Source organism: Bradyrhizobium sp. AUGA SZCCT0182, from assembly GCF_018130185.1.
Taxonomy (GTDB): Bacteria; Pseudomonadota; Alphaproteobacteria; order Rhizobiales; family Xanthobacteraceae; genus Bradyrhizobium.
The window spans coordinates 53,621-146,378 of the sequence record NZ_JAFCLY010000021.1; the positions used below are offsets into that span (position 1 = coordinate 53,621).

The window sequence follows — 92,758 nt, forward strand, 5'->3', positions numbered from 1 at the left end:
GCACCACCTTGGCCAAATGATTGCGCGAGATGCCGAACTCGGCCGCGATCTCGCTCGTGGCGAACGAGCGCGCCGGCTCGCCCGCCAGCCGCATCAGGGCGCGCAGGGCAAAATCGGTGAACAATGTCAGGCGCATGGGAGGCCCTCAGAAATGTGACTTGGCAGAGCATTTATAGCCGTCTAAATATGCATTTGAAATACCTATTTAAGGATACCCGTAATGACAGGGGCAGAACGGCGTCAGGCGATCACCGCCGAGATCATGGAAAGAACCGGCATCACGGAAGCCATGATCGAACGGCTGGTGCGGGGCTTCTACGCAAAAGTCCGCAGCGATCCGATGCTGGCGCCGGTATTCGAGGCGCGCATTTCGGATTGGGAGCCGCATCTGCAACAGATGTGCGCGTTCTGGTCATCGGTGGCGCTTATGTCGGGCCGCTATCACGGCACGCCCATGGTCAAGCATATGCCGCTGCCGGTCGACGCCGGTCATTTCGACCGCTGGCTCGAACTGTTCGAGGCTGCGGCGAACGAAATCTGTCCGCCCGTGGCCGCGGCCCATTTCGTCGAACGGGCGCAGCGGATCGCAGCAAGCCTCGAACTTGGAATCGCCAGTGGGCAGGGCGTCATGCTCGCGCCCGGCGAGAGATTTCGGCGCAACGAAACAGGAGCTGTTCAATGACCAACCAGACGCGTGCGATACAAGGCAAGGACCAGGCCGATCCCTATTCCGGCAGCAGCCTCGTCCCGATGCTCGTCATCGGGCTTGTCCTGACGCTGGGTGGAATGTTCGCGGCATTGGCGTTGAGCTGACGCACTCGCGTCATTCCGGGATGGTGCGTAGCACCAGACCTCAGGTGCGCAATTGCGCACCGGGGAATCTCGAGATTCTCAGATGTGCAATAGCACATCGTAGTTCGATGCTTTCGCATCGCCCCGGAATGACGAGGCAGCTAACGCGCCTTTTTCTTCGAGCTGTTCAGCGCCGCCGCGGCGCGGATCAGCGTCTTGAAGGCGTCCGCATTGATTTCAACGCCCTCATGAATGTCGATCGCGCGCCTGGTGTTGCCCTCGAGGCTGGAATTGAACAGCTTTGACGGGTCCTTGAGCGAAGCGCCCTTGGCGAATGTCAGCTTGACGGCGCTCTTGTAGGTCTCGCCGGTGCAGATGATCCCGTCGTGCGACCAGACCGGAACGCCGCGCCACTTCAACTCTTCAACCACATCAGGCACGGCCTGCTTGATCAGCGCGCGGACACCGGCGAGCGTCTTGCCCCGCCAGTCGCCCAGTTCCTTGATCTTGATGTCGATCAGCCGGGAAGGGGATTCTTCCCTGGTGGTCTCTTTGGTCGCTGCGCTCTTCTTCACCGTTGCGCTCTTCTTCATATTGTTTTCACCTCATGCGGCTGCGTATTCAGTTTGCGAAGGTATCAAGGCGCGAGATAGCCGGGCAACGCGGCGGCCTGTTTCAGCCATTTGGCCAACTGCGCCTCGTCGAGTTCGTCGTCTTCATGGATATCGAGGTAGCGGACATCCTTGTGCTTGCTGGCGCCGGGCGGCAGCGGTCGCAGTGATGCGCCGCGGAAGAACGCCACCTTGACGTAGCGCGTGTAGACGTGGAGCGCGAGGAACCAGCCTTGGCCCTCGATGCCATAGAAGGGCGAGTTCCACTTCACGGCCTTGCGCACATCAGGCAGGTTTCGCACGATGAACGTATCGAGCCGCTTGCCAAGGTCGCGCTTCCAGCCCGGCATCGCGGCGATATAGGCCTGCACCGGAGCGTCGCCGTCCCCCTTCGCGATCTGCGGATTGCCGCCCGACAGCAGCTTCGGCTTCGCGGCGACCCGCTTGGCGGCGGTTTTCTTTGCGATCTTCTTTGCGACCTTCTTCGCCGGCTTCTTCGACGTCTTGCCTGCCTTCATGTCCGCTCCCTGCGTCATCCGCTACGCCACTTGGTGGCATAGGGCAGCGCGAACAGGTACAATCCGCTGAACAGAAGCAGGAAGAGCGGCAGCAGCGCCAGGAAGCCGAGCCAGTCGGCATGCGTCCCCCGTGCCACGGCGATGAAGTTGATGATGACGGTCACCGTAAAGGCAATGGACAGCCAGCAGTGGATCTGTCGAATCCAGATGTTCCAGTTCAATGGAATCTCCTCTTGTTACGTGCCTTGAATATTCCTCAGGCGTAGCCTGCAGGCTTCACTCCGCCCGCGCCAGGATCTGCTCCAGCTTTGCAAAGAACTCCTGCCACCCTGCCTTGGCGCCGCCATAGGCCTGCGGCTGATCCGGCCGGAAGCCCGACTGCTCCATGCGCAGCAGGGTTCCGGTGCGCGTCGGAGTGAGCGTCCAGGCGACGACGCTGCTCAGATTGTAGGCCGCTTGTTCGTGCTTGAAATTCCAGGTGTAGGTCAGCTTTTTATTCGGCTCGACGGCGAGAACCTCGCAGTCCAGCACGCCGCCCCACTCGCCGCGCAGATTGAAGTTGTGACCCACAACAGGCTTGAAGTCGTTCTTCATCAGCCACTCCTCGATCAAATGCGGTTGTGTCAGCGCGCGCCAGATCTTTTCCGGCGGATGAGGGATTTCGCGTTCGACGACGACGGAGCGCGTTTCGGTCGCAGTGTTCATTGGTCCATCCTTTTGAGGAGATCTTCGAGGTCGTCGAACCGGTTCTGCCAGAAGCCGGCCATCTGGCTGGTCCAGTCGATCAGCGGCGAAAGCGCGCCGAGCTGCGCGCTGTAATGGGTCTGTCGTCCTTCATGGCGGTCGCGCACCAGCCCGGCCTGCTTCAGGACGCCGAGATGCTTCGAGACGGCCGGCTGCGAGACGCCGGCGCGCGCCGTCAGGGCCCCGACCGTCTGCTCGCCGTCGCGGCACAGCCGCTCGAAGATCGCCCGCCGCGTTGGATCGGCGAGTGTTCGGAACAGCACATCATGAACATCAGGCATGTGGGATCGATAACCCGTTGGCTATGGGTCGACGTATAACCATCGGGATATATGTTAGTCAAGCGGGAACAAGGAGCGGCCGAACGATTGCGTCAGGGGCAAAGTTCCGCGACCAATGTAAGCCAAGCCGTTGAAGGCAGGTTGGCGTACCTCGGACAAGACGTGGGTCGGCCGAAAATTACCATACCCCGCTGGTTATACATCCAGCGGGAGGGCGCGAAGGCGCCAGCGGCTCACGCGAATTCGCGCCCGATGACAAGAGCCTGTCATCGGGCGCGCTCTCAATTCACATCAAGCTCACGCGGTCACCACGCCGCCGCTCTTGCGCAGTCCGATATATTGCAACTCGGCAAACACGCCGGTCGCAATCGCCTGCGCGACGACGAACAGGATGCCGAGCAGGTTCGGGCTGACCGCGCCCGAGAACAGCAGGGCGATACTGCCCAGCGTCCACGCGGCGTTGCCCACGATCACCAGCAGCACCAGCGCCTTCAGCACCGATTGCCGCGTGCCGAGCCAGCCGACCAGCGCGGTGTAGGCGATGAGAAACAGCCCGCTCTCGCGCAGCAGGGCTTCCGGCAGATTGAGGAACGGCGCGAGCACGCCGGCGCCGAGCGTAAGGGCCACCGCCGCTACGCCGCTGAAGACGGCGTCGGCAAGCAGAGCGCGGCTCAGGAATGAGGATGGGTTGATCATAGTTCTCTCCTTTGGTTTTACGGGGTGGGTGGTTGGGGTTAGCGGAACCAGGACCGGAACTGACGCCAGCGCCGCATCGGGGACAGCGCCTCGCCGATCCGGTTCTCGATCGTCTGCACCTGCGCGACCACGAAGACGCCGGTGTCGTGCACCAGGGGTTCCGGCATGTTGAGGGAACGGGCCAGCGCCCAGACCGCCAGATTATGCAGGGCGCGAACGATGAGCAGAAACAGAGGAAGCATCAGCATGGGTCATCTCCTGTGGTTGACAAGATGACCCGGTCCGCGACCCAATTCGATTACGTCGGAGGTAATGGAAGCTGAGAAATTCGCATGGTAGGTTTTCCACCATGAACGCACATGCTTCCACGGCGCGAGCCGAACGTACCCAGCCCGTCCATATCGGCGATCACCTGCGCGAATGGCGACAGCGCCGCCATCTCAGCCAGCTCGATCTGGCCGGCGATGCCGAGATTTCGGCGCGCCATTTGAGTTTCGTCGAAACCGGCCGCGCCGCGCCGTCGCGCGAGATGGTGCTGAAACTGGCCGAACGCCTGGAGGTGCCCTTGCGCGAACGCAACGTGTTGCTGGTGGCGGCCGGCTATGCACCGGCCTTTCCGCAGCGCTCGCTGGACGATCCCGCGCTGAAAGCGGCGCGGACGGCGATCGATCTCGTCCTGAAGGCGCACGAGCCCAATCCGGCGCTGGCCTATGACCGGCACTGGAATCTCGTCACCGCCAACCGCATGGTGGCGCCGCTGCTCGAGGGCATTCCGGCGCGGCTGCTGGGCCAGCCCTTCAATATCCTGCGGCTGGCCTTCCATCCCGAAGCGCTGGCGCCGCGCACGGTCAATCTCGCCGAATGGAGTAGCCATCTCTTGGAACGGCTGCACCGCCAGTGCGAGGCAACCGCCGATCCTGAACTGCTAAAGCTCTACGCGGAGCTGAAGGCCTTTCCGATGCCGGCGCGCTCCGGCCCGCTGTCGCCGGACAATGTCGCGATCCCGTTCAAGCTGCGCCTCAATGGCGAGGTGTTGAGTTTCATCTCGACCACGATGATTTTCGGCACGCCGGTCGACGTGACGCTGTCGGAACTGGCGCTGGAGACGTTTTTCCCCGCCGACGATCTGACCGCACGGCGGATGCGGGAGATCGCGGCGGGTTTGAGCTGAACAAACTCTCACCTCGTCATTCCGGGGCGCGCCTCTTGGCGCGAGCCCGGAATCCATACTCCCGATGGTGGTTATGGATTCCGGGCTCGCGCTTACGCGCGCCCCGGAATGACGGAGGGGCGCGACACCGCGGGGCGTTTACAGGCGAGGGCGCCCTTCGCATACTCGCCACATGGATTCACGCTCAAACCAGCATGCTGGCGTACCCGCCAATCCCGTCGGCGATCTCCTGCGCGGCTGGCGCAACCGCCGGGCCATGAGCCAGGCCGATCTGGCGTTCGAGGCCGGCATTTCGATCAAGCATCTCAGCTACGTCGAAACCAGCAAGGCGGTAGCGAGCCGCGAGATCCTGCTGCAACTGGCCTCCGCGCTCGGCCTGTCGCTGCGCGACCGCAACGCGCTGCTGGAATCCGGCGGCTTTGCGCGGCAATATGGCGAGCGCGATTTGTCCGCGCCCGAAGTCGCCGACGCCAAACGCGCCATCGACCTGCTGCTGCGCCGGCACGAACCGTTTCCCGCCATCGTCACCGACCGGCGCTGGAACGTGCTGCAGGCCAACGGCGCGGCGACGCGGCTGATGACGATGCTGCTCGGGGCAGAGCGCATGGCGCGTCCGCTCAATCACATGCGGATGTTTCTTTCACCCGACGAGTTGCGACCCTATGTCGAAAACTGGCCGAAGGTCGCGTCCGCACTGCTGGTCCGCGCCCGCCACGAGGCGATGGCCGCGCCGCTCGATCTGGCGCTGCTATCGACCTGGCGCGAATTGTTGAAATTGCCCGACCTGCCGGTCGCGCAGTTCGACGAGCACGAAACCCCGGGCCCGCTATGCGAGGTGCGGCTGCGCAAGGGCGATGTCTCGGTCGGCCTGATCGGCGCGGTGTTGACATTGGGCACACCGCAGGACGTCACGCTGCAGGAACTGCGCGTAGAAATGTTCATGCCGGCGGATGAAGCGTCCGAGGCCATTCTCGTCGCACTGGCGGCGTAACCGCCGACCGCTCAGTTCGCCTTCTCGATCAGGCTTTCCAGCAGGCGTTTCAAATCCGCCGTGGCCTTGTTGCCGTAATTCTCGGCGATGAAGGCCTCTTGGCTCAGCGCCAGCGAGTTCAGGCGCTGGGTCAGCGCCTTGCCGCGGTCGGAGGAGAACATCAAGACCTTGCGCCGGTCGTCGGCATCCTGGACCCGGTAGACGAGGGCATCCGACACCATCCGGTCGACCATCTTGGTCAGCGTCGGATGATTGAGCAGCACCGCTTCGGCAAGTTCACCCATCGAGTGGCCCTTGCCGTCCGACAACACCTTCAGGATGCGCCATTGCTCGACCGGCACGCCTTCCTTGCGGAAGCGCGCGTCGAGCTGGCGATTGATCTCCCGGTTGGCCTGCGCAAGCAGGTAGGCGAGATGCTCGGTGATGGGTTTACTGGGCGTTTTGGCCAAGGCTTTGAACTTCGTAATGGAGTTTTGGATGAATATTTAGCGCTCTTGCTTGATCTCTATGCACGGGAATCGTTGAATATTCAATATTTTCCACTAGGATATTTTTGTTGCTGAACACCTTGCCGATGGTAGTCTGATGGCGCCGGACTAAAAGAAGCTGAAAGGAGAGCGAATTGCTCTCGTTGCCGCAATTAAAAAAGTTCGGTGGGCCGCCGATGCCGCCGGAACTGCTGCTCAAGGGGTTTCCGGGGATGGGGACGGGCACCTCGGAGCCGGCGCTTGGCCCGTTCCGGGCGCCGCGTGATCGCAAGAAGTTGCGGATTGCCAATTTTGTCGGACTGTCCGGTCCGTCCGGAATCTGGGGCCCGGCCTCCATCAACAGTACGCTGCTGGGCATTTCCGAGATCAACCGCCGCGGCGGCATTCTCGGCCGCGAAATCGAAGTCGCGTTCCATGACACCGGCGGCGATATCGACGACGTGACGCGCACCGCTTCCGACATTGTCGCGTCCGAAGACGCCGATCTCATCATGGGCTCGCATATCAGCGCGGTCAGGGTGGCGCTGCGCAAGGTCGTCGCCGGTCACATTCCCTACCTTTACACGCCGGTCTATGAGGGTGGCGAGCGAACGCCCGGCGTCATGGCCATCGGCGAGACGCCGGGGGCGCAATGGCGCCCGGCCATCGAGTGGCTCGCCAACACCAAGCAGGCAGCGAGCTGGTATCTGATCGGCAGCGACTATGTCTGGCCATGGCTGTCCCACAAGGCGATCAAAAAATACATCGCGGACGCAGGCGGGCGTGTCGTCGGCGAAGAGTTCGTGCCGATCGGCGAGCACAATCACGGCAACCAGCTGGCGCGGATCCGGGCCGCGAAACCCGACGTGGTGCTGATCACGTTGATCGGCGCCGACAGCGTCGTGTTCAACCGTACCTTTGGCGAGCAGGGGCTCGGCTCCCGCATGCTGCGCCTAGCCGGCGCGATGGACGAGACCGTGCTGCTCGGGATCGGCGCCGACAATACCGAAAACCTGTTCTGCGCGTCCGGCTATTTTATCGACAAGGCGTCGCGCGAGAACGACGCTTTCCGCTGCCAATACGAAGCCACGTTCGGTCGCCACGCGCCGCCGATCGGTTCGATCGCGCAGTCGAACTACGAGGGGCTGCGGTTTCTGGAGACGGTCGCAGCGCGCGCAGGATCGCTGGCGCGCCAGCCGTTGCTCTCGGCGGCTGCGAACGTGGACTATCAAGGCGCGCGAGGCAACATCGGCATTCGCCGCGGCAGCGCCAGGATGCCGATCTATCTTGCCGCCGCCAACGGGTTGGACTTCCGGCTGATCAAACAGTTCTGACCGCGAACGCGTAACGCTTCGCAACGGGAGGCGTTGCAAAATAATCCTTGAAAAGGAAAACATTTCCGTTTCTAGTGATGGGTGTGGGGTTGGGGCCCTTCGCAATTTCCTTCGCGAGCCGTCAAAGAAACAGGAGAATCCATCGTGACAGTAGCGCTTCCTACTCCCGATCAGCTGCGCGCGGTTGCCGACCAATGCGGTCTGGCCTTGACCGATGAGGACGTCGCTTCCTTCCGCGGATTGATGCAGGGCTCGGTCGATGCCTACAACGCCGTGGGCGCAATGGCCGACGAAGTCCCGATCGTGAAGTACCCGCGGACCCCCGGTTATCGCCCGTCGCCGGAAGAAAATACGCGCAACGCCTGGTACCGCAAATCGACCGTCAAGGGCGCCGCCAGCGGCAAGCTGAAGGGCAAGGTCGTGGCGCTGAAGGACAACATCATGCTGGCCGGCGTGCCCATGATGAACGGCTCCGCGACGCTCGAAGGCTATGTGCCGGATTTCGACGCCACCATCGTCACGCGCATGCTCGATGCCGGCGCCGAGATTGCCGGCAAGGTGCATTGCGAATCGTTCTGCATCTCCGGCGGCAGTCATACCAATTCGACCGGTCCGGTGCACAACCCGCACAAGATGGGCTTTTCCGCAGGCGGATCGTCCTCGGGCAGCGCGGTCGTGGTCGCGCTCGGCGAAGTCGATATGGCGATCGGCGGCGACCAGGGCGGATCGATCCGGATGCCGTCGTCCTTCAGCGGCACCTACGGCATGAAGCCGACCTGGGGCCTCGTGCCCTATACCGGTATCATGCCGATCGAGATTTTCGTTGATCACACCGGGCCGATGACCGCCAATGTCGCCGACAACGCGCTGTTGCTCGAAGTGATCGCCGGCGACGACGGCTACGACCCGCGGATCAAGTCGCCCAAGGTGGAGGATTACACCAAGGCGCTGGGCGCCGGTATCAAGGGCATGAAGATCGCCATCGTCAAGGAAGGTTTTGAGCAGGTCGGCGCCGAAGCCGACGTCAACAGGAGCGTGATGGAAGCGGCGAAGCGGCTGGCGAGCCTCGGCGCGACAGTCGAACAGGTTTCAATCCCGATGCACATGGTGGCACCGGCGGTCTGGACGCCGATCGGCGCCGAAGGCATCGCCCAGACCATGATGTTCGGCGACGGCTATGGTCTCAGCCGCTCGGATCTGTACTCGACGTCGCTGATGGATTTTCATCGCGGCTGGCGCGGGCAGGCGGACTCGCTCTCGGAAACCACAAAACTGTTTCTGATGCTTGGCGTCTACATCAACAATAATTTCGGGCCGCGCTACTACGGCAAATCCGTCAACATCTCGCGGCGTATCACCGCGGCCTATGACAAGGTGCTGGCGAATTACGATCTCCTGCTGATGCCGACCACGCCGATGAAGGCGACGCCGTTGCCTGCACCCGGCGCCTCTCGGGAGGAGGTGTGCCAGCGCGCCTTCGAGATGATCACCAACACCGCGCCGTTCGACATCACGCACCACCCGGCGATGTCGGTACCCTGCGGCATGGTCGACGGCCTCCCGGTCGGGCTGATGCTGGTCGGCCGGCATTTCGAGGAATCGACCATCTATCGCGCGGCGCACGCCTTCGAGCAGGCGGCAGACTGGAAGAAAATGTAAGCAGCCGAACCCGCAAACGCTGCTGGATGCCATATGGATAATCTGTTCGTCGCACTGTTCGAGATCCTGAGTTTTGGCGCGATCGTCGTTCTGGTCGTGCTGGGGCTCGGGATCATCGCCAGCATGATGGGCATCTTCAACTTCGCGCAGGGCGAGTTCGTCCTGCTCGGCGCCTACGTCACCTATATCGTGCACAGCGCCGGCGCGCCGGTCTGGGTCGGAATGGTCGCCGCACCGTTTGCCGTCGGTGCACTGGGATTTGTGCTGGAGCGGAGCATCGTCCGGCGATTTTACGCCGCACCGATCGTGGCGATGCTGGGCACCTACGCGCTCGGACTCATTATCCGCGAAATCGTCCGCGGCCTGATCGGCGGGCTTTATCTGTCGGTCCCGGAGCCGCTCGGCGGTTCGGTCAATATCGGGACCATGCACTTTTCGAGTTGGCGGCTGGTCATCATCCTGATCACGGCGCTGGTGATGATCGGCAGCTATCTGCTGCTGGCGCGCACCGCCTTCGGGTTGCGCATCCGGGCCTCGCTGGAAAACCCCGCGCTCGCCCGCGCCTCCGGCATTTCAACCAATGCGATCTATGGCGCCACCTTTGCGTTCGGCGCCGCGCTCGCAGGTCTTGCAGGCGCGCTGATCGTGCCGGTGTTCTCGCTGTTTGCCGATCTCGGCCTGCGCTTCCTGATCCAGGGGTTCGTCGCCGTCATGGTCGGCGGAGTCGGCTCGTTCGCGGGACCCGTCGCGGGCGCCGGCGTGATCGGCACGCTGGCCGCGGCACTGCCCTGGATCATTCCGCCCGTGATCGCCGACGTCCTCGTGTTCGTTCTCGCCATCATCTTCATCAAGTTTCGGCCGCAAGGCCTGATTTCAGGAAAAGGGGTCTAGTTCATGTCCAGCGATCGCAGCCATCTCAACCGCCGGCGGTTTCTTTCCAACTTCGCCTTTGCCAGCACCGCCATCGCCACCGGCGTCGGCAGTTGGGTCGTTCGTCCCGATTGGGCGAACGCCGCGGCCGCCCCGATCAAGGTCGGCATCGCGACCGACTTGACCGGTCCGATCGGTTACGCCGGCAACGCGGATGCGAACGTCGCAAAAATGGTGATCAAGGAAATCAACGACTCCGGTGGATTGCTCGGCCGGCCACTGGAATTGTTCATCGAGGACACGGCCTCGAATGAATCGGTCGCGGTCGGCAACGTCCGAAAACTGATCCAGCGCGACAAGGTCGATCTGGTGCTGGGCGGCATCACCAGCTCGATGCGCAACGCTATCAAGGACGTCATCGTCGCCCGCGGCAAGACGCTCTACATCTACCCGCAGCTCTACGAGGGCAAGGAATGCACGCCCTATCTGTTCTGCACCGGCCCGACGCCGGCGCAGCAGTGCGACGAATTCATTCCCTGGCTGATCAAGAACGGCGGCAAGCGGTTCGCGCTGCCGAGCGCCAACTACGTCTGGCCGCACACGTTGAACGTCTATGCCCGCAAGGTGATCGAGGCCAATGGCGGCGAGGTGGTCTTCGAAGAATATTATCCGCTCGACCAGATCGACTTCAGCGCCACGGTGAACCGGGTCATCTCTAACAAAGTCGACGTGGTGTTCAACACCGTGATCCCGCCGGGCGTCGGGCCGTTTTTCAAGCAGCTGTACGAGGCGGGATTCCTCAAGAACGGCGGCCGGCTAAGTTGCGTCTACTACGACGAGAACACGCTCAACATCAACCAGGCGGCCGAGATCGAAGGCCTTGCAAGCTGCCTCGACTATTTCAAGGCGCTCACACCGGAAGATCCGTTCAGCGCCAAGCTTCATGCGACCTACGAAAAGCAGTTTCCGGGCACCTTCCTGTTCGCCGCGGGCAGCGCCGCGACCGGGACCTATCGTGGCCTCAAACTGTGGGAGGCGGCCGTCAAGGAAGCCGGCAAGATCGATCGCGACGGGGTCGCGGCGGCACTGGACCATGCCAAGATCGCCGAAGGTCCCGGCGGACCCGCCGAAATGGTTCCCGGCAAGCGGCATTGCAAGATGAAGATGTACACGGCGGTTGCCAAGGGCGGCAATTATGAGATCGTCGCGCGCAGCGCCGGCCTCGTCGATCCCAAGGAATGCTAAAAGGGAATGCTGAGAAGGAATGCTGATGCAATGCCAAAGGTAACACCGAGCATCGCGCGGCGGCAGCAAGCCGCCGCCAAGTCAGGAGCAGGTTTGCTGGCCATTTGATGACAGAAACGACACCGACGACGTCGCTGCCGCTTCCCCTTCGGGTCGGCCGCCAGCGCCGATGGCAAGTGCTGCCGATCATTGAAATCGTGGTGCTGGCGATCGCCGTGCTGCTGCCATTCGTCCTCAAGGACTACCTGACGATCTATGCCACGCGGGTTCTGATCCTGTGCCTGTTTGCGCTCTCGTTCGATCTGGTGTGGGGATATGCCGGCATCATGAGCTTCGGGCAGGCCGTGTTCTTCGGCACAGCCGGTTACGGCGTGGCGCTGATAGCGCGCGATCTCGGCGTCACCTCCATCCTGCTGGTGCTGCCGGCCGGCCTTTTGATTGGTTTTGCCTTTGCGCTGCTGCTCGGCGGGTTTCTGCTGCTCGGACGTCATCCATCCAGCGTGATCTTCGTCTCATTGGGCACGCTGACCGGCTCCTACGCGGCCGACCGCGTGGCGCGGGGCTGGTATTATCTGGGCGGCCAGAACGGCATTCCCTCGATCCCGCCGATGAGCCTCGGCAGCTACGACATCACGGAGGGGCCGGTCTATTATTACATGACGCTCGGTATTCTCCTGGCGGTCTATTTGCTGTGCCGTTTTCTGGTGCGATCGCAATTCGGTCTGGCGCTGGCAGGTCTACGCGAGAACGAGCAGCGGATCGCCTTCTTCGGCTATCAGGTGCAGCGCCTCAAGGCGATCATCTTTTCCTTTGCCGGCGCCGTCGCGGGCCTCGCGGGCAGTCTTTATGCGTTTCACGAAGGGTTCGTCTGGCCCAACATGCTGGGCGTGGTGATCTCGACGCAGGTGGTGCTTTACGTTTTGTTCGGCGGCTCCGGCACGCTGATCGGCGCGGTGATCGGCACGGTCGCGATCGAGGCGGTCAGTTTCTGGCTGTCGAACTCCTATCAGGACATCTGGCCGATCATCCTCGGCGTATTGCTGCTGCTGGTCATCCTGTTTCGGCCCGCAGGCCTGATCAGCCTGATCCTGAGCGAGCGCGAGCGTGTCGGCAATTTCGGCCGGCTTCCGGAGGAGGGCGATCGTGGCTCTTCTTGAAGCGCGCGGCCTGATCAAGATTTTTGGCAAGCTGACGGCGCTGAACGGCGCCGATCTCACCGTTGCCGAAAACGAATTCCACGGCCTGATCGGACCTAACGGTTCGGGCAAGAGCACGCTGATGAAATGCGTCGCCGGCGCGGAAATCCCGACCTCGGGCACCGTGACGTTCGGCGGCCGCGATATCTCGCAAGCGTCGCCGGCGGAGCGGGCGCGCGCCGGCATGAGTCTCAAGTTCCAGATCACCAGCGTGCTGCCGGCGTTGACGCTGTACGACAACATCCTGCTGGCGCTGCAAGCGCAGTGCTCGCTGCCCAGCCTGGTGTTTTCGCGCAGCCGCGGCGTGCTGCACGATCGCGCCATGGCCATGCTTGAACAGTTCCGTCTGGTGGATCGCGCGGCGGAGCCGGCGTCCGCGCTGTCCCACGGCCAGCAGCAATGGCTAGAGATCGCGATGGCGCTGGCGCCCGAGCCAAAACTACTGCTGCTGGACGAACCGACCGGCGGCATGAGCCTCGAGGAGCGCCGGGTGACCGGTGAACTCCTGCAGCCGATCAAGAAAAAATGCTCCCTCGTCATCGTCGAGCACGACCTCGATTTTATCAGGGACATCTGCGACCGGCTGACCGTGCTCGATCAGGGCAGCGTGCTCGATTGCGGATCGGTTGCGCATATCCAGTCGAGCGCCCGGGTTCAGGAGGTCTATCTCCGCCGTGCCTGATCAGGACAGATATCTCGACATCCAGAGCGTCAACGCCGGCTATGGCCGCAGCCAGGTGCTGTTCGGCGTCAGCATGGCCGTGCCGTGGCGCGGCGGCGTCGCCATTCTCGGCCGCAACGGCGCCGGCAAGACCACGCTGATGAAGGCGATCGTCGGCGAACTGCCGTTGCTCGGCGGCGCCGTCAGTCTCGATGGCCGCAGCGTCGGCGCGCTGCCGACCGAGCAGCGCATTCGCCTCGGTGTCGGCTACGTCCCGCAGGAGCACTCCGTATTCGGCAGGCTTTCGGTGCGCGACAATCTCGCCGTCGGCGCATTGACCAACCGCGATAGCCAGGCCGTCAACCGCGTGCTGGAGATTTTTCCAAAACTAGGTCAGCGCATGGATCAGGTTGCCGGCACATTGTCCGGCGGCGAACGCAAGATGCTGGCGATCGGCCGTGCGCTGTTGTCGAACCCCCGGGTGTTGTTGCTGGACGAGCCGACCGAAGGCGTCTGGATCGGCGTGATCGAGGAAATCACCGAGCGCCTGATCCTGCTGGCGAAGGATATCGCGATCGTGATCGTCGAGCAGCATCTCGATCTCGCGCTCCGCGTCGCGGACCGCGCCTTCGTGCTCGACCGCGGCAGGGTCGCGCTATCAGGATCGGCGCAGGAAGTCCGCGACGATCCGAGGCTGCTGCAGTATCTGGCGCCTTAGGGTGATGAGATTCCGCGAGGGCGGTGCGCTCCCTCTCCCGCGCTTGCGGGGGAGGGCTGGGGTGGGGGTGCTGCCGCGAGTCAGACTGTTCGTGTGGAGAGAGTTTCCCCCACCCGGATTGCATCTCACGATGCGATCCGACCTCCCCCGCAAGCGGGAGAGGTGAAGCGAGTTTGCCGAACGGCCGAGTCAATTCAACGTCATCGAACTCACGACGCCTGGGCCTTCGCGGCGCGGCGCTCGAAGGTCATCGCCTGCAACACTTCAGCGAACGCGCCTTTGCGGTCGCTGAGCGTTGCCATGGTGAGGCCCGCGCCATTGGCGCCGGCGCGGGTGCGCGAGCGGATCAGGATCCATTCGCCCTCCGGCGCGCGGAGGAAATACAGGCTGATCTCGGGATTGATAAAAGTCCATTCGCGCATGTCGACGATCTGGCCGACGCCTGAGGCAAAGTCCGCGGCCTGTACCGCCTGCAGCAGCGGCGTGTTGGCCTCGCCTTCGACCATGGGGACGTCGAGCCGCATCCATGCCGCCGCGGGTCCGGGCTTTTCCAGCGCGCCTTCAATGAGCCGCACCGAGACGTTCTGGAAATAGCGGCTCCATTTCTGCGCAAAGGAAGGCGGCGGGGTGCCGGATTCCGGCGGCGCATCGTCGCTCAATGTTTTCGAGAAAGGATCGGCCGGCGACTCGCTGCCCTGCGCCGTCAAGAGCGCCGTACAGCGGCCGATCTCGGTGTCGCCGTCCACCAGCCGCACCTGGATGGTCTTGGCCTTGCGGCCGTCGCGCAGCATCTCGGTCTCTAAGCCGAAGGCACGCAAGCCCGCCGGCCGCCATAGGTCGAAGGTGAGGCGGCGCACGGCAAATCCGCTATTCTCGGCGAGCCGTTCGACCTCGCGCGTCATCAGCGCGGTGGTCGCGCTGCCCTGCAGCATATCGGGCGACCACGGCCCGCCGGCGTGCTCGGTGGCGCGGTAGAGACGGCCTTCCGGCTTGAAAATGGCGGTCATATCGGGCTCCGCGGTTGAATCGTTGCCCGATTTCTACGAAGACCCGTCCGCCGCCACAATAACCGCGGAGGTTATGTAATGGCGGCATGCGGCCCGGGCCCTTGCCCCGGGCCTCAATCGGCTTATTTTCCGGCCATCATTTGAAGCGAGGACGCGCCCATGAGCACCATAAAGCCGCTGAAGATCGACATCGTCTCCGACGTGGTCTGCCCGTGGTGCTATATCGGCAAGCGCCGGATCGAGAACGCGCTGGCGCTGGTGCCTGACGTGCCGGTCGAGGTGCGCTGGCGGCCGTTCTTCCTCAATTCCTGGGTGCCGCGCGAGGGCATCAGCCGCGACGAATATCTCACTGCCAAGTTCGGCTCGGTCGAGGCCTACAAGGGCATTGCCGGCCGCGTCGTCACGGCGGCGGGCGAAGAGGGCCTGACCTACCGGCCTGAACTGGTGAAGCGCCAGCCCAACACCACCGATTGTCATCGCCTGATCCACTGGGCGGAAGCGCAAGGCAAATCCGGCGAGATGAAGCAGCGCCTGATGGAATTGTACTTTCGCGACGGCGGCGATCTCACCGATGTCGACGTGCTGGTGCAGGCCGCCGCCGATGTCGGCCTCGACGCCGACGACGTGCGCAAGCGCCTTGCCACCGATGAGGACGTCGCGCTGATCTCGGGCCAGGCGCAGGAAGCGTCCGAGAAGGGCATCTCCGGCGTGCCGACCTTCGTACTGGCGCAAAAATACGCGATATCAGGCGCCCAGCCCGCCGACCAACTCGCCCGCGCCATCCGTCAGGTGTCCGGAGAGATCAACGCGCAGGCGGCGGAATAGCTGAGTTCGTCATGCCCGGGCTTGTCCCGGGCATCCACGTCTTCCTTAGAGACTCAAAGCAAGACGTGGATGGCCGGGTCAAGCCCGGCCATGACAACTGAGAGCTACGGCCCCCGCAGTTGTCTCCGCGCGCCTTTCATGCCCTGATATTTCCACAGAACCAAGAAACCACAGGAAAACGCCATGATCTATGAGTTGAGGACCTACACCGTAAAGCCCGGCACGATCGGCGACATGGTGAAAGCGGCGAGCACCGTGTCGGCGGACATCCGCAAGAACGACTACGGCAAGCTCGAAGGCTATTGGATGACCGAGATCGGGCCGCTCAACCAGGTCCTGCACATGTGGAGCTACAACAGCTTCGAGGAGCGTGCGAAGCTTCGCGCGGACCTCTCCAAAAATCCGCGTTGGACGGCTGAGTACATTCCACTGATCCGTCCGCTGCTGCTGCGCCAGAATGTCCGGCTGATGAATGCGATCAAGCCGCCGGTCGCTCCGGCATCCTCAGGCAACGTCTATGAACTGCGCAACTATCGCGGCAAGCCGGCTGGTGGCCTCAAGCAATGGCTCGATGCGTTCACCGCCGTGCTGCCGGAGCGCGAGAAATATTCCAAGATCGTCGGCCTCTGGCAGACCGAGTCGGGCGAGCCCAACGAGGCCTGCCACATCTGGGCCTATCCCGACCTCAACACCCGTGCTGAAGTGCGCGCCAACACCATGAAGGATCCGGCCTGGCAGGAATTTTTGGGCAAGGGCCCGGGCTTCCTGGAAGAGATGCACTCGACGATCATGCTGCCGGCACCGCACTCGCCGTTGAAGTGAGGTGAGGCATACTCCGTCATGCCCGGGCTCGTCCCGGGCATCCACGTCTTAACGACGCATCGGCAAGGAAGTCGTGGATGGCCGGGTCAAGCCCGGCCATGACGGCTGAGAGCCCTCACGTCCCCTTCAAATAGTAATTCGCGCGCTTCCCCAGCGCGATGCGGCGCAGTACGCGGCGCATCGCCATCGAGGCGCGGAGCGGTTTGATCGCCGTGGTCACCGTGCGGTAGAAGGCGAGCTTGAGCGCGTCGCGTACCGGCTGCTTGCCGGGCGGTTGCTGCGGCATACCAACGCCGCGCAGCATTGAATTGAAGAAGTGCAAATCGTTGAGGCGGCGCACTTCGCGCGTCTTCCAGGTGATCGCCATCGAGATCGAGAAGCTGTCAGCGGTGCGCACCCAATGCGGCCACTGATACGGCACGTAGCAGCCGTCGCCTGCGAACAGGTGAAACTCCTTGCCGCGCGCGGCAAAGCTCTCGTCATATTTCAGATTGCGGTGCTTGGTCATCGAGCGCTCGATCTCGTCGTCGGAGACGATGCTGCGGTCGGTATTGTCCAGGATGGTGAAGAACTTTTCGCCGTGGATGTGCACGAAGAAATTGTCTTCGCTGTCGAGATGGAACGGCGTGGTCGAATTCGGCGAGGACACGAACAGAAAACCTTCGAGCTGTTCGAAGCCGGCGTCGCCTAAGCTGTTGAAGCCACGGGCGCGCGCCACCGAGAGCAGGGTGTCTTCGAGCAGCTGGCGATATTCCGGCGAATTCTCCACCCGCTTGAGCACCATCCAGGCGCCGGCAGTCTCGATGCTCTTCACCACTTCCACGGGATCGAGATCAACCGAGGGAATGGCGTCGGGATCCTGGCTGATCGCGACCTTGCCGGAATTGTATTCAATCAAATCGCGCGGCAGTTCGGCCGCGAGCTGCGCGATGCGCGGCAGCATCAGGAGCGGATGGCCGGCCAGCTTGTGGCGGATCGCGAACGGTTTTAGCGGAAAGTCGCGGCGCAGCGCGTCGTTATCGGCGGTGATGACCGGTGCTACGGCGGTCTGGGTATTCATGAGGATTTCTCCTGGCGTTCCCTGATGAAGCGGATGGCGCGGCGCGCCGGCTCGCGGGCGAGCTTGCGCAGCGTCAAGGCGGCTTGCGCCAGCGTTGCGACCACGTCGCCCCGCCGCAGCGGAAACAGCACGTCGCCGATCGCAAGCCGTCCGCGCCAGATCGGATTGATCATGGGGTGGTCGGCGTTGGCGGTGGAATCGACGAGCGCAATTGTGGGATCGGCGCAGAGATGCCGGGTCAGGTCGAGCGTCAGCTGCACGCCCGGCGAAAATTTCGAAAAGCGTTCATCGACGCCGAGCTTGAAATAGAACGCTCGATCCTGATGCCGCAGCACGATGGCTGATGCCACCGGCGTCTCGCCGGCGCGCAACGTTACGATCTCGCATTGGCCGGTGGCTGCGAGCGCCGAAGTGGCGTGGCGGACAAAGGCGGCATCGCCCGCGTGCTGCACCAGCGCCGTGCCGCGCTTGGCTTTCCAGCCGCTGGCTTCCAGGTTGAGGAAGGTCTCGATCGCCGCCGTAACCTCGACGGGCGTGCGCGCAATGTCGAAATGCACCTCGCCATGGTCGCCAAGCCGGTTACGCTGGCGGCGCAATTCCTTGAGTTTCTTCGGTCCCAGCCCCTCGCGCAGCAACTCATCGGGGTCGAGGGTGGCGTCGAGCGCGGCGCGGACATGCGACTGCAGCACGCGCGGCGTCAGACCGTCGCGGGCCAGGACAGCGGTGAAAGCCTTCATCGCGGCGCCGTCCAGCGACATGTCGCGCAGCATCAGCGCGTGGGCGCCGGCCTTGCGCGCGCCGTCCAACAGGCGCCCGGCTGCTTGTTCGGCATGATCGCGGCCCAGCAGCGGCGTGGACAGCGAGCCATAGGGGTCGGCGCTGACCCAAACGGGCAGGGGAATCTTGTAGGCCCGCCACATCGAAATAACCGGCATCAACCCGGTCAGCTCGCCGGCATCGCTCCAGGCACTCAATGCAGAAGCACCGACGCGTCCGCGCGCGGAAGCGTTGACCGCCAGTTCCCATTCCGGGAGGTAATAGCCGTTGGGCTCGGCTACGCGCTCCGACAGCGCGCGCCATTGGGCGGCGGGCATTTCGGCAAGCGGCGTCAGCGCACCGGCAGGCGCCACCGGCGCGCGCGTGCGTGCGGCATCCCCTGGCGATGCACGACGGACTACCGATGTCTCTGCAACCTCGGCCACTTCCCCGTTTCCCCGGTCGCGATGTCGAGAGCGGCACCAATAGGGTGCCGCCTGCTTCCACCACGTTCTGGGGGCAACGCTAGCGCAGAGAAATGGAAAATGCCGGTGGGGCCGCGCTCGGATTTGAGCGGTTATGTTAACGGCTGATTCAGCATGCCGCCGCAGGCAGATGCTGCGAGGATAAGCGTTCAACCATCTCCGGCCGGGCAAGCGGCTGTCTTGACGGCCCGGATCGCAGGAGTGGGGACGTAGCCCCCGCCGGCGTGAACCGGCGGGAAGTATCTTCGTTAGCCAACTCTCAGATTTTCCGCGGAGGTCTTGCCACGGTTTTCTTTTTCTTCGTAGCTGACCTTGGCGCCCTCATTCAGGGAACTCAGTCCGGCTTTTTCTACCGCCGAGATATGCACGAACACATCCTTGCCGCCGCTGTCGGGCTGGATAAACCCGAATCCCTTGGTTGCGTTGAACCACTTCACAGTACCTGTCGCCACGTCCGCACTCCCTGTTTTGATCGAGGCCGACAACCTAGGTCGGTCTGAGGGTGCTCCGCAAGGAAAACCCGCCGGGGCGGACCGCCAGGAGGCAACGGACGGCCAAAACCAGCCGGTTGGACTAGGCTGCGCAGTCGTTGGCCACGCGGCCGTCTGTGCCTGATGTCACCGATAATCGTTCGGGTTCCATGTGAGGTTACCGGTCTTCATTCGCCCGCTTCGGCCAGCTGGTACCGGACCGGCGTGTGGTGCCAGCCCTCATCGTGCTTGCGCCAATAGATATCCTTCAGCCGCGTCGAGATCGGCCCGGGCCGGTCATTGCCGAGGATGCGCCCGCCGATGCGCGACGCCGGCATGACGCCGCCGGCGGTGGTCGCGAGAAAGACCTCGTCCGCGTGGTCGAGCGCCGACCGCGGGATCGGCTCGACCGCCGCCTCGATGCCGAGTTCGGCGCACAGGTCCAGCACCGATTGCCGCGTGATTCCGCGCAGGCTGCCGCGGTCGGGCGTGCTCACCCGGCCGTCCCTGACGACAAAGACGTTGAAGCCCGGCCCCTCGGTGAGAAAACCCTGCGCGTCGCACAGCACGGCGGTGTCGAAACCGGCATCGTGCGCCTCCATCAGGCCGGAGGTCAGGTCGTTCCACTGATAGTTCTTCACCGTGGGATCGACCGAGGCGTCGGGCACCCGCGGCGTCGAGGCGATGAATACATGCGCGCCGCGCGCCTGCACGTCTTTCGGCACGACGTCGATCCACGGCAGCGCATACGCGATCAAATGGTTTTCGCAATCCGCCGGCCGGCGCGATCCCATAACCCGCGGCCGTCCGCGCGAGGCCACCATCGCGACATAGGCGTTCGCCAGGCCGGTGAGCGCGACACAGCGATGCAGGATCGCCTCGATCGCGGCGCGGTCTTCCGGCGGATGGATTCTGCGCTTTTCCATCGAGCGCTCGAACCGGTCGAGGTGGTCTCGGAGCCGGAAGAAGCCACCCTTGAACACATGCACGACGTCATAGACAACATCGGAGCGCGTAAATCCCCAATCCGTCACCGGCAGCGTCGCCTCGGCGATCGGAACATAGCGTCCCCGGACGTAGCCGGCTCCATCGGGGTAGGGGGCAGTGGTCATGGGGTGTCTCCCGGTTCATATCCCATAGAGTAGATTAGCCGACTTGTCCGCCGGATCCGACATCCTGGGCCTTCGCCAAGTGCTCAGGGGGTACTGGCCTATTTCCGGCCTCAGTGCCGGTTTTGAGAATCGCAGTGGCCTGATTTGAAACCTGCCGCTACGTTCCCCTGGTTGTACCTGTGGCGACCATTGGAGGTATTTGGGAATGCTAAAGTTCATAGCCCTTGCAGCCATCGCGATAGCGCCGTTCCTGCTCAATGTTGGCGCGGCAAACGCCCAGGGAAAAGCGGGGCTCAGAGGAGATTCGGTTAGGTGTCCCTTAAACACCTGCGGGAAGACAGGGAAAGAACGGGCGAAGAATGTCAAAAACTGTTCCGCGGCGAACTGCCCTAAGAACGGGCCAAAATGAAGGGAATGGGCCGCCTCAGTTGGCGGCCTCTCGCGTAACGCTCTCTCCGCGCGATGTCCCTCGTTTTCTCCACACCCGCAGGTCAGCCATGACTTTTATGGTCGCCGCAAGGACCAGCGCGCAAAGCGCGGCCTTCGACATCGTCTCCATCGTCCCCTCGATCATGATGCCGTGGACCACGCTCCCGACGACGATGACAATCGCGAGGGGCATATGGACGACACGCCACGTTCGCGCTCGCAGTCCCAATCGCCGGCGAAGTGCAGCTATAATCGCGACGGCGAAGATGGCCCACATGGCGATCACACCCCAGGGGGAAAACGGCGTCGGCGATGAGAACAGAAGGGCGTCAATCATGTCGGGAGGACTGGTGATCCAGAGGCCCCCGACGTGGACCACCACAGCCACCACCAGCGCGCCTCCGATCCAGTGATGTACACGCCGTCCACGATAAGCCGACAGTCCCGGTAAGTATCCGCCAATCAGCAAGGGCTGAACGAGCACAAGACCCATTGCGACAATCCCTGCGAACCCGGCCAGGATGTAGACCGGATCGCGCCATGCGAGCAGCGGGCTCGCTGCCGCAGCGGCGATCGGCACGCAAATGGCTGCTGCAAGGGCGGCCCAGATCAGGGTCACCTTCGCCAATCTCATCCCCGTGTTCCCAACTCGGTCAGGCCGGCTGAAGGACGAAGTGCGCCTCGAGGCTGGTATCTTTGGCGCTGCGCATCACGGGACGTAGAAAGACGGTTTTGAATTCACCGCTGTCATAGGCGAGGTGACCATGCGGCTGGCCAAAGATCGGAATGATCTGCGGCATCTCGAGGCGGAACGCCCCGTTCTTGTCGGTGAGCGTGGCCCCATGACTACGCTGGTCTCCCTCCCGCCCTTCGGTCGTGTGCGCCCAGATATGGACGCGCTGCCCGGCAAGCGGGGCCCCGTCGCCTGCGCGGCGTACGGTGCCGGTCATCCAGAAGCCACCCTTGCCGATCCGATCCACGGTCGGCGCGCCCTTGAGGTAGTTGTTGGCTCCGCCCGGCATCGAAGGGGTCGGTGCGAGGCCTTCCGCGCGGGCGGGCAACAGCAGCCCGGAAACCCCGGTTGCCAGGACGGAGCCGCCGGCGGCGAGGAGGTTGCGGCGGTTGAGTACGAAGGTGTTCATGTAAATTCCTTCTCGCGACCGTGCAGTTGCTCCGCCCAGAGTACAACAACAAGCGCGAGAGGCCCAGTTGAGGGAGGCGAAGCGCGCGATGGGTCGCAATAACAGTGTTGTGAACGGGTGTGCCGGCCGCTCAACCCGCGTCGTTGACGAGGCGTACTCAGCAGCGTCCGGGGGTATTGGTCCTTCGCTCCTGGTCGCCGATGGATGCCAGGCGATCGATGGCTTGTCTGCTTCCGGGACCCTAAACGGACATTTCTGCCGATCCGAGCTTTCGTCCTTTCGTCCAAGTTCGCCGAGAGACTGGTCAGAGGAGGGGATAATGCGCGCGTTTCTGCCAGCTGTCTTCTTGCTCATTTCGCTTTGGTCTACCGCGAGTCGATTTTGCTGACGATGGCCGACGGGGATAAAGCAGACCATCACAGCCACGGCCGCCGACGTCTGCTAGGGGCAATTTGAATTTGGGACACCTTCGTTGTCCGATCTGTACATTCTCGCAATCCATACCGCTTTGCATTGCTGTTGAACCTTCGCGAAGTTCCCGTGACCCACACTAAGGGGCTTTGGGACCATAGGAGGTTCTGATGACGAAGCATCGAACGATTACCGGGTTCGTCGCTGTCGCTCTGCTCGCTGTTGCCGCAACCGCTGCCACCATGAGGTCGTCCTCGGTTTGGACCAACGGCTTTGTCGGCTCTACCGGCACAACCATGTTGAAGGGCCTCGAGGTTGACGCGAACAAGCTTCCGGCCGCGAGTTTTGACGATCGCTGGTTCGCGATGTCAACTTCGACAACTGGCACGCCTGAGCGCACGCTCGCGGATCGCTAGGTGCCGCCGCATCGGGGTGTGCTGGACGAAATTTGTAATGACCTTAGCGATTGGGTATCCGGCCGCGTGCACGACGGGATGATCAGGGAGGTACATTCACACCACACTGGCAGTCGTTCGAAATTCCAACTTTTCGAAGGAGGCAACGATGAACGTACTGAAATCTGCAATCGTCGGCGTGGTCCTGGTTTCAGCCAATACGCTGGTCCGCGCGGACGTCATCGGCGACTGGAACAACACGGCAGTGGACGTGATGAAGGCAGTCAACGTTGGCGGTAATCCGTGGACGCGCAGCATGGCCCTGGTGAATGTATCCATGTCCGACGCGGTCAACTCGGTGCAGAACCGATATTCCCGTTACGTACCAGAGCTTCCAACTGACCCGAACGCCTCGGCCGAGGCCGCGGCCGCCGCGGCTGCCCGCGAAATTCTCTTGCGCCAGTATCCTGGCCAGAAGGAGCGGATTGAAGCGGCCTTCGCAGAAACGATGAAAACCATTCCGGACAATCCCGCACGGGCTGCGGGTATTGATTTAGGTGTAAAAGTTGCGGACGCTGTTTTCACGGAACGGCAGAGCGACGCGACAAACACGCCCGACACATATCGTCCGCTCACGACGCCTGGCGTGTGGGTACCGACCACGCCGCCGCTCTTTCCTCAGTATGCGACGGCCAAGCCTTGGGGCATGGAAAGCGCGAGTCAGTTCCGCCCGGGTCCGCCCCCGGCACTCAACAGTGCGCTTTATGCGCGCGATTACAACGAAACCAAGGAAATGGGCGGAGTGAAAAGCACGAAGCGCACCGACGCGCAGTCCGACGTCGTGCGCTTCTGGACACAGGCCAACCTTGGGCCCGCATGGTTCCAGGCTGCCAGGCAGGCTTCCGCTCGTCATAACCTCTCCCCGCCAGAAAGTGCGCGAGTGTTCGCACTGATGTCGATGGCTCTCGCCAACTGCTTCATCCTCGATTGGGACGCCAAATTCCAATACAATTTTTGGCGGCCGATCACCGCGATCCGCAACGGCGACCAGGACAGTAACGATGCGACTGAACGCGACGCCGGGTGGCAGCCTCTGAACACCACGCCGATGCATCCGGAATACCCGTCGCAGGCGGGCATCAACGCGGGTGCGGCGCGAACCGTTCTGGAAGCTGTTTTCGGCAACGGGACGGAGGAATTCGTCGCGACCGACATTTCCGACGCCCGCCTTTCACGCAAATTCACCAGCTTTGCGCAACTGGCCCAGGAGCACAAAGAGGTGCGCATCTGGGGCGGTATTCATTTCCGCAATTCGCTGGACGTCGGAGATGCGATGGGTCGCAAGGTCGCTGATCATCTCGTGGCAAACTACATGAGGCCGACGAGGTAGGCCCATGCTCGGAGCCATCTCAAGGCGCCTGCTTACTGGTGGCGCGTTGTTGCTCTCCGTGTTCCTTGCCGCTGATGCGGCGGAGACCGACGACGATATGCCCGACCTTGTGGACCAGATCAAAGGGATGGCCTTGGAGGTCGCGCTCGAGTTGCAGCAGATCTGTCCCCCTGCTGCCCCCTCGGACCAGGCAGCCTTCGACCAATGCCGGCGCAGCCTATTCGGCGACTCCGCGCTGCGGCGCAACCTCGCGACGAGGCTCCTGTGGGGCCGTCGGAATCAGGACGCCGGGGCATCGCTCAATAACACCAATCTCACGCAGTTTGCGCCCGATGTGATTGCCGGCCTCTACTTGCCGCTGTTCATGTTCAGCGGCGAGTACGGCACCGAGTACGTCGAGCGCGAGCGATTGTACCTGATCCGTCTGCGTGCAGGGTTCCGCAACCTGTTGCCGCCTGGGCAGTTTCCGTATCCGTTCTGGCATCAAGAGGCGAAGTGGGGTGTTTATCAGACCGCCAATTCGGTTCTGCTCTGGGTCAATCCCAAGACCGCGAAGATCGTCATCGGGCAATTTACCGAGCGGGGTAGCGATAGCCCTGTTGTCTCCACCGAACCGATATGGCCCAAGTTTGACGGCAAATGGATGTGGATGGACAAGGAAGGAAGCATCCAGCCGCGCGTGACGCTCTTCGATGGTTTGTTCCGACATAACAATCCCCATCTGCCAAGGCTCGACTCCACCTACAGGACGCTGGCGTTGCGGATGCGCGACGCGCAATGCGACAGTTGTCACGTGCCGAACAACCCCATGCCGATGCGCCGCTTGGTGCTTATGCACACACCGGCCCACGCGGCAGGCGAGATTGAGCGGTTAATGACGGCGGTGCGCGAGGACAGGATGCCGCTGGACGATACCGGCGCCGAACAGCCGCTCGAACCTGCGCTCAAACGTGCGCTGCTCGAAAGCGGCGCAGCTTTCGAAGAGTCGGTGATGGCTGCGAAAGATTGGGAATCGGCACACCCGGATTGAAAGGCACTCGACAGATCTGGTCGTCATGGGAGGTCAAGCAGATAATCACGGCCCCAGCAATTCAAGATCGCGCTGCGTTTGAGCCCATTGGATCCATTGATGTTCAACACCCAGAACGGGCTGGCCATGGCCTATTTTTTAGCTGGCCGCAACGAGGATGCCTCATCGTGGGCGACAGCCGCTACCAGACAACAACCCAAATTTGTGGCCGGACAATACGTTCTGGCGGCATACCACGTGATGTCCGGACGGGTCGATTAAGCACGAGAGGCCTGTGCGCACGCAATGCAACTGGATCCAAACCTGCGCATTTCCGGAATCCTGGCGCGATATCGTCGACCTGACCATATCGAAAGATGGGCGCAGGCTTTCCGGATCGTTGGCATGCCGGAATGACCGTTGTTGGTACGTTTCGGAAGTGGCGGCCTTGATGCGTGATGTCTGCTGTTTGGGAAAGAGCGGACGTTAGGTTTGAGGCCACGACCGCATCCGGTTCCAGAATTAACCCGCAGCGAGCGTATCAAGCTTAATACGCGAGTTTCGTTGCCGCGTGCGAACGCAGGCCTATCATTCCGGGTAGTCGTGCGGATTTGAGAGGTGTCCAGATCACCAATCCAGCGTACCGCTCGACTAGGGGCGCCGCTGCAGGCGGCGTCCCGCTCAAATTGATCCTGCTGCACGCTTCACGGGACTGCCATGTCGACTGTCGAGCAAGTGCTAAAGTCCGCAGGTCGAGAGCGTCGCGCGATCGGCCGGACGCACATCAATCGGGGCGCGCTGTTATACTTTCATGGCGGGGCCGGTGTCCTTCCTTGTTGCGTTCGCGACGTGACGAATTCTGGAGCCGGCGTTCGTTTGGAGCAGCTAAACGTGTTGCCGGTGGAATTCGATCTGTCGTTCGATAATTTTCGGACGGTTCGGGAGTGTCGCTTGGTCTGGCGAGACGCTGACTTCGTCGGCGTCGCGTTCGGGGCCCGACCGTTGGGATCCAAAGCATGACGAAACGCGAACGCGGCGATCTAATTTATGGAGTCGTCGCGAGTGCGTTCGTATTTGTATTCATGATCATAATGATTTTCTCGCAATGATGGTTTCGCTTGTCGGAGGTTGCGCAGCGGCGCGGCGAGAGACCTGCAGAGTGATCTGGAACCAGTTCATAGGCGGCGAAATGAGGCCGAGCCGAACGGGGGCACGCTTTCTAAGCAATGGAACGATTGTTGCCGAGATTGCTTGATTCTGCACGACCGGGTGCAACGTCCCCCACGGTGTACCCGATGAACGACGGCCCCAGTCGCTGCCCGCCGCTGGGGCCGTTTTCCGCTTGTGTTAGGGACTCAGGACCCCAACACCCCTGATCAACGGCCAAGTCAGTGTCGTCGCCGATGTGGTTTGGGCTTCGGAGGGTCTGTTCCAGTAATTGCGCGATACCACGCGGCGTCTGATTGTGCGCGCGCTCTGGCAGCGGCAAGATTAGATTGTCCACGATAGAACTGACTTAGGCCTAGGTAGCAATCGGTGCGCACGGGTCCGTGAGGTATTGCTTCGCAGCTCACTTGCGCGCTCGCAACGGCGGGAGAGACCGCCAACAAGATTGCGACGACACCTACGGTCCAATATGTCATGCCGCCTCCAGGCGATTTGCTCACGCTGGCCGGTCGGACTTTCATCAAGTCGCTTGTTCTTCCGTCTGGACGGCCGTCTCAAACGGCAGCCCGGGCTTTGCGATGCCAACGCGCGCTGTGCTGCCCTTTAAGGGATTAGTTACCAGTCATTGTCAAGCTTTCCGCCATTGCAGATAGGTCGCGACGAGCGATAGCGAATTTCCGAAACGCTTTAATCCGACCGGCCCGGTTGGCGGTCTCCATAGGAGGCCCACTATGTTCAAGGGCTTCGTGATTGCAGTCTTGCTTATGCTTGGTGCATCGCAGCTAGATCAGTACTTCTGTAATGGCAGGTACACCGACGGTACTATGTCGATGCTGCGACAAATCAGGCACTCCTTTCGCAGTTGAAGGTCGCTTCGGTGGACGCCGCTGCGCGCAGGGTCCCGCGTCTGCGAAGGTTTACGCAGTCGAGCCCTATAACTACCGCTGGTTACTTCCGGCCAGCGACTGTTGCTCGCCCTTTGGTGCACGGCTTCGCGCATCATCGTATCCAGCGCGATAGCGCCCGATTACGCCGGTAGTTGGCCGCTGGTATGTCCGTTCACCGCGGTAGACCGGAAGTCGCCGTGGTCCGGTCAAACCGACGCGAATGATCCAAAGCGGACGTCAGCCGTACGCCTTGCAGCAATGACGCGAACCGTTAGTATCACGCGGAATGATCGCAATGTCCGCCCTGGGGCGTAAAGCAGACATACAACGACGTATCATGAGAAGTTGAGAGGAGACCCGTTACATGAGCATCGCCGATCCCAACAAAACGATCCTGACGGGCGAGAACCCGTTTATCCGCTTGAGCCCGAAGGACGGCGAACCGAACTCGACAGAGGCGAGCTATTGGCGGATCATTTTTTCGCCGGCTGGTCCCGGACACGTTCTCTACTTGAAGAGCGAGCTGACGGAAGGTCGCTGGCGCATTTACTCCGACAACATCGCGATGGCGCGGTGGCTGCAGTCTACTGTACAGGGCATGCTCAATGCCGAACTTTCCGACATAGCCATCCCTTGTGCGGACGCGCAATTCTCCAAAGCCGGAGATCCGCGCTACTTCTGGACTGAACATATCAAGTCGCACGGCGAAGACATCTCACTTACCTGGTTCGATATCGGCGAACCGCTGCTCATCCACTCGCAGCCGAACCAGATTCCCGACCGGCGCTACGGCGTGTGCACCGTGCTGATCCCGGCGCTCGGCACGCGTCTCGTCCGCAACGGCGTCGAGGCGCAGGGCCGATCCTGGCCGCGGGAGCGCGAGGGGCGGCCATTCTCGACGTCGGCGTTGGCATTCTCGGAAAGCTGGACGGAAGCGGTCTGAGGCGGAGCTGCCAATCAGTCTCCGCCTTCTCCGAGCCTTGCATCAGCCGGAACGTGCCGAATTGACGAGAAGGCGCTCCATACTGCCGGCTACGCACTCATGATCTCTGTACGTCCGCTCGTTGGTGTCTGCTGCTGGCACCTGGCGGACAGCGACATATTAGCGAGCCCGCTTTGCCGCCAGAAGCGGGCATTTCGGGTTGGCTTTTGACGGTGGGCTCAATTGGTCAGCGCAACACTCTAATTTTTTAGCAGAGCTGGAGTGTGGACAAGAAACAGCGACGTCGCATTTACTAGGCGGCGCCTATTGCCCGTGACGGTCAGCCACACCTGGCCTGTTCTCCCTTTCTGACCCATCGGCACACCGGCGAGTTTGGCCTCCGAGCGCCGCTTTTGATACGGCCTTGACATGCGCATAGCCAGACACCGGCCACCAAGTATGCTACTGACGGTTTAATTTCCGAGCCTTGGGGGTGCCCTTGAGCAACCAGCATTTAGAGCGGCGACTCGCGGCGATTCTGGTGGCGGATGTTGCGGGTTCTTGCCGCTTGATAGGAATCGACGAAGAAGGGACCGTAGAGCAACTCAAGGTTCTGAGAGCGGTCCTCTTTGATCCCAAAGTCACCGAGTATCGTGGACGCATCGTCAAGAACACGGGTGACGGCGCGCTTGTCGAGTTCGCTAGTGTGGTCGACGCCGTGCGATGTGCCGACGAAATTCAACGCGGTGTGGCCGAACGAAACGTTAACGTGCCACAGAACGAACGGATCGAGCTTCGCATAGGCATTCACGTCGGTGATATCATCATAGAAGAGCATGATATCTATGGTGACGCGGTCAATATTGCTGTGCGCCTCGAAGGGATTGCAGAACCGGGTGGCATCTGCATTTCCGAGGATGCCCGCCGACAGATTCGGGCCAAGGTCGGCCTCGATTACGACGATATGGGTTCTCGGACGTTGAAGAATATCGCCGAACCGATACACGTCTGGCGGGTTCGCGCAAACGGTCCAACCACTGCACTTAATGGTCAGACGGCATTCCGCGAACCACTTGCAGTGCGATCTGCTACTGGCACGGCTGAATCAGAATGGCCACCCCAGTCAATGGCCGGCGACCAAAACGCGCCGGCTCTTTCAGTGCTGACCGATCCGAGATCGCACCAGATGGTCGGGCGTGACGCCACACTCCAGTCGTTGGAACGGATAACCCAACGCATGCTGACCGGGCAGCGACAAATCGCTCTCGTCACTGGAGAGGCTGGAATCGGTAAGACGGCCTTCATCGAAATGGCCGTGGCGCAGTTAGCGCAGCACGGCGTCGATTTGTTGTACGGGCGTTGCACGGAGAGGTTTGGAACCGATGAAGTCTTCCTGCCCCTGATCGACGCTCTGGTAACCCGCTGTCGCGCGGCAGGTGGTGAAGAACTGCTGACGGCAATTCGTAACCATGCGCCAACCTGGCTGCTGCACATACCGGGCGCGGTCGATGCGGCCGAGCGTGCTGCGCTCCAAAGCGAAGTATTTGGCGCCACCCGCGAGCGCATGCTGCGCGAATTTTGCGATCTCTTGGAAGCGCTGAGTACAATTCGTCCGTGGGTCTTTGTTCTTGAGGATTTACATTGGAGCGACTTTGCAACGCTGGACATGCTGTCTCGCTTTGCGCGAGGCACTCGCAAGGCGTCGGTGCTGGTGCTGGGTTCTTATCGGCCGGCTGATAGTGCCATTGGCGGTCATCCAATCCGGCGGTTGCATCAGGATCTGGAGATCCATGGGTGTTGCACCGAGTTGCGACTAGATCGATTATCGCGCGCGGCAGTCGAGCAGTATGTTGCGCTACGATTTGGCGACAGCGCGTTCGCTCCAGCCATGGCCGGAGCCGTGTTCGAGCGAACCCAAGGGCAGCCCTTGTTCATCGCATCGCTGCTCAAGCATTACATCGATCAGCGAGCGGTCGTCGAAATGGACGGCGTCTGGCGCCTCTCATCGGAGAAGGCGATTTCTCAGGATGATGTGCCGGACGACTTGCTGAATATGATCACCTATCAGGTAACCCGCCTTACGGAAGAGGAGCGGCGGCTGCTCAACGTCGCCAGCGTGGCCGGTGTGGAGTTTTCTGCGGCGCTGGTGGCCGCGGGCTTGTTGCGCGACACCGTCGAGGTTGAACGTGACCTGGATACATTAGCCCGCAAGGACCATATGTTGGTCCGGGCGAGTGCAACCGACTGGCCGGATGGCACGTATTCGGGATCATATGCCTTCCGTCATATTCTCTATCAAAATGTCATTTATCAGCATCTTGCAACGGGAGAGCGCGTGCAATTGCACAGGCGCTTGGGCAATCGATTGGAAAAGGCGTTTGATCACCGCACCTCGGAAATCGCATCGGTGCTCGCGCTCCATTTTGAGCAAGGCCGCGATTTTGCAAGCGCCTTGCGCTATCTCGCACAAGCGGCGGAAAGTTCCGCCAAGCGCCTGGGCCACTCGGAAGCGGCCAGCTATCTGACGCGCGGTCTAAGTATTCTTGATCGCTCCGATGCGGCCGACCGGTTCCGGGCGCGCATTTCCGTATTGCGACAGCGTAGCCTGGCCCTTCGCTCAAGTGGCAATCTCGCCGGCTCCGTAAGTGATCTCAACGAAATGATTGCCTGCGCACGACAAGCCGGCGAGCTTCGGCAGGAGGTTGCCGGGCTGCTCGCGCTTAGTCGGTACTGCTTGCATGCCGATCGGAAAGCCTGCCTCAAGGCAGCTGAAGATGTGCTGGCCAGAAGCCAACACCTCGAGGATGACGCCTTCAAGGCTATGGTCCAAGGCAGCAGCGCCAGCATCAACCTGTATCTCAAGGGATGGCAGGACAAGGATGCCGCTCTTTGCACGAAAGCGATGGAGTTAAGCGAAGGAGCGCAAGACCACGGCACGCTGCTCCGTCGTTACGGGATCGAGGGCATTCTCGACTGTTGGAGGTCGCGGTACCAGGAATGTCGTCGCTCCGCCGCGCATGGCAAACGATTGGCAAGCGAGGCCGGAGATGTGTACGTCTTCGTCATTTTCAACATCCTGGATTCGACCGCGCTCATCCATCTGGGTAAGTGGCGGGAACTGCAGCTCGAAACCACGACGGCCATGGAGTTGGCGACGAAAAACGCAAACGCGCCGGCCAGTGCGTTGTGCCGTTTGACTCTGGCATGGATGCACGCCGAGGCGATGGATTTTGATGGAGCCCGGGCGCTCTGCGAAGGCGTCGACGACAGGATCCTCAACAGAAATCAATTCGCCTACTTTATTCATCGAGCGGTCTTGGCGAAGGCCTTCGTAGGACTGGGCGACCTGGGACAAGCAAGCAAACAATTCGACGATGTCCAGCACCGCCTCGAGGAGGATGGCGTCCCGCTGGACTTCACGATATTCACCCAACTCTATTATTGCCTGGGTGAATATTGTCTGCGGATTGCCGAATTGAATAAGGCGCGTAGTTGGGCCATCCAGCTTCGCGACTACGCCGCTCCGGCGCCCGATCGCAATCATCTGGCGCTCGCCCATGGTCTGTTGGCCCGGATTGCGTTTGCGGCAGGCGACTGGGAGGAGGCACGGGATCACTTGTCCCGCGCCTTGCCGATTGTCGACGATGCCGATTTTCCTCTCGCCGCCTGGAGAGTTTATAGCGCCGCTACCGAAATCTACATGAGTATGGGAGAAACCGAGGAGGCGATTAAATACCAGAACCGCTTTTCGACGGTTCTGCGCACTCTCGCGAAAAATTTTGATGCCGACGATTACCTGCACAAGTGTTTGTTGACGGCTGTGGCGACGTATACGGCTCGATGGGGTCTTGCCGTCTAACGCCTGTTTGCCCTGCGGTTCTTAACCTGCTCGCTGCCACGCGGAAGTTAATGCTGCCGCAGCAATCTTTTGGTGCCTTCGTTCTGCGCGCGACGGATGCGACAAATCAACCCGACGGGCAACTCAGTTCTTATTTTCAGAAATCATGTCAAGTCTAAAAGTTCTGAAAAACAAAAATATTCCACTTCCCTTCGACCCCAAATCACCAGCACATTCTCACCCATCCCGTCCCACTCAGAGGGGCGTTGGCCATCGTCACAACGAGGGGCGGGTCGCGGTGGACGCCTGGTTCACGTCTGACGACGGCGTGGATTAAGCGTACGGCAAAACCGTGTGGTCCTGGCGCCCGTTGCAGGCGTCAAGCTGTCGGAGAAGCGCAAGCGGAAACGGCAGTGACGGAGTCAACCAAGAACTCGTCTCCGGGGAGATCACGGCATAAGCCGTAAAGCCATTGCGCAGGGAATGTCGGATGTTCTCCGCTGCCCTGTATGCTCGTGTGCAGCCTACTTAGCACTAACCGCACACGGGACCGCGGGTGCAGCGCGCATCCGGCATTCCCTGCGCCCTCTGATTTTCGAGGGTGAAGAATTTTCCATAACTCGGGCGCATCGCGTCGCGAGAATGCGAAACTATTTCCACGTCGTCCCGGCGAAGGCCGGGACCCATAACCACAGGAAGAAGTTTTGCGAATGGTCTCTGCTACCGAGCTTCATAGAGAGATCACGCGGTATGGGTCCCGGCCTGCGCCGGGACGACGGCGCTCTTTAAAATTCGAATCCGTTGCAACGCACCGGCTGCACCGACCCCGCTAAACCGGCTCGTAGCTCTCCGTCGCGCAGGTGTCTTCCGCCTCGACGTGGCGGCGATCGAAAATCGTGCCGTTGGAAATCGTGATACGATAGGTTTGCGTGCCGAGCGGCTTGCCGTTCACCGAGGTCAGATCGGCCTTGACGCAGGCGGTCCAGCCCGTTCCGCGCAGCTCGGGGCGTGGCGTCGAGACCTGCACCCCCCTCGGATTGGACGCCGCCAGGAACACCGAATCCAGTTTTTCGCTGAGCAGACGCTTGACGTCCGGCGGTGCCTCGAGCGACGGCGGTTCGGGTGCTTTGGCGCGCATGAATTCCGGCACCGGCGAGCGGACGTCGGCAAAGCCGCAGCCTGCCAGCACAAGCGCAACGCCCGCGATCAACGCAATGTGAACAATGACCCGCCCCATCGCCGGCTTTCTACCCCGGGACGGCGAAAATTGCGCCCCCCGGCGGCGATCAAATTGTGCGGCCGATCGGGCCATGCCGATCAACATTTGCTGAACAGCGCATCCGGACAGGCTATCATGGCCCGGATACCGATCCCGGGATTGCCATCATCCCGACGGAACGTAGCCGAACAGGATGGCGAAGAAAGCAGGGGCGATGAAGACCATTACGATTGCGGCATTCATTCTGGCGTTGCTTGCGATGCCGGCGCACGCCCAGGGCCGGCGACAGCAAGGGGGTGGTGAGGAAACGAGAGCGAAGCAGGACACCAAGCCGAAGGTGGACGAGAAAGCCTACAAGGCTGCGCTCGATCGAATTCCCGAACCGAAGGAAAAATACGATCCCTGGGGCGTCGCGCGCCCGGCGGAACCCGCCAGGAAATCCAAGTAATCCAAGAAATCCAAGTAATCCAAGTAAACCAAATTGATTACATCAATCGCGTTGGCTTTATGCCTGCGACAAATTCGTCGTTGAACTGAGTCTGTGTCCCACCTCACACTGCCTGACTTGCTTGAACCTTTACCACCAAGACCTTGACCAATTTGCAGCCTGCATTGCCGGAGGTGGCCCCATGTTTCGTCACGCGCTTTTCCATCTGGTGTTTCCGGCGGCGCTGCTGCTGGGCGCGCATTCCGCCTCCGCCGAAAGCCGTCTCGCGCTGGTGATCGGTCAATCGGCCTATAAAGCCGTTCCGGCGCTGCCCAATCCGATCAACGACGCCAAGGCGGTCAGCCAGATGCTGATCGATTCCGGCTTCGAGGTTTCGACCGCTTCCGATCTGTCGCAGAGCCAGATTCGCGATCAGCTCTCGGAGTTCGCCGGCAAGGTCGCGTCCAAGGGCGGCGATTCGATCGCGCTGGTGTATTACGCCGGACATGGCGTGCAGATCGACGGCGAGAATTTTCTGGTGCCGGTCGACATCGATCCGAAGCGGGAATCCGACATTCCGATCCAGGCGATTCGGCTGAACGACGTCTTGAACACGCTGACCTCGGCGCCGAGCAAGATGCGTATCCTGCTGCTCGATGCCTGCCGTAACAATCCGTTCCCCAGCATAGCCAAGAGTGCGGGCGGCGGGCTCGCGATCATCGACGCCAAGATCGGCGCGCCGAATACGTTCCTGTCGTTCTCGACCTCACCCGGTGCGGTGGCCGAGGACGGCACGGGCAGCAACAGTCCCTACACCACCGCGCTGATCGCCGCGGCCAAGGAAACCAACATTCCGATCGAGGAAACCTTCAAGCGCACGCGCGTGTCGGTCAACAAGGCGACCGACGGTCGGCAGACGCCGTGGGACAGCTCCTCGCTGACCGAGGATTTCAGATTTTCCGGCACCCCAGTGGCCGGCCCGAAGCTGGCCGCGACCAAGAAAACCGTCGAGGAGTGGACGCGCGAATTGAAGGGCAAGCCGGTCGAGGCCGCGAATGAAATCATCGTCGCCGATGGCACCGATGAATCCTACGAGGCGTTTGCCAATCTGTACGCGCAGACTCCGCTCGGTGCGCTGGCCCGCGACTGGCTCAATCGGCACAAGCGCATGGTGGCGTGGAACAATGCGGTGATCGCAAACACCGCGGCGGGCTATCGCGCCTTCCTGACAAGATTCCCGGACAGCGATTTGACGCCGACCGCGCGCACGATGGAAGAACGCCTGCGCAACCGTCCCGAGATCATCCCGGCGGTGGCGGTGAGCGGTGGCGCTACGCCGCAGAACGTCGCGCTGACCTGTCCCTGCACCCCGCCGGCGTCAGCGCCGCAGCTGAAGAAGAACAATACGCCGATCAAGCGCGTCGATCCGGATCCGCCCAAGCGCGTCGAGCGTGCGCCGCCGAAGCGGGGGCGCGGGCCCGACTACTATGATGATGAAGTGGTCTATCGCCGCCCGCCGCCGCGCGAGGTGTATGAGCCCGTCGGGCCGCCCGTCGGCGTAGGCATCGGGATTGGCATCGGTGGCGGCGGCTATGGCGGCGGCGGTCATCAGGGCGGCCGGGGTAGATACTGAAGCGGCAATCACGTAATCGATCTTGCAGGGGAGCGCCGCGCGTGCGGCGCTTCTCCTTGCGGAGATAGCATGCGAAGCCTGATCGGCCTGTTCGCCTCGCCCTCGTTGTCGCGCTGCTGGTGCTCGCGGCGTGGCGCTGGCACCGCCGCCGTCGTGCGAAACGTTATCGTGCTCTGTTTGAGAATCCCATGTAGCGCAGCGTAATTGCGGATGTTCGATTGAGCACAAGCGGTGCTTGCGCATGCATTCGGATTTCGATTACGACATTGCCCCGGGAAACGTGCTGGCACGGTTTTCCGGCATTGGTGCCGGCTTTCGCTGTCATGCGCCAAGGGAGAGCATCATGAAGACGACTGTTTCGATCCTGTTTGCGGCGGCGTTTACGCTGTCATCCGTTCCGGCGCATGCCGTCGTGCTCGATCTGTCGACCATGACCTGCAAGCAGTTCGTCGATGGTGGTGATGACACCATCAAGATGGTGCTGACCTGGATGGACGGCTGGTACAAGGGCGACTCCGACGAGGCGATCATCGACACCGACGTGTTCGTCGAGAACGCCAAGAAGTTCGGCACCTATTGCGGAAAGAATCCGACAATGAGCATCGTCAATGCCGCTGAATCGGTCCTCGGCAAGTAACGCCTGAATAACTACAGCATCGCGAACGCGCTCGAGACCATCGCCACCGGCTTGTTGTCGGTGGCGCTGGAGAGCGTGACGCGGCCGAAGCTCATGGTGCGCCCGAGGCGAACAACGCGCGCATCGGCCAGCACGTCGGAGGCGGTGACCGCGCGCATGAAATGCGTGGTCTGATCGACCGTCGTCATCGGGCGATAGCCGCGATTGGCGGCGACGTTGGCAATCACCATCGCGGTGTCGGCAAACGCCATCAGCGCCTGGCCGGAGACAACGCCGCCATTGCGGCACAGCCGTTCCGAGAACGGCATGCGCAGGATCGCACCGGGCTGCCAGTCGGCCGATCCACCCGGCGGCGGGGTGAAGTCGAAACCCTCGATCGACAGATTGAGGTCAAGCACCCACGGTGCAAACACCTCGTCCAGCACCCGCTTTGCTTCCGTGATGCCGAATGCCGCGGTCTGTTGCTGTTGCATGAATGGTTGTTCCTCGGACGATATTTATCCGCCCATTGTAAGGGGCATTCGGCCGAAATGACCATGGCAAGCCCGGTCGGCATTCCCAAACGTCCGCCTGCATTGGCTTGAAAATGCCAGACTTGAGGGGCATGATCGCCGCTTCGGGGAGTGGGGCGCGTTCATGTTTCGCCGGGTGGTATTGATTTCGAGCCTGATTGCCGTGGGCCTTGCGCTTAGCGGCTGCACCAAATGCGGTCCGATCTGGGACGACTGGATGCAATCCCCCAAATCCTGCAAGTCGGACCGGCTTTGATCCACCGTGGGCGCGCGCTTGGCGGCGCGGCTGCGGCGGTGCTATACCGCCCGAAAACGCCGGGGGAGAGCGTCCCAAAGGAGAACCTGTTATGAGAATTCTGAGCGCGGCCGCGATGATGGTGTTGCTGATGGCCCCCGCTTACGCGCAAATGCCCAATCTCAACCTGATGCCTGAAGTCGCCACCAGGACTCCGGAGGAGAAGGAACAGGATGCGGTCAGGGATAAGGCCTACAAGGAATCGCTGAAGAAGATTCCCGACTCCAAGGCCTCTTCCGATCCGTGGGGAACCGTGCGCAGCAACGACACGCCCAAGGCGGCTGCGCCAGCCAAGCCGAAGACCGGCAGTGCGGCCAATACCCCTCGCTAGCCGAAAGCCCCCATAGCGCAGACTCGGAATCGTTCTCCGCCGGCCCTATATTGAACGTGTCGTCATGTGTTTCGGAGTTGCGGCATGGTCATGCGCCCGCGCGATCTGGCCAGCCGGATGGCCACCCGGCGCAAGCCGGATGATGGCTATCTGCGCGAGACCCTCACGCTGCCGCGCGAGGTAGCGCGGACGAGGGCGCGCGATTTCCTCAGCCGCTATCCCAAGGCGGCCTATTTGAGCGCGGTCGAGAGCTGGCGCGAACTACCCGGCGGCGACATCGAATTCACGATGCGGCGGCTTCCCAGCGCGGACTAGAAAATCAGGCATTGGTCGCAAGTCTAGTGCTGCGGGCCAGCACTTGGAGCCCAGCGCTTGTTCGCGGCCACCGCCAAGGCGGCCGGTTGGTCGTCGAGATGGTGCTGGCAATGCAGGGAACGGCGAACTAGCCAGATGCGCTTTTTTTCCGCTCGCGGTTGATCCGCAGCTGTACCCGTCTCACCGCGAGCAGATAGAGTTTGGCTTCGGTTTTGCCGGTGACGACCCTGTCGTCAATCCGGAATTGCCATTTCCAGATACCCGGAGCAACCGCAGTCACGGTATATTCGACGCCCTTGTAGATCATGAAGCAGCCCTGTCCGACCCAAGCCGCATTCAATCCGAGATTGTCACTTTAGATTGTAAATATTATTTGATGCCCGTTGAGGGAATGGGCGGGTGCGGGGCCCCGAACTGGGAGGTCGCTCCGCGCCCGGTGTGCCTGAGCTCGCGGTCAATCTTCAGCTGAACGCGGCGCATCGCGAGCAGGAGCAGTCTCGCTTCCGTTCTTCCCGACCTGACGAGGTCACCGATCCGGAATTGCCAGTTCCAGATCCCCGGGGTTTCCGATCTTGTCAGCGTATATTCTATACCTTTGTGATTCATAGGGAATCTCCCCATACGCCAACTGAATTAACTGAGTTGGGCGGGCAAAGTTTCCATTTGTCCGATAGCGTACTTTGCGGTCGTCTAACGATAAAGCGCGCCTGTGACACGCGGTGATCGCTATGCGAGGGGCAATCCCGCGTTCGGCAGTTGGGGTGGCCAAGCCGCCTTGCCGGCGCTCCCACGAGCCGCGGCTTGTTGCTTGCCGGCAGCGACCTGGAATGCCCGCGGAGGCAGTCTTTGACCTTCCTGACCTCTCCAAAACGCACCGCGCCGCGCAAGCGGAATATAGTCGCTTGGCGGCGCAGGCTTATACCCCGAGTGATGCAATGTCCCAGGCAGCAATATGTCTTGGCGGCCCTGCAAAAGGTTCAACGTCTGCTGTTAAAAAATCGATGCTGAAACGAAGCGATCGCTGCCGCCGTATCTGTCTGACGGTGGGGTGGTCCTCCAGATTATTCCCCGCTGTCGGCGACCCCGTCTGTATGGCCCCATGCGGCGGGGTCGTTTTGCTCTGGCGACGCGACCGGCGCGGCGGCTTAATCGAACGTGACGCCGATGCGCTTATCCTTGCGCCAGACGATATGGCACGGCCGCTTCAATTGTTCTGATGGCACGAACAATGTGAAGCGGTCCGGGATGAACAGCGGGGTCACGACCTCAAGCGCTGCGCCGGAGGCCGAGAGATTCCGAACGGTGCAATCAATCCCGCCGCCGCCGAACTCGATGGTTCCGGCCTTCAACGTGCGACGCCGCGGTGCGATCCGGGTCTCGTCCATAGAATCTCATTATAGCACTGATTCACCTGCAAATGGATGGTGGGTCCGGGTTCGCGCGGGGGTAAGGCGCGAACACAAGGCGAAAAACTGGCGACCATCCGGTTGGGAACTTTGTTCTTGTCCGGAGAACTACGGGGGAAGGCCGCCTTGCGACGACGGCCTAGCGCCGCATTAAGGTTCGCTCGCCGGAGCCTTTGCGGATCCCGCCTTGAACGCATTTTTCAGGTCGCCCAAGAGGCCGCCAATGAAAGGCGGCCTCTTCAAAGCGTCGGTTACGGCAGGGTTGTCGCGATGTTCCTGATGGTACCGGTATGGAAGCGAATGACGGCTACGACATGGTGGTAAAGATCGCTCAAACGGCCGCCGCCGTTCACGGCGTCCAGTTCGTCGATGGTCAGTTCGCCGACGTTCAGTTCATCGATAGGCTTCTGGCCAATCTCAATCATGCGTCTCTCCTTTGATGGGGATTACGACAATCACGTTGCAAGGGTGCGCTCGGATGTTCCCGTTGGCTGTGACGGCTGGCACACTCCAAATCGCGTCGAGCGAAGGCACCGATCAATTCGCCGATCATTGCCGCACAAGTTGCGTTGAGCAGATACGCGGTCAGCACAGCTTCTCGCAACTGGCCGAAATAGGACGTCAGGCATTGTTGGATGGCGCTGGCGGCGTCCTCAAACAAAAGAGGCCGCCAAGCAAGGCGGCCTCTCAATTCCGGTTTGCCGGACCGGCACTATCGCATGTGCAGGGTCATCTTCTGCGGCGATACCAGCGGCTGGTGCACGGCGTCCAGCAAGCGGGCGCCCAAAGCCTTCAGGTACGCGTCGACGATCCGGTCGAGGATGGCACCGCCGCTGACCTGTTCGAGTTGTTCAAACGACATTTCGCAGATTTCGTTGTTGAGTTCGGTCATGTCCGTCTCCTGTTTGCGTGGGCAGGACCATTCCCGCCACCCTGGATGTCAGGGATAGGCTGACCCTCGACGCACCGCTGTGATGACCGTCACACGACGGCTCAGACGCAAAATCGCGAAAACAACCCCATGCAAAGTAGAATAGGCCCCGCCGAGGATGCCGAGTCGGGTACTGGCCGAAATGGGACACCCGTGAAGGCAAAGTAGCCACTCAAAAGCACAACGCCGCCAAGCTGAATAATGCTTGGCGGCGCTGCACCCGAGCTGGAAATTGCAATGCCCCAGCCTGGAGTATACGTCCGGGACAGGACAAGGTTGCTGAAAAGGGACACAGAATTTCGGGAACAAGTGGCAATGGGCGGAGTTGTGAAGGCGCTGCCAGTCCCAATTGCCCCGGCAGCACAAGCGGCCCCAGTGCCTCTTCCCCGAGGCTGGGGCCGTTTCTTTGGGCGCGCTTAAGACGGCTTCGAGGGCACGGCAAGCGCCAGTGCTTCGATAGCCAGTTTCCCGAATGATGGTGGCAGCGCGCCCTTTGCTGGTGAGAGAGACAACGATCAGGATAGCAATACGCTGGCTGCGGGTTGGATGCGCAACAAAGTCGTTCGCGAAATCAATGTGCGGTTATTGGTCGAAGGGAAGATGGACCGATAGAGATCGGCAAACTTGATCAAAGTTGCTCGAGGCCAAAAGCAAAAGGAAGTCTTGGAGGACGATGACGAAGAAGGGGCCGCCAATGGAGGCGGCCTCGGAGCCTTGTTCACGGTCGGAGAACGGGCAGTGCCGACTCGGGCGGCCTCGTTTACGCGACGGGCGGGTAGCTGGGTTTCGGAAGGCTGATTGCACTCGAATTGATGACGCCCTTCGAAATGACTTTACCCCCTGAGACCGATTCAAGCTCATCGTCGGTCAGTCGCTCCGCATCGGTCAGTTCGCGAATTTCATTCTGGTTGTTCATGGTCCCGCTCCGCGTTACGGCGCACTTGTGCGCCGTTGATCTGGAGCGAGTATGCCGGGAGGGCGGCCTTACTTTTCTAGGCTGGTTCTGGTGGTTGAAGTCCAGGAGAGGAAAGCCACTCGTTTATGTGAGAGGCCGTCTCTAGCTGCCTGATCTTCCTGAGCAGCACTTCCTTCTGAGGACCAGGTTTGAGCTTGGTTACCTGTGCTTCTAACCGGGCCTTCTCAGCTGCAATTCGATGTTCAAATGTGTGAGGAACGGATCGGCGACGCTGCATGATACAACCTCGTTGCTGACGGGTCCTAACCGTAGGGTTTGCATGTCCGATCCTATAAAATTCCGATCCCGGACGTCGGTTCCGAAGTGAACACTCCAAAAAAGGCCACTGCGCATTTCAACTTCGGCCACTAGGGGTCGAAACAGGCCAGTACCGGCCGGTTCGGCCTACCCATTTAGGGGGATGAACAGAGCGCGGCAACATCGCGGCGCTGGTGAGGGCCAAAAGGGGCCACCTCAAAAATCACAAGGGATCATTAACTTAGAATGGGGGCGAGAGGGGCCAGTACCGCTCTCTCTGAAAGAACATATTGCGAACAGAGAACAAAGGTGGTACAAGCATTCACCGTCAGTCGAATCCCCTGAGATCCTCGTCGTCCGTTTGTCCCGCTAGCGAATCCCCGCCATAAGGAGCACCCATGTCCGCCACTGCCCTGCGTATCGTCGAAGGATCCTCCATGGATAAGACCAAGGCCCTGTCCGCCGCGCTCTCCCAGATCGAGCGCCAGTTCGGCAAGGGTTCTGTGATGAAGCTGGGCAAGAACGATCGCTCGATGGATATCGAGACGATTTCGTCGGGCTCGCTCGGGCTGGACATCGCGCTCGGCGTCGGCGGCCTGCCGAGAGGCCGCGTCGTCGAAATCTACGGGCCGGAATCCTCAGGCAAAACCACGCTGGCGCTGCATACGGTGGCCGAAGCCCAGAAGAAGGGCGGCATCTGCGCCTTCATCGACGCCGAACATGCGCTCGACCCGGTCTATGCCCGCAAGCTCGGCGTCAACATCGACGAGCTCCTGATCTCGCAGCCCGACACCGGCGAGCAGGCGCTGGAAATCTGCGACACGCTGGTGCGCTCGGGTGCGGTCGACGTGCTGGTGGTGGATTCCGTCGCCGCCTTGGTGCCGAAGGCCGAACTCGAAGGCGAGATGGGCGATGCGCTGCCCGGCCTGCAGGCGCGGCTGATGAGCCAGGCGCTGCGCAAGCTCACCGCCTCGATCAACAAATCCAACACCATGGTGATCTTCATCAACCAGATCCGCATGAAGATCGGGGTGATGTACGGCTCGCCGGAAACCACCACCGGCGGCAATGCGCTGAAGTTTTACGCCTCGGTTCGCCTCGACATCCGACGCATCGGCGCGATCAAGGAGCGCGATGAAGTCGTCGGCAACCAGACCCGCGTCAAGGTCGTAAAGAACAAGCTGGCGCCGCCGTTCAAGCAGGTCGAATTCGACATCATGTATGGCGAGGGCGTCTCCAAAATGGGCGAAATCCTCGACCTCGGCGTCAAGGCCGGCATCGTCGAGAAATCCGGCGCCTGGTTCTCCTATGACAGCCAGCGGCTCGGGCAGGGGCGTGAGAACTCGAAGGCGTTCCTCAAGGCCAATCCCGACATGACCGCAAAGATCGAGGCGGCGATTCGCCAGAACTCCGGCCTGATCGCCGAACAGATTCTGGCTGGTCCCCCCGAGCGCGACGCCGACGGCGAAGAGCCGGCCGACGAGTAGGATTTTCCGGACCTCGGATCGCATGATCCGGGTTTCGACATAGCGGGTGCTGAGGACGTTGAGTTGCCGACGTCTTCAGTGCCCGTTTTGTTGTGTGTAGGCGGGTGACGAACATGACGCGGTTGGTTTTGACATCGAGCGATTCGGCGGGCGGGTGCCTGCTGCGCGCCGGGGTCGGCGATATCGTAATTCCATTTGGCTTCCGGCTCGTCTGGGGCGAATTGCCATCCGACGCGAAGCTGGAAGCCATGTTGGGGCCGGGCTTACTGGATCGTTTTCTACCGCACCGGCTTGGCAAGTTTCATTCGGAAGAGGTGGGGCCGCTTGATCTCTGCGAACGCTGCGAGACCGTCGAATTGTGGTTCGACCTCGAGCCGAACGCACAGCTCTTGCTCATTCAGCTTCTCGATTGCCTGAGTTCGCGCAAGAGTATCGTCTCGAAACTGAGCTTGTATCAGGCGGACGTCGACATTGCCCAACAACATCCGGAAACGATTTCGGAATGGAAGCCGCCCGGCATTAGAATCCAAATTGAGCATACCGAGGCGGCCAGTATGGCTTGGCACGCTTATCGACAGCCGACGCCGCGGCATTGGGCTGATTTGCTCGATAAGGATCTCAGCGCTTTGCCGCAGCTTCGGCAGACCGTGATGGAATTACTCGAAGAACTACCCAGGCCTGCAACCGGCCTAGGCGCGACCGAAATGCGAATGCTGGAACTGGTCGCGGCCGGCGACGTAACTCCGTTCGACCTTTTTCCGGGCCACAACAAGCAAAACACGCGGCGAGTGTTCGGCTATTGGGAGGTCGGCGCGCTGCTGGACGGCTTGGCTCGCGGTCCGGCACCTGCCGTAGCCGGCCTCGAGGAGGGACCGTTTACGGACGAGATGCATGATGACGCTGACCGTCTCGTGCGATACAGAAAGAGCAAACTGTCGCTGACCAAGCTCGGCGAGGCCGTCTTGGCGCAGGCTGAAGATTTCAGCCGGCACAATCCGATGCACCGCTGGTGGGGTGGGACGGAATTGACCAATGACAATCTGTGGCGCTGGGATCCGGTGAACCGCGCGTTGGTCGCGCCCTGATTTGTAGGATGGGTATCGCTGCGCTCCGACGAAGCTTACTCCGCTGCCTGCGCGTAATCCTCCACCGGCGGGCACGAGCACACCAGGTTGCGGTCGCCATAGACGTTGTCGACGCGGCCGACCGGGCACCAGTATTTGTCCGTCCGCGACGTGCCGGCCGGGAAGCAGCCCTCGGCGCGGCTGTAGGCGCGGGCCCAGGCATCGTCGGCGATGTCGTGCACGGTGTGCGGGGCGTGGCGCAGCGGCGAGGCCTCGATCTTCCAGCGGCCGCTTTCGACCTCGGCGATCTCGTTACGGATCGCAATCATGGCGTCGCAGAAGCGATCCAGCTCCGCCTTCGATTCCGATTCGGTCGGCTCGATCATCAGCGTGCCCGGCACCGGAAAGCTCATGGTCGGAGCATGGAAGCCGTAGTCGATCAGCCTTTTCGCGATGTCGTCGACGGTGACGCCGCTGGTCGCCTTCAGCGGGCGGGGATCCACGATGCATTCATGCGCGACGCGGCCTTTTGCGTTTTTGTACAGCACCGGAAAATGCGGATCGAGTTTCGCCGCGATGTAGTTGGCGTTGAGAATCGCGATCTCGGTCGCCCGCGTCAGGCCTTCGCCGCCCATCATCAAAATGTAGATGTAGGAGATCGTCAGGATCGACGCCGAGCCGAACGGGGCGGCCGACACCGGCCCGATCGGATGCGGGGTAGCGCCATCGGTCGCGGGATGGCCGGGCAGGAACGGCGCGAGGTGCGCCTTGACGCCGATCGGTCCCATGCCGGGGCCGCCGCCGCCATGCGGAATGCAGAACGTCTTGTGCAAATTGAGGTGGCTGACGTCGGCGCCGTAATCGCCGGGCCGCGACAGGCCGACCTGCGCATTCATGTTGGCGCCGTCGAGATAGACCTGTCCGCCATGGCAGTGCACGATGTCGCAGATATCGCGGATATGCTCCTCGAACACGCCATGCGTCGAGGGATAGGTGATCATGATCGCGGCGAGATTTTTCGAATGCTTCTCGGCCTTCGCGCGCAGATCATCTACGTCGACGTCGCCTCTGATGTCACAGGCGACCACCACCACGTCCATGCCGACCATCGCGGCGGAGGCCGGGTTGGTGCCGTGCGCGGAGGAGGGGATCAGGCAGATTTTGCGATGCGGCTCGCCGCGCGCGGCGTGATAGCCGCGGATCGCGAGCAGCCCGGCATATTCACCCTGCGCGCCGGAATTCGGCTGCAGCGAAATCGCGTCATAGCCGGTGATGTCGCACAGCCATTTTTCCAGCCGCGCAAATAGCGCGTGATAACCCTTGGCCTGTTCGTTCGGAGCAAACGGATGCAGGCTGCCGAACCCGGCCCAGGTCAGCGGGATCATTTCCGCCGTGGCGTTGAGCTTCATGGTGCAGGAGCCGAGTGGAATCATCGCGCGGTCGAGCGCGAGATCGCGATCGCTGAGCTTGCGCATGTAGCGCAGCAGCTCGGTCTCGGAGCGGTGGGCGTGAAACACCGGATGGGTCAGGAACGCGGTGGCGCGCTTCAACTCGGGCGGAAGGTCCTCGCGTACGCCAATCTCGATTTCCGCGTAGGACAATTTGCCGCCGAACGCGCGCCACACCGCCTCGATCACGGCCGGCGTCGTGGTCTCGTCCACGGCAATGCCGAGCGTGCCGTCACTGATCCGCAGATTGATCCTCTCAGTGCGGGCGCGCGCGACGATCTCGTCCTGCTTCGCAGCAGTCGTCACCGTGACGGTGTCGAAGAAATTCTGTGACGCCGGCGCAAAGCCGAGTTTTGTCAGTCCCGCCGCCAGCACGGCGGCGCGCCGGTGCACCTGGCGCGCGATCCAGGTCAGGCCTTCGGGGCCGTGATAGACCGCGTACATCGAGGCGATCACCGCCAGCAGCACCTGCGCGGTGCAGATGTTGGAGGTGGCTTTTTCGCGGCGGATGTGCTGCTCGCGGGTCTGCAGCGCGAGGCGATAGGCCGGCTCGCCGCGCGAATCCACCGACAGCCCGACGATGCGGCCGGGCAGCGAGCGCTTCAGCGCGTCGCGCACCGCCATATAGGCGGCATGCGGTCCGCCATAGCCCATCGGCACGCCAAAGCGCTGCGCCGATCCGATTGCAATGTCCGCGCCGAGTTCGCCGGGCGAGGCCAGCAGCGTCAGCGCGAGCAGATCGGCGGCGACGACGGCAAGCGCCCCCTTGGCGCGCAGCGACGCAATCGCGGGGCGCAGATCACGCACTGCGCCGGAACCGCCGGGGTATTGCAGCAGCGCACCCAACACGTCCGCCTTGTCGAGATCGGCGAGGGGATCGCCGACGATCAGTTTCCAGCCCAGCGGCTCGGCGCGGGTGCGGAGCAGCGCCAGCGTCTGGGGATGCACGTCCGCATCGACGAAGAACGATTTGCTCTTCACGCCAGAGAAGCGCTCCGCCAGCGCCATCGCTTCCGCGGCGGCCGTGGCTTCATCGAGCAGCGAGGCGTTGGCGACGTCGAGGCCGGTGAGATCGCAGATCATGGTCTGGAAGTTGAACAGCGCCTCCAGCCGGCCTTGGCTGATCTCGGGCTGGTACGGCGTGTACGCCGTGTACCAGGCCGGGTTCTCCAGGATGTTGCGCTGGATCACGGCGGGCAGAATGGTGCCGGAATAGCCCTGGCCGATCAGCGAGGTGAACACCTGGTTCTGCGCGGCGAGTTCCCCCATATGCGCCAGCGCTTCGGTCTCGCTCAACGCGCGCCCGAGATCGAGCGGCGTCTTCTGCCGGATCGAGGACGGCAGCGTCTGGCTCATCAATTCGCCGAGGCTCTTGGCGCCGACGCTCTCCAGCATCGCCGCGATGTCGCGGGGTGAGGGGCCGATGTGGCGGCGCACGAAATCGGTGGCGGCCTCGTTGGTATGCTTGAGCGGCGCGTTCATGGCTATTCCTCTTTATTCGCCGTCATGCCCCGCGAAGGCGGGGCATCCAGTAATCACTGGCTTCAGCGGTTGAATCGAGATGTCACGGCGTACTGGATCGTCCGCCTTCGCGGACGATGACACCGGATATGTGGTTATGAAGCGCTTCATCTTCTCACGCGGTGTGCTTGGCGTAGGCGGCCTCGTCCATCAGGCCATCGAGTTCGCTCTTGTCCTTGATCTTCAGCTTGAAGAACCAGGCCTTGCCGGCGGCGTCGGAATTCACCAGCGCGGGTTCGGCGGCGAGTTCCTCGTTGACTTCGAGCACGTCGCCGGAGATCGGCGCGTAGACGTCGGAGGCGGCCTTGACGGATTCGACCACGGCGGCGGCCTCCGCCTTCTTCAGGCTGCGACCGACCTTGGGCAGTTCGACGAACACGACATCGCCAAGCTGCGACTGCGCATAATCCGTGACGCCGATGGTGGCGACATCGCCCTCGATGCGGAGCCATTCATGGTCAGTTGTGAACAAGATCGTCATGAGACTTCCTTCAGCGTTTATAGGTGTTGGGAACGAATGGCATGGGCGCGACCTGCAGCGGCAGGCGCTGGCCGCGGACTTCGGCGAAAACTTGCGTGCCGGTTGTGGCGAGTGACGACGGCAGATAGCCCATCGCGACGGGGGCATTGAGGCTCGGGCCGAAACCGCCTGAGGTGACCTTGCCGATCGGCTGGGCCGAGGAGCTATCGGCAAACAACACCGCGCCTTCGCGCACCGGCGCGCGGCCTTCGGGCCGCAGGCCGACGCGGCGGCGCGCGGCGCCTTTTTCAAAATGGGCAATAATGGCCTCAGTGCCGGGGAAACCGCCGGCACGCGCGCCGCCAGTTCGCCGGCTTTTCTGCACCGACCATTCCAGCGCGCCCTCGACCGGGCTGGTCGTGGTGTCGATGTCGTGGCCGTACAAACAAAGTCCGGCCTCGAGCCGCAGGCTGTCGCGGGCGCCCAATCCGATCGGCAGCACGTCGCTGTTCTCCAGCAGCGCGGTCACCAGCGCTTCGGTGTGTTCAGCCGGAACCGAAATCTCAAACCCGTCTTCGCCGGTATAGCCGGAGCGCGAAACGAAGCAGTCGAAGCCCGCGACCTTGCGCGGACCGGTGTCCATGAATTTCATCCCGCCGACATCTGCACAAAACTTCGCCAGCGCGGATTCGGCCTTCGGCCCCTGCAGCGCGATCAGCGCGCGGTCGGCCAGCGAATCGATCATGCAGACATCCGAAAGGTGCGCGCGCAGATGCGCCTCGTCTTCGGCCTTGCAGGCGGCGTTGACCACCAGAAACAGATGGTCGCCGAAATTCGCCACCATCAGGTCGTCGAGAATGCCGCCATCGGGATTGGTGAACTGCGCGTAGCGTTGCCGCCCGGGCGCCACCGCCACGATGTCCTGCGGCACCAGCCGCTCCAGCGCCAGTGCGGCGTCCTCGACCTTGCCGGATTTCGGCCGTAGCGCGAGCTGGCCCATATGCGAGACGTCGAACAGGCCGGCAGCGCTGCGCGTGTGCTGGTGTTCCCGGAGCACGCCGGCGGCGTACTGCACCGGCATTTCATAGCCGGCGAACGGAACCATCTTGCCGCCGCGTGCCACATGGAGCGCGTGCAAGGGTGTGTGATGTAAAGGAGATTCGTCGCTCGCCAGCATCCCAAGGACCCTCCAGGGTTCGGGGACCAGCCCCCGAAAACCCAAAGAAAGCCCCATCTGTCGCTGTGCCTGAGAGTATTATCCCGTCGGCGGACACCCCTGGGCCAAAGCCCTTCGGCGTCTCTTTCCAGATGCTAGTCCGTCACGGGGTCCGTTTGCCTGAGAGTTTCCGGGGCGGTTGCTCCTTCGGCGCCGGCGCTTAAGCCGATCTCTCCCGACGTGACGTCTTGAACATAGGCAGGAAAACACGGCGCCACCATGGCTGTCAACGCACGGCGGCAGCTATCAACCAGTCTTGTGTGCTGCGGCAAGCCTATGATCCGCCTGCACAGTTTCTGGACACCGCCTTTGGCCTTGTCTAAAAGCGTTGCGCCGGCAGAGAAGGCTATTTGCGGCCTGACCCGGTCCTATTTCCGATTGGATGAACATGAGCGGCGTCAACGAGATCAGGTCGAAATTTTTGGACTATTTTGCCGAGAACGGCCACGAGATCGTGCCGTCGTCGCCGCTGGTGCCGCGCAACGACCCGACCTTGATGTTCACGGCGGCCGGTATGGTGCAGTTCAAGAACGTCTTCACCGGCATCGAGAAGCGCGCCTATCAGCGCGCTACGACGTCGCAGAAATGCGTCCGCGCCGGCGGCAAGCACAACGACCTCGACAATGTCGGCTACACCGCGCGCCATCTCACGTTCTTCGAGATGCTCGGCAATTTCTCGTTCGGCGATTACTTCAAGGAGCGTGCGATCGAGCTCGCCTGGAACCTGGTCACCAAGGGTTTCGGGCTGAACAAGGACAAGCTGCTCGTCACCATCTACCACGACGACGACGAGGCGGCGCGCTACTGGAAGAAGATCGCCGGCTTCTCCGACGACCGCATCATCCGCATCGCGACATCAGACAATTTCTGGGCCGCGGGCGATACCGGTCCCTGCGGTCCATGCTCCGAGATCTTTATCGACCGCGGCGAGCACATCTGGGGCGGGCCTCCGGGCAGCCCGGAGGAGGACGGCGATCGCTTCCTCGAATTCTGGAACCTGGTCTTCATGCAGTTCGATCAGGTGACGAAGGAGGAGCGCGTGCCGCTGCCGCGTCCCTCGATCGACACCGGCCTCGGGCTGGAGCGCATGGCCTGCATCCTGCAGGGCGTCGAGAGCGTCTTCGAAACCGATCTGTTCCGTCACCTGATCGATTCCACCGCGTCCGCGCTCGGGCACGGACCGGAGGAGCAGAACGTGGCGTCGTTCCGCGTGATCGCGGATCATCTGCGCGCATCGTCGTTCCTGATTGCTGACGGCGTGCTGCCCTCGAACGAAGGCCGCGGCTATGTGCTGCGCCGGATCATGCGCCGCGCGATGCGCCACGGGCAGTTGCTCGGCGCGCGCGATCCGCTGATGCATCGTCTCGTTTCGGCGCTGGTGCGCGAGATGGGCCAGGCCTATCCGGATCTGGTGCGAGGCGAAAAGCTGATCGAGGAAACGCTGCGGCTGGAAGAGACGCGCTTCCGCAAGACGCTCGAGCGCGGCCTGTCGATCCTCGACGAGAAGAGCAGTTCGCTGAAGAAGGGCGACATGTTCGACGGCGATACCGCCTTCACGCTGTACGACACCTACGGTTTCCCGCTCGATCTGACCCAGGATGCATTGAAGTCGCGCGGCATCAGCGTCGATCTCGCCTCGTTCACCGATGCGATGGAAAAGCAGAAAGAGAAGGCGCGTGCGTCGTGGGCGGGATCGGGCGATACCGCGAGCGAGACCGTCTGGTTTCCGCTGCGCGAAAAACTCGGCGCCACCGAGTTCCTCGGTTATGAAACCGAGAGCGCCGAGGGCGTGGTTTCCGCGCTGGTGAAGGACGGCAAGGATGCCGACAGCCTCAAGACCGGCGAGACAGGATCGATCGTTCTCAACCAGACGCCGTTTTATGCCGAGTCCGGCGGCCAGGTCGGCGACACCGGCGTGATGATCGGCAAGGACGTCAAGTTCCGCGTCACCGATACGCAGAAGCGGGCCGGCGATCTATTCGTGCATCTGGGCACGGTGGAGCAGGGCACGCTGAAGGTCGGCACCGCCTTGCAGCTCGAGGTCGACCATATCAGGCGCTCCTCGATCCGGGCGCATCACTCGGCGACGCATCTGCTGCATGAGGCGCTGCGCCAGGTGCTCGGCGACCACATCGCCCAGCGCGGCTCGCTGGTGGCGCCCGATCGCTTGCGATTCGATTTCGTGCACCAGAAGCCGATCACGGCGGAAGAACTCGCGCGCATCGAGGATATCGCCAACGAGGTGGTGCTGGAGAATGACGAAGTCACGACGCGCCTGATGGCGGTAGACGACGCCCGCGAGGCCGGGGCGCGCGCGCTGTTCGGCGAAAAATATGGCGATGAGGTGCGCGTGGTGTCGATGGGCAAGCAGGCCCGCGAGCAGGGCCAGAACACGCTCGGCTGGTCGGTGGAATTGTGCGGCGGCACACATGTGCGCCGTACCGGCGACATCGGCCTCATTTCAGTGACCGGCGAAAGCGCGGTTGCCTCCGGCGTCCGCCGCATCGAGGCGCTGACCGGACGTCATGCGCGCAAGCACGCCAACGACACCATGCAGCTTGCGAGGAATGCGGCCGGCGAACTGCGCACCTCGGTCGAAGAGATGCCGGCGCGCATTGCCGCGCTGGTGGAAGAGCGCAAGAAGCTCGAGCGCGACCTGTCGGATGCGCGCAAGAAGCTCGCGATGGGCGGCGGCGGAGGCAATGGCGCTGCGGCTGCCAGCGGCGTGCGCGAAGTCGGCAACGTCAAGCTCCTGGCGCGTGCGGTCGAAGGCGTCGAGACCAAGGATCTCAAGAGTCTCGTCGACGACGGCAAGAAGCAGATTGGCTCCGGCGTGGTTGCGATCGTCGGCGTCACCGAGGATGGCAAGGCCGGCGTGGTGGTCGGCGTCACCGCCGACCTGACCTCGCGCTTCAGCGCGGTCGATCTGGTCAAGATCGCCTCGGCGACGCTCGGCGGCAAGGGCGGCGGCGGGCGGCCCGACATGGCGCAAGCCGGCGGGCCCGACGGCGCCAAGGCGGATGCGGCGTTGTCGGCGATCGAAAAGGCGATGGCGGGCGCATAGTTGGTTACGACAATGCGCAGCGGCACGAGCGCAGGCCGGCGTTCGCCGTGCATGGAGGCGAGAATGAGGAGCACGCGATTTGCGTTGGGTTGCGTTTTCGCGTTTGGCTTGATCAGTGCTGCCTGCGCTCTGGAAACGTCCGCTCCGCTCTCAACGGTGCCGGGGACTCCACAAACAGCGCACAGCCACAACGGGCTCCGTATCGCGCAAGCCGATACTTCGAAGAAGTGTGATGCTGGCTTCTATTGGACCTGCTCCAAGTCCGGCTGCTGGTGCCAGCGGAAGGGACAAGTGTACTAGGCTCCCTCCTCAGCCCTTGCGCAGGAACACATAGTCCGCCGAGTAAGGCACGTTGAGGAAGCTGCCGACGGTCTCGCATGCGCCTTCGTGCTTGCCGCCTTTGGTGTTGATCCGCTGCACCGTGGTAACATCGGCGAGGACGCCGCTGCCGCGCCGGGATGTCACTTCGAGCTTCAGCCAAGGGATGTCGTTTGCGGTCGCGCCGGGGGCGTTGCCGGCGACCTTGGCGGCCACCGCGCTGCTGTCGCTGTGTTCCCAATTCGGTCCGGCGTAGTGGCGGCCGACGGTCTTGCCATCGGCGAGCAGCGTCGCGATCGGTTCGCGGAACGACCAGATCGCCTTGCCGTCGGCGCCGGCTTTGCATTCGTAGACCTGCGCGCCTTCGGCATGCAGGGTCACTACGACGCTTTGGCCTGGTGCGCCGATGGCTTCGGGAAGCGGTTCGGCGGCGCGTGTGGTCGCTGAACTCGCAAGCAGCAGGAGGGTAATCGCGGCAATCCGAAGAGGAGGCATGGCGATACTCCGAACTCGTCATGGCGAGAAGCGGAAGCTTCGCTCGCCATGACGTTGATAGTCTTGCCGATGACGAGGCGGCTTACTTCGCTGCCATCGCCTTGGTGAGGTTCTCCGCGACCTTGTCGAGGAAGCCGGTCGTGGAAAGCCAGCGCTGGTCGGCGCCGACCAGGAGCGCAAGGTCCTTGGTCATGTAGCCGGCCTCGACGGTATCGACGCAAACCTTCTCCAGCGTGTTGGCAAACTTCGCCAGTTCCTCGTTGTTGTCGAGCTTGGCGCGGTGCGACAGGCCGCGGGTCCAGGCGAAGATCGAGGCGATCGAGTTGGTCGAGGTTTCCTTGCCCTTCTGGTGCTCGCGGTAGTGCCGCGTCACCGTGCCATGCGCGGCCTCGGCTTCCACGGTGTCGCCGTCCGGCGTCATCAGCACCGAGGTCATCAGGCCGAGCGAGCCATAGCCCTGCGCCACCGTGTCGGACTGCACGTCGCCGTCGTAGTTCTTGCAGGCCCAGACATAGCCGCCGGACCACTTCATCGCCGCCGCCACCATGTCGTCGATCAGGCGGTGTTCATAGGTGATCTTCTTCGCCTCGAACTTGGCCTTGAATTCCTTGTCGTAGATGTCCTGGAAGATGTCCTTGAACCGCCCGTCATAGGTTTTCAGGATGGTGTTCTTGGTCGAGAGATAGACCGAGTAGCTCTTGGCGAGGCCCTGGTTGAACGAGGCGCGGGCGAAATCGGCGATCGAGTCGTCGAGATTGTACATCGCAAGCGCAATGCCGGCGCCCGGTGACTTGTAGACTTCGCGCTCGATCACCTGGCCGTCGTCGCCGACGAATTTCATCGTCAGCGTGCCCTTGCCGGGGAACTTGAAATCAGTGGCGCGGTACTGGTCGCCGAAGGCGTGACGGCCGATGATGATCGGCTTGGTCCAGCCGGGCACCAGGCGCGGCACGTTCTTGCAGATGATGGGTTCGCGGAACACCACGCCGCCGAGGATGTTGCGGATGGTGCCGTTGGGCGACTTCCACATTTCCTTGAGGCCGAATTCCTTCACCCGGGCTTCGTCCGGGGTGATGGTGGCGCATTTGACGCCGACGCCGACCTTCTTGATGGCGTTGGCGGCGTCGATCGTGACCTGGTCATTGGTCTTGTCGCGGTATTCCATCCCAAGGTCGAAATACATCAGGTTCACGTCAAGGAACGGGTTGATCAGCTTGTCCTTGATGTACTGCCAGATGATCCGGGTCATCTCGTCGCCATCGAGTTCGACGACGGGGTTGGTCACCTTGATTTTTGCCATGACGGAGGGGGCCTTTTTTGGAAAACCGCGCGTTTAGCGGCGGATGGGATGGTGGTGCCGTCGCTATAGCATCCGAAAACGCGGGCTGGAAGGCGATTGGCGGTGCGGATATGGCTGGTTTTCAGGCGAGCCCGAAACGCCGTTCCAGCCAGCTTCGCGCCTTGCCGGGTGGCATGGCGCGGATCACGGCGGCGGCGCTGCGGTTCTGCCGGTGCTGGATCTCGGCGATGTGCAGATAGAGCCGGGCGGCACGCCAGCTGCGGTCCGGATGGCAAAGCTCCAGAATTCTGCGCCACACCGCATTGGCATGGCTGGGATGCTCCGCGAAGCAGGCGCCCCAGAGAATCTCAAGCGCGTAGGCCTTCGATGCGTGGGGCTCAATTCGAGAGGCCAGATCAAGGCACTTTTTGAGTTCGCGCTCGGCAAAGACAAGCTTGAACGCTACGCCGATCGGCCACGCCATCACGGCCACCGTGCCATAGGCGTCATGGCATGATGGCGCCTCACGCGCGGCCTCTTCCAGGATAGACAGGGCCGCGCTTGGGTCCGCGTATTCCGCAACCGAGGCGAGAGCCTGAACGCGATACCACGCATCGGGGCAGCCGCGCGCCGCCTGCAGCGCCTTGGCGGTGTCGCTCGGCGCCAGCTGTCCCGCCCGCTGACGTCCGATCAGGGACGCATGTGAAGGCCTGGGCGTATGCGGACGGCGCTGTTGCTGCGAAGACATGAAGCTTTGTCGCGGTGCGCGCGGACGCGGTTCGCAGCAAGATTTCCCTCAGAACGCTGCCTGCGTCGCTGTTCCCGCCACCACATACCAGGTCACGAACAGGCCGCAGATCAGGGCGCCGGGCAGGCTGGAGCCGGTCCGCCGCCAGGTGAAGGTCGCGACCACGGCGCAGATCGCCAGTAGCGGCACGAACTGGATGGCGACGATGGTCGACAGCGGCACGAAGCCGGGATCTGGCAGCGGGTTGAACAGCTTTCCGGTCAACCAAAGCGTGCCGTATTGTAATACCAGCAGCACGATGAAGCCCAGCGTCAGCGCCAGGATGTTGGTGAGGTAAAGCCCGGCACGCCCCGCCGCCATGGTCGAGAAATTCCGGTGCAGCACATGCAGCGCCACCACGAAGAAGGCCGTGAACGGCACCAGGTAGATCAGGAAAATCATCGCTTGCTTGGCGCTCATCAGCTTCATCGCCACGATCCAGAACCGGAAGTCGATCTTGAAGGCGAGATCGGCCAGCCACAGCGCCGCATAACCGATCGCAACGGTGGCGACCGCGATGATGACCGACTGGCCGACAATACCGGCCCGGCTGGCCCGCTTGGGCGCGAACGGCATCAGGGCCAGCGTGATCAGGGCATTGATGACGGCCCAGACCATGATCTGGTTGGTAATCCCCTGCGGCAGCCAAGCCGACGGTTTTACAAAAGTGCCCGCCAGAGCGAAGGCTGGATAGTAGGTCAGCGCCGGGATGAACGCGGTCAGGATGAAGGCGGTGGTCCAGCGCCGGCCGTCTGCCGCCGAATGTGCCGGCATGGTGCCGTCGGCGATCTCGGGCAGCCGCAGGCGGGAATACATTTTGGCTTCCAGCAGGGCGTCGAAGGCCCCGATCAGGAGGGCGACAAAGCCGAGCAGGGCGATCAGCGTGCCGATTTCCTTGCGGAACCAGATCTGGTCGTCGACCGGCAGCGGCGTGCCGCCCTTCAACGTCTTGGCGAACCAGTCGAGGCTGTAGCCGATCGCTTCATGGGAGATGTGCTCGGCCGGGTGGGTGATGGCGGGGGTGTAGAGCACCCGCGCGGTTCCCTGGGCGATGTCGCCATAGACCTTGCCGGGCTCGACCGGTCCCTGGGTGCCGAACATCGCCCACAGCTTTGGGCTCTGGGCGACGTCGCGGGCCCGATCGACGCCCCACATCAGGGTCGAAAATTCCTCGTATTGGGCGAACACGAGCGCCGTGTTCCGCGGCCAGGTCGGGGTGCCGTCGGCGGCGAACGGCTTGCCGGTCGAGGAGCCCTCCAGCACCATCGACTTGTAGTCGTTGGGCATGGCTGTCGCCGCCGCCAGCACGGTCCAGCCACCCATCGAATGACCCTCGAGGCCGATATTGGTCTTGTCCACGAAGTCGAGGCTGCGCAGGTAAGCCAGCCCGTCCGGACCACCAAAACCGTTGGCGAAGGCGGGCGGGTCGCTATAGCCGTGACCGGTCTGGTCGAGGGCGAGGACCACATAGCCGCGGCGGGCGAACTCGATGGCAAAGCCGTCCTGGGTCTCGCGCGAATTGATGTAGCCATGGACCGCCAGAATCCCCGGCGCCGGAATCTGGGGCGTGGCGTTCGCGGGGATGTAGAGCAGGGCACTCATGGTGTTGCCCTTGGCGCCCTTGAACCTGACGTCCTGAATGCGGATACCGCCGGAGGTCTGGGTCAAATGGGCCAGCAGTCCGCCGGCCAGAATGAGGAGGAAACCGACAATCGCCAACGACCATCTGCCGCGCATGGACGTCTCCTCTTTTGGCCTCAGCCGTTGAACCGGCCGCCTGTTTGTTTGCAGCTTCGCTTTGAGTGTGATTGTTAGCCTATCCGAAAGCCGTGCGCGTACAAGCCGCGAGCGATCAAGCCCAATTCAGGCTTTGACCGAACTTTCGGAAACGCTACTAAGCCCGTTATCTGGCTTGAGAATTCTGGCCGCTGTTGTGGCCGGTCATCGAGACATGGAATGAGGTTTTGAATCAGGTGCTTCGCATCCTGATTCAAAACCTTCAGAAGTTGAATCAGCTTCTGAGCTTGAATCAGAAAGTGACGCGAGAAATGTCCGGGTCTGGGACTGATAAAACCAAGTCTGGTTTGGACTTAGCCGGACCTGTTGTGATCCTCGTCGAACCACAGCTCGGCGAGAATATCGGCATGGCCGCGCGAGCGATGGGCAACTTCGCTCTTTCCCGTTTAAGAATCGTGAATCCGCGCGACGGCTGGCCGAACGTCGCAGCGCAACGCGCGGCGGCGGGTGCCGACCAGATTCTGGAGAGCGCCGAATTGTTCGACACGGTCGAGCAGGCGGTCGCGGATCTGACGCTGTTGTTTGCGACCACCGCCCGCGCGCACGACCAGGCCAAGCCGGTGGTGGCACCATCAGATGCCGCGGTCGAGATTGTCGCTCATGTTGCCAACCGGGTCGCTGGCGGGGTCGGCATCCTGTTCGGGCGCGAGCGATACGGCCTGCAGAACGAGGAGGTCGCGCTCGCCAACCGGATCATCACCTTCCCGGTCAACCCCGGTTTTGCTTCCCTCAATCTGGCGCAGGCGGTGCTCCTGATCGGCTACGAGTGGTTCAAGCTGTCGACCGGCGGGGCGCTGCCGTTCGCGATGCCCGAAAGGTCCGAGCCGGCCTCCCAGCATCAGATGCAGGCCTTCTTCGACAACCTCGTTCGGGAGCTCGACCGGGTCGAGTTCCTGCGCCCGGCCGAGAAGAGGGACACCATGCTGGTCAACCTGCGCAACATCTTTACCCGGATGGACCCGACCAAGCAGGACATGCACACCCTCCACGGGGTTGTCATGGCGATCGCCGAGGGGCGCAAGGGTCCGGCCAAGGGCGGCGTGCTCGACGGCGAACAGGCGACCCGGTTGCGGGCGCTGCTGGCCGAACATAGCCAGGCCGCAGCCCCCTCCGAAAACGGAACCGTCCGCGGGCTGGCCCGGTTGCTGCGCCGGAATCCGACCGACGCCGAGCGGATGCTGTGGCAGGCGCTGACCCGGGACCGCCGGTTCGCTGGCCAGTTCAAACGCCAGACCCCGGTCGGCCGCCACATCCCGGACTTCGTCTCCTTCGTGCACCGGATCGCGATCGAGCTGGTCAACCCGACCGAGTCGGAGGCGATCGTCGCCGACCGCGCCGCGCGGCGGAGCTGGCTCGAGGCCCGCGACTACCGGGTGATCGAGATGCGGGTGGCGGACGTGGAGAGGGACCTTGACGCCGAGTTGGGGCGGCTGGAGGGCGCGATCTCCAGTTCGACTTGACCGTTGTCGTTGTCGTTGCCGGGACCGCGCGCATACACGCGAGCAGGGTACGAAACAACCGAAGGCTGTGACAACGATGCGCTCGATTGCTATTGTCCCCGGCGTGAATTCCGCCTGGGGGCATGATGCCGAAGAGTAAATACCGCGCGCTGGTCGGCGCGGCGACAATTTTGATGACGCTGATCGGTGCGTCGCATGTGTCAATTTCGAGTGTCCGCGCGGAATTGCCCCCGGCGGCGAAGTGCAACGGCGGTGCTGTCAGCCTGGACGATCGCATTGCGGCTTGCACGGCCGTGATCGAAGCGGCGACGGCCATGATGCCACACGTGATCGTTGCACACTTTCAGCGCGCCCGGCTTTATCTCGAGAAGGGAGAGGCGGACCGGGGGATCGCCGACTACAGTCGGATACTCGAACACGATCCGAACAATATGCGTGCCCGTCTTGGCAGAGCATCTGCCTACAGCGGGAAGCGCGACCTGGACGCAGCGTTCGCCGATTACGCGAAGGCCGTCGAACTCAATCCAAAAGATGTTTACGTCTATCTGGGACGGGCTAGCGCCTATCTGGCCAAGGGAGACATTGACGGCGCGATCGCCGACTATGGCCGCGTCCTTCAGCTTCATCCCGAAAATTTCACCGCATTTGTCAACCGTGCCTACGCCTACACTCTCAAGGACGAGCCGGACCGCGCCACGGCTGACTGCAATCGTGCGATCGCGATCAGCCCGGAGCACCACATCGGTCGATACTGCCGCGGCCAGGCTCACATGGCCAAGGGCAACATTGACCTTGCATTGGCCGAATTCAATCAGGCCATTCAGCTCAATCCAAGGGATACCCGGTCCTATGCTTTCCGTGCCAACGTCCTTGGCGCCCGAGGGGACCTCGAACAGGCGCTGAACAGTATCAAGCAGGCAATCGAACTTGCCCCGAACGATTTCCGTCCCCATCGCTGGAAAGGGTTCATCCACTTTCAGGCCGGGATGTTGTCGGAAGCCTTCGATGATCTCGGCCGAGCGTACGAGCTGAATCAGAAGGATCCCTATACGCAGCTGTGGCTCGATCTCGTGCGGCAGAAGAGTGGCCAACCGAGCCAGCTTAATGAGATCGCCAGGCAGCTTGACATGTCGCGATGGCCGGCTCCGATCGTCCGCCTATTTCTGGGCGAGATGGAGCCGGAGGCCGTGCTCGCGGCCGCGGACGATGCCAACGCTCGGAAAAAAAGAGAACAGGTCTGTGAAGTAAATTTCTACTCGGGCGAATTGGCACTGCTGCGAGGCGCAAGAGAAGAGGCCAAGCGGCTTTTCCAGTTCGCCGCCGCTGAATGCCCCAAAGACTTTATTGAGTGGCAAGCCGCCAACGCTGAGCTCAAAGCAATCGGGACGGCCCCGTGATTGGTGCTCAACTTACCGCGATCCAGATCGCCTCTAGCTGGCGCCGCCAAGCCGGAGGACTATCTCGCGAGCTTCAAGATCAGGAAGTCATCGTAAACGCCGTGGACCTTGTAGCGCGCGGGGCCGAAATCCCGAGCGCCTTCATGCGCGACGCCAGCGTGGTCGGCTTGAGGTCGAGCAGCTCGGCGGCGCCGCCGGCGCCGAACACCTTGCCGTTGCAGGCGGCAAGGGCGGCCAGGATGTTGGCGCGCTCGTGATCGCGCATCTCGGCTGACGTCATGACGGCCGGCCGCACGTCGCTCTTCTGGCGGCTGGCGCTGGCCGGCGAATGCGCGCCAATATTATCCGGCAGGTCGATCCGCAGCCGTCCATTCTGCGACAAGATCGCCGCGCGCTCGATCACGTTCTGCAGTTCGCGGACATTGCCCGGCCAGTCGTAACGCTGCAGCCGCCGCGCATCGCCCTCCGACAAGCGCAAATCGGACTTCAGCTCGTTGCTCTCGCTCATCAGGAAGTGCTGGGCCAGCAGCGGAATGTCTTCGCGGCGGTCGCGCAGCGGGACTGACTCCACCGGAAACACGTTGAGGCGGAAATACAGATCCTCGCGAAACCGGCCGCGCTGCACTTCCTGCTTCAGGTTCCGGTTGGTGGCGGCGATCACGCGCACATCGACGGTGCGGGTGCGCTCCTCGCCGACACGCTCGAAATTGCCCTCCTGCAGCACACGCAGCAGCTTGCCCTGCAGTTCCAGCGGGATTTCGCCGACCTCGTCGAGAAACAGCGTGCCGCCATCGGCGAGCTCGAACCTTCCGATGCGGTCGCGCACCGCACCGGTGAAGGCGCCTTTGACGTGCCCGAAGAATTCACTCTCGAACAATTCGCGCGGGATCGCCGCGCAATTGACGCGGATCAGCGGCCGGTCGCGGCGGTTGCTGGCTTCATGAATGGCGCGCGCGATCAATTCCTTGCCGGTGCCGGATTCGCCGGTGATCATGACGGCGGCTGTGGTCGGTGCGACCAGTTTAACCTGGCGCAGCGTCTTCTGGATCGCCTCGCTCTGGCCGATGATGCCGCGCGGGTTGGTCTCGATCCGGATTTCCTCCTGCAGATAGGCGTTTTCCAGCTCCAGCCGCTCGCGCAGCCGGTCGACTTCGGCAAGCGCGGCGTGCAGTTTTTCGTCGGCCTCGCGGCGGTGGCTGACGTCGCGAAACACGATCACGGCGCCGACCACCGTGCCGCGGTCGCGGATCGGCGTCGAGGTGTACTCGACCCAGACCGGCGAGCCGTTCTTGCGCCAGAACACCTCGCCATCGACGTTGTGGACCGCGCCGTCGCGAAACGCCGCATAGATCGGACAATCCTCATCGGGGTAATGACTGCCGTCATGGTGGCTGTGGTGAACGATCGGATGAATGGCCTTGCCGACCAGTTCCTCGGCGGTCCATCCCAGCATCCTTTCTGCGGCCGGATTGACGAAGGTGGTCTTGCCTTCGGCGTTGACGCCGTAGATGCCTTCGCCGGCGGCGCGCAGGATCAACTGGTTCTCGCGCTCGATGTCCTGGAACACGCGCTCGACGCGCTGCCAGGCGGCGAGCCCGCCGCGCATATGGTCCTCGGCGGTGGCATCGACATAGCGGCGGCGGCGCTGTTCGAGATCGCTCATCGTGAGCAGGATCAGCGCGCGTCCATCATGCGGCAGCATCGATCCCGTATATTCCAGCCGCAGCTTCTGGCTGGTGGCGTGACGCGGCGTCAGTGTGTTGGTCCAGTAGGCACCCTTGTCGAGCACCGCCTGGCTGAACACGATCAGCGCAGGCACTTGCCCGGCATGCAGCGCGCTGAATTTGGTTTCCCGCAGCAGCGTGCGGTCGTAGCCGAGCAGGGTGCAGGCGGCGGGATTGGCATCGATGATTTCGTCGGTGTCGGGGTCGAGCAGCAACGTCGGCTCGACCAGATAGTCGAAGGTGAGGGTGCGCAGATCGATGTCGCGCGCCGTTGCGGCATGCAAATGCGGCGTCGTTTCCATGTTCGCCAACTCCGAGAATTCGTAATTCGACTACGATTTTTCGTGTATCACGAATTCTCGTAATCGCCAACAATCCAGCTAAACAGCTGCATTAATTCGGCAAACGCGGCCAAATGGGGCTGGCACACTCCTTGCGTAATTGATCTCAGCGTCACGCAGGAGGTTTCATGTCCACGTTCGACAATCCGTTCGATCCCGCCCGCCGACTCCATGCCCAGGGTTGCAGCTGCGGCAGGCACGTTAGCGATGCCGAACATGATGCCGCCGCGCAGCTTGCGCTGCAGCCGGCAGTGGCGGCTTCCGAAGAGGCCCGCTTTGAGAACGTGGTCGCATCCGCCGTGATGCGCGCGATGTTTCCGCAGGATGTGGCGCGCCGCGCTTTCCTGAAATCGGTGGGAGCGGCGACCGCCGCCGCCGCGCTGTCGCAGTTCTTCCCACTCAAAACCGCGACCGAGGCCTTCGCGCAAGGTGGGCCGCTGGAGAAGAAGGACCTCAAGGTCGGCTTCATTCCGATCACCTGCGCGACGCCGATCATCATGGCGGCGCCGATGGGGTTTTACTCCAAGAACGGCCTCAACGTCGAAGTCATCAAGACCGCCGGCTGGGCCGTCATTCGCGACAAGACCATCAACAAGGAATACGACGCAGCCCACATGCTGTCGCCGATGCCGCTCGCGATCACGATGGGCGTCGGCTCCAATCCGTTGCCCTACACGATGCCGGCGGTCGAGAACATCAACGGCCAGGCCATCACGCTCGCGGTCAAGCACAAGGACAGACGCGATCCGAAGACCTGGAAGGGTTTTAAATTCGCCGTTCCGTTCGACTACTCCATGCACAATTATCTGCTGCGCTATTATCTCGCCGAGCACGGCATCGATCCGGATGCCGACGTGCAGATCCGCGCGGTGCCGCCGCCGGAAATGGTTGCCAACCTGCGCGCCGACAATATCGACGGCTTCCTCGGCCCCGATCCGATGAACCAGCGGGCGGTCTATGACGGCGTCGGCTTCATCCACATCCTGACCAAGGATATCTGGGAGGGGCATCCCTGCTGCGCCTTTGCCGCATCGAAGGAATTCATCACCTCGATGCCGAACACCTACAGCGCGCTGCTCAAATCGATCATCGAAGCCACTGCGTTTGCGCACAAGGCCGAGAACCGCAAGCAGATCGCGGAGGCCATCGCGCCCGCGAATTATTTGAACCAGCCGCAGATCGTGCTGGAGCAGATTCTCACCGGCACGTTTGCTGATGGCCTTGGCAATGTCGTGACCCAGCCGAACCGCGTCGATTTCGATCCGTTCCCCTGGCAGTCCTTTGCGATCTGGATCATGACGCAGATGAAGCGTTGGGGGCAGCTCAAGGGCGACGTCGACTATGCCGGCATCGCGGCGCAAGTCTATCTCGCCACCGACGCCACCAGGCTGATGAAAGAGGCGGGGCTGACGCCGCCGACCACCACCACCAAGAGTTTTTCGGTGATGGGCAAGACCTTCGATCCGGCCAAGCCCGAGGATTACCTCGCCAGCTTCAAGATCAGGAAGGCTTCGTGATGGCGCTCGATCAATCGTCGTTGTCGTCCCGGCGAAGGCCGGGACCCCAGCGCGAGCGCAAATTGCGCTCGTCGCGGCGCCGTGTCGCCTCGATTGGGCATGATGTCAGCGACCTTCTTTCATCACCACCGCCGCGGAGTATGGGTCCCGGCCTTCGCCGGGACGACGTGTTGAGAGATTTCGCCCGATGACATCATCTCTTCGTTTCCGCGCGGCGATCGTGTCGATCGTGCTGTTCGCCGCGTTCCTCGGCATCTGGCACATTTCGACGCGCGGCACCGGCACCGTCGCCAACATGACGCCGGAATACGCCAAGCTGATGGGGCTGACCGCGACCGCCGGCAAGTCGGCGATGCCGGGACCGCTCGATGTCGGCGCCAAGCTGTGGGAACACCTGAAGAGCCCGTTCTACGACAACGGGCCGAATGACAAGGGGCTCGGAATTCAGCTCGGCTATTCCATCGCCCGCGTCGCCCTCGGATATTTCCTGGCTGTGATCGTCGCGATACCGCTCGGCTTCCTGATCGGCATGTCGCCGCTGTTCAGCAAGGCGCTCGACCCGTTCATCCAGGTGCTGAAGCCGATCTCGCCGCTGGCCTGGATGCCGCTCGCGCTCTACACCATCAAGGATTCCAGCATTTCCGCGATTTTCGTGATCTTCATTTGCTCGGTATGGCCGATGCTGCTCAACACCAGCTTTGGCGTCGCGGCCGTACGCAAGGAATGGATCAACGTCGCCCGCACGCTCGAAGTCGGGACCGTGCGCCGCGCCTTCACGGTGATCCTGCCGGCGGCGGCGCCGACCATTCTCACGGGCATGCGGATATCGATCGGCATCGCCTGGCTCGTGATCGTCGCGGCCGAAATGTTGGTCGGCGGCACCGGCATCGGCTACTTCGTCTGGAACGAATGGAACAACCTCTCGATCACCAATGTCATCATCGCGATCCTGCTGATCGGCATCGTCGGCATGCTGCTCGACCAGATCCTTGCGCGGTTCACGCGCATGGTCACGTTCCCGGAGTAGAGCGATGACCGACAAGTTCATCTCGATCGAGGGCATCGCGCGGCGTTATCCCGGCGCCGATGGCGGCCAGATCAGCGTGTTCGAGGATCTCTGGCTGTCGATGTCGCGCGGCGAATTCGGCTGCGTGATCGGCCATTCCGGCTGCGGCAAGACCACCGTGCTGAACATCCTCGCCGGCCTCGATGAGCCCAGCGAGGGCGCCGTCATCGTCGACGGGCAGGCGATCGAAGGCACCAGCCTCGACCGCGCCGTGATCTTCCAGAGCCACGCGCTGCTGCCGTGGCGCACGGTGCTCGGCAATGTCTCTTATGCCGTCACCTCGAAATGGCGCAACTGGGACCGCGCCAAGGTGAAGGCGCATGCGCAGAAGTTCATCGATCTGGTCGGGTTGACCGGCTCCGAGCACAAGCGCCCGTCGGAATTGTCTGGCGGCATGAAGCAGCGCGTCGGTATCGCACGCGCGCTTTCGATCACCCCGAAGATCATGCTGATGGACGAGCCGTTTTCGGCGCTCGATGCGCTGACGCGCGGCACGCTGCAGGACGAGGTGCGGCGCATTTGCCTGGAGACCGGGCAGACCGCGTTCATGATCACGCATGACGTGGATGAAGCGATCTATCTCGCCGACAAGATTTTCCTGATGACCAACGGCCCCGGCGCGGTGCTCGCCGAGATCGTGGAAAATCCGCTGCCAAAGGACCGCGGCCGCATCGATCTGCACCGCCATCCCTATTACTACGCGCTGCGCAATCACATCGTCGATTTCCTGGTCAGCCGCAGCAAGACCTTTGCGGCCACGGTAACCAACCACGATCCGCGCAACGTGCCGATCGTGCGGCCGGGCCTGAGCGAGCCGACCATCGTCGCGTCGCCGAAAATGATCGAGACCAGCCCGGCTCAGACGATCGCCCGTTAACATTCACCAGGAGACGAGACATGAAACGCGAAGACCTCACCGAAAAGCTGCTCGACATCAAGCGCGAGAAGGGTTGGAGCTGGAAGCACATCTGCGAACAGATCGGCGGCTATTCCGAAGTGCTGATCGTCGGCGCCATCCTCGGCCAGATGAAGCTGACAAAACCGCAGGCGGCGAACGCCGGCGAACTGTTCGGGCTGTCGAAGTCGGAAGTAGCGATGCTGAACGAAGTGCCGATGCGCGGCACCGGCACGCCGATGCCGCCGACCGATCCCCTGATCTATCGCTTCTACGAAATGGTGCTGGTCAACGGCCCGGCGTGGAAGGCGCTGATCGAGGAGGAATTCGGTGACGGCATCATGTCGGCGATCGACTTCGACATGGCGATGGAGCGCGTCGCCAATCCGAAGGGCGACCGCGTCAAGATCACGATGTCCGGAAAATTCCTGCCTTACAAATACTACGGCGCCAGCGGCAATGTGCCGGAGTATGGGTTCAAGGAAGGCTGAACCAGCCCTGACCGTCATTGCGAGCCAACGGGTCGCGCGAATGCGCGCCCGATGACAGGCTCCGCGAAGCAATCCATATCGCCACGCGAAGAGAGAATGGATTGCTTCGCCGCTTACGCTCCTCGCAATGACGGCGGAGTTCACCCTCACGCCGCAGCGAACGCAGCCCTGACTTCCTTCACTGGCGCCATCTCGCGCACATAGGTGAATGCGCCCTGGTCTTTCATTTCGCGGGCGCATTTGAGGAAGGCGGCGAGCGCCACGCGCGCCATCGCGCCGCCGACGCTGATGCGCTTGACGCCGGCGGCGGCAATCTGCGGCACGGTCAATGTCGGATCGGCAAAACCCATCACCAGGTTGAAGGGTTTTCCGACCGACGATACGACCGTGCGGATGGTGTCGATGTCGTGCACGCCAGGCGAATAGAGCACGTCAGCGCCGGCGGCTTCGAACGCCTGCAGCCGCTTGATGGGTGTCGTCGAGATCATTATGGCCATACAGCAGGTTCTCGGCCCGCGCGGTCAGCGTGAACGGAAACGGTAGCGCGCGGGCCGCTTCGACCGCCGCATGCACCCGCTCGACCGCGAGCGCGAAATCGTAAATCGGCCGCCTCGGATCGCCGGTTGAATCCTCGATCGAGCCGCCGACCACGCCGGCTTCGGCCGCGCGCGCGATGGCTTTGGCGGCGGTCTTCGGGTCATCTGCGCCGCAATTTTCCAGATCCGCATTGACGGGCAGGTCGGTCGCGTCAGCAATGGCGCGGCAATTCTCGATAATGGCATCGAGGCTGACGGTGGCGCTGCCGAGCGTGTTGGCAAGCCCGAGGCTGGTGGTCGCGAGCGCCTCAAAACCCATCGCGGCGAGCAGCTTGGCGGTGCCGGCGTCCCATGGATTGGGGATGATGAAGGCGCCGGGCCGCGCGTGCAGGGCGCGGAACAGTTCGGCTTTTTCCATCTGGCTGCGCATCGGTCGTTTCCCTCAATTGGTTGCTTCGCGGCCAAACATAGGAGGCTTCCGTCCATCAGCCTAATTTGTTATTTATCTTCATCTCATCAGCTTTTTGCATGGGCCGGAAAATGGACAGCGACGCGCTCAGCACCTTCCTGACGGTTCACCGCCGCGGTGGAATCTCGAACGCCGCCAAGGCGCTGCACCGTTCGCAGCCGGCGATATCCCGGCGCATCGCGCTCCTGGAGCAGGAGCTCGGCATGCCCTTGTTCGAGCGGATCGCAGGACGGACGATCCTGAGCGATGCGGGGCGTGTGATGGTGCCGTATGCCGAGCGTGCGGTCGCCGCCGCGCAGGATGCGGAGAATGCGGTGCGCGCACTGGCGCGGCCGGATTCGGGACCGGTCGCACTGGCCGTGGTCGGCACGCTGGCGGGCGGCAGGCTATCGGCCATCTTGAAGCGTTTTGCGACCGAGCATCCCGGCGTTGATTTGTCCCTGCGAACCGCGACCAGTGCCGAGATCAGCGGTCTCATCCGCCGCGGCGAGGCGACGATCGGCTTGCGCTTTGATCGCGACGGTTCGCGCGATCTCGACTGCGAATTGCTGTTCGCCGAGCCGCTCCAGGTCGTTTGCGCGACCGATCACCCGCGTGCCGGCCGCCGCGTCACAAGACTTGCCGACCTGCGCGGCGAACGATGGATCGCATTCCCCGAAGTGCCGGGACGCCGCGAGATCGCGGCGTCGCATATCCTCGCGCTATTCCAGACTCGCGTCGCCTGGACGCCGGTCGACAGCCTGACCGCCCAGAAGCGCCTGATCGAGGCCGGTTTCGGCATCGCGCTGCTAGCGCAAATCAACGCCGCCGAGGAGCTCGAATCCTCGGCGCTTTCGACTATCCGTGTCGGTGACCTCGATGCCAGCCACGACATCGTGACAGTGACGCGCCGCGGCGGCTTTCTCAGCGCGGCCTCGCGGCGGCTCTTGGAGATTATTCGGGCGGCATACGGCGGGGTGAAAGCGTCGAAGCGATAATTCAAGCCGTCATTCCGGGATGGTCCGTTAGGACCAGACCCGAAATCTCGAGATTCCCCGATGCGCAATTGCGCATCTGAGGGGCGGTGCTTTCGCACCGCCCCGGAATGACGCCAGCTTTACGTTCCCGCCTTCACCTGGGCGACGGCGGTCGCCATCAGCTCGTCCATCTTGGCGCGGAGTTCCTGCTCGGTGAGGGCAACGCCCTTGGCCTTGATATCGGCCATCACCTTGCGAAGCACGTCGGAATCGCCGGCTTCCTCGAAATCGGCGGCGACCACCTCCTTGGCGTAGGCAGTGGCGGCGTCGCCGGTAATTCCGAGCTTTTCTGCGACCCAGGTTCCAAGCAGCCGGTTGCGGCGCGCCTCGGCCTTGAACTTCTGATCCGCATCGAGAGCGAATTTCTTCTCGAAACCTTCTTCGCGCTTGTCGAAAGTGCTCATATTTGAGTTCCAATCCCTGCCAGATGCACGCGGGGGCCGCGTTGTGGCGGCCCCGTCGCCTACCTAGATAGAGGGGGCGAATCGGCAAAACAACGGGCCGTTAAGCCGCAGTCTACAGGTATAAGTTGGGCCCAATTGGGCCGTGTCGATTGTGCTGGATAGGCCAATCGGATAGGTTGCCAACAGGCTTGGTTCTTGTTCTGTTTCCAGATGGTTAAGATCAGGTTCCTGGCCTTCACGGCAGCTCCGTCGTGGTCGTAAACCCTTGTCATCCGGAGCACACCAAATTCATGGATTTCAACAAAACACGGTACATCCCTATGAGCCGTCGACGCCGCATTTATGAAGGCAAGGCCAAGGTCCTGTATGAAGGTCCGGAGCCGGGAACCCTGATCCAGCACTTCAAGGACGATGCGACCGCGTTCAATGCCAAGAAACACCAGGTGATCGAGGGCAAGGGTGTCCTCAACAACCGGATTTCGGAGTACCTGTTTCAGCACCTCAACGACATCGGGGTGCCGACCCATTTCATCCGCCGCCTCAACATGCGCGAGCAGCTGATTCGCGAGGTCGAGATCGTGCCGCTGGAGGTGGTGGTGCGGAACGTGGCGGCGGGATCGCTGTCGCAGCGCCTCGGCATCGAGGAAGGCACCCAGCTGCCGCGCTCGATCATCGAGTTTTATTACAAGAACGACCAGCTCAACGACCCGATGGTCTCCGAAGAGCACATCACCGCATTCGGCTGGGCGACGCCGCAGGAAATCGACGACATCATGGCGCTCGCCATCCGCGTCAACGACTTCCTGACCGGGCTGTTTCTGGGCATCGGCATCCGTCTGGTCGATTTCAAGATGGAATGCGGCCGCCTGTTCGAGAACGAAATGATGCGGATCATCGTCGCCGACGAGATCTCGCCCGACTCATGCCGGCTGTGGGACATCAAGTCGAACGAGAAGCTCGACAAGGATCGTTTCCGCAGGGATCTGGGTGGTCTCCTGGAGGCCTATACCGAGGTCGCAAAGCGTCTGGGTATCCTGATGGAGAACGAGCGGCCGGCGGGTACGGGTCCGGTGCTGGTGAAGAGCTGAGGCAATCCTGTGAAAGCACGTGTTACCGTTACCCTGAAGTCCGGCATTCTCGATCCGCAGGGCAAGGCCATCGAAGGCGCGCTGAAATCGCTCGGCGTCGACGGTGTCGCCAGCGTCCGTCAGGGCAAGGTGTTCGACATCGAGCTATCAGGCTCGGACAAGGCCAAGGCCGAGGCGGCGTTGAAAGACGCCGCCGACAAGCTGCTGGCGAACACCGTGATCGAGAATTATCGGGTCGAACTGCTCTAGGCGCTTCCCATGAAATCAGCCGTTCTCGTCTTCCCTGGCATCAATCGCGAGCGCGATATGGCGCGGGCGCTTAAACTCGCATCGGGCAACGAGGCCGCGATGGTCTGGCATGCCGAGACCGCGCTGCCCAAGGGCACCGATCTCGTTGTGGTGCCCGGCGGGTTTTCCTATGGCGACTATCTGCGCTGCGGCGCCATTGCGGCGCGTGCGCCTGTCATGGGCGCGGTGCGGGATTTTGCGGCCAGTGGCGGCCTCGTGCTCGGCGTCTGCAACGGTTTTCAGATCCTCTGCGAAGCAGGGCTGCTTCCCGGCGTATTGATGCGCAACGCGCGGCTGAAATTCATCTGCAAGGATGTGCACCTGCGGGTCGAACGCTCCGACACGCCGTTCACGCGCGGCTACAATGCCGGCCAGGTCATCCGCGTGCCGGTGGCGCATGGCGAAGGCAATTACGAGGCCGATGAAGAGACGGTCAAGCGCCTCGAAGGCGAGGGGCGGGTGCTGTACCGTTATTGCTCCGCAGATGGCGTGGTGGACGAAAGCTCCAACATCAACGGCGCCGCGCAGTCGATCGCCGGCATCGTCAGCGAGCGCGGCAATGTGCTCGGCATGATGCCGCATCCGGAAAACCACGTCGAAGACATCATGGGCTGCACCGACGGTCGCGGCCTATTCGCCGGCCTCGTGGCGCACCTGGAAAAAGCCGCGTGATTGCCGATAGCGTTTTCAAGCGAAGCGGGAACCGGTTCGCGTGAAGAAAACGCGTCACAATAAAATGACGAAGTGGCTGCTGGCGGTCATTGCGTCGCTGTCTTTCGTCACGAGCGCCCACGCGCAGGATTATCCAAAACGTCCCGTCACGATGATCGTGCCGTTCGCGGCCGGCGGCACTTCGGACGTGATCGCGCGCGTGGTTGCCGAAGAGATGGCCAAGCCACTCGGACAGCCGATCGTGATCGAGAACATCGTGGGCGCCGGCGGCTCGATCGCGCTGGCGCGGGCGGCGCGCGCTGAAGCCGATGGTTACACCATCGCGATCGGCAATGCCGGCACCAGCGCAGCGACCTATACGATCTATCCGAAACTGTCGTTCACGCCGGACTCCTTCGTGCCGATTGCGATGGTGGCGAAGACCTTCGGCATCGTCGCGTTGCGCAAGGATTTTCCGGCCAAGAATCTTCAGGAGTTTATCGCCTACGCGAAGAAAAATCCCGGCAAGATCAATCTCGGACATGCCGGCGTCGGCTCGTCGAATTTCCTGATCTGCAAGAGCTTTGCGCAGGCCGCCGGCATCGATGTCACGCTGGTCGGCTATCGTGGCGCGGCGCCCGCGCTGACGGACGCGATCGGCGGCCAGATCGACGGCGTCTGCGATGCCGCAGCCTCCGTGTCGCAGGCGATCGACGACAAGCTCGTCAAGGCAATGGTGGTTGGCTCGACGGTGCGGCTCGCGACCTTGCCGGAACTGCCGACGTCCGCGGAATCGGGTCTCCCCGAATTCGAGGCGCAGGGCTGGAACGGTCTGTTCGCCCCAAAAGGCACGGCGCCGGCGATCATCGCGAAATTGAATGCCGCGGCGAAGAGCGCGGTGGAGAGCGATGCCGTCAAGAAGCGCTTTCACGATCTCTCGACCGTTGCCCCCGATGCGGATGAGCACGCGCCGGAAGTGCTGCAGCAGCTGGTGACGCGCGACGTTGAGAAATACCGCAAGCTGCTGGAAGAGAAGAAGTAGCGCGCCACTACGACACCCATACGATAGGCGGCTTGTCGTGGACTACCGCTTCCGGAATCGACACGGGATAACCGAGGCATAACACCGCAACCGGCGCCAGCGTGGCCGGAATTCCCAGCTCCTTCCTTACCTCTGGCGTGCTGAGCCAGAGCATCGGCGAGCCGACCCAGCACGTTCCCAATCCGCGCGCATGCGCTGACAACATCAGGTTCTGACCGGCGCGGCAACAATCTCCTACCGGTCCGGAAATGATGACGACGACCGGCGCGTCCCAGAAGATCTTGAAGCCGGGTCTTTCGATCCAGTCCCAGCCGGGTTCGTTGGGATGATGGTCTCTCGCATAGTCCATCGCGCGCGCGCCACAGGCCGCGATGCGCTCGACGCCCTGCACGACATTGAACGCCCAGGGGACCTGACCGCGAAAAGGCGGCGGCGCCTGTGCGGCATCCTCAATCACGCTTTCGATCAGCTCGGGCTCGACTGGTTTGGGATCATAGGAGCGCACCGACCGGCGCCCGTGGATCGCTGCAATGACGTCCATCTCGCTCTCCCCGGTCTCGATATTTCCGCGGAGCATACGCGAATTCTGAGGCGCAATCTGCGGGCACGGGCTTCCAGCCATTTCGCCGCGAACGTGTCCGGCTGGCCTGAAATTTGCTCCTGCATCCTCTGGCTACCCGCTGAACGCGGACTTTCCGATCGTCGGACGGAGGAATGTCATGCTCATCAAGCTTTCCCGTACCTTTGCGCTTGCGGCCGTTTTGCTGTCGTACCAACCGGCGATGGCCGAAACTGCGCTGCGCATCGCGATGACGGCGTCCGATATCCCGACCGCAACGGGAATGCCAAATAATGGCTTCGAAGGCATGCGCTTTATGGGCTATCCGATCTTTGAAGGGCTGGTGCTGTGGGATTTGACCAGAATCGACCGGTTGGCGACCCTGCGGCCCGGGCTCGCGGAGAAATGGGAGCAGGACCCAGCCGATAACAAGACGTGGATCTTCCATCTGCGCCGCGGCGTGAAATTCCACGACGGCACCGATTTCAATGCGGACGCCGTGATCTGGAACCTTGATCGCTATTTCAACAATAGCAGCCCACAATTTGAGCCGCCAAGCTCGGCAATTTCGCGGGCCCGCGTCCCTATCATGGGAAGCTACAAGAAGGTCGATGACGACACCGTCGCCATCACCACGACCAAGCCGGCGTCTTACTTTCCCTATATGGCGGTGTACCTTCTGTTCACGTCGCCTACGTCGTTCGAGAAGGCCGGCCGGGAGTGGGCCAAGGTCGCGACGTTGCCCGCTGCAGGCACCGGTCCATTCCGCATCACCAAGATCGTGCCACGGCAGGAAGCCAATCTCGCCCGGTGGGATAAATACTGGGACCCCAGCCGGATGGCGAAGGTCGACAACGTCGTGCTGATGCCGATCCCCGAAGCGAATTCGCGGCTGGCTGCGTTGCGCGCCGGCCAGGTCGACTGGATCGAAGTGCCGCCGCCCGATGGTCTCGCCTCACTGAAATCGGCGGGCTTCACCATCACGACCGGCTCATATCCGCATGTCTGGCCCTGGTTCTACAACATCGGCGCGACCAACAGCCCTTTCAAGGACGTCAGGGTTCGCCAGGCTCTAAACTATTGCATCGATCGTGAAGGGCTGGTGTCGCTTCTCAATGGGACCGCGGAGCCGTCGGTAGGCTGGCTCAAGGCCAGCGATCCCGATTTCGGAAGCCCGGTCAACCGCTACAAGTTCGACGCGGCCAAAGGCAAAGCCCTGCTTGCCGAAGCGGGATACACACCGGCGAAACCGTTATCGTTCAAGGCGCTGATCTCGAATTCCGGTTCGGGCCAAATGTTGCCTTTGCCGATGAACGAATTCCTGCAGCAGAACCTCAAAGAAAATTGCGGGGTAAATGTGGAAGTCGGCGTGATCGAATGGCAGGTTCTGTTGACGGCGGCCCGCGCCACACCCGATCATGCAAGCCTGCAAGGGGCGATGGTGCTCAACATCAGCTCGCCATCGTCAGATGCCGGTGTCATGGCGCGTTACTTTGCGGCGGCCAATTTTTCGCCGAACGGATTCAATTTTGAGCAATGGAAGGACGATGATTTCGAGGATGCGCTCAAGACGATTTCCGAGGCGACTGATCCGAAAGCCATCTCGGCCGCCTATCGCAAGGCGCACGAACGCATCGTCGATAATCCTCCCTGGCTTTTCATCGTCCACGATCTTAACCCGCGTGCGATGAGCCCGAAGGTCAAGGGTTTCGTCTCGCCGCAGTCGTGGTTCGTCGATCTCACCCTGGTCAATTTGCAGTAGAGAAGCGTCCGGATTCATTGCCCGCGCCAACGTGCCGAGCACAGCCTTCTACCGGCCGCGCAACCGGTCGATCCACTTGCCATAGCGATCGCCGGGAATGGTCATCGCGGCGACGCCGGCCATGACCAGTACCAGTCCAAGCGCCAGATTCGCCGGCACGGATTCGCCGAGCAGCAGCACCGAGAGACCGACGCCGATCGGTATGCGCAGATAACCTTGCGCGTTGGTGGTGAGCGTGCCGAGCCGGCTCAGGCACATATAAAACAGCATCAGCCCGAACGCGCTCGAGAAGATGCCCATCGCGACGGTCGCCGCCAGGGCTTCCGCCGTCGGCTGCAAGGTCCAGGGGTGATCGACGATCAGCGATGCCGGCAGCAGCACGAAGCCGCCGAACAGCAGTGAGCCCGCCGCCACCACCATCGGATCGTAGTCGGTCAGCCGCAGCCCGAAGATGGTGGCGCAGGCAAAGGAGAGGGTGGCGACAAGGATGACGATTTCGGCGAACACGTCCTTGCTGAGACCGCCGAGCGCGTCGAGCCCGATGATCGCGGCCGTTCCGGCGAGGCCGAGGATGGCGCCAACCAGCTTCAACAGCGTCGCCGGCTCGTGCCGCGTGATGCCCCAGGTGATCAGGAAGGCAAAAATAGGCGTCGTCGAGGCCAGCACCACGGCGCTGGATGCCGGCACATATTGTTGCGCCCAGGTGATCATCAAAAACGGGATGGTCGAGTTGATGCTCTGCTGGAAGGCGAACAGCTTCCAGGCCTTGGCATCGATCGGGAGACGCAATCCGCGCGCGTACAGGATGACGAGAAGGAATGCGGCCGCGATCAGCGAACGGGCCGAGATGAAGGTGATCGGCGGGATCGAGCCGAGGCCGATCTTGGCAGCGGATAGGTCGAACTCCAGCAGCACGCCAGCGCCAGCAGCAAGGCATAATCGCGCCAGCTGTGCTTCCCCGGGGGAATGCTAGGTGGCAACGGCGCCTGCGTCCGTCCGCGGCTTCCGCTTCACCCGCTTGATGGTGCCGGAAAAGGTGAACAGCGACCGCTCGCCCGATTTCAGCACCCCGCGCAGGAATATCAGGGAGCCGCCGGCACGGGTGATTTCACCCTCGCACTCGATCAGTTCGCCTTCGCGCGCCGCATCGAGGAACTCGCAGCCAAATGCGACCGTCACGCCCGACCCCTGCAGCACCGGCGAGGCCAGGGCGAACAGGCAGTAATCCGCAAAGGTCATGAAGCAGCCGCCATGGACGTTGCGCTGGCCGTTGAGGTGTTTTTTCTCGACGCGGAAGGCGCAGCGGACCCGGCCGTCTTCCTCCACCCGGTGCCAGAACGGCCCGCTATTGGTCTCGAAATTGTCACGGGTCCAGGTGCGCCAGCCGGCGAATTCGCCCTCGGTTTCAACGTACAGGTCGGGACGTTTGACGAAGGGGGTCGTGGAGAGGTCATTCACGAAATGGGGCCTTCCTTTGCAGGTTTAAGCCCTTAAATCCGATCCAGGCGTGATGTGCAAACGCCGATCCCGGCTGGCCTGCCGTAAAGCTCTGGACAGGGCGGAAATGCGTCCTAAAAGGCCTTTTCGCAGCCCCCCGATCTTCCTATTAAGGGACCCATGAACGAGCCCCAGATCACCCCCGAACTCGTCGCCAGCCATGGTCTCAAGCCGGACGAGTATGAGCGCATCCTCAAGCTGATCGGCCGGGTGCCGAGTTTCACCGAACTCGGGATTTTTTCCGCGATGTGGAACGAGCACTGCTCGTACAAATCCTCGCGCATCCATCTGGGCGGACTGCCGACCAAGGCGCCCTGGGTGATCCAGGGCCCGGGCGAGAACGCCGGGGTGATCGACATCGGTGACGGCCAGGCGGTCGTGTTCAAGATGGAGAGCCACAACCACCCGAGCTATATCGAGCCCTATCAGGGCGCGACCACCGGGGTCGGAGGCATTTTGCGTGACGTGTTCACGATGGGCGCGCGCCCGATTGCGTGCCTCAATGCGCTTTCCTTTGGCGCGCCGGAGCATCCCAAGACCCGCCATCTGGTGTCGGGCGTGGTCGCCGGCGTCGGCGGTTACGGCAATTCGTTCGGCGTGCCGACCGTTGGCGGGCAGGTGCGTTTCCACACCCGCTATGACGGCAACATCCTGGTCAACGCGATGGCCGTCGGCCTCGCCGACACCGACAAGATCTTCTATGCGGCGGCCTCCGGCGTAAACATGCCGATCGTCTATCTGGGATCCAAGACCGGCCGCGACGGCATTCACGGCGCCTCGATGGCGTCGGCCGAATTCGACGATGATTCCGCCGAGAAGCGTCCGACCGTGCAGGTCGGCGATCCCTTCGCGGAAAAGCTCCTGCTGGAAGCCTGCCTCGAGATCATGGAAGCCGATTGCGTGATCGCGATCCAGGACATGGGCGCGGCCGGGCTGACCTGTTCGGCTGTCGAGATGGGCGCCAAGGGCGATCTCGGCGTCGATCTCAATCTCGACGCGGTGCCGACGCGCGAAACCGGCATGAGCGCCTATGAGATGATGCTCTCGGAAAGCCAGGAGCGCATGCTCATGGTGCTGAAGCCCGAGAAGGAACAAGAGGCCGAGGCGATCTTCCGCAAATGGGGGCTCGATTTTGCCGTTGTCGGCTACACCACGCCGAGCAAACGCTTCGTGGTGAAGCATGGCGGTGACGTCATGGCCGATTTGCCGATCAAGGAATTGGGAGACGAGGCGCCGCTGTACGACCGGCCGCATGTCGCATCCGCATTGTTGCCGGTGGTGCGCGCGCAGGACGTCAAGCCGCCGATCGGCATTTCGGCCGCGCTGGAAAAGCTGATAGCGACGCCCGAGCTGTGCTCGCGGCGCTGGGTCTGGGAGCAGTACGACCACGTCATCCTCGGCAATACGGTGCAGCGCCCGGGTGGCGACGCCGCCGTCGTGCGGGTGCAGGACGGACCAAAGGGGCTTGCGCTCACGGTCGACGTAACGCCGCGTTATTGCGAGGCCGATCCGTTCGAAGGCGGCAAGCAGGCGGTGGCCGAGGCCTGGCGCAACATCACGGCGGTCGGCGGACGGCCGCTCGCGATCACCGACAATCTGAATTTCGGCAATCCGGAACGGCCCGAAATCATGGGTCAGTTCGTCGGCTGCCTGAAGGGTATTGCGGAAGCCTGTCGTTCGCTCGACTTCCCCGTCGTGTCCGGCAACGTCTCGCTCTACAACGAGACCAACGGCCGCGGCATTCTGCCGACGCCCTCGATTGGCGGCGTCGGGCTGCTCGACGATTTCACCAAGTCCGCGACGCTCGCCTTCAAGGCGGCAGGCGAGGCGATCCTCTTGATCGGTGACACGCAGGGCTGGCTCGGACAGTCCGTCTATCTGCGCGATGTCTGTGGCCGCGAAGAGGGCGCGCCGCCGCCGGTGGACCTCGCCGCCGAAAAGCGCAATGGCGACGTGGTGCGCGGCATGATCCACGCCGGCACCGCAACCGCGGTGCATGATGTTTCCGACGGCGGACTCCTGATCGCGCTCGCGGAGATGGCGATTGCGAGTGGCATCGGCGCGCAATTGCTGGCGGCACCGGCCTCGATCGTGCCGCACGGCTACTGGTTCGGCGAAGACCAGGCACGCTACATCGTGACGGTGCCGGCGGCCGATGCCGGACTGGTGCTGGCGAAGATGAAGGGCGCCGGGGTGCCCTGCGCGCGGATCGGCACCACCGGTGGTGATGCAATTGCGGTGGCCGGTGAAGCACCGGTCGCGGTGACGTCGCTCAATACGGCGTTCGAAAGCTGGCTCCCGGCCTATATGAGCGGCAAGGCGTCCTGATCTTACGGGCTACTGGCCCTCACAGCACCCGCTTCGCACCCGGAATCTGCCGTAGCGCGCGCGTCAGCGCCCAGCTGAACGCGACCGTCAATACGAAGCCGATGGGGGCTTTCACGGTCGCAGGCATATTGAAATCGAAGAGCCAATACTGCAGCCACAGCGCGATCGGATAGTGCACCAGGAACATGCCGTAGGCGTCGCCCTGCATCGGATCGAGGACGCTCTTGCCGGAGTGGGCGAACCGCAGGAAATAGGCCAGGATCAGGAACAGGATGGCCACGCTGAAGACGGTGAAGCAGACAGCATAGGCCCCTTCATACCAGTCGGGTAGGTCTGCTGGATTCCCCAGGTTTTCGCGCTTGATGGAGATCAGCACCCACATGAGGTAATACGGAACGATCGCTAGGATCATCCAATCCCAGCTGACCTTCGCCATCCGGCCGTCAGCCGCGAGCAGCCCGCGATCCATCATCGCAACGCCGATGCCGGCGCCGAAAAAGAAGTAGGTTGCGTAGAGCATCACGCGCCCGTGCTGGACGGAAAACGGTCCGAACTCGAACCAGCTGCCTGCTCCGTAGTAAATCCGCCCGGGAATGTAGAACGCAGCGGTGACGGCAAGCATGACCGCGAAGAACACCGCGGGCCGGCGGCGACCGTGCAGCGAGAGGCGATTGATCGGATCGAGAAGGTTGGGTGACAGCCGATACAGCAGGCAAGCAACCAGGTCGAAGCCGAGCAAGACCCAAAGGAACCAGATCGGTCCGCTCGGCCAGGGTCCGACGGTGACGGTTTTCCACCAGAATGAAGCGAAGCTGACCTCGGGATGCTGACGCAGGGAAATGGCGTAATAGGCGATCGGAATGACGGTCAGCGCGCAGATCGCGAATGGCAGGGCAAGCCGAAACAGGCGATCCTGCAAATAATTCAGCGGTCCCTTTCGCGCAATGCCGGACCATGCGAACAAGCCAGACAGGAAAAAGAACATCGCCATGAAGAAACTGTCGGTGGCGAGCACGATCATGTCGAAGCCGAAGAATGACTTCGGGTCGGTGTGACCGTAGTAAGTATACGGGATGACGGCGTGGTGCAGCAGCACCACCAGCGTCAGGAAGGTGCGGGCGCGATCAAGCGAAAGGTTTCGCGTTTTGGTTTTTGGCACCGCGTGAGCGTCGGCGTGCCCCGCGGCGGTAATCGATGTCATGCGTGCCTCCCCAGCCAGGCTATTTGTCCGGAATGTTGCAGCCGGGAACCCGATCAGCAAGGCCAATCATCAAACCCCGCAGCGAGGCATCGTCGTTCACTCGATGAGAATGTCGCGAGCTCGCGGCTGAAAAGGATCTGGAATCTCGTTACGCGGCAAAAGCGCCAAGCCCGGCTTCGCGCCAGATGATCCAGCCGTCCGCGCCTTGGCCGGCGGATCAGGCCCTCAGACGACTTCCTCGATCTTGACCTTGTCCGGATAGAACGCCAGATGGCCGGCGATCTCTGCCATCGCCGGGAACGGCGTCTCATAGGTCCAGATCGAGTTCTCCAGTGTCTTGCCGTCGGCGTTGATGCTGAAATAATTCGCGTCCCCCTTATAGGGACAATGCGTGGTCCGCTCGGTGCGGGCCAACAGCGCCATATTGACGTCGCTGCGCGGCACATATTGCACCGCCGGATAGCGCGCCTCCTTGAGAGTGAGGGCCTGGGTGGTGTCGGCGATGACCACGCCGCCGGCCGAAACCCGGACGCGCTTGGGATTGGCCGCAATCGTGATCGGATGGTCGGGACCGGGAAGTTTCATGCTTCTTTGCCTCTTTTTGGGTCAGCCGGATGTGACCGGACGCCTCAACCTGAATGGTTTAAAAGGTTTGAACCCGGGATATAGTGCCGGGCAGGATGACCTAGAAGGGCGTACGCGCTAGGTTTGGCCGTCACGGTCGCGAGAGCTGGCCGTGATTCGCAACATCTGACGGAGACATGCTGGAATGCCGATGGACGCCCACGATATCGAATCGATGATCAAGGCAGCCATACCCGATGCCGAGGTGACGATCCGCGATCTGGCCGGTGACGGCGACCACTACGCCGCGACTGTGATTTCTGAGTCCTTCCGCGGCAAGTCGAGGGTCCAGCAACACCAGATCGTCTACCAGTCGCTCAAGGGGCAGATGGGCGGCGTGCTGCACGCGCTGGCGCTGCAAACCGGGGTGCCCGAAGGCTGACCGAACCTCGGAGGCGCGCCGATGGCGGCGGATGCACACGGCGCGCTGTTTCGACCGATCGTGCCGCACCAGCACAGCCGGGTGACCTACGCCGAGCTGTTCTTCGATCTCGTCTTCGTCTTTGCGGTCACACAGATCTCGCACAGCCTGCTCGGCCATTTCACGCCATTGGGCGCGCTGCAGGTCACGATGCTGTTCCTCGCGGTCTGGTGGGTGTGGGTCTACACCTCCTGGATCACCAACTGGCTCAATCCCGAAAAGACCCCGGTCCGGCTGCTGCTGTTTGCGCTGACGCTCGGCGGGCTCGTGCTCTCGACCTCGATCCCGAAGGCGTTTGACGACCGCGGGCTGTGGTTCGCGTTGGCCTATGCCGCGATGCAGGTCGGCAAGACCGTGTTCCTGTGGGTCGCGACGCCACCGTCGCGTCCCCTGGCGCGGATGAATGCGATCCGCATCACGTCGTGGCTGGCGTTGTCGGCGGTGTTCTGGATCGCGGGTGGCTTTGCGAAGGGCGAAACCCGGCTGGTGCTGTGGGGGATCGCGCTCGTCATCGAATATCTGTCGCCGGCGGTGCGGTTCTGGATACCCCGGTACGGCGCGTCTTCGGTCGCCGATTGGGTGATCGAGGGCGGCCACATGGCCGAACGCTGCGCGGGGTTCATCATCATCGCGCTCGGCGAATCCATCATCGTGACGGGTGTTACTTTTGCCGAGCTGACCTGGACGATCGAAAACGTCGCGGCCTTCGTGTCAGCCTTTGTCGGCACCCTGGCGATGTGGTGGATCTACTTCAACAAGGGCGCCGAAGCGGGATCCGAGCAGATCTCAAAATCGAGCGAACCGGGGCGGCTGGCGCGGCTCGCCTATACTTACCTGCACATGCCGATCGTGGCCGGGATTATCGTCACGGCAGTGGCCGACGAACTCGTGCTGAAGCACCCGGGCGGTCATTCCGATCTCAGGACGGTCCTGAGCGCGACCGGCGGACCGCTGCTGTTCCTGATCGGGACGATCCTGTTCAAGCACAGTTTTCGCGGCTTTCTGCAGCTCTCGCACGGTGTCGGTATTATCGTGCTGTGCGGGCTGGCCTGGTTCGCGCACGACCTGTCGCCGCTATCGCTCTCGTTGCTCACGACCGCGATCATGGTGGCGGTCGCGGTGTGGGAATCAATCTCGCTCAGGTCCGACACGCCGGAGTAACGGCGTGTGCCGGTCGCGTGACCGGCACGCCATCGCGAACTGCAAGCACTACTTCTGGGCGACGAGGTTCTTCAGGACGAGGTCGGACAACTGGACCACAAGGGCACGAAGCCTGACATTTTCCTCGATCAGCGACGCCAGCGCGGCGCTCACGTCGGAATCGGGTCCCTCGTCTTCATCGTCGAGCGCCGATGAAGGTCCGAAGCGGTGCTTCTGGTTCCCGGACGTCGGATACGCATTCCCCATAACTAGATCCCCTGGCACGAACTCACCCCAGCCAAGTCGTATGCGCAGGATTGGCTGAGTCGGCGTCAAAATTTGGACATTTCGAAGGGGAAACGACAGCGCTGCTGCAGCGAATTGCTGGCGTAGATTGCCGAAATTGCAAATTTGTTAAGCATTTGCTTTCATACGGATTACGAAGGTGCAGGTAGCGCGGCGGCGCGGACACCTTTTTTGCAAGTTAAATCTGACCAGCGCGGTCAACTCAGTTCCCACGGCATGCCCGTGGCCGAGAACGCGCGCCGATGAAACAAAGCGAAGCACGTGCCCTGATACTCCAGCAGTGGGATGACTGGATACTGACGCACGCGATCGATCCTGGCGGACCCACCGGCAAGGACTCGCTGCGATTCTTCTACGAGCTGCAGGACGACGGGTCACCGCTGTTGGATTTCCAATCTCGCGGGCAGGACAAATGGCGCATCATTCACGGCTGGCTGTTGGGCGCCGGGCGATTGTCCGATCATTGGATGATGCCTTCGCCACGGATCATACCCACGCGCAAGCCGCGGTCGGCGCGCGGCAAGTCCGGGGCGAAAACGTGAAGCGGCCTCAGCTTGAAGCCGCCAGCGCGTGAACCGAGAACATCCCGCCCTTGTCGGTCCAGGATTCCCGCACCTTCCAGCCCGCCCCGCGCGCCAGTGCGGTGAAACGCTCGAAGCTGTATTTGTAGCTATTCTCGGTATGGATGCTCTCGCCGGGACGGAACGAGAAACTGTGCCCGAGCACGCGCACGTTCTGCGCCTTGCGGCTGATCAGGTGCATTTCGATGCGATGGCGGTCGCGATTGTAGATCGAGCGGTGGGTGAAGGCGGAGAGGTCGAAATTGCCTCCGAGCTCGCGGTTGATGCGCACCAGCACATTGAGATTGAAGCGCGCGGTGACTCCCGCCGAATCATTGTAAGCGTCGTAAAGCACGCGCTCATCTTTTTCGAGATCGACGCCGATGATCATCTGCGCGCCATCGCCGAGGATTTCGCGGGCGGTGCGCAGGAAGGCGCTGGCTTCATGCGGCTCGAAATTGCCGAGCGTCGATCCCGGAAAGAAGCCGAGCTTCGGCATATTGGCGATTTCGGCCGGCAGCGCAAACGGTGCAGTGAAATCGGCGGCCACCGGATAGACGTTGAGACCGGGGAAGTCCGTGCGCAGGGCATCGGCCTGCGCCTTGAGAAAGTCGCCGGATATATCAACCGGGACGTAGGCGCCGAAGTCGCTGCGTTCCAGCAGCAGGCGCGCCTTCGTGGTGGCGCCGGCGCCGAATTCCACCAGCGCCGCCCCCTTCGCGATGATCGCGGCAATCGCATCGCCGCGGTCGCGCAGAATGCCCAGTTCGGTACGGGTCGGATAATATTCCGGCAGCACCGTGATCTGTTCGAACAGCTCCGAACCCGTGACGTCGTAGAAATATTTCGGCGACAGCCGTTTCGGATGCTGTGCGAGGTTGCCGATCACGTCTTCCGCAAATGCGGAAGTCTGTTCGTCGAACTCGTGCGTTTGGGCCAAAGCGGGGGCGTGCACATTCATGATACTCTCCTGAACGCGCTTCCCGGCGCGCTTGATCATCGGTTGGGCATGATCTGGTTTCGAAAGGCGTTACGCGCCATTCCGGATCATGCTTGAGAAAAGTCAGGCGTAGTCTGCAAGGCGCAATCCCGTGAATTGCCAGCGGTGGTGCGGATAAAAGAAGTTGCGATAGGTGATACGGCTGTGTGCGGCCGGAGTTGCAAGCGAGGAGCCGCGCAGCACCAGCTGGTTGACCATGAACTTGCCGTTATATTCGCCGAGCGCGCCTTCGATGGCGCGATACCCGGGGTAGGGCGAGTAGGAACTGCGGGTCCACTGCCAGACGATGCCGAACGCATCGTTCAACAGGCCGGCACGTGCCGCGACTTCCCATTCCATCTCGGTCGGCAGATGCTTTCCGCTCCAGCGCGCGAACGCATCCGCCTCGTAATAACTGACATGGCTGACCGGAGCGGACGGATCGATCGGCTGCAATCCGCCGAGCGTCATGATCCGCCATTCGCCGTCGACCTGGCGCCAATGGCCGGGCGCCTGCCATTGCTCGTTGTTCACGGCGGCAAAACCGTCCATCAGCCACAGCGTCGCCGTTGCGTAGCCGCCGTCCTTCATGAAGGCGAGCCACTCGGCGTTGGTGACGAGGCTGCGGGCGAGTTTCACGGGGCCGACCAGCGCGCGGTGGGCGGGCTTCTCATTGTCGAAATGAAAACTGTCGTCGCTATGCCCGACGGTATGGATGCCTTCGTTCAGGGCGATCCATTCGTCACCGCCCCGTGTCGGGGCAGGGAAGCGCCACGCCGCGTCATAGGCCGGCGGGATCGGGTTCTGGGCGAAGGCGTGCAGGATGTCGGTCAGCATCAATTCCTGATGCTGCTGCTCGTGGTTGAGACCGACTTCGACCAGCGGTACCAGTCCGGTAAGGACGTCCTCGCGCGCGGTCTGGAAGAATTTGACGACGGCGGCATCGACATGGCGCCGATAGGCGGTGACTTCATCGGCGCTCGGGCGCGTGAGGTGACCGCGCTGGTGGCGGGCATGGCGGGGGCCGGCACTGACATAATAGGAGTTGAACAGGAAGGCGTAGTCGGGGTGAAAAACCCGATAGCCCTCGCAATGCTCGCCGAGCAGGAATTGCTCGAAAAACCAGGTGGTATGAGCGCGGTGCCACTTTGCCGGGCTGGCGTCCGGCATCGACTGGATCAGCTGATCCTCGGGGGACAGGGGTGCGGCCCGGCGCTCGGTCTCGTCCCGGACAGCGAGATAGGCGTCGACCAGTCGCTGGGCGAGGGTGCCGGAATCGGAAAAGAGTGACGGGATGGGGGTGGCAAACGCGGCCGCGGCTACTGATTTCGTCACTGGTGGCTCCGGTTCGGGAGAGAACGTTTCTCTGGCAGACAGGTTCCTGACGGACAGTCCGTCCTAGATAGGGGTTCCCATCCGGGAAAAAAGCCTCCCGGCGCCATGATATTGATGCCATCAGACTATGAGTCGCCCGGCCTTTTGGGCCCCGCGTCAAGGCCGCGCATGCCAGCTCCTCGCCATTTTACTTTGGATGCACAACGGTTTGGGCTACATATATAGGCAGGATCGGGTTAAATCGGACGAGCCGGCCCGCAAGGCTTAGCCGCAGGGGACCGTGCCCCAAAAGGAAGCGAATATGAGCATCGAGCAATTCATCGACAACGAAGTGAAGTCGAACGACGTCGTGCTGTTCATGAAGGGAACACCGCAGTTTCCCCAGTGCGGTTTTTCGGGGCAGGTGGTCCAGATCCTCGATCACGTGGGCGTCGGCTACAAGGGCCTGAATGTTCTGGAGTCCGCCGATCTGCGCGACGGCATCAAAACCTACTCCAACTGGCCGACCATTCCGCAACTCTACGTCAAGGGCGAGTTCGTTGGCGGCTGCGACATCGTCCGCGAGATGTTCCAGGCCGGTGAACTGCAGCAGCTGCTGGCCGACAAAGGCGTCACCGTCAACACGGCGGCTTCAGCCTGAGTTCGTCCGCGCGCCAGATCGGCAAGGCGCGGGTGGAAGTCATCGTTGCCGACATCACCAGCTTGCGCGTTGACGCCATCGTCAACGCCGCGAATTCGTCCCTGCTCGGCGGGGGCGGCGTCGATGGGGCAATCCATCGGGCGGCCGGACCCGAATTGGTGATGGAAAGCCGCATGTTGCACGGTTGTAAAACCGGCAACGCCAAGATCACCCGGGGCTACCGGCTCAAGGCCCAACATGTGATCCACACAGTTGGACCGGTTTGGAACGGCGGTAACCTTGGCGAAGACGATTTGCTCGCCTCGTGTTATCGCTGCTCGATCGAACTTTGCCGGAAGCACGGTCTTGCCTCCGTGGCTTTTCCGGCGATTTCAACCGGCATCTATCGCTTCCCCGCCGAACGCGCGGCCGGGATCGCGGTCGCAACCGTGGTCGATGCGCTGGCCACGGCACCTGAAATGACCAGCGTGATTTTTTGCTGCTTCTCCGAGGATAGCGCCCGCCTGCATGAATCGGCGCTGGCTGCCTTCGGGAGCCCTTGTGCCTGATGACACGCGACCGCTACACTCCCCGGGCGAATTCCGGGGAGGGGTCCAATGAATTCACGTCAAGTGCTGTGCGCGTTCGTTGGTGGCGCGCTGATGCTGGGGGCGCCGCCGCTCGCCCGCGCTCAAGGCACCTTCGACATGCCTGCGGGAGCACGTTTCAATGAAGCAAAACTCGCCAAGATCAGCGAGTTCTTCGCGAACGAGGTCGCAACCGGCAAGATCGCCGGCGCGAATGTGCTGATCCAGCAGCGCGGCAAGCCGGTCTATCATCAGACCTTCGGCGTGCAGGACGTGGTCTCCAAGACGCCGATATCAGACAAGACCATCTTCCGCCTGTCATCGCTGACCAAGGCGATCACATCAGTCGTGGCGATGCAGCTGATCCAGGACGGCAAGATCAAGCTCGATGATCCCGTCTCGAAATACATTCCGTCCTTCGCAAACATGAAGGTCGGGGTGGAGAAAAAGGCCGAGGACGGCAACAGGACGCTCGAACTGGTGCCGATGACCCGGCCCATTACCATTCTCGACCTGTTGCGTCACACCTCCGGCATCACCTATGGCTTCTATGGCGACAGTCTGGTGCGCAAGGCTTACAAGGAAGCCAACATCTATGCGGGCGAATTCGACCTCGCCGAGTTCGCCGAACGGATCGCCAAGCTGCCGCTGCACAACCAGCCGGGCGCGCTCTGGCAATACGGCCATTCCACCGACATCCTGGGACGGATCATGGAGATCGTGTCCGGAAAATCATTGCTCGAGATCGAGAAGGAAAAGCTGCTCGATCCGCTCGGCATGACCGACACCGGCTTCTTCGTCACCGAACCGGAGAGGTTGCAACGGCTCGCCCAGCCGGTGCCGAACGACAGTGATTTCCGTGTCGGCCGCCAGTACCGGACCGAGGTTCGCCAGAAATGGGAATCCGCCAGCGGCGGCATGGTCTCGACCATGTCGGACTTTTCGCGCTTTGCGCAAATGCTGCTCAACGGCGGGACGTTCGAGGGCAAGACCTATCTCAGCCCGAAGACGTTCGAATTGATGGCAACGGACCATACCGGCAAGAGCTCCGGCGTCGAGCGGGACTATTTCTATTTTCCCGGTGACGGCTTCGGCATGGGGCTTGGGTTTGCCGTGCGCACCGATCCCGGCAACGCCAAGCCTCCGCCGCCGGGATCGCTGGGCGAATTGAAATGGGACGGCGCCTCGGGTTGCTACATGGTGATCGACCGCAAGCAGGAAATGCTTTTCGTATTGCTGGAACAGACTCCCACCGAACGGCAGCGCGTTCAGCGCACCCTCAAGCAGTTGGTTTATGAAGCGATGGAGAATTGACGGCGTGAGGCTCCGCGGTCTTTTCGTCGCGGCGCTGGCCGCATTCGTCGTCCTGGTCTCGTCGCATGTCGTGCGTGCCAGCGAGCCTGCGCCGGGCGCGGGAAGCTTTTCGCGCGAAGGCCTGACGCGCGTCGGCGACTATATACGCAACGAAATCGCGACCGGCAAAATCCCCGGTGCGATCCTGCTGATCCAGCAGCACGGCAAGCCGGTCTATTTCGAGAACTTCGGCGTCCGCGACGTCGCGACCAAACTGCCGATGACCGCGGATACCATCTTCCGCCTCTATTCGATGTCGAAGCCGATCACCTCGGTGGCGGCGATGATGCTGGTCGAGGACGGAAAATTAAAGCTCGACGATCCCGTCTCGAAATACATCCCGGCCTTTGCGACGACAAAAGTCGGTGTCGAGAAGCGCGCCGACGATGGTACGCTGACGCTGGTCGAGGAGCCGCTCGAACGGCCCATTACGATCACCGATTTGCTGCGCCATACCTCCGGCCTGCCTTACGGTTACATGGGAGGAGGTCTCGTACGCGCCCGCTACGCCGAGGCTGGTCTCATCCGCCGCAACCTGACCAATGCCGAGTTTGCCGAGCAAGTCGCAAAACTGCCTTTGGTCGAGCAGCCAGGCACGCGATGGGACTACGGCTATTCCACCGACGTACTGGGTCGCGTGATCGAGGTGGCGTCGGGAAAATCCCTGCTTGAATTCGAAAGGGAACGCTTGCTCGGCCCACTCGGGATGAACGAGACGGCGTTCGTCGTCGCCGATCCGGCGATGCGGCCACGCATTGCCGAGCCGATGCCGACCGATCGCGCGGTCAGCCCGGTCACCAACGTTCGGGATCCGATGGAGCCGAGGAGGATGGAGTCCGGCGGCGGCGGCATGGTGGGCACCATCGGCGACTACGCTCGCTTCGCCCAGATGCTGCTGAATGGCGGCACTTTCGAAGGCCGTCGTTACCTCAGGCCCGAGACGATCGCGCTCATGACGTCCGACCACATCGGCGCGGAAACGAAAATCGCGCGCGACTACGCTTACTACCCCGGCGAAACGAGCGGCTTCGGGCTTAGCTTTGCAGTACGCACGTCGGTGCCGCCGAACACGTCATGGCCGCTCGGCGAGTACCGTTGGGACGGCGTCGCGGGCACGTTCTTCTTCATCGATCCCAAGGACGATATGTTCGCGATCTGCATGGTGCAAACGCCATCGCAGCGCGGACGTGTTCAGCTTGCATTGAAGACGCTGATCTATCAAGCGTTGGGGAGATGAGCGTTAGGCCCCGCGCACGATCTCGCGCACGAAACCGACCGTCTCCTCGATCATCGCGGCCGTCACATCGAGATGGGTGCAGGCACGGATCCTGCCGTCCATCATCGCCAGCAGCACGCCGCGCTTGCGCAGAGCCTCGATCATCTTGTCACCCGGGATGCCGGCGCCATCCGGCTTGAAGAACACGAGGTTGGTTTCCGGCTGCTGCACCTCGACGCCATTGATCTGCGACAGCCCGCGCGCCAGCGCCCGCGCGTTGGCGTGATCGTCGGCGAGGCGGTCGACGTGATGGTCGAGCGCGTAGACGCAGGCCGCTGCGCAAATGCCGGCCTGCCGCATCGAGCCGCCGAGCCGCTGCTTCCAGCGCCAGACATTGTCGATGAAATCGCGCGAGCCGGCGATGGCGCCGCCGACGGGCGCGCCGAGGCCTTTGGAGAAATCGATCCAGGCCGAATCCCAGCCCGCAGCCATGTCGCGCGCGGAAATGCCTGACGCGACGCAGGCGTTCAAGAGCCGCGCACCGTCCATATGGGTGACGAGCCCGTTGGCCTTGGCGATTTCGACGACCTCATCCAGCGCGGCCTTCTTCCAAATCGTGCCGCCGCCGATATTGGCGGTCTGTTCGACGCTGACGACGGTTTGCGGCGGCTGGTAGCGCGAGCGTGGGTGAAGCGCGGCCCGAAACGTCTCCGGCGAGAATTGCCCGTCGTCGCCCGGCAGTGGCGTGATCTGGAAACCGCCGAGGGCGGCATGCGCACCACCTTCGCGGGCGATGATGTGCGCGCTGACATGCGCCAGGATCTCGTCGCCCGGCCGGCACCAGGACAAGGTCGCCGCGACGTTGCACATGGTGCCCGACGGCATGAACACGGCCGCCTCCTTGCCGAGCAGGTCGGCGACGCGTTCGCAGAGCAGATTGACGGTCGGATCGTCGCCGATCTGTTCGTCACCAACCTCGGCCCGCGCCATTGCCTCGCGCATCGCCGGCGTAGGGCGGGTCTGGGTATCCGACAGCAGATTGATACGGACCGGCGCTGCCTTGGGATCGCGCGGAGGAGGGGTGTAATAGGTCATTGGCTGGCTCTCGGTAGTTGCAAGACGGCGAGGAGAGGAGGGAATTATCTGAAGCGCAGATTTTCGCGTGACAACTGGTCGATCGATCTGCACCCCATCAGCTTCATGTCGCGCTCGATCTCGGCCCGCATCAGGCCGAGCGCACGCTCAACGCCGGCCTGCCCGGCTGCCGCGAGAGGATAAAGATAGAAGCGGCCGACGCCAACCGCTTTGGCCCCCAGCGACAATGCTTTCAGGACATGGGTGCCACGCTGGATTCCGCCGTCCATGATGACGTCGATCCGGTCGCCGACGGCATCGACGATTTCAGCCAGTTGATCGAACGCCGCCCGCGAACCGTCGAGCTGCCGGCCGCCATGGTTGGACAGGATGATTCCGGTGCAGCCGATCTCGACGGCGCGTTTGGCGTCGGCCACCGACATGATGCCTTTCAGGCAGAATTGTCCGTTCCATAGCTTCACCATTTCGGCGACGTCGTCCCAGGTCATGGAAGGGTCGAGCATTTCGGTGAAGTAGCGTCCGATCGACATGGCGCCGCCGCTCATATCGACGTGCTCGTCGAGCTGAGGCAGTTTGAAGCCCTCATGGGTGAGATAGTTGATGCCCCACATCGGCTTGATTGCGAACTGGGCCATGCCGGCAAGCGTCAGGCGGAAGGGAATCGAGAATCCGGTACGCAAATCGCGTTCGCGGTTGCCGCCGGTGATGCTGTCCACCGTCAGCATCATGACGTTGACGCCGGCTTGCTTCGCCCGCTGCATCATGGCGCGGTTGAGGCCGCGATCGCGGTGAAAATAGAATTGATAGACCTGCGGCGTATCGTGCGCCTTGCGCAATTCCTCGAGGCTGACCGTGCCGAGCGAGGATACGCCGAACATCGTGCCGTACTTCGCGGCTGCGGCGGCCACCGCGCGCTCCCCGGTATGGTGGAACAGGCGCTGCAGCGCGGTCGGCGAGCAATAGACCGGCATCGCCAGTTTCTGGCCCATGACGGTTACCGACATGTCGATGGCCTCCACGCCGCGCAGGACGTTAGGGACCAGATCGCAGCGCTCGAAGCTTTGGGTATTCCGGCGCAGCGTTGCCTCGTCGTCGGCGGCGCCGTCGATGTAATTGAAGATCGGGCCGGGCAAGCGCTGTTGCGCCAGCTTGCGGAAATCATGGAAGTTGTGGCAGTCGCTCAGGCGCATGGGGCGTTCCCATTGGGGGCAGAAAAAAGGCCCCGGTTTTCCCGGGGCCTTTAATAACTCGAAAATGCGTTCCGATCAGCGCGAATAGAACTCGACGATCAGATGCGGCTCCATCTGCACCGCGAACGGCACGTCCGACAGCGCCGGGATGCGGGTGAACTTCGCCGTCATCTTGGAGTGATCGGCCTCGATGAAGTCGGGCACGTCGCGCTCGCCGAGCTGGACGGCTTCCAGCACCGGGGTGAGCTGCCGGGAGGATTCCTTGACCTCGATCACGTCGCCCGGCTTGACCTTGTAGCTCGAAATGTTGACGCGGCGGCCGTTCACCTTGATGTGGCCGTGGTTGATGAACTGGCGCGCGGCGAACATGGTGGCGACGAACTTGGCGCGATAGACCACGGTGTCGAGACGGCGCTCGAGGAGGCCGATCAGGTTTTCACCGGTGTCGCCCTTCATCCGGCCAGCCTCGACATAGATGCCGTGGAACTGGCGCTCGGAAATGTTGGCGTAGTAACCCTTGAGCTTCTGCTTGGCGCGGAGCTGGACGCCGAAGTCGGACAGCTTGCCCTTGCGGCGCTGGCCGTGCTGGCCGGGGCCGTATTCACGGCGGTTCACGGGGCTCTTGGGGCGGCCCCAGATATTCTGGCCCATACGGCGATCGATCTTGTACTTCGCCTCACTGCGCTTAGTCATCGCGTCCTCTTGATAAGTTCGAGTTTTGAGGAGACGCGCCCTCCTGTGCGCCGGGAACTTCCCGGTGCCGACAGGTCCGCCTCAAAAGCTTCAAGGAGGACCACGGGTCGCGAAACGCAACGCGGGCCGAAAACGGCCCGCGAGCAAGCGGGTTATTAGGGAGAAAGCGCCGTTCTGTCAAACAAAACACCCCGATTTTGGACCCTGGTTTGGGCTCAAATGGCGGGTTCCGGGCGGGGTCGGTCAGGTCGCGACCGCCCGGACCGATTTTGGCTCGTTTTGCTGCCGAGTGGCCCGCAATTCGCCCGCGATTTCGGTGTTCAGCACCTGTTCCAGCCGAATCAGGGCCTTGGCGATCAGGGCGGCATCGGTGATCCGGTGGTCCCAGCGCAGCACGACATCGATCGTCTGGTCCGGTTTCTCGACCCCATAGCTCAGGACGAAGGGTCCCGGGCTTAGCGCATGGAGCTGGCCGGCGCCAAAAGCGGCCACCGAGGTGACCCCGAAACTGCCGAAATAATTGGCGCGCTGGCGGCCGAAATTGAGCCCGATCGCCCAGAACAGCCGGCGCAGCGGCAGCGGCAGCCGCGTCGTGCGCAGGATCTTCCGGAACGCCGGCACCTGTTCGATCGGCGCATCCTTGGCGTGGCGGATCTGGGCGTCGACTTCCGCGAGCGACATTTCGTCGGGTGTCCCGACCTTCTGCGGCAGCACGCAATCCTGGCCGTCCTCGACCCGCGCGATCGCCACCATCGCGACGCTGCGCGGCAGTTCATAGAAGGCGGGCCATGGCCATTTGACGTACAGCGTGCGCAGCACCGGCTGTTCTTTGGCGACCAGCGCAAACGCCTTGACGAAGATCGCCGCCCAGCCGGGCCGCACCGCGGCCTGCATGCGGGCTTCCGACAGGCTGCGGATGTTGAGCGGCCGCGCCAGCGAGACAAAGGGCACGCGCGCAGACGCGTGCATGAGGTCAGCGACGAGACGGCGCGGCAGTGATATTTTTCGAACCGTTCCGCGCATTCGCTATGCTCAAATTCCCGCAACGAACAGAATCAGAAAGCCGGCAGGCCCTGTTGACCCGCCAGCCCCTGATGTAGCACGAACCAGCCGGTTTGACGCCAGCGCCTTTCAGTTTCGATTGCATCGAAACTGGGCTCTGGATCGTTATTTTGACGCGTTTTCTTGACGCGAACCGGGTCCCACTTCGCTGGAAAACGCTACAATCTTATGGCGCCGGTTTGGCCAGCGGTTCGCCCGCCTTGACGACGTAAACCCCAAGCACTTTGAAGGGCTTGTCGCCGGCCTTGGCGTCGTGAACGGCGCCTTCCGGAATCTGGTAGGATTCGCCGGCCTTGACCTTGATTGGCGGCTTGCCGTCGATGATGAGCTCAAGCTCGCCTTCGAGCACATAGCCGGTTTCGGCGCCGGGATGGGTATGCCGGCCGGCAGCACCTCCGGCAGGCACTTCCGCGATCGCGGTGACGGTGTTGTAGCCGGGCGGGAAATCGAGTTTTTGCAGCGGGGTCCGCTTGATGCCGCTTTGCTGGGCAATCGCGACACCGGCGCCTGCGAAGGCAATGACCGTAAGTCCGAGCAGAATTTTCTTGAGCATGATGTTTTGTTCTCCCTGTCGGGAAACACTAGCAGCGACATCGCCACGCGCAAAGCCGGCTCGCGCAACTAGACTCTTGTTTTGACGCGTTTTCTTCACGCGAACCGGTATCCACTTCGCTCGAAAACGCTCTACCGCTTGATCCCCGCAAAACTCGCCGCGATGCCGCGCTGGAACAGCGACCAGTCGAAGCCGAGCGCCAGCGCCACATAGCCGCGTTCGATCATGTTGTTGGCCTGTTCGGCTGATCGCGCGACGCCGCCGATCGGCACGCCGCTTTTCAGAATGCCTTCCTCGGCGCGCTGCATCAGCGCCTGCACTTCCGGGTCATCGGGGAGGCCGCGCTTGTTGATGGACGTGGCGAGGTCGCCGGGGCCGATCACCGCAAGGTCGATGCCGGGTGTGGCCATGATCTCGTCGATGCGGTTGACCGCCTCGACATGTTCGATCGTGATCATGCAGATCATGTCGTCGTCCGCGGTCGCCATGTAGTCCGGCATCGACACGCCCCAGCGGAACGGGGCGTGAAACGGGCCCCACAGCCGGTCGCCCGTCGGTGGATAGCGCACGCTGCGCACCGCCTTTTCGGCGTCCGCTGCGCTGCAGATCATCGGAAAATTGATGCCGAGCGCGCCGATGTCCATCGGCGCCTTCGCCAAATGCGGCTCGTTGGCCGCGATCCGCACCATCGGCACGCAGGGCGTGCCTGAAGTGGCCGTGATCATCGCATGCGCGGAGCCGAGATCGATCGGGCCGTGTTCGAGGTCGACGATGATCCAGTCGATCCCGGTGCGGGCCATGATCTGCACCGTCTGGAGCGAGGGGATGGTCGCGATGGCGCCGAAGGTCGGGCGCTTCTCGCGCCATTGCTGACGGAGACGGTTGAGCGGCGTGAGGGAGGCAGAGGTCAATTGCAAGGCTCCGTTGGGCGGGCAGGGTGTATGCACGGCGATCAGAGTAACGGTGTAGCATCCTCTCGTCGTCCCGGCGAACGCCGGGACCCATACGCCGCGGCAGTCATTGTTTGCAGAAGGTCTCTAACGCCACCGCTCTCACCGATGGGCCGCGGCGTATGGGTCCCCGATGCGCAATTGCGCATCTGAGCTCAAGGCCGGGACGACGGCAGTGTTTGTAATTGCACCATCATCCAAACGCAACTTCGCGATCTCGCGACGCAATGCGCCCGAGGTTTGCTGTAAACTTCCCGCCCTCCAATGAGAGGGCGCAGGGAAGACCGGGTGCGCGCTGCACCCGCGGTCCCGTGTGCGGTTTGCACAAAACAAAGTGCACACGAGCATACAGGGCAGCGGAGAACACCCGGCCTTCCCTGCGCAATGGCTTTACGGCTTATGCCGTG

93 protein-coding genes, 2 pseudogenes and 1 riboswitch (1 of these 96 only partly in view) are annotated in these 92,758 nt (G+C 62.3%); of the genes and pseudogenes, 47 read left to right on the plus strand and 48 right to left on the minus strand.

Annotated elements, in window-relative coordinates; translation table 11 throughout:
- Positions 1 to 136, minus strand: partial view of an Rrf2 family transcriptional regulator gene (locus JQ611_RS22130; protein ID WP_212466591.1) — the start only. Its footprint begins 299 nt before the window's first position; 136 of the gene's 435 nt are visible here — the first part of the coding sequence; the start codon lies at positions 134 to 136; its stop codon lies off the left edge, out of view.
- An 84-nt stretch (positions 137 to 220) separates the two neighbouring features.
- Between JQ611_RS22130 and JQ611_RS22135 the strand changes: the two genes are divergently transcribed.
- Positions 221 to 682 (plus strand): group III truncated hemoglobin, encoded by a 462-nt coding sequence (locus JQ611_RS22135; RefSeq protein WP_212466592.1) that lies wholly within the window; start codon positions 221 to 223, stop codon positions 680 to 682.
- Positions 679 to 813 (plus strand): hypothetical protein, encoded by a 135-nt coding sequence (locus JQ611_RS42515; RefSeq protein WP_283816573.1) that lies wholly within the window; start codon positions 679 to 681, stop codon positions 811 to 813. The genes JQ611_RS22135 and JQ611_RS42515 overlap by 4 nt, the downstream gene beginning before the upstream one ends.
- 140 nt (positions 814 to 953) lie before the next feature.
- Here the strand turns inward: JQ611_RS42515 and JQ611_RS22140 are convergent, their stop codons facing one another.
- From JQ611_RS22140 to JQ611_RS22170, 7 genes are all read right to left on the minus strand, one after another.
- Positions 954 to 1,385 (minus strand): DUF1801 domain-containing protein, encoded by a 432-nt coding sequence (locus JQ611_RS22140; protein WP_212466593.1) that lies wholly within the window; start codon positions 1,383 to 1,385, stop codon positions 954 to 956.
- A 44-nt stretch (positions 1,386 to 1,429) separates the two neighbouring features.
- Positions 1,430 to 1,921: a DUF1801 domain-containing protein gene (locus tag JQ611_RS22145; protein ID WP_212466594.1), complete on the minus strand. Its 492-nt coding sequence runs from the start codon at positions 1,919 to 1,921 to the stop codon at positions 1,430 to 1,432.
- Positions 1,922 to 1,935: 14 nt separating this feature from the next.
- A complete protein-coding gene (locus tag JQ611_RS22150) occupies positions 1,936 to 2,142 on the minus strand; it encodes a hypothetical protein (protein WP_212466595.1) in 207 nt (68 codons plus the stop codon).
- A gap of 55 nt (positions 2,143 to 2,197) precedes the next feature.
- A complete protein-coding gene (locus JQ611_RS22155) occupies positions 2,198 to 2,626 on the minus strand; it encodes an SRPBCC domain-containing protein (RefSeq protein WP_212441508.1) in 429 nt (142 codons plus the stop codon).
- A complete protein-coding gene (locus tag JQ611_RS22160; RefSeq protein ID WP_212387182.1) occupies positions 2,623 to 2,946 on the minus strand; it encodes a helix-turn-helix transcriptional regulator in 324 nt (107 codons plus the stop codon). The genes JQ611_RS22155 and JQ611_RS22160 overlap by 4 nt, the downstream gene beginning before the upstream one ends.
- Before the next feature lie 297 nt (positions 2,947 to 3,243).
- Complete coding sequence (locus JQ611_RS22165) at positions 3,244 to 3,642, minus strand: hypothetical protein (protein ID WP_212466596.1); 399 nt, start codon at positions 3,640 to 3,642, stop codon at positions 3,244 to 3,246.
- 38 nt (positions 3,643 to 3,680) lie between these two features.
- Positions 3,681 to 3,890 (minus strand): hypothetical protein, encoded by a 210-nt coding sequence (locus JQ611_RS22170; protein ID WP_312012107.1) that lies wholly within the window; start codon positions 3,888 to 3,890, stop codon positions 3,681 to 3,683.
- A 101-nt stretch (positions 3,891 to 3,991) separates the two neighbouring features.
- Between JQ611_RS22170 and JQ611_RS22175 the strand changes: the two genes are divergently transcribed.
- Together JQ611_RS22175 and JQ611_RS22180 are read left to right on the plus strand one after the other, a co-directional pair.
- Positions 3,992 to 4,813: a helix-turn-helix domain-containing protein gene (locus tag JQ611_RS22175; protein WP_212466597.1), complete on the plus strand. Its 822-nt coding sequence runs from the start codon at positions 3,992 to 3,994 to the stop codon at positions 4,811 to 4,813.
- A gap of 172 nt (positions 4,814 to 4,985) precedes the next feature.
- On the plus strand, positions 4,986 to 5,804 hold the full coding sequence (locus JQ611_RS22180) for a helix-turn-helix domain-containing protein (RefSeq protein ID WP_212466598.1): 819 nt from the start codon (positions 4,986 to 4,988) through the stop codon (positions 5,802 to 5,804).
- A gap of 11 nt (positions 5,805 to 5,815) precedes the next feature.
- Here the strand turns inward: JQ611_RS22180 and JQ611_RS22185 are convergent, their stop codons facing one another.
- Positions 5,816 to 6,253, minus strand: a complete 438-nt coding sequence (locus JQ611_RS22185; protein ID WP_212413667.1) for a MarR family winged helix-turn-helix transcriptional regulator — start codon at positions 6,251 to 6,253, stop codon at positions 5,816 to 5,818.
- Entirely contained in the window at positions 6,234 to 6,491 is a 258-nt protein-coding gene (locus JQ611_RS22190; RefSeq protein WP_212466599.1) for a hypothetical protein, read from the minus strand. Before JQ611_RS22190 ends, JQ611_RS22185 begins: the two co-directional genes overlap by 20 nt.
- Between JQ611_RS22190 and JQ611_RS22195 the strand changes: the two genes are divergently transcribed.
- The 7 genes from JQ611_RS22195 (at position 6,469) to JQ611_RS22225 (ending at position 13,954) form a co-directional block, all read left to right on the plus strand.
- Positions 6,469 to 7,605, plus strand: coding sequence for a substrate-binding domain-containing protein (locus JQ611_RS22195; RefSeq protein WP_212466600.1), 1,137 nt, complete (start codon positions 6,469 to 6,471; stop codon positions 7,603 to 7,605). The two genes, JQ611_RS22190 and JQ611_RS22195, sit on opposite strands and share 23 nt — an antisense overlap.
- A 144-nt stretch (positions 7,606 to 7,749) precedes the next feature.
- Positions 7,750 to 9,264: an amidase gene (locus JQ611_RS22200; protein ID WP_212466601.1), complete on the plus strand. Its 1,515-nt coding sequence runs from the start codon at positions 7,750 to 7,752 to the stop codon at positions 9,262 to 9,264.
- 33 nt (positions 9,265 to 9,297) lie between these two features.
- Complete coding sequence (locus JQ611_RS22205; protein ID WP_212264336.1) at positions 9,298 to 10,155, plus strand: branched-chain amino acid ABC transporter permease; 858 nt, start codon at positions 9,298 to 9,300, stop codon at positions 10,153 to 10,155.
- A 3-nt stretch (positions 10,156 to 10,158) separates the two neighbouring features.
- Positions 10,159 to 11,379, plus strand: coding sequence for a substrate-binding protein (locus tag JQ611_RS22210; protein WP_212466602.1), 1,221 nt, complete (start codon positions 10,159 to 10,161; stop codon positions 11,377 to 11,379).
- A gap of 107 nt (positions 11,380 to 11,486) precedes the next feature.
- Positions 11,487 to 12,536 (plus strand): branched-chain amino acid ABC transporter permease, encoded by a 1,050-nt coding sequence (locus JQ611_RS22215; RefSeq protein ID WP_212441501.1) that lies wholly within the window; start codon positions 11,487 to 11,489, stop codon positions 12,534 to 12,536.
- Positions 12,523 to 13,257: an ABC transporter ATP-binding protein gene (locus tag JQ611_RS22220; protein WP_212387169.1), complete on the plus strand. Its 735-nt coding sequence runs from the start codon at positions 12,523 to 12,525 to the stop codon at positions 13,255 to 13,257. The genes JQ611_RS22215 and JQ611_RS22220 overlap by 14 nt, the downstream gene beginning before the upstream one ends.
- Positions 13,250 to 13,954 (plus strand): ABC transporter ATP-binding protein, encoded by a 705-nt coding sequence (locus JQ611_RS22225; RefSeq protein ID WP_212387165.1) that lies wholly within the window; start codon positions 13,250 to 13,252, stop codon positions 13,952 to 13,954. The genes JQ611_RS22220 and JQ611_RS22225 overlap by 8 nt, the downstream gene beginning before the upstream one ends.
- A gap of 209 nt (positions 13,955 to 14,163) precedes the next feature.
- Here JQ611_RS22225 and JQ611_RS22230 read toward each other — a convergent pair whose 3' ends face one another.
- Complete coding sequence (locus tag JQ611_RS22230; protein ID WP_212466603.1) at positions 14,164 to 14,961, minus strand: thioesterase family protein; 798 nt, start codon at positions 14,959 to 14,961, stop codon at positions 14,164 to 14,166.
- 159 nt (positions 14,962 to 15,120) lie between these two features.
- Here JQ611_RS22230 and JQ611_RS22235 point away from each other — a divergent pair, with 159 nt between their 5' ends.
- Positions 15,121 to 15,786 (plus strand): DsbA family protein, encoded by a 666-nt coding sequence (locus tag JQ611_RS22235; protein ID WP_212264342.1) that lies wholly within the window; start codon positions 15,121 to 15,123, stop codon positions 15,784 to 15,786.
- Positions 15,787 to 15,969: 183 nt separating this feature from the next.
- Complete coding sequence (locus JQ611_RS22240; protein ID WP_249133358.1) at positions 15,970 to 16,608, plus strand: NIPSNAP family protein; 639 nt, start codon at positions 15,970 to 15,972, stop codon at positions 16,606 to 16,608.
- Between the two features lie 115 nt (positions 16,609 to 16,723).
- Here the strand turns inward: JQ611_RS22240 and JQ611_RS22245 are convergent, their stop codons facing one another.
- From JQ611_RS22245 to JQ611_RS22270, 6 genes are all read right to left on the minus strand, one after another.
- Positions 16,724 to 17,668, minus strand: a complete 945-nt coding sequence (locus JQ611_RS22245; RefSeq protein WP_212466604.1) for a cupin-like domain-containing protein — start codon at positions 17,666 to 17,668, stop codon at positions 16,724 to 16,726.
- On the minus strand, positions 17,665 to 18,870 hold the full coding sequence (locus JQ611_RS22250; protein WP_409411290.1) for a GNAT family N-acetyltransferase: 1,206 nt from the start codon (positions 18,868 to 18,870) through the stop codon (positions 17,665 to 17,667). The genes JQ611_RS22245 and JQ611_RS22250 overlap by 4 nt, the downstream gene beginning before the upstream one ends.
- Positions 18,871 to 19,157: 287 nt before the next feature.
- A complete protein-coding gene (locus JQ611_RS22255; protein WP_192734282.1) occupies positions 19,158 to 19,361 on the minus strand; it encodes a cold-shock protein in 204 nt (67 codons plus the stop codon).
- Positions 19,362 to 19,567: 206 nt separating this feature from the next.
- On the minus strand, positions 19,568 to 20,491 hold the full coding sequence (locus JQ611_RS22260; protein ID WP_212466605.1) for an aminotransferase class IV: 924 nt from the start codon (positions 20,489 to 20,491) through the stop codon (positions 19,568 to 19,570).
- A 424-nt stretch (positions 20,492 to 20,915) separates the two neighbouring features.
- Positions 20,916 to 21,554, minus strand: coding sequence for a ferric reductase-like transmembrane domain-containing protein (locus JQ611_RS22265; RefSeq protein WP_212466606.1), 639 nt, complete (start codon positions 21,552 to 21,554; stop codon positions 20,916 to 20,918).
- A gap of 19 nt (positions 21,555 to 21,573) precedes the next feature.
- Positions 21,574 to 22,062: a Twin-arginine translocation pathway signal gene (locus JQ611_RS22270; protein WP_212466607.1), complete on the minus strand. Its 489-nt coding sequence runs from the start codon at positions 22,060 to 22,062 to the stop codon at positions 21,574 to 21,576.
- Positions 22,063 to 22,643: 581 nt separating this feature from the next.
- Here JQ611_RS22270 and JQ611_RS22275 point away from each other — a divergent pair.
- From JQ611_RS22275 to JQ611_RS22300, 6 genes are all read left to right on the plus strand, one after another.
- Positions 22,644 to 22,889: a hypothetical protein gene (locus JQ611_RS22275; protein WP_212466608.1), complete on the plus strand. Its 246-nt coding sequence runs from the start codon at positions 22,644 to 22,646 to the stop codon at positions 22,887 to 22,889.
- Between the two features lie 148 nt (positions 22,890 to 23,037).
- On the plus strand, positions 23,038 to 24,258 hold the full coding sequence (locus JQ611_RS22280; protein ID WP_212466609.1) for a vanadium-dependent haloperoxidase: 1,221 nt from the start codon (positions 23,038 to 23,040) through the stop codon (positions 24,256 to 24,258).
- A 4-nt stretch (positions 24,259 to 24,262) separates the two neighbouring features.
- The gene (locus tag JQ611_RS22285) at positions 24,263 to 25,288 is read left to right on the plus strand and encodes a hypothetical protein (RefSeq protein ID WP_212466610.1); all 1,026 of its coding nucleotides are present in this window, start codon (positions 24,263 to 24,265) and stop codon (positions 25,286 to 25,288) included.
- A gap of 99 nt (positions 25,289 to 25,387) precedes the next feature.
- Entirely contained in the window at positions 25,388 to 25,549 is a 162-nt protein-coding gene (locus JQ611_RS22290; protein WP_212466611.1) for a hypothetical protein, read from the plus strand.
- A gap of 2,136 nt (positions 25,550 to 27,685) precedes the next feature.
- A complete protein-coding gene (locus tag JQ611_RS22295) occupies positions 27,686 to 28,264 on the plus strand; it encodes a hypothetical protein (protein WP_212264351.1) in 579 nt (192 codons plus the stop codon).
- Positions 28,265 to 28,742: 478 nt separating this feature from the next.
- Positions 28,743 to 32,102: an AAA family ATPase gene (locus JQ611_RS22300; protein ID WP_249133361.1), complete on the plus strand. Its 3,360-nt coding sequence runs from the start codon at positions 28,743 to 28,745 to the stop codon at positions 32,100 to 32,102.
- Between the two features lie 808 nt (positions 32,103 to 32,910).
- Here JQ611_RS22300 and JQ611_RS22305 read toward each other — a convergent pair.
- Positions 32,911 to 33,318: a hypothetical protein gene (locus JQ611_RS22305; protein ID WP_212466613.1), complete on the minus strand. Its 408-nt coding sequence runs from the start codon at positions 33,316 to 33,318 to the stop codon at positions 32,911 to 32,913.
- 196 nt (positions 33,319 to 33,514) lie between these two features.
- On the opposite strand from JQ611_RS22305, the gene JQ611_RS22310 reads away from it, so the two are divergent.
- From JQ611_RS22310 to JQ611_RS22320, 3 genes are all read left to right on the plus strand, one after another.
- Positions 33,515 to 33,748: a hypothetical protein gene (locus JQ611_RS22310; protein WP_212413719.1), complete on the plus strand. Its 234-nt coding sequence runs from the start codon at positions 33,515 to 33,517 to the stop codon at positions 33,746 to 33,748.
- Positions 33,749 to 33,929: 181 nt separating this feature from the next.
- Entirely contained in the window at positions 33,930 to 35,360 is a 1,431-nt protein-coding gene (locus JQ611_RS22315; protein ID WP_212466614.1) for a caspase family protein, read from the plus strand.
- A 343-nt stretch (positions 35,361 to 35,703) separates the two neighbouring features.
- Positions 35,704 to 35,997: an HdeA/HdeB family chaperone gene (locus tag JQ611_RS22320; RefSeq protein WP_212387134.1), complete on the plus strand. Its 294-nt coding sequence runs from the start codon at positions 35,704 to 35,706 to the stop codon at positions 35,995 to 35,997.
- Between the two features lie 11 nt (positions 35,998 to 36,008).
- On the opposite strand, the gene JQ611_RS22325 is transcribed toward JQ611_RS22320, so the two are convergent.
- Positions 36,009 to 36,470: a PaaI family thioesterase gene (locus JQ611_RS22325; RefSeq protein ID WP_212413652.1), complete on the minus strand. Its 462-nt coding sequence runs from the start codon at positions 36,468 to 36,470 to the stop codon at positions 36,009 to 36,011.
- Positions 36,471 to 36,856: 386 nt separating this feature from the next.
- On the opposite strand from JQ611_RS22325, the gene JQ611_RS22330 reads away from it, so the two are divergent.
- Positions 36,857 to 37,135: a hypothetical protein gene (locus JQ611_RS22330; RefSeq protein WP_212264357.1), complete on the plus strand. Its 279-nt coding sequence runs from the start codon at positions 36,857 to 36,859 to the stop codon at positions 37,133 to 37,135.
- Positions 37,136 to 37,219: 84 nt separating this feature from the next.
- Positions 37,220 to 37,450: a hypothetical protein gene (locus tag JQ611_RS22335; protein ID WP_212466615.1), complete on the plus strand. Its 231-nt coding sequence runs from the start codon at positions 37,220 to 37,222 to the stop codon at positions 37,448 to 37,450.
- A gap of 127 nt (positions 37,451 to 37,577) precedes the next feature.
- Here the strand turns inward: JQ611_RS22335 and JQ611_RS22340 are convergent, their stop codons facing one another.
- From JQ611_RS22340 to JQ611_RS22360, 5 genes are all read right to left on the minus strand, one after another.
- The gene (locus JQ611_RS22340) at positions 37,578 to 37,757 is read right to left on the minus strand and encodes a hypothetical protein (RefSeq protein ID WP_212035073.1); all 180 of its coding nucleotides are present in this window, start codon (positions 37,755 to 37,757) and stop codon (positions 37,578 to 37,580) included.
- An 838-nt stretch (positions 37,758 to 38,595) separates the two neighbouring features.
- Positions 38,596 to 38,835, minus strand: a complete 240-nt coding sequence (locus JQ611_RS22345; protein WP_192734191.1) for a PilZ domain-containing protein — start codon at positions 38,833 to 38,835, stop codon at positions 38,596 to 38,598.
- A 272-nt stretch (positions 38,836 to 39,107) separates the two neighbouring features.
- Entirely contained in the window at positions 39,108 to 39,281 is a 174-nt protein-coding gene (locus JQ611_RS22350) for a hypothetical protein (RefSeq protein WP_192734190.1), read from the minus strand.
- 287 nt (positions 39,282 to 39,568) lie between these two features.
- Positions 39,569 to 39,748 (minus strand): hypothetical protein, encoded by a 180-nt coding sequence (locus tag JQ611_RS22355; protein ID WP_212204474.1) that lies wholly within the window; start codon positions 39,746 to 39,748, stop codon positions 39,569 to 39,571.
- 799 nt (positions 39,749 to 40,547) lie between these two features.
- Positions 40,548 to 40,703: a bacteriocin gene (locus tag JQ611_RS22360; RefSeq protein WP_212466616.1), complete on the minus strand. Its 156-nt coding sequence runs from the start codon at positions 40,701 to 40,703 to the stop codon at positions 40,548 to 40,550.
- Positions 40,704 to 41,398: 695 nt separating this feature from the next.
- Here JQ611_RS22360 and recA point away from each other — a divergent pair.
- Positions 41,399 to 42,487 (plus strand): recombinase RecA, encoded by a 1,089-nt coding sequence (gene recA, locus JQ611_RS22365; RefSeq protein WP_212264360.1) that lies wholly within the window; start codon positions 41,399 to 41,401, stop codon positions 42,485 to 42,487.
- A gap of 113 nt (positions 42,488 to 42,600) precedes the next feature.
- Positions 42,601 to 43,572, plus strand: a complete 972-nt coding sequence (locus JQ611_RS22370) for a hypothetical protein (RefSeq protein WP_212264361.1) — start codon at positions 42,601 to 42,603, stop codon at positions 43,570 to 43,572.
- Positions 43,573 to 43,607: 35 nt separating this feature from the next.
- Here JQ611_RS22370 and gcvP read toward each other — a convergent pair whose 3' ends face one another.
- The 3 genes from gcvP to gcvT all read right to left on the minus strand — a co-directional run bounded on the left by gcvP (position 43,608) and on the right by gcvT (position 48,157).
- A complete protein-coding gene (gene gcvP / locus JQ611_RS22375; protein WP_212466617.1) occupies positions 43,608 to 46,481 on the minus strand; it encodes an aminomethyl-transferring glycine dehydrogenase in 2,874 nt (957 codons plus the stop codon).
- Between the two features lie 154 nt (positions 46,482 to 46,635).
- Complete coding sequence (gene gcvH, locus JQ611_RS22380) at positions 46,636 to 47,001, minus strand: glycine cleavage system protein GcvH (RefSeq protein ID WP_212264363.1); 366 nt, start codon at positions 46,999 to 47,001, stop codon at positions 46,636 to 46,638.
- Positions 47,002 to 47,011: 10 nt separating this feature from the next.
- Complete coding sequence (gene gcvT / locus JQ611_RS22385) at positions 47,012 to 48,157, minus strand: glycine cleavage system aminomethyltransferase GcvT (RefSeq protein WP_212466618.1); 1,146 nt, start codon at positions 48,155 to 48,157, stop codon at positions 47,012 to 47,014.
- A 137-nt stretch (positions 48,158 to 48,294) separates the two neighbouring features.
- Positions 48,295 to 48,385, minus strand: a riboswitch (glycine riboswitch).
- A gap of 199 nt (positions 48,386 to 48,584) precedes the next feature.
- Between gcvT and alaS the strand changes: the two genes are divergently transcribed.
- On the plus strand, positions 48,585 to 51,260 hold the full coding sequence (alaS, locus tag JQ611_RS22390) for an alanine--tRNA ligase (RefSeq protein ID WP_212466619.1): 2,676 nt from the start codon (positions 48,585 to 48,587) through the stop codon (positions 51,258 to 51,260).
- Positions 51,261 to 51,569: 309 nt separating this feature from the next.
- On the opposite strand, the gene JQ611_RS22395 is transcribed toward alaS, so the two are convergent.
- The 4 genes from JQ611_RS22395 to JQ611_RS22410 all read right to left on the minus strand — a co-directional run bounded on the left by JQ611_RS22395 (position 51,570) and on the right by JQ611_RS22410 (position 55,876).
- Entirely contained in the window at positions 51,570 to 52,073 is a 504-nt protein-coding gene (locus tag JQ611_RS22395; protein WP_212387122.1) for a DUF3455 domain-containing protein, read from the minus strand.
- An 82-nt stretch (positions 52,074 to 52,155) separates the two neighbouring features.
- Positions 52,156 to 53,373, minus strand: a complete 1,218-nt coding sequence (locus tag JQ611_RS22400; RefSeq protein ID WP_212264367.1) for an NADP-dependent isocitrate dehydrogenase — start codon at positions 53,371 to 53,373, stop codon at positions 52,156 to 52,158.
- A 121-nt stretch (positions 53,374 to 53,494) separates the two neighbouring features.
- Positions 53,495 to 54,100, minus strand: a complete 606-nt coding sequence (locus JQ611_RS22405) for a hypothetical protein (RefSeq protein WP_212466620.1) — start codon at positions 54,098 to 54,100, stop codon at positions 53,495 to 53,497.
- 48 nt (positions 54,101 to 54,148) lie between these two features.
- Positions 54,149 to 55,876 (minus strand): S9 family peptidase, encoded by a 1,728-nt coding sequence (locus JQ611_RS22410; RefSeq protein WP_212466621.1) that lies wholly within the window; start codon positions 55,874 to 55,876, stop codon positions 54,149 to 54,151.
- A 311-nt stretch (positions 55,877 to 56,187) separates the two neighbouring features.
- Here JQ611_RS22410 and JQ611_RS22415 point away from each other — a divergent pair, with 311 nt between their 5' ends.
- The gene (locus tag JQ611_RS22415; protein WP_212466643.1) at positions 56,188 to 57,396 is read left to right on the plus strand and encodes a TrmJ/YjtD family RNA methyltransferase; all 1,209 of its coding nucleotides are present in this window, start codon (positions 56,188 to 56,190) and stop codon (positions 57,394 to 57,396) included.
- A 125-nt stretch (positions 57,397 to 57,521) separates the two neighbouring features.
- Positions 57,522 to 58,793 (plus strand): tetratricopeptide repeat protein, encoded by a 1,272-nt coding sequence (locus JQ611_RS22420; protein WP_212264370.1) that lies wholly within the window; start codon positions 57,522 to 57,524, stop codon positions 58,791 to 58,793.
- 79 nt (positions 58,794 to 58,872) lie between these two features.
- On the opposite strand, the gene JQ611_RS22425 is transcribed toward JQ611_RS22420, so the two are convergent.
- Positions 58,873 to 60,819: a sigma 54-interacting transcriptional regulator gene (locus JQ611_RS22425; RefSeq protein WP_212466622.1), complete on the minus strand. Its 1,947-nt coding sequence runs from the start codon at positions 60,817 to 60,819 to the stop codon at positions 58,873 to 58,875.
- A 167-nt stretch (positions 60,820 to 60,986) separates the two neighbouring features.
- On the opposite strand from JQ611_RS22425, the gene JQ611_RS22430 reads away from it, so the two are divergent.
- The 4 genes from JQ611_RS22430 (at position 60,987) to cynS (ending at position 64,827) form a co-directional block, all read left to right on the plus strand.
- Complete coding sequence (locus JQ611_RS22430) at positions 60,987 to 62,375, plus strand: CmpA/NrtA family ABC transporter substrate-binding protein (protein WP_212466623.1); 1,389 nt, start codon at positions 60,987 to 60,989, stop codon at positions 62,373 to 62,375.
- A 187-nt stretch (positions 62,376 to 62,562) separates the two neighbouring features.
- On the plus strand, positions 62,563 to 63,402 hold the full coding sequence (ntrB, locus tag JQ611_RS22435) for a nitrate ABC transporter permease (RefSeq protein ID WP_212264373.1): 840 nt from the start codon (positions 62,563 to 62,565) through the stop codon (positions 63,400 to 63,402).
- A 4-nt stretch (positions 63,403 to 63,406) separates the two neighbouring features.
- Positions 63,407 to 64,318, plus strand: coding sequence for an ABC transporter ATP-binding protein (locus tag JQ611_RS22440; RefSeq protein ID WP_212264374.1), 912 nt, complete (start codon positions 63,407 to 63,409; stop codon positions 64,316 to 64,318).
- 20 nt (positions 64,319 to 64,338) lie between these two features.
- A complete protein-coding gene (gene cynS / locus JQ611_RS22445; RefSeq protein WP_212413637.1) occupies positions 64,339 to 64,827 on the plus strand; it encodes a cyanase in 489 nt (162 codons plus the stop codon).
- A gap of 146 nt (positions 64,828 to 64,973) precedes the next feature.
- Here the strand turns inward: cynS and JQ611_RS22450 are convergent.
- Positions 64,974 to 65,793 (minus strand): annotated as a pseudogene (locus JQ611_RS22450) (oxaloacetate decarboxylase).
- A 110-nt stretch (positions 65,794 to 65,903) separates the two neighbouring features.
- Here JQ611_RS22450 and JQ611_RS22455 point away from each other — a divergent pair.
- A complete protein-coding gene (locus tag JQ611_RS22455) occupies positions 65,904 to 66,809 on the plus strand; it encodes a LysR family transcriptional regulator (RefSeq protein WP_212466624.1) in 906 nt (301 codons plus the stop codon).
- A 119-nt stretch (positions 66,810 to 66,928) separates the two neighbouring features.
- Here the strand turns inward: JQ611_RS22455 and JQ611_RS22460 are convergent, their stop codons facing one another.
- A complete protein-coding gene (locus JQ611_RS22460; protein WP_212264377.1) occupies positions 66,929 to 67,252 on the minus strand; it encodes a DUF1476 domain-containing protein in 324 nt (107 codons plus the stop codon).
- 320 nt (positions 67,253 to 67,572) lie between these two features.
- Here JQ611_RS22460 and purC point away from each other — a divergent pair, with 320 nt between their 5' ends.
- The 4 genes from purC (at position 67,573) to JQ611_RS22480 (ending at position 70,321) form a co-directional block, all read left to right on the plus strand.
- On the plus strand, positions 67,573 to 68,340 hold the full coding sequence (gene purC / locus JQ611_RS22465) for a phosphoribosylaminoimidazolesuccinocarboxamide synthase (protein ID WP_171708996.1): 768 nt from the start codon (positions 67,573 to 67,575) through the stop codon (positions 68,338 to 68,340).
- 9 nt (positions 68,341 to 68,349) lie between these two features.
- On the plus strand, positions 68,350 to 68,589 hold the full coding sequence (purS, locus tag JQ611_RS22470) for a phosphoribosylformylglycinamidine synthase subunit PurS (RefSeq protein ID WP_028349990.1): 240 nt from the start codon (positions 68,350 to 68,352) through the stop codon (positions 68,587 to 68,589).
- A 9-nt stretch (positions 68,590 to 68,598) separates the two neighbouring features.
- Positions 68,599 to 69,300 carry a phosphoribosylformylglycinamidine synthase subunit PurQ gene (gene purQ / locus JQ611_RS22475; protein ID WP_212466625.1) on the plus strand — a complete coding sequence of 234 codons (702 nt, stop codon included), beginning with the start codon at positions 68,599 to 68,601 and terminating at the stop codon, positions 69,298 to 69,300.
- 64 nt (positions 69,301 to 69,364) lie between these two features.
- The gene (locus JQ611_RS22480) at positions 69,365 to 70,321 is read left to right on the plus strand and encodes a tripartite tricarboxylate transporter substrate-binding protein (protein ID WP_212264440.1); all 957 of its coding nucleotides are present in this window, start codon (positions 69,365 to 69,367) and stop codon (positions 70,319 to 70,321) included.
- 7 nt (positions 70,322 to 70,328) lie between these two features.
- Here JQ611_RS22480 and JQ611_RS22485 read toward each other — a convergent pair whose 3' ends face one another.
- Complete coding sequence (locus JQ611_RS22485; RefSeq protein WP_212466626.1) at positions 70,329 to 70,862, minus strand: nitroreductase family protein; 534 nt, start codon at positions 70,860 to 70,862, stop codon at positions 70,329 to 70,331.
- A gap of 178 nt (positions 70,863 to 71,040) precedes the next feature.
- Here JQ611_RS22485 and JQ611_RS22490 point away from each other — a divergent pair, with 178 nt between their 5' ends.
- On the plus strand, positions 71,041 to 72,642 hold the full coding sequence (locus JQ611_RS22490) for an ABC transporter substrate-binding protein (RefSeq protein ID WP_212466627.1): 1,602 nt from the start codon (positions 71,041 to 71,043) through the stop codon (positions 72,640 to 72,642).
- Positions 72,643 to 72,690: 48 nt separating this feature from the next.
- Here JQ611_RS22490 and JQ611_RS22495 read toward each other — a convergent pair.
- Together JQ611_RS22495 and JQ611_RS22500 are read right to left on the minus strand one after the other, a co-directional pair.
- A pseudogene (locus JQ611_RS22495) lies at positions 72,691 to 73,622 on the minus strand (DMT family transporter).
- Positions 73,612 to 74,100 carry a PaaI family thioesterase gene (locus JQ611_RS22500; RefSeq protein WP_212466628.1) on the minus strand — a complete coding sequence of 163 codons (489 nt, stop codon included), beginning with the start codon at positions 74,098 to 74,100 and terminating at the stop codon, positions 73,612 to 73,614. Before JQ611_RS22500 ends, JQ611_RS22495 begins: the two are co-directional and overlap by 11 nt.
- A 159-nt stretch (positions 74,101 to 74,259) precedes the next feature.
- Here JQ611_RS22500 and purL point away from each other — a divergent pair, with 159 nt between their 5' ends.
- Positions 74,260 to 76,467 (plus strand): phosphoribosylformylglycinamidine synthase subunit PurL, encoded by a 2,208-nt coding sequence (gene purL / locus JQ611_RS22505; protein ID WP_212466629.1) that lies wholly within the window; start codon positions 74,260 to 74,262, stop codon positions 76,465 to 76,467.
- A gap of 19 nt (positions 76,468 to 76,486) precedes the next feature.
- On the opposite strand, the gene JQ611_RS22510 is transcribed toward purL, so the two are convergent.
- Positions 76,487 to 77,668: an acyltransferase gene (locus JQ611_RS22510; protein ID WP_212387083.1), complete on the minus strand. Its 1,182-nt coding sequence runs from the start codon at positions 77,666 to 77,668 to the stop codon at positions 76,487 to 76,489.
- A gap of 225 nt (positions 77,669 to 77,893) precedes the next feature.
- Positions 77,894 to 78,253 carry a DUF427 domain-containing protein gene (locus JQ611_RS22515; RefSeq protein WP_212264384.1) on the minus strand — a complete coding sequence of 120 codons (360 nt, stop codon included), beginning with the start codon at positions 78,251 to 78,253 and terminating at the stop codon, positions 77,894 to 77,896.
- Between the two features lie 184 nt (positions 78,254 to 78,437).
- On the opposite strand from JQ611_RS22515, the gene JQ611_RS22520 reads away from it, so the two are divergent.
- On the plus strand, positions 78,438 to 78,674 hold the full coding sequence (locus JQ611_RS22520) for a BolA family protein (RefSeq protein ID WP_057838868.1): 237 nt from the start codon (positions 78,438 to 78,440) through the stop codon (positions 78,672 to 78,674).
- Positions 78,675 to 78,695: 21 nt separating this feature from the next.
- Positions 78,696 to 79,874 carry a low temperature requirement protein A gene (locus JQ611_RS22525; protein WP_212466630.1) on the plus strand — a complete coding sequence of 393 codons (1,179 nt, stop codon included), beginning with the start codon at positions 78,696 to 78,698 and terminating at the stop codon, positions 79,872 to 79,874.
- Positions 79,875 to 79,922: 48 nt separating this feature from the next.
- On the opposite strand, the gene JQ611_RS22530 is transcribed toward JQ611_RS22525, so the two are convergent.
- The gene (locus JQ611_RS22530) at positions 79,923 to 80,120 is read right to left on the minus strand and encodes a hypothetical protein (protein WP_212264386.1); all 198 of its coding nucleotides are present in this window, start codon (positions 80,118 to 80,120) and stop codon (positions 79,923 to 79,925) included.
- A 281-nt stretch (positions 80,121 to 80,401) separates the two neighbouring features.
- On the opposite strand from JQ611_RS22530, the gene JQ611_RS22535 reads away from it, so the two are divergent.
- Positions 80,402 to 80,701, plus strand: coding sequence for a hypothetical protein (locus JQ611_RS22535; RefSeq protein WP_212264387.1), 300 nt, complete (start codon positions 80,402 to 80,404; stop codon positions 80,699 to 80,701).
- Between the two features lie 7 nt (positions 80,702 to 80,708).
- Here the strand turns inward: JQ611_RS22535 and egtD are convergent, their stop codons facing one another.
- The gene (gene egtD / locus JQ611_RS22540; RefSeq protein WP_212264388.1) at positions 80,709 to 81,680 is read right to left on the minus strand and encodes an L-histidine N(alpha)-methyltransferase; all 972 of its coding nucleotides are present in this window, start codon (positions 81,678 to 81,680) and stop codon (positions 80,709 to 80,711) included.
- Between the two features lie 102 nt (positions 81,681 to 81,782).
- Positions 81,783 to 82,994: an ergothioneine biosynthesis protein EgtB gene (gene egtB, locus JQ611_RS22545; protein WP_409410658.1), complete on the minus strand. Its 1,212-nt coding sequence runs from the start codon at positions 82,992 to 82,994 to the stop codon at positions 81,783 to 81,785.
- 340 nt (positions 82,995 to 83,334) lie between these two features.
- On the opposite strand from egtB, the gene grxD reads away from it, so the two are divergent.
- The 4 genes from grxD to JQ611_RS22565 are packed head-to-tail and all read left to right on the plus strand — an operon-like array spanning position 83,335 to position 86,829.
- Positions 83,335 to 83,673, plus strand: a complete 339-nt coding sequence (gene grxD / locus JQ611_RS22550) for a Grx4 family monothiol glutaredoxin (protein WP_212264390.1) — start codon at positions 83,335 to 83,337, stop codon at positions 83,671 to 83,673.
- Positions 83,670 to 84,221, plus strand: a complete 552-nt coding sequence (locus JQ611_RS22555) for an O-acetyl-ADP-ribose deacetylase (protein ID WP_212466644.1) — start codon at positions 83,670 to 83,672, stop codon at positions 84,219 to 84,221. The genes grxD and JQ611_RS22555 overlap by 4 nt, the downstream gene beginning before the upstream one ends.
- Before the next feature lie 48 nt (positions 84,222 to 84,269).
- Positions 84,270 to 85,553: a serine hydrolase gene (locus JQ611_RS22560; protein WP_212466632.1), complete on the plus strand. Its 1,284-nt coding sequence runs from the start codon at positions 84,270 to 84,272 to the stop codon at positions 85,551 to 85,553.
- Complete coding sequence (locus JQ611_RS22565) at positions 85,534 to 86,829, plus strand: serine hydrolase domain-containing protein (RefSeq protein WP_212466633.1); 1,296 nt, start codon at positions 85,534 to 85,536, stop codon at positions 86,827 to 86,829. Before JQ611_RS22560 ends, JQ611_RS22565 begins: the two co-directional genes overlap by 20 nt.
- Positions 86,830 to 86,832: 3 nt before the next feature.
- Here JQ611_RS22565 and JQ611_RS22570 read toward each other — a convergent pair whose 3' ends face one another.
- The 6 genes from JQ611_RS22570 to JQ611_RS22595 form a co-directional block, all read right to left on the minus strand.
- The gene (locus JQ611_RS22570; protein WP_212466634.1) at positions 86,833 to 87,903 is read right to left on the minus strand and encodes a low specificity L-threonine aldolase; all 1,071 of its coding nucleotides are present in this window, start codon (positions 87,901 to 87,903) and stop codon (positions 86,833 to 86,835) included.
- A gap of 44 nt (positions 87,904 to 87,947) precedes the next feature.
- Positions 87,948 to 89,093 carry an alpha-hydroxy acid oxidase gene (locus JQ611_RS22575; RefSeq protein WP_212264394.1) on the minus strand — a complete coding sequence of 382 codons (1,146 nt, stop codon included), beginning with the start codon at positions 89,091 to 89,093 and terminating at the stop codon, positions 87,948 to 87,950.
- Positions 89,094 to 89,168: 75 nt separating this feature from the next.
- Complete coding sequence (rpsD, locus tag JQ611_RS22580; protein WP_212466635.1) at positions 89,169 to 89,786, minus strand: 30S ribosomal protein S4; 618 nt, start codon at positions 89,784 to 89,786, stop codon at positions 89,169 to 89,171.
- 243 nt (positions 89,787 to 90,029) lie between these two features.
- Positions 90,030 to 90,809, minus strand: a complete 780-nt coding sequence (locus JQ611_RS22585) for an acyltransferase (protein WP_212466636.1) — start codon at positions 90,807 to 90,809, stop codon at positions 90,030 to 90,032.
- Positions 90,810 to 91,014: 205 nt separating this feature from the next.
- Complete coding sequence (locus JQ611_RS22590; RefSeq protein WP_212466637.1) at positions 91,015 to 91,401, minus strand: cupin domain-containing protein; 387 nt, start codon at positions 91,399 to 91,401, stop codon at positions 91,015 to 91,017.
- Between the two features lie 131 nt (positions 91,402 to 91,532).
- The gene (locus tag JQ611_RS22595) at positions 91,533 to 92,312 is read right to left on the minus strand and encodes an HpcH/HpaI aldolase/citrate lyase family protein (RefSeq protein ID WP_212466638.1); all 780 of its coding nucleotides are present in this window, start codon (positions 92,310 to 92,312) and stop codon (positions 91,533 to 91,535) included.
- Between the last annotated feature and the right edge of the window lie 446 nt (positions 92,313 to 92,758).

Bases quoted from the DNA above. Each gene is read 5' to 3' on its own strand.
- JQ611_RS22285 (WP_212466610.1), top strand. From the start codon at position 24,263: ATGCTCGGAGCCATCTCAAGGCGCCTGCTTACTGGTGGCGCGTTGTTG.
- JQ611_RS22325 (WP_212413652.1), bottom strand. From the start codon at position 36,470: ATGCAACAGCAACAGACCGCGGCATTCGGCATCACGGAAGCAAAGCGG.
- egtD (WP_212264388.1), bottom strand. From the start codon at position 81,680: ATGAATGTGCACGCCCCCGCTTTGGCCCAAACGCACGAGTTCGACGAA.
- recA (WP_212264360.1), top strand. From the start codon at position 41,399: ATGTCCGCCACTGCCCTGCGTATCGTCGAAGGATCCTCCATGGATAAG.
- JQ611_RS22570 (WP_212466634.1), bottom strand. From the start codon at position 87,903: ATGACCTATTACACCCCTCCTCCGCGCGATCCCAAGGCAGCGCCGGTC.
- JQ611_RS22145 (WP_212466594.1), bottom strand. From the start codon at position 1,921: ATGAAGGCAGGCAAGACGTCGAAGAAGCCGGCGAAGAAGGTCGCAAAG.
- JQ611_RS22215 (WP_212441501.1), top strand. From the start codon at position 11,487: ATGACAGAAACGACACCGACGACGTCGCTGCCGCTTCCCCTTCGGGTC.
- JQ611_RS22340 (WP_212035073.1), bottom strand. From the start codon at position 37,757: ATGATCTACAAGGGCGTCGAATATACCGTGACTGCGGTTGCTCCGGGT.
- grxD (WP_212264390.1), top strand. From the start codon at position 83,335: ATGAGCATCGAGCAATTCATCGACAACGAAGTGAAGTCGAACGACGTC.
- JQ611_RS22355 (WP_212204474.1), bottom strand. From the start codon at position 39,748: ATGACCGAACTCAACAACGAAATCTGCGAAATGTCGTTTGAACAACTC.
- purC (WP_171708996.1), top strand. From the start codon at position 67,573: ATGAGCCGTCGACGCCGCATTTATGAAGGCAAGGCCAAGGTCCTGTAT.
- JQ611_RS22230 (WP_212466603.1), bottom strand. From the start codon at position 14,961: ATGACCGCCATTTTCAAGCCGGAAGGCCGTCTCTACCGCGCCACCGAG.
- JQ611_RS22160 (WP_212387182.1), bottom strand. From the start codon at position 2,946: ATGCCTGATGTTCATGATGTGCTGTTCCGAACACTCGCCGATCCAACG.
- JQ611_RS22425 (WP_212466622.1), bottom strand. From the start codon at position 60,819: ATGGAAACGACGCCGCATTTGCATGCCGCAACGGCGCGCGACATCGAT.
- JQ611_RS22345 (WP_192734191.1), bottom strand. From the start codon at position 38,835: ATGGACGAGACCCGGATCGCACCGCGGCGTCGCACGTTGAAGGCCGGA.
- JQ611_RS22405 (WP_212466620.1), bottom strand. From the start codon at position 54,100: ATGTCTTCGCAGCAACAGCGCCGTCCGCATACGCCCAGGCCTTCACAT.
- JQ611_RS22330 (WP_212264357.1), top strand. From the start codon at position 36,857: ATGAGAATTCTGAGCGCGGCCGCGATGATGGTGTTGCTGATGGCCCCC.
- JQ611_RS22235 (WP_212264342.1), top strand. From the start codon at position 15,121: ATGAGCACCATAAAGCCGCTGAAGATCGACATCGTCTCCGACGTGGTC.
- JQ611_RS22280 (WP_212466609.1), top strand. From the start codon at position 23,038: ATGAACGTACTGAAATCTGCAATCGTCGGCGTGGTCCTGGTTTCAGCC.
- JQ611_RS42515 (WP_283816573.1), top strand. From the start codon at position 679: ATGACCAACCAGACGCGTGCGATACAAGGCAAGGACCAGGCCGATCCC.
- purL (WP_212466629.1), top strand. From the start codon at position 74,260: ATGAACGAGCCCCAGATCACCCCCGAACTCGTCGCCAGCCATGGTCTC.
- JQ611_RS22180 (WP_212466598.1), top strand. From the start codon at position 4,986: ATGGATTCACGCTCAAACCAGCATGCTGGCGTACCCGCCAATCCCGTC.
- JQ611_RS22420 (WP_212264370.1), top strand. From the start codon at position 57,522: ATGCCGAAGAGTAAATACCGCGCGCTGGTCGGCGCGGCGACAATTTTG.
- JQ611_RS22240 (WP_249133358.1), top strand. From the start codon at position 15,970: ATGATCTATGAGTTGAGGACCTACACCGTAAAGCCCGGCACGATCGGC.
- JQ611_RS22575 (WP_212264394.1), bottom strand. From the start codon at position 89,093: ATGCGCCTGAGCGACTGCCACAACTTCCATGATTTCCGCAAGCTGGCG.
- JQ611_RS22210 (WP_212466602.1), top strand. From the start codon at position 10,159: ATGTCCAGCGATCGCAGCCATCTCAACCGCCGGCGGTTTCTTTCCAAC.
- JQ611_RS22430 (WP_212466623.1), top strand. From the start codon at position 60,987: ATGTCCACGTTCGACAATCCGTTCGATCCCGCCCGCCGACTCCATGCC.
- JQ611_RS22440 (WP_212264374.1), top strand. From the start codon at position 63,407: ATGACCGACAAGTTCATCTCGATCGAGGGCATCGCGCGGCGTTATCCC.
- JQ611_RS22155 (WP_212441508.1), bottom strand. From the start codon at position 2,626: ATGAACACTGCGACCGAAACGCGCTCCGTCGTCGTCGAACGCGAAATC.
- JQ611_RS22525 (WP_212466630.1), top strand. From the start codon at position 78,696: ATGGCGGCGGATGCACACGGCGCGCTGTTTCGACCGATCGTGCCGCAC.
- gcvP (WP_212466617.1), bottom strand. From the start codon at position 46,481: ATGAACGCGCCGCTCAAGCATACCAACGAGGCCGCCACCGATTTCGTG.
- JQ611_RS22370 (WP_212264361.1), top strand. From the start codon at position 42,601: ATGACGCGGTTGGTTTTGACATCGAGCGATTCGGCGGGCGGGTGCCTG.
- JQ611_RS22460 (WP_212264377.1), bottom strand. From the start codon at position 67,252: ATGAGCACTTTCGACAAGCGCGAAGAAGGTTTCGAGAAGAAATTCGCT.
- JQ611_RS22360 (WP_212466616.1), bottom strand. From the start codon at position 40,703: ATGAACAACCAGAATGAAATTCGCGAACTGACCGATGCGGAGCGACTG.
- JQ611_RS22175 (WP_212466597.1), top strand. From the start codon at position 3,992: ATGAACGCACATGCTTCCACGGCGCGAGCCGAACGTACCCAGCCCGTC.
- JQ611_RS22400 (WP_212264367.1), bottom strand. From the start codon at position 53,373: ATGGCAAAAATCAAGGTGACCAACCCCGTCGTCGAACTCGATGGCGAC.
- JQ611_RS22320 (WP_212387134.1), top strand. From the start codon at position 35,704: ATGAAGACGACTGTTTCGATCCTGTTTGCGGCGGCGTTTACGCTGTCA.
- JQ611_RS22260 (WP_212466605.1), bottom strand. From the start codon at position 20,491: ATGACCACTGCCCCCTACCCCGATGGAGCCGGCTACGTCCGGGGACGC.
- JQ611_RS22590 (WP_212466637.1), bottom strand. From the start codon at position 91,401: ATGCTCAAGAAAATTCTGCTCGGACTTACGGTCATTGCCTTCGCAGGC.
- JQ611_RS22520 (WP_057838868.1), top strand. From the start codon at position 78,438: ATGCCGATGGACGCCCACGATATCGAATCGATGATCAAGGCAGCCATA.
- JQ611_RS22585 (WP_212466636.1), bottom strand. From the start codon at position 90,809: ATGCGCGGAACGGTTCGAAAAATATCACTGCCGCGCCGTCTCGTCGCT.
- JQ611_RS22490 (WP_212466627.1), top strand. From the start codon at position 71,041: ATGCTCATCAAGCTTTCCCGTACCTTTGCGCTTGCGGCCGTTTTGCTG.
- JQ611_RS22510 (WP_212387083.1), bottom strand. From the start codon at position 77,668: ATGACATCGATTACCGCCGCGGGGCACGCCGACGCTCACGCGGTGCCA.
- JQ611_RS22395 (WP_212387122.1), bottom strand. From the start codon at position 52,073: ATGCCTCCTCTTCGGATTGCCGCGATTACCCTCCTGCTGCTTGCGAGT.
- alaS (WP_212466619.1), top strand. From the start codon at position 48,585: ATGAGCGGCGTCAACGAGATCAGGTCGAAATTTTTGGACTATTTTGCC.
- JQ611_RS22290 (WP_212466611.1), top strand. From the start codon at position 25,388: ATGTTCAACACCCAGAACGGGCTGGCCATGGCCTATTTTTTAGCTGGC.
- JQ611_RS22165 (WP_212466596.1), bottom strand. From the start codon at position 3,642: ATGATCAACCCATCCTCATTCCTGAGCCGCGCTCTGCTTGCCGACGCC.
- JQ611_RS22275 (WP_212466608.1), top strand. From the start codon at position 22,644: ATGACGAAGCATCGAACGATTACCGGGTTCGTCGCTGTCGCTCTGCTC.
- JQ611_RS22335 (WP_212466615.1), top strand. From the start codon at position 37,220: ATGGTCATGCGCCCGCGCGATCTGGCCAGCCGGATGGCCACCCGGCGC.
- JQ611_RS22565 (WP_212466633.1), top strand. From the start codon at position 85,534: ATGAAGCGATGGAGAATTGACGGCGTGAGGCTCCGCGGTCTTTTCGTC.
- JQ611_RS22480 (WP_212264440.1), top strand. From the start codon at position 69,365: ATGACGAAGTGGCTGCTGGCGGTCATTGCGTCGCTGTCTTTCGTCACG.
- JQ611_RS22415 (WP_212466643.1), top strand. From the start codon at position 56,188: ATGTCCGGGTCTGGGACTGATAAAACCAAGTCTGGTTTGGACTTAGCC.
- JQ611_RS22455 (WP_212466624.1), top strand. From the start codon at position 65,904: ATGGACAGCGACGCGCTCAGCACCTTCCTGACGGTTCACCGCCGCGGT.
- ntrB (WP_212264373.1), top strand. From the start codon at position 62,563: ATGACATCATCTCTTCGTTTCCGCGCGGCGATCGTGTCGATCGTGCTG.
- JQ611_RS22560 (WP_212466632.1), top strand. From the start codon at position 84,270: ATGAATTCACGTCAAGTGCTGTGCGCGTTCGTTGGTGGCGCGCTGATG.
- JQ611_RS22315 (WP_212466614.1), top strand. From the start codon at position 33,930: ATGTTTCGTCACGCGCTTTTCCATCTGGTGTTTCCGGCGGCGCTGCTG.
- JQ611_RS22135 (WP_212466592.1), top strand. From the start codon at position 221: ATGACAGGGGCAGAACGGCGTCAGGCGATCACCGCCGAGATCATGGAA.
- JQ611_RS22195 (WP_212466600.1), top strand. From the start codon at position 6,469: ATGCCGCCGGAACTGCTGCTCAAGGGGTTTCCGGGGATGGGGACGGGC.
- JQ611_RS22305 (WP_212466613.1), bottom strand. From the start codon at position 33,318: ATGGGGCGGGTCATTGTTCACATTGCGTTGATCGCGGGCGTTGCGCTT.
- JQ611_RS22245 (WP_212466604.1), bottom strand. From the start codon at position 17,668: ATGAATACCCAGACCGCCGTAGCACCGGTCATCACCGCCGATAACGAC.
- gcvT (WP_212466618.1), bottom strand. From the start codon at position 48,157: ATGCTGGCGAGCGACGAATCTCCTTTACATCACACACCCTTGCACGCG.
- cynS (WP_212413637.1), top strand. From the start codon at position 64,339: ATGAAACGCGAAGACCTCACCGAAAAGCTGCTCGACATCAAGCGCGAG.
- JQ611_RS22485 (WP_212466626.1), bottom strand. From the start codon at position 70,862: ATGGACGTCATTGCAGCGATCCACGGGCGCCGGTCGGTGCGCTCCTAT.
- gcvH (WP_212264363.1), bottom strand. From the start codon at position 47,001: ATGACGATCTTGTTCACAACTGACCATGAATGGCTCCGCATCGAGGGC.
- rpsD (WP_212466635.1), bottom strand. From the start codon at position 89,786: ATGACTAAGCGCAGTGAGGCGAAGTACAAGATCGATCGCCGTATGGGC.
- JQ611_RS22515 (WP_212264384.1), bottom strand. From the start codon at position 78,253: ATGAAACTTCCCGGTCCCGACCATCCGATCACGATTGCGGCCAATCCC.
- purQ (WP_212466625.1), top strand. From the start codon at position 68,599: ATGAAATCAGCCGTTCTCGTCTTCCCTGGCATCAATCGCGAGCGCGAT.
- JQ611_RS22410 (WP_212466621.1), bottom strand. From the start codon at position 55,876: ATGCGCGGCAGATGGTCGTTGGCGATTGTCGGTTTCCTCCTCATTCTG.
- JQ611_RS22205 (WP_212264336.1), top strand. From the start codon at position 9,298: ATGGATAATCTGTTCGTCGCACTGTTCGAGATCCTGAGTTTTGGCGCG.
- JQ611_RS22270 (WP_212466607.1), bottom strand. From the start codon at position 22,062: ATGAACACCTTCGTACTCAACCGCCGCAACCTCCTCGCCGCCGGCGGC.
- JQ611_RS22535 (WP_212264387.1), top strand. From the start codon at position 80,402: ATGAAACAAAGCGAAGCACGTGCCCTGATACTCCAGCAGTGGGATGAC.
- JQ611_RS22170 (WP_312012107.1), bottom strand. From the start codon at position 3,890: ATGCTGATGCTTCCTCTGTTTCTGCTCATCGTTCGCGCCCTGCATAAT.
- JQ611_RS22295 (WP_212264351.1), top strand. From the start codon at position 27,686: ATGAGCATCGCCGATCCCAACAAAACGATCCTGACGGGCGAGAACCCG.
- JQ611_RS22265 (WP_212466606.1), bottom strand. From the start codon at position 21,554: ATGAGATTGGCGAAGGTGACCCTGATCTGGGCCGCCCTTGCAGCAGCC.
- JQ611_RS22140 (WP_212466593.1), bottom strand. From the start codon at position 1,385: ATGAAGAAGAGCGCAACGGTGAAGAAGAGCGCAGCGACCAAAGAGACC.
- JQ611_RS22530 (WP_212264386.1), bottom strand. From the start codon at position 80,120: ATGGGGAATGCGTATCCGACGTCCGGGAACCAGAAGCACCGCTTCGGA.
- JQ611_RS22350 (WP_192734190.1), bottom strand. From the start codon at position 39,281: ATGATTGAGATTGGCCAGAAGCCTATCGATGAACTGAACGTCGGCGAA.
- JQ611_RS22310 (WP_212413719.1), top strand. From the start codon at position 33,515: ATGAAGACCATTACGATTGCGGCATTCATTCTGGCGTTGCTTGCGATG.